This is a genomic window from Alicyclobacillus tolerans (assembly GCF_048984885.1).
Lineage (GTDB): Bacteria > Bacillota > Bacilli > Alicyclobacillales > Alicyclobacillaceae > Alicyclobacillus_I > Alicyclobacillus_I tolerans.
This window is the reverse complement of record NZ_JBMGNK010000002.1, coordinates 288358-403700: the sequence shown is the minus strand read 5'-3', so window position 1 is coordinate 403700 and position 115343 is coordinate 288358. Positions and strand designations below refer to the sequence as shown.

At 46.2% G+C, this 115343-nt stretch carries 120 protein-coding genes, 1 tRNA gene, 1 rRNA gene and 1 other RNA gene (2 of these 123 only partly in view); 25 read left to right on the top strand and 98 right to left on the bottom strand.

Features of this window, described 5'->3' with window-relative positions; all coding sequences use genetic code 11:
• From ACOJUR_RS02120 to spoIIE, 13 genes are all read right to left on the bottom strand, one after another.
• Positions 1-709, bottom strand: a 16S ribosomal RNA gene (locus tag ACOJUR_RS02120); it reaches 827 nt to the left of the window's first position.
• 258 nt (positions 710-967) lie between these two features.
• Positions 968-2458 (bottom strand): lysine--tRNA ligase, encoded by a 1491-nt coding sequence (lysS, locus tag ACOJUR_RS02115; protein WP_306955608.1) that lies wholly within the window; start codon positions 2456-2458, stop codon positions 968-970.
• Between the two features lie 157 nt (positions 2459-2615).
• Positions 2616-3092: a transcription elongation factor GreA gene (greA, locus tag ACOJUR_RS02110; RefSeq protein WP_203114932.1), complete on the bottom strand. Its 477-nt coding sequence runs from the start codon at positions 3090-3092 to the stop codon at positions 2616-2618.
• A gap of 200 nt (positions 3093-3292) precedes the next feature.
• Positions 3293-3526, bottom strand: a complete 234-nt coding sequence (locus ACOJUR_RS02105; protein WP_072873590.1) for a helix-turn-helix transcriptional regulator — start codon at positions 3524-3526, stop codon at positions 3293-3295.
• Positions 3507-4007: a 2-amino-4-hydroxy-6-hydroxymethyldihydropteridine diphosphokinase gene (folK, locus tag ACOJUR_RS02100; protein WP_420949126.1), complete on the bottom strand. Its 501-nt coding sequence runs from the start codon at positions 4005-4007 to the stop codon at positions 3507-3509. Before folK ends, ACOJUR_RS02105 begins: the two co-directional genes overlap by 20 nt.
• Positions 3985-4785 (bottom strand): dihydropteroate synthase, encoded by an 801-nt coding sequence (gene folP / locus ACOJUR_RS02095; protein WP_420949125.1) that lies wholly within the window; start codon positions 4783-4785, stop codon positions 3985-3987. The genes folK and folP overlap by 23 nt, the downstream gene beginning before the upstream one ends.
• 64 nt (positions 4786-4849) lie before the next feature.
• Positions 4850-5731, bottom strand: coding sequence for an Hsp33 family molecular chaperone HslO (hslO, locus tag ACOJUR_RS02090; protein WP_420949124.1), 882 nt, complete (start codon positions 5729-5731; stop codon positions 4850-4852).
• 108 nt (positions 5732-5839) lie between these two features.
• Positions 5840-7681, bottom strand: coding sequence for an ATP-dependent zinc metalloprotease FtsH (gene ftsH, locus ACOJUR_RS02085; protein ID WP_072873593.1), 1842 nt, complete (start codon positions 7679-7681; stop codon positions 5840-5842).
• 107 nt (positions 7682-7788) lie between these two features.
• Positions 7789-8331, bottom strand: coding sequence for a hypoxanthine phosphoribosyltransferase (gene hpt / locus ACOJUR_RS02080; protein WP_072873594.1), 543 nt, complete (start codon positions 8329-8331; stop codon positions 7789-7791).
• A gap of 10 nt (positions 8332-8341) precedes the next feature.
• A complete protein-coding gene (tilS, locus tag ACOJUR_RS02075) occupies positions 8342-9763 on the bottom strand; it encodes a tRNA lysidine(34) synthetase TilS (RefSeq protein ID WP_420949123.1) in 1422 nt (473 codons plus the stop codon).
• Positions 9764-9894: 131 nt separating this feature from the next.
• Positions 9895-10857, bottom strand: coding sequence for a protein kinase domain-containing protein (locus ACOJUR_RS02070; RefSeq protein WP_306955598.1), 963 nt, complete (start codon positions 10855-10857; stop codon positions 9895-9897).
• Positions 10857-11600 carry a vWA domain-containing protein gene (locus ACOJUR_RS02065; RefSeq protein ID WP_420949122.1) on the bottom strand — a complete coding sequence of 248 codons (744 nt, stop codon included), beginning with the start codon at positions 11598-11600 and terminating at the stop codon, positions 10857-10859. The genes ACOJUR_RS02070 and ACOJUR_RS02065 overlap by 1 nt, the downstream gene beginning before the upstream one ends.
• A 113-nt stretch (positions 11601-11713) precedes the next feature.
• A complete protein-coding gene (gene spoIIE / locus ACOJUR_RS02060) occupies positions 11714-14155 on the bottom strand; it encodes a stage II sporulation protein E (protein ID WP_420949121.1) in 2442 nt (813 codons plus the stop codon).
• Between the two features lie 158 nt (positions 14156-14313).
• Between spoIIE and ACOJUR_RS02055 the strand changes: the two genes are divergently transcribed.
• Both ACOJUR_RS02055 and cmpA read left to right on the top strand, forming a co-directional pair.
• Positions 14314-14814 (top strand): ComE operon protein 2, encoded by a 501-nt coding sequence (locus ACOJUR_RS02055; protein WP_072873598.1) that lies wholly within the window; start codon positions 14314-14316, stop codon positions 14812-14814.
• Positions 14804-15055 carry a cortex morphogenetic protein CmpA gene (gene cmpA, locus ACOJUR_RS02050; protein WP_420949120.1) on the top strand — a complete coding sequence of 84 codons (252 nt, stop codon included), beginning with the start codon at positions 14804-14806 and terminating at the stop codon, positions 15053-15055. The genes ACOJUR_RS02055 and cmpA overlap by 11 nt, the downstream gene beginning before the upstream one ends.
• 401 nt (positions 15056-15456) lie before the next feature.
• Here the strand turns inward: cmpA and ACOJUR_RS02045 are convergent, their stop codons facing one another.
• The 29 genes from ACOJUR_RS02045 to ACOJUR_RS01905 form a co-directional block, all read right to left on the bottom strand.
• Entirely contained in the window at positions 15457-15876 is a 420-nt protein-coding gene (locus tag ACOJUR_RS02045; RefSeq protein ID WP_072873600.1) for a S1 domain-containing RNA-binding protein, read from the bottom strand.
• Between the two features lie 150 nt (positions 15877-16026).
• Positions 16027-16383 carry an FtsB family cell division protein gene (locus ACOJUR_RS02040; protein WP_083574116.1) on the bottom strand — a complete coding sequence of 119 codons (357 nt, stop codon included), beginning with the start codon at positions 16381-16383 and terminating at the stop codon, positions 16027-16029.
• 51 nt (positions 16384-16434) lie between these two features.
• Positions 16435-17022, bottom strand: coding sequence for a spore cortex biosynthesis protein YabQ (gene yabQ, locus ACOJUR_RS02035; protein WP_072873601.1), 588 nt, complete (start codon positions 17020-17022; stop codon positions 16435-16437).
• A gap of 3 nt (positions 17023-17025) precedes the next feature.
• Complete coding sequence (gene yabP, locus ACOJUR_RS02030) at positions 17026-17289, bottom strand: sporulation protein YabP (protein WP_072873602.1); 264 nt, start codon at positions 17287-17289, stop codon at positions 17026-17028.
• Positions 17290-17528: 239 nt separating this feature from the next.
• On the bottom strand, positions 17529-17819 hold the full coding sequence (locus ACOJUR_RS02025; RefSeq protein WP_420949119.1) for an RNA-binding S4 domain-containing protein: 291 nt from the start codon (positions 17817-17819) through the stop codon (positions 17529-17531).
• Entirely contained in the window at positions 17820-18092 is a 273-nt protein-coding gene (locus ACOJUR_RS02020) for an HU family DNA-binding protein (protein ID WP_420949118.1), read from the bottom strand.
• Positions 18093-18172: 80 nt separating this feature from the next.
• Complete coding sequence (gene yabN / locus ACOJUR_RS02015) at positions 18173-19657, bottom strand: bifunctional methyltransferase/pyrophosphohydrolase YabN (protein ID WP_420949117.1); 1485 nt, start codon at positions 19655-19657, stop codon at positions 18173-18175.
• 30 nt (positions 19658-19687) lie between these two features.
• On the bottom strand, positions 19688-21286 hold the full coding sequence (locus ACOJUR_RS02010; RefSeq protein ID WP_072873606.1) for a putative polysaccharide biosynthesis protein: 1599 nt from the start codon (positions 21284-21286) through the stop codon (positions 19688-19690).
• Between the two features lie 168 nt (positions 21287-21454).
• The gene (gene spoVT, locus ACOJUR_RS02005; RefSeq protein ID WP_072873607.1) at positions 21455-21997 is read right to left on the bottom strand and encodes a stage V sporulation protein T; all 543 of its coding nucleotides are present in this window, start codon (positions 21995-21997) and stop codon (positions 21455-21457) included.
• 153 nt (positions 21998-22150) lie between these two features.
• A complete protein-coding gene (locus ACOJUR_RS02000) occupies positions 22151-23152 on the bottom strand; it encodes a peptidylprolyl isomerase (RefSeq protein ID WP_072873608.1) in 1002 nt (333 codons plus the stop codon).
• On the bottom strand, positions 23142-26684 hold the full coding sequence (gene mfd / locus ACOJUR_RS01995) for a transcription-repair coupling factor (protein WP_420949116.1): 3543 nt from the start codon (positions 26682-26684) through the stop codon (positions 23142-23144). The genes ACOJUR_RS02000 and mfd overlap by 11 nt, the downstream gene beginning before the upstream one ends.
• 126 nt (positions 26685-26810) lie before the next feature.
• Positions 26811-27053: an anti-sigma-F factor Fin gene (locus ACOJUR_RS01990; RefSeq protein ID WP_072873610.1), complete on the bottom strand. Its 243-nt coding sequence runs from the start codon at positions 27051-27053 to the stop codon at positions 26811-26813.
• A 110-nt stretch (positions 27054-27163) separates the two neighbouring features.
• Positions 27164-27736 (bottom strand): aminoacyl-tRNA hydrolase, encoded by a 573-nt coding sequence (pth, locus tag ACOJUR_RS01985; protein WP_072873611.1) that lies wholly within the window; start codon positions 27734-27736, stop codon positions 27164-27166.
• A 9-nt stretch (positions 27737-27745) separates the two neighbouring features.
• Positions 27746-28690 (bottom strand): ribose-phosphate diphosphokinase, encoded by a 945-nt coding sequence (locus tag ACOJUR_RS01980; RefSeq protein ID WP_072873617.1) that lies wholly within the window; start codon positions 28688-28690, stop codon positions 27746-27748.
• Position 28691: 1 nt separating this feature from the next.
• The gene (glmU, locus tag ACOJUR_RS01975; protein WP_420949115.1) at positions 28692-30092 is read right to left on the bottom strand and encodes a bifunctional UDP-N-acetylglucosamine diphosphorylase/glucosamine-1-phosphate N-acetyltransferase GlmU; all 1401 of its coding nucleotides are present in this window, start codon (positions 30090-30092) and stop codon (positions 28692-28694) included.
• 343 nt (positions 30093-30435) lie between these two features.
• Complete coding sequence (spoVG, locus tag ACOJUR_RS01970) at positions 30436-30723, bottom strand: septation regulator SpoVG (protein ID WP_072873621.1); 288 nt, start codon at positions 30721-30723, stop codon at positions 30436-30438.
• 168 nt (positions 30724-30891) lie between these two features.
• Positions 30892-31266: a RidA family protein gene (locus ACOJUR_RS01965; RefSeq protein WP_203114928.1), complete on the bottom strand. Its 375-nt coding sequence runs from the start codon at positions 31264-31266 to the stop codon at positions 30892-30894.
• 86 nt (positions 31267-31352) lie between these two features.
• Complete coding sequence (gene purR, locus ACOJUR_RS01960) at positions 31353-32156, bottom strand: pur operon repressor (protein ID WP_306955577.1); 804 nt, start codon at positions 32154-32156, stop codon at positions 31353-31355.
• Entirely contained in the window at positions 32153-33031 is an 879-nt protein-coding gene (ispE, locus tag ACOJUR_RS01955) for a 4-(cytidine 5'-diphospho)-2-C-methyl-D-erythritol kinase (protein ID WP_341350427.1), read from the bottom strand. The genes purR and ispE overlap by 4 nt, the downstream gene beginning before the upstream one ends.
• A 94-nt stretch (positions 33032-33125) precedes the next feature.
• Positions 33126-35777: a cyanophycin synthetase gene (gene cphA, locus ACOJUR_RS01950; RefSeq protein WP_420949114.1), complete on the bottom strand. Its 2652-nt coding sequence runs from the start codon at positions 35775-35777 to the stop codon at positions 33126-33128.
• The gene (locus ACOJUR_RS01945; RefSeq protein WP_238413599.1) at positions 35774-36616 is read right to left on the bottom strand and encodes a cyanophycinase; all 843 of its coding nucleotides are present in this window, start codon (positions 36614-36616) and stop codon (positions 35774-35776) included. Before ACOJUR_RS01945 ends, cphA begins: the two co-directional genes overlap by 4 nt.
• Positions 36617-36900: 284 nt before the next feature.
• Positions 36901-37164, bottom strand: a complete 264-nt coding sequence (veg, locus tag ACOJUR_RS01940; RefSeq protein WP_072873722.1) for a biofilm formation stimulator Veg — start codon at positions 37162-37164, stop codon at positions 36901-36903.
• Positions 37165-37315: 151 nt separating this feature from the next.
• A complete protein-coding gene (gene yabG / locus ACOJUR_RS01935; protein ID WP_072873628.1) occupies positions 37316-38182 on the bottom strand; it encodes a sporulation peptidase YabG in 867 nt (288 codons plus the stop codon).
• Positions 38183-38245: 63 nt separating this feature from the next.
• A complete protein-coding gene (locus ACOJUR_RS01930; RefSeq protein ID WP_072873723.1) occupies positions 38246-38722 on the bottom strand; it encodes a ribonuclease H-like YkuK family protein in 477 nt (158 codons plus the stop codon).
• A 91-nt stretch (positions 38723-38813) separates the two neighbouring features.
• Entirely contained in the window at positions 38814-39686 is an 873-nt protein-coding gene (gene rsmA, locus ACOJUR_RS01925; protein ID WP_306955075.1) for a 16S rRNA (adenine(1518)-N(6)/adenine(1519)-N(6))-dimethyltransferase RsmA, read from the bottom strand.
• Positions 39683-40279 carry a ribonuclease M5 gene (locus ACOJUR_RS01920; RefSeq protein WP_072873632.1) on the bottom strand — a complete coding sequence of 199 codons (597 nt, stop codon included), beginning with the start codon at positions 40277-40279 and terminating at the stop codon, positions 39683-39685. Before ACOJUR_RS01920 ends, rsmA begins: the two co-directional genes overlap by 4 nt.
• On the bottom strand, positions 40272-41066 hold the full coding sequence (locus ACOJUR_RS01915; RefSeq protein WP_420949113.1) for a TatD family hydrolase: 795 nt from the start codon (positions 41064-41066) through the stop codon (positions 40272-40274). The genes ACOJUR_RS01920 and ACOJUR_RS01915 overlap by 8 nt, the downstream gene beginning before the upstream one ends.
• Positions 41066-43057, bottom strand: a complete 1992-nt coding sequence (metG, locus tag ACOJUR_RS01910; RefSeq protein WP_420949112.1) for a methionine--tRNA ligase — start codon at positions 43055-43057, stop codon at positions 41066-41068. The genes ACOJUR_RS01915 and metG overlap by 1 nt, the downstream gene beginning before the upstream one ends.
• 16 nt (positions 43058-43073) lie before the next feature.
• Complete coding sequence (locus ACOJUR_RS01905; RefSeq protein WP_306955070.1) at positions 43074-43292, bottom strand: hypothetical protein; 219 nt, start codon at positions 43290-43292, stop codon at positions 43074-43076.
• 300 nt (positions 43293-43592) lie between these two features.
• Here ACOJUR_RS01905 and ACOJUR_RS01900 point away from each other — a divergent pair, with 300 nt between their 5' ends.
• Genes ACOJUR_RS01900 through ACOJUR_RS01890 form a run of 3 tightly spaced genes read left to right on the top strand, consistent with a single transcriptional unit; the run spans position 43593 to position 45437 of the window.
• Positions 43593-43850: a YhjD family protein gene (locus ACOJUR_RS01900; RefSeq protein WP_072873638.1), complete on the top strand. Its 258-nt coding sequence runs from the start codon at positions 43593-43595 to the stop codon at positions 43848-43850.
• Positions 43837-45099: a DNA polymerase IV gene (locus ACOJUR_RS01895; protein ID WP_072873639.1), complete on the top strand. Its 1263-nt coding sequence runs from the start codon at positions 43837-43839 to the stop codon at positions 45097-45099. Before ACOJUR_RS01900 ends, ACOJUR_RS01895 begins: the two co-directional genes overlap by 14 nt.
• The gene (locus ACOJUR_RS01890) at positions 45096-45437 is read left to right on the top strand and encodes a YolD-like family protein (protein ID WP_306955067.1); all 342 of its coding nucleotides are present in this window, start codon (positions 45096-45098) and stop codon (positions 45435-45437) included. Before ACOJUR_RS01895 ends, ACOJUR_RS01890 begins: the two co-directional genes overlap by 4 nt.
• A gap of 71 nt (positions 45438-45508) precedes the next feature.
• On the opposite strand, the gene ACOJUR_RS01885 is transcribed toward ACOJUR_RS01890, so the two are convergent.
• The gene (locus ACOJUR_RS01885) at positions 45509-46750 is read right to left on the bottom strand and encodes an NRAMP family divalent metal transporter (protein ID WP_306955065.1); all 1242 of its coding nucleotides are present in this window, start codon (positions 46748-46750) and stop codon (positions 45509-45511) included.
• 463 nt (positions 46751-47213) lie between these two features.
• Between ACOJUR_RS01885 and ACOJUR_RS01880 the strand changes: the two genes are divergently transcribed.
• The gene (locus tag ACOJUR_RS01880) at positions 47214-47456 is read left to right on the top strand and encodes an AbrB/MazE/SpoVT family DNA-binding domain-containing protein (RefSeq protein ID WP_072873725.1); all 243 of its coding nucleotides are present in this window, start codon (positions 47214-47216) and stop codon (positions 47454-47456) included.
• Between the two features lie 84 nt (positions 47457-47540).
• Here ACOJUR_RS01880 and rsmI read toward each other — a convergent pair whose 3' ends face one another.
• The 8 genes from rsmI to ACOJUR_RS01840 all read right to left on the bottom strand — a co-directional run bounded on the left by rsmI (position 47541) and on the right by ACOJUR_RS01840 (position 53289).
• Positions 47541-48455: a 16S rRNA (cytidine(1402)-2'-O)-methyltransferase gene (gene rsmI / locus ACOJUR_RS01875; RefSeq protein ID WP_420950486.1), complete on the bottom strand. Its 915-nt coding sequence runs from the start codon at positions 48453-48455 to the stop codon at positions 47541-47543.
• A gap of 122 nt (positions 48456-48577) precedes the next feature.
• A complete protein-coding gene (locus tag ACOJUR_RS01870) occupies positions 48578-48883 on the bottom strand; it encodes an initiation-control protein YabA (protein WP_072873643.1) in 306 nt (101 codons plus the stop codon).
• 70 nt (positions 48884-48953) lie between these two features.
• Positions 48954-49613: a PSP1 domain-containing protein gene (locus ACOJUR_RS01865; protein ID WP_072873645.1), complete on the bottom strand. Its 660-nt coding sequence runs from the start codon at positions 49611-49613 to the stop codon at positions 48954-48956.
• The gene (locus ACOJUR_RS01860) at positions 49606-50550 is read right to left on the bottom strand and encodes a hypothetical protein (RefSeq protein WP_420949111.1); all 945 of its coding nucleotides are present in this window, start codon (positions 50548-50550) and stop codon (positions 49606-49608) included. Before ACOJUR_RS01860 ends, ACOJUR_RS01865 begins: the two co-directional genes overlap by 8 nt.
• Before the next feature lie 57 nt (positions 50551-50607).
• Complete coding sequence (locus ACOJUR_RS01855; protein WP_072873649.1) at positions 50608-50937, bottom strand: cyclic-di-AMP receptor; 330 nt, start codon at positions 50935-50937, stop codon at positions 50608-50610.
• Positions 50938-50957: 20 nt separating this feature from the next.
• Positions 50958-51575, bottom strand: coding sequence for a dTMP kinase (gene tmk, locus ACOJUR_RS01850; protein ID WP_420949110.1), 618 nt, complete (start codon positions 51573-51575; stop codon positions 50958-50960).
• A 26-nt stretch (positions 51576-51601) separates the two neighbouring features.
• Entirely contained in the window at positions 51602-53008 is a 1407-nt protein-coding gene (locus tag ACOJUR_RS01845) for an aminotransferase class I/II-fold pyridoxal phosphate-dependent enzyme (RefSeq protein WP_420949109.1), read from the bottom strand.
• An 89-nt stretch (positions 53009-53097) separates the two neighbouring features.
• Positions 53098-53289 carry a sigma factor G inhibitor Gin gene (locus ACOJUR_RS01840; protein WP_072873654.1) on the bottom strand — a complete coding sequence of 64 codons (192 nt, stop codon included), beginning with the start codon at positions 53287-53289 and terminating at the stop codon, positions 53098-53100.
• A 220-nt stretch (positions 53290-53509) separates the two neighbouring features.
• Between ACOJUR_RS01840 and ACOJUR_RS01835 the strand changes: the two genes are divergently transcribed.
• Entirely contained in the window at positions 53510-55168 is a 1659-nt protein-coding gene (locus ACOJUR_RS01835; RefSeq protein WP_072873656.1) for a putative polysaccharide biosynthesis protein, read from the top strand.
• A 26-nt stretch (positions 55169-55194) separates the two neighbouring features.
• On the opposite strand, the gene ACOJUR_RS01830 is transcribed toward ACOJUR_RS01835, so the two are convergent.
• The 8 genes from ACOJUR_RS01830 to ACOJUR_RS01795 all read right to left on the bottom strand — a co-directional run bounded on the left by ACOJUR_RS01830 (position 55195) and on the right by ACOJUR_RS01795 (position 61045).
• Positions 55195-55464: a pro-sigmaK processing inhibitor BofA family protein gene (locus ACOJUR_RS01830; protein WP_165611955.1), complete on the bottom strand. Its 270-nt coding sequence runs from the start codon at positions 55462-55464 to the stop codon at positions 55195-55197.
• A gap of 12 nt (positions 55465-55476) precedes the next feature.
• On the bottom strand, positions 55477-55791 hold the full coding sequence (locus ACOJUR_RS01825; RefSeq protein ID WP_072873658.1) for a DUF2508 family protein: 315 nt from the start codon (positions 55789-55791) through the stop codon (positions 55477-55479).
• A 104-nt stretch (positions 55792-55895) separates the two neighbouring features.
• Positions 55896-56501: a recombination mediator RecR gene (gene recR, locus ACOJUR_RS01820; RefSeq protein WP_306955055.1), complete on the bottom strand. Its 606-nt coding sequence runs from the start codon at positions 56499-56501 to the stop codon at positions 55896-55898.
• The gene (locus tag ACOJUR_RS01815) at positions 56501-56812 is read right to left on the bottom strand and encodes a YbaB/EbfC family nucleoid-associated protein (RefSeq protein WP_072873661.1); all 312 of its coding nucleotides are present in this window, start codon (positions 56810-56812) and stop codon (positions 56501-56503) included. The genes recR and ACOJUR_RS01815 overlap by 1 nt, the downstream gene beginning before the upstream one ends.
• A 14-nt stretch (positions 56813-56826) precedes the next feature.
• Positions 56827-58548, bottom strand: coding sequence for a DNA polymerase III subunit gamma/tau (gene dnaX, locus ACOJUR_RS01810; protein ID WP_420949108.1), 1722 nt, complete (start codon positions 58546-58548; stop codon positions 56827-56829).
• 50 nt (positions 58549-58598) lie between these two features.
• Entirely contained in the window at positions 58599-59684 is a 1086-nt protein-coding gene (locus tag ACOJUR_RS01805; protein WP_420949107.1) for a two-component system sensor histidine kinase NtrB, read from the bottom strand.
• A 208-nt stretch (positions 59685-59892) separates the two neighbouring features.
• Complete coding sequence (locus tag ACOJUR_RS01800) at positions 59893-60243, bottom strand: hypothetical protein (RefSeq protein ID WP_072873664.1); 351 nt, start codon at positions 60241-60243, stop codon at positions 59893-59895.
• A gap of 385 nt (positions 60244-60628) precedes the next feature.
• Positions 60629-61045 (bottom strand): MarR family winged helix-turn-helix transcriptional regulator, encoded by a 417-nt coding sequence (locus ACOJUR_RS01795; RefSeq protein WP_072873665.1) that lies wholly within the window; start codon positions 61043-61045, stop codon positions 60629-60631.
• Positions 61046-61164: 119 nt separating this feature from the next.
• Between ACOJUR_RS01795 and ACOJUR_RS01790 the strand changes: the two genes are divergently transcribed.
• A complete protein-coding gene (locus ACOJUR_RS01790) occupies positions 61165-62913 on the top strand; it encodes a chloride channel protein (RefSeq protein ID WP_420949106.1) in 1749 nt (582 codons plus the stop codon).
• A 60-nt stretch (positions 62914-62973) separates the two neighbouring features.
• Here ACOJUR_RS01790 and ffs read toward each other — a convergent pair.
• From ffs to ACOJUR_RS01770, 4 genes are all read right to left on the bottom strand, one after another.
• An RNA gene (ffs, locus tag ACOJUR_RS01785) (signal recognition particle sRNA small type) lies at positions 62974-63073 on the bottom strand.
• Positions 63074-63117: 44 nt separating this feature from the next.
• Positions 63118-63207: transfer RNA gene (locus ACOJUR_RS01780), tRNA-Ser, on the bottom strand.
• Positions 63194-63700: a tRNA adenosine(34) deaminase TadA gene (tadA, locus tag ACOJUR_RS01775; protein WP_420949105.1), complete on the bottom strand. Its 507-nt coding sequence runs from the start codon at positions 63698-63700 to the stop codon at positions 63194-63196. Before tadA ends, ACOJUR_RS01780 begins: the two co-directional genes overlap by 14 nt.
• Complete coding sequence (locus tag ACOJUR_RS01770; RefSeq protein ID WP_420949104.1) at positions 63697-63966, bottom strand: late competence development ComFB family protein; 270 nt, start codon at positions 63964-63966, stop codon at positions 63697-63699. The genes tadA and ACOJUR_RS01770 overlap by 4 nt, the downstream gene beginning before the upstream one ends.
• Before the next feature lie 123 nt (positions 63967-64089).
• Between ACOJUR_RS01770 and ACOJUR_RS01765 the strand changes: the two genes are divergently transcribed.
• Together ACOJUR_RS01765 and asnB are read left to right on the top strand one after the other, a co-directional pair.
• Complete coding sequence (locus ACOJUR_RS01765; RefSeq protein WP_420949103.1) at positions 64090-64947, top strand: YheC/YheD family protein; 858 nt, start codon at positions 64090-64092, stop codon at positions 64945-64947.
• A 127-nt stretch (positions 64948-65074) separates the two neighbouring features.
• Positions 65075-66922, top strand: a complete 1848-nt coding sequence (asnB, locus tag ACOJUR_RS01760; protein WP_420949102.1) for an asparagine synthase (glutamine-hydrolyzing) — start codon at positions 65075-65077, stop codon at positions 66920-66922.
• A 9-nt stretch (positions 66923-66931) separates the two neighbouring features.
• Here the strand turns inward: asnB and mtnB are convergent, their stop codons facing one another.
• The 3 genes from mtnB to ACOJUR_RS01745 are packed head-to-tail and all read right to left on the bottom strand — an operon-like array spanning position 66932 to position 69445.
• Positions 66932-67564, bottom strand: coding sequence for a methylthioribulose 1-phosphate dehydratase (gene mtnB, locus ACOJUR_RS01755; protein WP_420949101.1), 633 nt, complete (start codon positions 67562-67564; stop codon positions 66932-66934).
• On the bottom strand, positions 67539-68231 hold the full coding sequence (locus ACOJUR_RS01750) for an MtnX-like HAD-IB family phosphatase (RefSeq protein WP_072873677.1): 693 nt from the start codon (positions 68229-68231) through the stop codon (positions 67539-67541). Before ACOJUR_RS01750 ends, mtnB begins: the two co-directional genes overlap by 26 nt.
• Positions 68228-69445 (bottom strand): 2,3-diketo-5-methylthiopentyl-1-phosphate enolase, encoded by a 1218-nt coding sequence (locus tag ACOJUR_RS01745; RefSeq protein WP_072873678.1) that lies wholly within the window; start codon positions 69443-69445, stop codon positions 68228-68230. Before ACOJUR_RS01745 ends, ACOJUR_RS01750 begins: the two co-directional genes overlap by 4 nt.
• 144 nt (positions 69446-69589) lie before the next feature.
• On the opposite strand from ACOJUR_RS01745, the gene ACOJUR_RS01740 reads away from it, so the two are divergent.
• Positions 69590-70147, top strand: coding sequence for a glycerol-3-phosphate responsive antiterminator (locus tag ACOJUR_RS01740; protein ID WP_072873679.1), 558 nt, complete (start codon positions 69590-69592; stop codon positions 70145-70147).
• Between the two features lie 15 nt (positions 70148-70162).
• Here ACOJUR_RS01740 and ACOJUR_RS01735 read toward each other — a convergent pair whose 3' ends face one another.
• The gene (locus tag ACOJUR_RS01735) at positions 70163-71101 is read right to left on the bottom strand and encodes an alpha/beta hydrolase (RefSeq protein WP_306955035.1); all 939 of its coding nucleotides are present in this window, start codon (positions 71099-71101) and stop codon (positions 70163-70165) included.
• A gap of 303 nt (positions 71102-71404) precedes the next feature.
• Between ACOJUR_RS01735 and ACOJUR_RS01730 the strand changes: the two genes are divergently transcribed.
• Positions 71405-73105, top strand: coding sequence for a glycerol-3-phosphate dehydrogenase/oxidase (locus ACOJUR_RS01730; RefSeq protein WP_420949100.1), 1701 nt, complete (start codon positions 71405-71407; stop codon positions 73103-73105).
• A 127-nt stretch (positions 73106-73232) separates the two neighbouring features.
• Here ACOJUR_RS01730 and ACOJUR_RS01725 read toward each other — a convergent pair whose 3' ends face one another.
• From ACOJUR_RS01725 to ACOJUR_RS01710, 4 genes are all read right to left on the bottom strand, one after another.
• Complete coding sequence (locus tag ACOJUR_RS01725) at positions 73233-75638, bottom strand: glycoside hydrolase family 2 TIM barrel-domain containing protein (protein ID WP_420949099.1); 2406 nt, start codon at positions 75636-75638, stop codon at positions 73233-73235.
• A 53-nt stretch (positions 75639-75691) separates the two neighbouring features.
• Entirely contained in the window at positions 75692-76522 is an 831-nt protein-coding gene (locus tag ACOJUR_RS01720) for a carbohydrate ABC transporter permease (protein ID WP_207549716.1), read from the bottom strand.
• On the bottom strand, positions 76519-77433 hold the full coding sequence (locus ACOJUR_RS01715) for a carbohydrate ABC transporter permease (protein ID WP_238413598.1): 915 nt from the start codon (positions 77431-77433) through the stop codon (positions 76519-76521). Before ACOJUR_RS01715 ends, ACOJUR_RS01720 begins: the two co-directional genes overlap by 4 nt.
• 116 nt (positions 77434-77549) lie before the next feature.
• Complete coding sequence (locus tag ACOJUR_RS01710; protein ID WP_203114921.1) at positions 77550-78884, bottom strand: ABC transporter substrate-binding protein; 1335 nt, start codon at positions 78882-78884, stop codon at positions 77550-77552.
• A gap of 309 nt (positions 78885-79193) precedes the next feature.
• Between ACOJUR_RS01710 and ACOJUR_RS01705 the strand changes: the two genes are divergently transcribed.
• Positions 79194-79736, top strand: a complete 543-nt coding sequence (locus ACOJUR_RS01705; RefSeq protein ID WP_420949098.1) for a cupin domain-containing protein — start codon at positions 79194-79196, stop codon at positions 79734-79736.
• Positions 79737-79894: 158 nt separating this feature from the next.
• Here ACOJUR_RS01705 and ACOJUR_RS01700 read toward each other — a convergent pair whose 3' ends face one another.
• The 8 genes from ACOJUR_RS01700 to ACOJUR_RS01665 form a co-directional block, all read right to left on the bottom strand.
• Positions 79895-80758, bottom strand: coding sequence for a metal ABC transporter permease (locus ACOJUR_RS01700; protein WP_238413597.1), 864 nt, complete (start codon positions 80756-80758; stop codon positions 79895-79897).
• Between the two features lie 5 nt (positions 80759-80763).
• Entirely contained in the window at positions 80764-81657 is an 894-nt protein-coding gene (locus ACOJUR_RS01695; protein ID WP_072873684.1) for a metal ABC transporter permease, read from the bottom strand.
• Positions 81647-82498 carry a metal ABC transporter ATP-binding protein gene (locus ACOJUR_RS01690; protein WP_072873685.1) on the bottom strand — a complete coding sequence of 284 codons (852 nt, stop codon included), beginning with the start codon at positions 82496-82498 and terminating at the stop codon, positions 81647-81649. Before ACOJUR_RS01690 ends, ACOJUR_RS01695 begins: the two co-directional genes overlap by 11 nt.
• A gap of 14 nt (positions 82499-82512) precedes the next feature.
• Complete coding sequence (locus tag ACOJUR_RS01685; protein WP_420949097.1) at positions 82513-83493, bottom strand: metal ABC transporter solute-binding protein, Zn/Mn family; 981 nt, start codon at positions 83491-83493, stop codon at positions 82513-82515.
• Positions 83494-83700: 207 nt separating this feature from the next.
• The gene (locus ACOJUR_RS01680; RefSeq protein ID WP_238413595.1) at positions 83701-84267 is read right to left on the bottom strand and encodes a Fur family transcriptional regulator; all 567 of its coding nucleotides are present in this window, start codon (positions 84265-84267) and stop codon (positions 83701-83703) included.
• 302 nt (positions 84268-84569) lie between these two features.
• Positions 84570-84773: a hypothetical protein gene (locus ACOJUR_RS01675; RefSeq protein ID WP_072873686.1), complete on the bottom strand. Its 204-nt coding sequence runs from the start codon at positions 84771-84773 to the stop codon at positions 84570-84572.
• A 36-nt stretch (positions 84774-84809) separates the two neighbouring features.
• A complete protein-coding gene (locus tag ACOJUR_RS01670) occupies positions 84810-85139 on the bottom strand; it encodes a hypothetical protein (protein WP_072873687.1) in 330 nt (109 codons plus the stop codon).
• 157 nt (positions 85140-85296) lie between these two features.
• The gene (locus ACOJUR_RS01665; RefSeq protein WP_072873688.1) at positions 85297-85629 is read right to left on the bottom strand and encodes a hypothetical protein; all 333 of its coding nucleotides are present in this window, start codon (positions 85627-85629) and stop codon (positions 85297-85299) included.
• A 164-nt stretch (positions 85630-85793) separates the two neighbouring features.
• Here ACOJUR_RS01665 and ACOJUR_RS01660 point away from each other — a divergent pair, with 164 nt between their 5' ends.
• Complete coding sequence (locus tag ACOJUR_RS01660; protein WP_420949096.1) at positions 85794-87023, top strand: class I SAM-dependent rRNA methyltransferase; 1230 nt, start codon at positions 85794-85796, stop codon at positions 87021-87023.
• A 101-nt stretch (positions 87024-87124) separates the two neighbouring features.
• Here the strand turns inward: ACOJUR_RS01660 and ACOJUR_RS01655 are convergent, their stop codons facing one another.
• Complete coding sequence (locus tag ACOJUR_RS01655; protein WP_072873690.1) at positions 87125-87307, bottom strand: hypothetical protein; 183 nt, start codon at positions 87305-87307, stop codon at positions 87125-87127.
• A gap of 168 nt (positions 87308-87475) precedes the next feature.
• Here ACOJUR_RS01655 and ACOJUR_RS01650 point away from each other — a divergent pair, with 168 nt between their 5' ends.
• Positions 87476-87718, top strand: coding sequence for a YkuS family protein (locus tag ACOJUR_RS01650; protein ID WP_072873691.1), 243 nt, complete (start codon positions 87476-87478; stop codon positions 87716-87718).
• Between the two features lie 115 nt (positions 87719-87833).
• Here ACOJUR_RS01650 and ACOJUR_RS01645 read toward each other — a convergent pair whose 3' ends face one another.
• Both ACOJUR_RS01645 and ACOJUR_RS01640 read right to left on the bottom strand, forming a co-directional pair.
• Positions 87834-88787 carry an ROK family protein gene (locus ACOJUR_RS01645; protein WP_420949095.1) on the bottom strand — a complete coding sequence of 318 codons (954 nt, stop codon included), beginning with the start codon at positions 88785-88787 and terminating at the stop codon, positions 87834-87836.
• 42 nt (positions 88788-88829) lie between these two features.
• Positions 88830-90104, bottom strand: coding sequence for a glucose-6-phosphate isomerase (locus ACOJUR_RS01640; RefSeq protein WP_420949094.1), 1275 nt, complete (start codon positions 90102-90104; stop codon positions 88830-88832).
• A gap of 514 nt (positions 90105-90618) precedes the next feature.
• On the opposite strand from ACOJUR_RS01640, the gene ACOJUR_RS01635 reads away from it, so the two are divergent.
• Positions 90619-91839, top strand: coding sequence for a cytochrome P450 (locus ACOJUR_RS01635; protein ID WP_072873694.1), 1221 nt, complete (start codon positions 90619-90621; stop codon positions 91837-91839).
• 17 nt (positions 91840-91856) lie between these two features.
• Here ACOJUR_RS01635 and ACOJUR_RS01630 read toward each other — a convergent pair whose 3' ends face one another.
• On the bottom strand, positions 91857-92030 hold the full coding sequence (locus tag ACOJUR_RS01630; RefSeq protein WP_165611956.1) for a hypothetical protein: 174 nt from the start codon (positions 92028-92030) through the stop codon (positions 91857-91859).
• 333 nt (positions 92031-92363) lie between these two features.
• Here ACOJUR_RS01630 and ACOJUR_RS01625 point away from each other — a divergent pair, with 333 nt between their 5' ends.
• Positions 92364-92891, top strand: coding sequence for a proline iminopeptidase-family hydrolase (locus tag ACOJUR_RS01625; protein WP_420949093.1), 528 nt, complete (start codon positions 92364-92366; stop codon positions 92889-92891).
• Positions 92892-92899: 8 nt separating this feature from the next.
• Here ACOJUR_RS01625 and ACOJUR_RS01620 read toward each other — a convergent pair whose 3' ends face one another.
• Positions 92900-94273 carry an IS1182 family transposase gene (locus ACOJUR_RS01620; protein WP_420949092.1) on the bottom strand — a complete coding sequence of 458 codons (1374 nt, stop codon included), beginning with the start codon at positions 94271-94273 and terminating at the stop codon, positions 92900-92902.
• 90 nt (positions 94274-94363) lie between these two features.
• Here ACOJUR_RS01620 and ACOJUR_RS01615 point away from each other — a divergent pair, with 90 nt between their 5' ends.
• Complete coding sequence (locus tag ACOJUR_RS01615) at positions 94364-94777, top strand: alpha/beta hydrolase family protein (protein ID WP_420949091.1); 414 nt, start codon at positions 94364-94366, stop codon at positions 94775-94777.
• Between the two features lie 235 nt (positions 94778-95012).
• Here the strand turns inward: ACOJUR_RS01615 and ACOJUR_RS01610 are convergent, their stop codons facing one another.
• Positions 95013-95477 (bottom strand): hypothetical protein, encoded by a 465-nt coding sequence (locus tag ACOJUR_RS01610; RefSeq protein WP_420949090.1) that lies wholly within the window; start codon positions 95475-95477, stop codon positions 95013-95015.
• 215 nt (positions 95478-95692) lie between these two features.
• Here ACOJUR_RS01610 and ACOJUR_RS01605 point away from each other — a divergent pair, with 215 nt between their 5' ends.
• Positions 95693-96073: a carboxymuconolactone decarboxylase family protein gene (locus ACOJUR_RS01605; RefSeq protein ID WP_072873697.1), complete on the top strand. Its 381-nt coding sequence runs from the start codon at positions 95693-95695 to the stop codon at positions 96071-96073.
• A gap of 52 nt (positions 96074-96125) precedes the next feature.
• On the opposite strand, the gene ACOJUR_RS01600 is transcribed toward ACOJUR_RS01605, so the two are convergent.
• Together ACOJUR_RS01600 and ACOJUR_RS01595 are read right to left on the bottom strand one after the other, a co-directional pair.
• Positions 96126-96659 (bottom strand): cupin domain-containing protein, encoded by a 534-nt coding sequence (locus tag ACOJUR_RS01600; RefSeq protein ID WP_203114919.1) that lies wholly within the window; start codon positions 96657-96659, stop codon positions 96126-96128.
• Positions 96656-97642, bottom strand: a complete 987-nt coding sequence (locus ACOJUR_RS01595) for an aldo/keto reductase (protein WP_420949089.1) — start codon at positions 97640-97642, stop codon at positions 96656-96658. The genes ACOJUR_RS01600 and ACOJUR_RS01595 overlap by 4 nt, the downstream gene beginning before the upstream one ends.
• 178 nt (positions 97643-97820) lie before the next feature.
• On the opposite strand from ACOJUR_RS01595, the gene ACOJUR_RS01590 reads away from it, so the two are divergent.
• Positions 97821-99374 carry a M20/M25/M40 family metallo-hydrolase gene (locus ACOJUR_RS01590; protein WP_420949088.1) on the top strand — a complete coding sequence of 518 codons (1554 nt, stop codon included), beginning with the start codon at positions 97821-97823 and terminating at the stop codon, positions 99372-99374.
• Here ACOJUR_RS01590 and ACOJUR_RS01585 read toward each other — a convergent pair.
• The 4 genes from ACOJUR_RS01585 to ACOJUR_RS01570 form a co-directional block, all read right to left on the bottom strand.
• A complete protein-coding gene (locus ACOJUR_RS01585) occupies positions 99371-100216 on the bottom strand; it encodes an alpha/beta hydrolase (RefSeq protein ID WP_420949087.1) in 846 nt (281 codons plus the stop codon). The two genes, ACOJUR_RS01590 and ACOJUR_RS01585, sit on opposite strands and share 4 nt — an antisense overlap.
• 122 nt (positions 100217-100338) lie before the next feature.
• Positions 100339-101157 carry an IclR family transcriptional regulator gene (locus ACOJUR_RS01580; protein WP_420950485.1) on the bottom strand — a complete coding sequence of 273 codons (819 nt, stop codon included), beginning with the start codon at positions 101155-101157 and terminating at the stop codon, positions 100339-100341.
• A 2-nt stretch (positions 101158-101159) separates the two neighbouring features.
• Positions 101160-102353, bottom strand: a complete 1194-nt coding sequence (locus ACOJUR_RS01575; RefSeq protein ID WP_420949086.1) for a thiolase family protein — start codon at positions 102351-102353, stop codon at positions 101160-101162.
• Between the two features lie 15 nt (positions 102354-102368).
• On the bottom strand, positions 102369-103529 hold the full coding sequence (locus ACOJUR_RS01570) for an acyl-CoA dehydrogenase family protein (protein WP_306954985.1): 1161 nt from the start codon (positions 103527-103529) through the stop codon (positions 102369-102371).
• A gap of 210 nt (positions 103530-103739) precedes the next feature.
• Here ACOJUR_RS01570 and ACOJUR_RS01565 point away from each other — a divergent pair, with 210 nt between their 5' ends.
• The 4 genes from ACOJUR_RS01565 to ACOJUR_RS01550 all read left to right on the top strand — a co-directional run bounded on the left by ACOJUR_RS01565 (position 103740) and on the right by ACOJUR_RS01550 (position 108517).
• Positions 103740-104966 carry an MFS transporter gene (locus tag ACOJUR_RS01565; protein ID WP_072873736.1) on the top strand — a complete coding sequence of 409 codons (1227 nt, stop codon included), beginning with the start codon at positions 103740-103742 and terminating at the stop codon, positions 104964-104966.
• Between the two features lie 148 nt (positions 104967-105114).
• Positions 105115-106464 (top strand): glycosyltransferase family 87 protein, encoded by a 1350-nt coding sequence (locus ACOJUR_RS01560; RefSeq protein ID WP_420949085.1) that lies wholly within the window; start codon positions 105115-105117, stop codon positions 106462-106464.
• 25 nt (positions 106465-106489) lie between these two features.
• Positions 106490-107362, top strand: coding sequence for a proline iminopeptidase-family hydrolase (locus tag ACOJUR_RS01555; RefSeq protein WP_203114914.1), 873 nt, complete (start codon positions 106490-106492; stop codon positions 107360-107362).
• Between the two features lie 6 nt (positions 107363-107368).
• The gene (locus ACOJUR_RS01550; RefSeq protein ID WP_420949084.1) at positions 107369-108517 is read left to right on the top strand and encodes an MFS transporter; all 1149 of its coding nucleotides are present in this window, start codon (positions 107369-107371) and stop codon (positions 108515-108517) included.
• 105 nt (positions 108518-108622) lie between these two features.
• Here ACOJUR_RS01550 and ACOJUR_RS01545 read toward each other — a convergent pair whose 3' ends face one another.
• The gene (locus ACOJUR_RS01545; protein ID WP_306954979.1) at positions 108623-109738 is read right to left on the bottom strand and encodes a TDT family transporter; all 1116 of its coding nucleotides are present in this window, start codon (positions 109736-109738) and stop codon (positions 108623-108625) included.
• 125 nt (positions 109739-109863) lie between these two features.
• Here ACOJUR_RS01545 and ACOJUR_RS01540 point away from each other — a divergent pair, with 125 nt between their 5' ends.
• Entirely contained in the window at positions 109864-110769 is a 906-nt protein-coding gene (locus tag ACOJUR_RS01540) for a LysR substrate-binding domain-containing protein (RefSeq protein ID WP_306954977.1), read from the top strand.
• A gap of 10 nt (positions 110770-110779) precedes the next feature.
• Here ACOJUR_RS01540 and ACOJUR_RS01535 read toward each other — a convergent pair whose 3' ends face one another.
• The 6 genes from ACOJUR_RS01535 to ACOJUR_RS01510 form a co-directional block, all read right to left on the bottom strand.
• A complete protein-coding gene (locus ACOJUR_RS01535) occupies positions 110780-111118 on the bottom strand; it encodes a CHY zinc finger protein (RefSeq protein ID WP_420949083.1) in 339 nt (112 codons plus the stop codon).
• A gap of 180 nt (positions 111119-111298) precedes the next feature.
• The gene (locus ACOJUR_RS01530) at positions 111299-111628 is read right to left on the bottom strand and encodes an ArsR/SmtB family transcription factor (RefSeq protein ID WP_072873709.1); all 330 of its coding nucleotides are present in this window, start codon (positions 111626-111628) and stop codon (positions 111299-111301) included.
• Complete coding sequence (locus ACOJUR_RS01525) at positions 111603-112100, bottom strand: NADH-quinone oxidoreductase subunit B family protein (protein WP_072873710.1); 498 nt, start codon at positions 112098-112100, stop codon at positions 111603-111605. The genes ACOJUR_RS01530 and ACOJUR_RS01525 overlap by 26 nt, the downstream gene beginning before the upstream one ends.
• Positions 112063-112467, bottom strand: a complete 405-nt coding sequence (locus ACOJUR_RS01520) for a 4Fe-4S binding protein (protein WP_083574127.1) — start codon at positions 112465-112467, stop codon at positions 112063-112065. Before ACOJUR_RS01520 ends, ACOJUR_RS01525 begins: the two co-directional genes overlap by 38 nt.
• Positions 112468-112497: 30 nt before the next feature.
• Entirely contained in the window at positions 112498-114009 is a 1512-nt protein-coding gene (locus tag ACOJUR_RS01515) for a hydrogenase large subunit (protein WP_420949082.1), read from the bottom strand.
• Positions 114006-115343 carry the 3' portion of a hydrogenase 4 subunit F gene (locus tag ACOJUR_RS01510; RefSeq protein WP_072873712.1) on the bottom strand. The gene runs 141 nt beyond the window's last position, so 1338 of the gene's 1479 nt are visible here — the last part of the coding sequence; its start codon lies beyond the right edge, outside the window; the stop codon is at positions 114006-114008. The genes ACOJUR_RS01515 and ACOJUR_RS01510 overlap by 4 nt, the downstream gene beginning before the upstream one ends.

The following is a 115343-nucleotide window of genomic DNA, read 5'->3' as shown; positions in this document are numbered from 1 at the left end:
TTCCTCCACATCTCTACGCATTTCACCGCTACACGTGGAATTCCCCTTGCCTCTCCAGTACTCAAGTCCTACAGTTTCCAAGGCATTCCCAAGGTTGAGCCCTGGCCTTTCACCCCAGACTTGCAGAACCGCCTACGCACCCTTTACGCCCAGTGATTCCGGACAACGCTTGCCCCCTACGTATTACCGCGGCTGCTGGCACGTAGTTTGCCGGGGCTTCCTCTCGGGGTACCGTCTCGCAAAGAGCATTCCCTCTCCTTGCCGCTCTTCCCCCTTGACTGAGCTTTACAACCCGAAGGCCTTCCTCGCTCACGCGGCGTTGCTCCGTCAGGCTTGCGCCCATTGCGGAAGATTCCCTACTGCTGCCTCCCGTAGGAGTCTGGGCCGTGTCTCAGTCCCAGTGTGGCCGGTCACCCTCTCAGGTCGGCTACGCATCGTCGCCTTGGTAGGCCTTTACCCTACCAACTAGCTAATGCGCCGCGGGGTCCTCTCTCAGCGATGCCGTAGCATCCTTTCCCGCATCAGGCATGCGCCTCATGCGCCTATCCGGCCTTAGCACCCGTTTCCAGGCGTTATTCCGGTCTGTTAGGCAGATTCCCCACGTGTTCCTCACCCGTCCGCCGCTGGTATCTTTCGATACCCGCTCGACTTGCATGTATTAGGCACGCCGCCAGCGTTCGTCCTGAGCCAGGATCAAACTCTCAATGTCTAATTCCTTCTCCCTCGCTCTCTCGAGCTCGGGCACTTCTTCTCTGGCGTTTGGTGATTCTTGTGCGTGTTTAGTTTTCAAGGTTCTCTCGCTGCCAAGGCTCTCTTTCGCGTCCCCTCTTGCAGCGACAGCGACTATCTTACCTCCCTCCAAACTTTTTTGCAACCCCTTTTTGAAAAAAATAATCATGTATTTTTTTCCACACAAAATATTGACCTGCTATAAGCAGGCCATGTTGATCTATGCACTATAAGATATTTAGGAGCGCTCATCGCGTCGTTCACGCAAGAGAGGAAATAAGAGAACATCTCGAATGGAAGGCTGATTCGTCAAGAGCATCACTAAACGGTCTATCCCGATGCCGAGCCCTCCTGTTGGTGGCATACCCTGTTCGAGTGCCAGCAAAAAATCTTCATCCAATTCTTGCGCTTCTTCATTGCCAGCGGCCCGTTCTTCCATTTGTTTCAGAAAACGATCTCTTTGATCCAGCGGATCATTTAATTCTGAGAATGCGTTGCCATGCTCTCGACCCACAATAAACAATTCAAAACGATCGGTAAATCGCTCATCCTCTTTATTCTTGATTGCAAGGGGAGAAATCTCCACTGGATGCCCATAGACAAACGTTGGCTGAATCAACGTGGATTCTACACGTTGCTCAAAAAATTCGTTGACAATGTGACCATAACTCATTTCGTCACTAATTTGAATATGATGTTCATGAGCTAACTGCCGCGCCGTCTCCAAATCGTGAACGGGCCAGAAATCTACGCCTGTCTGTTCACGGATTGCGTCAACCATATGTACGCGCCGCCACGGCCCTTGAAGATGAATGGTATATTCTCCATACGTAATATCTAATGTTGAATGTACGGCTGATGCGGCATGTCGCACTAAATTCTCAGTTAAATCCATGATATCATGAAAATCTGCATACGCTTGATATAGCTCAAGCATAGTGAATTCAGGATTGTGACGTGTGGAAATACCTTCGTTTCGATATACACGACCTATTTCATAAACTCTCTCCAAACCACCAACAATCAACCGTTTTAGATGAAGTTCAAGCGCAATGCGCAATACAAGTGGTATATCGAGTGCATTATGATGCGTGTGGAAAGGTCGTGCATGTGCTCCACTGGCCACAGTATGCAAAGTAGGTGTTTCCACTTCCAGAAATCCTTCTTTATCCAAATATTCACGTATCGCTTGAATAATTTTTGATCGCGCCATAAAAGTGTCGCGAATTTCTGGATTGACAATCAGGTCAAGATATCTTTGCCGATAACGCGTTTCAACATCTTTAAGTCCATGCCATTTCTCAGGCAGTGGGCGCAAAGCCTTAGATAACACATCAAGTTTCTGACAAAGCACTGTCACTTCACCGCGATTGGTGCGAAATACTGTACCTTCAACACCTATGATGTCACCGAGATCGAGCAACTGAAAAATTTCGTATCCTTCTTCCCCGAGCACATCTTGCTTGGCATAAATTTGAATACTACCTGTCCGATCTTGCATTACGGCGAAAGAAGCTTTGCCATGCCCGCGGCGAATCATCATCCGTCCTGCTATCCGAACACGCATCGACATTTCTTCCAATTCCTCTTTGCTTTTCTCGCCTGCGGCATTTAAAATATCGCTCGCATGGTGAGTAACATCATATCGATGGCCATATGGATAGACACCTTTGTTTCGCAACTCGTCCAATTTTTCCAAACGGACACTCATTAAATCGAACTCATCCATTCAAACATTCCTCCTGCACGGAAAGACGAGGGAAATTCTCCCTCGCCATTTTTCATAAAAGAGCGCATGGTTATGCCAACTGCAAACATGTTTTAGTGATTCTAAGACAACTAAAACACAGCCATTTCATGGATACCCCACTCATGAAACCAATTCTTTAACGGCGAATTTCTAAAATTTTGAACTTGATGGTTCCTGCAGGAACAGCAACATCTACCACAGAGCCAATGGATTTACCAAGCAACGCGCGTCCTACCGGTGATTCATTGGATATCTTGTTGCTTGCTGGATTGGCTTCTGCCGAACCAACGATGGTATATTCCACATCTTCATTAAATTCCATATCTCTAAGCAATACGGTTGAGCCAATGGATACAGAGTTGGTATCGACCTCATCTTCATTGATGATTCGCGCATTGCGAAGCATCTTTTCCAAAGTCATGATTCTGCCTTCGATAAACGCCTGTTCATTCTTAGCGTCCTCATATTCCGAATTCTCACTGATATCTCCATACGATATGGCCAGTTTGATGCGTTCTGCCACTTCACGGCGTTTCACGCTTTTTAACTGTTCCAGTTCTTCTTCGAGTTTTCGCAACCCTTCGGGAGTCAAAAGAACTTCTTTTTCTGCCATAGCAATATCGCTCCTTTTTGCCGACAAGTGCCGATGTACAGACGCGAATTCTCCAAGCCATTTCGCACAATATATGGGATAGAGCACCACCGGGGACACCGGCAGTGCTCTGTAAACCCATTCCGGACACAATGTCTAGTGGCAATTATAGATACGCTCCTGAGGCTTGTCAATGCGTACCAGACAGCGTATACATATGCTTATCTGTTATCTTTTATGGGCGAGAGGCTCATTTTATCACTCAAAAGTTCTTCCTCTGTAACATCCAAAACATTACCCAGTTTATGTATCATTTCTTGACTCGGTTGACGCGTCCCTCTTTCTAATGATCCAACAATCGTCAGGGAAACTCCTAATTCTTTGGCCAGCTCTTCTTGTGTCCAACATTTCAGTTTGCGATAAGCGCGAATTCGTCTACCAAATGTGTCCGACATATTCAACCCCACTTTCCGAAAGGTTTTCGGCCATTTCAGCCAGCGTTACTCCTCCAAGACCGCGCCTTTGCGGAACTAACTCTGCCAGTGGAATGATGACGAAACCTCTTTCCCACATTCTCGGATGAGGAATCTGCAACATTTGATAGCATACAGACAAATTATCATAAAGGAGAATATCTAAATCAAGCGTACGCGGCCCGTTCTGTATCGCTCGCACACGCCCCTCGTTCTGTTCTATTTCATGTAAGGTTTGAAGCAATTGCAAAGGTTCCAGTGATGTTTGTATAGACATCACCATATTCAGAAAATCTGGCTGTTCAAGATATCCAACCGGGGTCGTCTCATATACTGAAGAACAACATACTGGCCCTTCTGATAAACAGGTAAGAGCTTCTACAGCTCGTTGTAAATGGTGAATTCTCCTACCCTGATTGGAACCCAGGGCTATAAATACCTCATGGACCATTTTGCTGCCCATCGTCCTCCTTGTCTTGTACAGCCTCAAGCATTCGACAAACGCGCACAGTCGCCTTCACGTCATGGACGCGCAAGTATTCCACACCTTCCATTATTGCATATGCAGCAAGAGCCAGATTTCCTTCTAATCGATCGGATACATCTGCCGAAAGAATTTCTCCAATAAATCGTTTCCGACTGACACCGAGCAAAACGGATTGACCCAGTTTTGTATAATGCGGCAAAATTCGCAAAGCAGATAGATTTTGATGGGTATCCTTAGCAAAACCTATTCCCGGATCTATGACCAGACGTTCTCTCGCAATACCTGCAGATAAGCAGCGTTCTATACCAGACCGTGTTTCCTGAAGAAGTTCTGCGAGACCATTCCCTAAAGGTCGGCTGTCTCGGTTATGCATCCAAAAATAAATACAGTTGGCGTCACTGACTACTTGTAGCATCTCTTTATGGTGCAGGGCACCCCAAACATCGTTGATACCGCTCACGCCGCATTCAAGAGCACGTGCCGCTATCTCAGGTTTATACGTATCTACACTAATGGGAATCGGACAATGAAGCGCAAGATCTTTGAGTACAGGCTGCAATCTTCGCCATTCCTCTTCAGATGTAACGGATTGGTGACCTGGTCGCGTGCTTTCGGCACCCACGTCCAACCAGTCTGCGCCTTCTTCAACCAGGCGATACGCATGGTTCAGCGCATCAGTCGGGGAAAAATAAATCCCCCCGTCAGAAAAAGAGTCAGGTGTTACATTCAGAATCCCCATCACTTTTGTACGCACTGTGTTACCCTTCTTTCCAATGACACTCCACGCAAGCGAAGACGCGATAGCAGGCTCGATAAATTTAGGACTGTTGTTCAGCAATCCAGCCTTCTATCTCTTCTACGCCAAAAAAGTATTTTGCAGCGCAAAAATGACAAACCGCTTCTGCACCTTTGTCTTCTTCCACCATACTGCGGAGTTCAGAGACATCGAGGTTTTTCATTGCTGCCGCAAATCGTTCACGAGAGCAGTTACAAGCAAATTGTACAGCTACTCGATTGAGCAAGTGAGCATCGGGATCGAGCAAATAAAGTAATTCTTCTGCACTCTTACCTGTTTGTAGAATGTCAGTTACACTTTGCATAGAAGACAACCGTTCTTCCAGCTTTTCAATGTCATTTTCTTCATGACCAGGAAGCAATTGCAAAAGAAACCCGCCTGCACAGATAACACGATTGTCTGTCCCAACGAGTACCCCTGCTCCCACAGCAGAGGGCGTCTGTTCGGATACAGCAAAATAATAAGTGAAATCATCCGCAATCTCACCTGTCTGGATAGCTGCCGAACCTGTATAATAATCTCTCAAACCGGTATCTCGTGTAACATAGAGAGTGCCTCTGCCAACAGCTCTGCCAACATCCAACTTACCTTTTGAATTGACTGGCAAATCAACAAACGGATTGTCCACGTATCCCCGCACATTGCCAAAGGCGTCCGCATCTACGAGAATGCGTCCAAGCGGACCGTCTCCATCAATACGAAGTGTCAGACGCTCTTCATTTTTCAATTGTTGCCCCATCATGAGGGCAATACTTGCTGTTCTTCCTAATGCAGCCGTGGCCACTGGCCAAGTATGGTGTCGACCCTGCATCTCATTGACAACGTTCGTCGTAACGCATGCCAGAGCACGACCACGACCATTCAATATCGTTGCCCTCACTAACTGGTCAGGTGCGCTTTTCATGTTTAAACCTCCTAGAATGACGAACAACCCCCATGTAGAGGGTTGTCGTTAGAATCTCCTGTCAATGCTGCTTTTCTTCAAAACGCATTTTCCCTTGCCATCTATAATCTAGAGGTCTTTATTCTGTTCTGCTATTACCTCTTCTGGTGATTTGCCTTCCATAATGGCCCGAATCTCAAATTCATCAATCGTCTCTTTTTCCAGGAGAAGATTGGCCAAAGCATCCAGCCGATCTCGACGTTCCGTCAAAATCTTGCGGGTGCGCTCATGACAATCTTCAACTATCCGCTTCATTTCTTCGTCAATCTCAAAGGCAACTCTGTCACTATAATTGGCTTCTGACGACAGGTCTTTGCCTAAGAAGACTTGACCTTGACGGCTACCGTATTGCATGGGGCCAAGTTTGTCGCTCATACCATACTGAGTCACCATTTGCCTAGCAATTTCCGTAACTCGCTCTAAATCGTTGGATGCACCCGTGCTAATTTCGCCTAAAACAATCTCTTCCGCGACTCGACCACCCAACAATCCACAGATGCGATCGTACATCTCCTGCCGTGTCATGAAATAACGATCTTCCTTAGGCAAGGTAACCGTATACCCACCCGCCATTCCGCGGGGAATAATGGTGACTTTGTGAACTGTGTCCGCAGCCTGCACATAATAGCCAATCACAGCATGCCCAGCTTCATGGAAGGCTACCAATTTACGCTCATGTTCACTAATCACCCTCGAGCGTTTTTCCGGGCCAGCCATCACTCTGTCAATCGCTTCATCAATATCGCGATTGGTAATGCGGGTTTCTCGCTTGCGAGCCGCTAATAGTGCTGCCTCATTGAGGACATTTTCCAAATCGGCTCCTGTAAACCCGGGTGTCCGCTTAGCAATCACATCCAAGCGAATATCAGAAGAAAACGGCTTGTTTCTAGCATGCACCTTTAAAATTTCCTCACGGCCTTTTACATCAGGACGATTGACCACAATCTGGCGGTCAAAACGGCCTGGACGCAGCAGCGCTGGATCGAGGATATCCGGACGGTTGGTGGCAGCAATAATAATTATGCCGTCATTTCCCGAGAAACCGTCCATCTCTACAAGCAATTGGTTGAGTGTTTGTTCACGTTCATCATGACCGCCACCGAGACCTGCTCCACGATGACGTCCAACTGCATCAATTTCGTCAATAAAAATGATACAAGGTGCGTTTTTCTTGGCAGTTTCAAACAAATCACGCACACGTGATGCGCCGACACCGACAAACATTTCTACAAAGTCAGAACCTGAAATACTAAAAAAGGGAACGCCAGCTTCTCCCGCAACCGCACGAGCCAGCAAAGTTTTACCCGTACCAGGCGGCCCTACCAGAAGCACACCTTTGGGAATGCGGGCACCGAGTTGTGAAAAGCGTTTGGGATCTTTAAGAAACTCTACAATTTCTTCCAATTCAGCCTTTTCTTCATCCGCACCAGCTACATCACGAAAAGTAACGCGACGTTTTTCCTCAGTGTAAAGTCTTGCCCTGCTTTTGCCAAAGTTCATGACTCGGCTGCCGCCGCCTTGTGCCTGATTAAACAGGAAGAACATAATGACAAAAACAAAGACAAACGGAATAATGGAAGTTAAAAATTGAATCCAAACAGATTCTTTTGGTTGCTGATTGACGTAGAAGTCGACTTTATTATTTTCCAGAAGAGGATAGACGTTATCGTCATTCAGACCCCTGGTAGAAAACTTCTTTCCGTCACTGAGCGTACCGTCAATGGTAAGCGTTAGCCCATCTGGAGTCACATAAACCGGACCGGAAATTTCATGCGATTTGATATCGCTCACAAATTGGCTATAGGCTATCGTCGATTGCGGGCGGCTTGAATTTGTCAGAAAGTCCACCACTCCGACGATGGCTAGCAAAATCAGCACATAGAAAACAATGCTGCGGTAAAACCTGTTCATGCCTTACCTCCTCTCGGTCATGGCGGGAATATTGTACCATAAGGACTGAATAGACAACAGCAGAGCGGAAGGAGGCCATGAATCCTTTGTGACAGATCTGTTGAACGTCATGACTCCTGATAAATCTCGGCTTTTAAAATGCCTACATAAGGCAGATTCCGATAGCGTTCAGCATAGTCCAGTCCATATCCTACAATAAAAGCATTGGGTACACGAAAACCAAACCAATCCGGTTCAATGTCCACTTGCCTGCCCTCCGGTTTGTCAAACAGCGAAACAATTTTCACAGATGCTGCCTTTCGATGCAAGAGGGTTTCGCGCAAATAGCGCAGTGTCAAACCAGAGTCCACAATATCTTCGACAATTACCACATGCCGACCTTCCACAGGTCTGTCAAGATCCTTTAAAATACGCACAACACCTGATGATTTTGAGGCATCTCCATAACTGGAGGTTGCCATAAAATCAATTTCAAGCGGAACATCTACCCGCTTAATCAAATCCGCCATAAAGAGCACTGCGCCTTTGAGGACACAGATAAAAAGCGGATTTTTCTCATTGTACTCGACAGCTAACTGTTTCCCCAACTCTTGAATGCGCTGTTGAATTTGCTCTTCATCGAACAGTATGCTCTCTAGGTCTTTTTGCATGACAGAAAATCTACTCCTCCTTGTCCCTTCTCCATAAAATTCTGCATTCCTCAGCTTGCAACAAACTTTGCACATGTTTGGGCGGAATGGTTTGTAAGGTCCAACGGGCAATCTCTGCATCCTTTGAATGAATTCGCGATGAGCTATACAAACCTGGAATCCACAGCCAGTCGCCAGCTTTTACAACTGGCCAGGCAGCTCGCAACATTTTCGGCAACTTACTATCTGTCATCAAGTCCTGAATTTTTTTCGATCCGCCCCGTGTCTTGACACGCCAGCTTCGATTGCAGTCTTCAATGCTCAACGAATGGATTTCTGGCGGTAAATGAACCGTCCATCCCCAATCATTACCTGACACCAAGTTTGATATATGATGACGTGTAAGACGCCAAATCCATCCAAGCTCATCAGCCCATTCTCCTTCGTTGAGAAGGACTTCCCGAACAGTTTGCCGCTTAGTGTTCAAGAAACGAGGTCGAGGGCCCACCCACAATTGAGAATAAATACGCCACGCTAAAAATCCGCCCGGCAAATCAATGCCAGCCGACGGATCTTTGCTGCTGGCCAATTTCCGCAGATCTTCCACGTGGCGCGCAGTCCAATTGATTTCCGTCGGAAAACATGTCAATAGTAGGTGAATTGCCCTTCTTTGTAAAGGAATCGGCAACTCTATCCATTGATTTGTAGACAAATGATACGCTGATAAAGTCTCGTCATATGTAATATACGTATTGAATAATTGTTTGGCCCAATCATTAAGCCAATCATTTTCTTCACGAACCATTGCTGTAAAACGTCCAATGATCTCTGAAACATTGGGTTCAATAGCGCGAAGTTCTGGCAACACACGCTGCCTCAAACGATTGCGAAGAAAGCGAAGCGACTGATTGCTTTCATCTTCAACCCAGGACCATCCGTTTTGTTGAGCTGTTTTCTCAATAGCTTGCTTGGAAAAAGAGAGTAGTGGCCGGAGCAAGCGCATATGGCTTTGTGGAACAACTGACTCAGCCTGCATTCCCTGCAACCCCGACAAATAAGCGCCGCGCAACAATCTCCACAATACCGTTTCCACCTGATCGTCAGCATGGTGAGCAACGGCAATCGCATCACATTGATATTTCTCTGCCATGCGAAGCAAAGCCTGATAGCGTAAATGACGAGCGTCCGCCTCCGTACCGCGCCGATGTTGAATGCTGATGTCTTGCAAGTGGACATACTCTATCTCAGCTGGCAAGTGAAGCTGTTCAGCCAATTCCTGAACAAAGCGGGCGTCACGATTAGCCGTTTCGCGCAATCCATGGTGGACATGCCCTACCACCAACTGCAAAGAGAGGGAAGATTGCAAACTGGCTAGCATTCGCAAAAGCACTACAGAATCCACACCACCTGAGCAGGCAACAAGAACTCTTTGAAGCTTTTTTTGCTTCGCCATGCTGAGCCATATTTGCAAAAACTCATGTACTGAAACTACTGATGATTTCCGCATAATCCACCTTGACTCATCGCAGCGGCTCAATCCTTATCTGCAAACCGCATTCAGAACCACGCGCCCAATTTGCTTCATCATAGTAAAAATACCGTCCAGGCCGCAAGTGTAGCAATCGCCGCCGTCGTCAAAGAAAACCACATCAGGCGCTCTGTCCAGTCCCATTTCTTTTTTTTCGATCGCGGTGATGGAGAAGTAGCCATTGACTTTTTCTGCCGAGCAGGCTTTGGCATGGTTTGTCTCTTCTTGTTGCTTTTAGCTGAATGAAACAGAGAAAGCGCAGTTGCCGCCGATTGCACCTGGCCATGCAAAATAGCGTCAATGACTGTTTTTCTTCTCGTTTTAGGCATAAGTTGCAGTGCTGTAAAAACATAGCGCTGGCGATCTTCCACACGACCCATGCGATGAACAGGCAATGGTTGTTGCAACTGAAGAAAAACCAGCGAGAGCCCTACCAAATCATACATCGCGTCGGCTGAACGCGTACCTAAGCCGAAATAGGCACGATCACTTGTTGGCGTGTATTGTCGAACGGATCGACCAAAGGCGCTGACACCGCCTATATCAACCACACGCGCTTGCAACCTGCCATCCGTCCCGCTTTCAACCAATAAATTTTCTGGTTTGACATCAGAAAAAGCGAATCCAGCCTGGTGAAACTCATGTAAAACCTGAAGATAGGCAGCAAATAATCGATCGATTTCCGTCTGGCGCAGATGCTGGTGAACTTTTGTCAGCGGCTGTCCGGCAATACGTTCCATACTGTAAAAGTACAGTGGTGCATGCTGTGCATCATCTAGTTCAATCGGTTTCGGCAAAGCGTGACTTACTGCGGAAAGTTGTCTGAGTAGTCGCCATTCACCTGCGATTTCATGCGAGTTACTGCTGATTTTAAGCGCCACTTCCTGCTTGTCCATGATAGATTGCGCCAGATAGACTTCACCGTTTGCTCCCTGCCCAAGCGGCTGGAGAATACGATAACTGTTTTTTTGCCATTTACCAACAAGCACTTGGCCTGGCTGCAGCAGGCGGGTCACCATTAGTCAAGCGCCGCCCATTGCTCATCAATTCCACTTTCCATTTTTTCCTGAAACAACTGCAAAGCATGACGAATAGCCGGACCCGTAGGTGTACCTCCACTCGCTACATAGCAACGCTCTAATGCTTTAGGGTCAAGAGTAGCAGAGAAAGTCTGCACCGTCTCTACCCAATTTCCCCGTTGTCCTGGAAAAACAGCGACTGCCACTCGTGAAGAACCCATTCTGGCGCTGAGCGAAAAGGATAAGTCCCGCACAGCCTCGCGTACCATGTCCATTTTGTGTTTCATACTAGCGCTCGTATCAATGAGTACTATTAAATCCAGATGCAGTTCTTCCTGTAATTTGTCTACCACAGAAGTCACACGAGCACGTTCTTCCGGCGGAAGTTCCTCCTGCGTTTTTCCGAGAACCGATTTCAATTCTGCATTAACCGCTTGCTGTAAGGTCAACTGCATGGTCTGATGTGTCATCATTTGAGCAGTAGCTGATAAATCGCTGGGTTGAACGATCCGGCACATACCATTTCCCGCCTCTGCAATACGCATGACTTCATCACGCCCTGCGCCGCCCATCTCGCCTTTTTCTACTACACCAATGACATTCACTGCGATACCCTGACGACGCGCATCAGCAGCCGCTTCTATCGGGGATTCTCCAACATTGGAACAACCATCTGTAATCACTAAAATCTGCTTCATCTTGGCTTCCAGAGACAAAACGTCCACCTCCATCGACTTCCACATCTGGTTCTTCTACCAGTATGGTCAGCCAATGGTGTGGACATTCTCACTCTATGAAATTTCAGCTATTCATTTATCAGTTCCAAAAAATATTGAAACTTGGGTGACTTTCTTTGTCAGGCGCCTCGTCTACGCTTGTCCGCCTTACGTCGCAAGCCTTGTACACCAGGAATCTTAATGGTTGCCCATTCTGGCTCAAACTTTCCCACTTTTGCTACAACCACTGTCATATCGTCAGCAATTTTACCGTTGTTAGCACGCACTGCCGCTTCCACAAGTGTGTCTGCAATACTTTGGGCATCGCGTGTTTTCAACATACGCAATTGCTGCTGCAACCAATCAGAAGGCTCGAAAGTTTCTTTGGGTGCATCATAAATCCCATCTGAAATAAGAATGAGAATATCTCCATCTTGCAAATCTTCCGTGACCGCCTGAACATCGATGTCTTGCAAAATACCAATGGGTACACCCGCGCCAGTGATGGTCATAATATCATTGCCTCGCAAAATATAAGACGGTGCGGAACCAACTTTCAAAAATTCTGTCTTGGCGCTGTATAGATCTATCAAAGCCATATCGAGCGTGGCAAACATCTCATCCTGACTGCGTAAAAGTAAGGTGGAATTGACTGTACGAATGGCCAACTGTTCATCAAATCCAGCTTTCAAAAGTTTTTTGAGAAGTTCAATGGCAGCACGAGACTCACGGCGTGCGCGTTCTCCATTACCCATACCGTCTGAAACGGCAATCGCAAAGCGTCCGTTCCCCAAATCAACTGCCGTATGAGTATCTCCAGAGACAATTCGTCCACCTCGCGCAGCGCTAGCAACTGCTGTATGGACACTGTAGCGGCGAGCAGACGCAAAGACACAGATACTGTATCCATCACCATTTGCATCAAGCTTTGACAGTGAGAGTGTTTCACCAACCACACCCGACAGCAGTGGAGCAATCACTTTTGTTGACGTTTCATATGCCCTGTCAGTCGGTTGCAAAACTTCAATATGAATTTTGCCGGCATCCAACGAAACAATATGCACGCGGTCGACATACAATCCTAATTTTTCAAGAGCCGCTAGTATCTGTTCTTCATCTGAGAGCGCACTGCGTTCGGATTCTTCAATTTCGTCTGTAATTGCCCGGACAACTGCTGCAACTCCACCAAGTTGGGCGGCTACCAGTGTACGCAAATCGTGCAATTTAGCCATCCATTTTTCATCTCGATACGTAAGATCCAGATTGTATTTTAAAACCCCCATCATAGCGTCAAGCCGACAACAGCGTTCTTTTAAATCATGAGTAGGAAATGCTTTGCCAGGTGGACAGCTTTCAATTTGGCTAATGGTATTGGCCATAGCCTGGTAAGTTTGGATACCTTGTTTATCCCAACAGGTGGCACGTCTCGCACATCCTGAACAAACCTGACCAGCTGTCGTACTGACCATGTGCGTAACCAACTGTTGCGCGGTAGTATATGGATTTTCACCGTGATCGGCAAAAGTAACGGCTAATTCTTCGAATATTTGTCCGAATTGCTCGATTTTTTCAGCCATCAACTGATTCATACGACGCACACGATCTTGCTCTGACTGGCGATTTTCTAATGTTCCTGGAACATACGATGCTACTTCAAGATGCAAACGGCGCGGGGTTAACCAATAAATTACTGTCGCAATCGAAGCAGCTAAAGCATGATTCGCTAAACCATGCCAATCACTGGATGTTGACATAGCAAGTACTGTAGTGGACAGTACAAAGGCTAGACCGATCCAGAAGCGGTTGGCATCCTTTAAAAGCCCCGACAGAAAGCCTCCAAATCCACTAATGGCTACATCCGCCATATTGCCCTGATGACTCAGTAATGAAAGTAAGCTCAACACAATAGCGCCTGCTGCAGCCATCCCCATACCGCCGCAAGCTATCATTAATATCATCCAGTCCACGGTTATGGAGGCGATTGAAACATCATGTATTTTCCAATCAGACAAACCCATGACTACAGATCCAGCAAGAATGATAAGCGCCGCTACTTGTTCGTGACGTAGAGATTTAACGGCTTCTTTGCCAATGAATATGGAAATGCACTGAATAAAAATCAGGCACAACAAAGTGACTAACGCTGCATTAGCCAGAGCCAGCAGAACATCCATCTGCGTCCAGACAGTACCAATCAACAACAACTTGCTACAGAGCGCTACTGCGCCTGCAATCAGTGGAATAAACCGAAAATCGGCAAACGGTTTGCGCAATATATACAGACGCACAGCGCGGTACATAAAAAATTGCAAAAGCATGCTAGCAGCAGCGTAAACTCCCCCACCAGCCAGGGCTCCCAATACTGCAGCATAGGCAGGAAATCGCCTGCCTCGTCCACCGCGTTCGTGCAAAATTACAAAGAAAGCAAAACCAAAGGGTGATACTGCGTGTAGAATAGTAGCGTGTCCAAGAACAAAAGCCATTCCAGCAAGCAATACTGCACGTTGCCAGTGCACTCGCACCAACGCAGCTTTTTGTGATGATGGTCGATCCGCTTTTCCCACCAGGGATAGGTGTGACATGAGCCGAGCCCCTTCCTGTTATTTGTATGACCAGTATAGGCGGAGCATGACGCTGATTTTGTCAAACCAAGGAGGTTGCAAGATAAAATCTTCCGACATCATCTGCCAAGTTTCTTGAAGGTTTAACGGACGATTTTTATAGAGAGGATGACTTATCCATGAATTTTGCCTCATCGAACACACAAACACCAAGGATGTCATGGGATGAGTTTTTTGCCACACAAAGTCGAGTCATGTCGTTTCGTTCGACCTGTGCCCGATTGGCGGTTGGGTGTGTCATTGTTCGCGATAAGCGAATTGTGGCCAGTGGTTACAATGGTTCTCTAGCAGGGGACGTTCATTGCATCGATGTGGGTTGCAAGATGGAAGATGGTCATTGTATACGCGCTATTCATGCCGAGCAAAACGCCTTGCTGCAGTGTGCAAAATTAGGTATTGCTGTGGACGGATCTCAGCTTTACGTAACCCATCGGCCCTGTTTAAACTGCACAAAGAGTTTGATTCAAGCTGGCATACGTGAAGTATGCTTTGAATTTGACTACCGCCCCAACACATATGCCATCGAATTACTGGAAAAGGCTGGCGTGCAAACACGCCAAGTGCAGAGCCGCTTTGATATTTTGCTGCAAGCGGTAAATTCGTCTGCAAGTGGCGCGTGACAAGCTATCCATGCGTATGATAGAGCAGAGGTCATTGAATCTGCCTTTGCGTATGCAAGAGGCACATCACACTCAGGACGGAGGAATACCGATGCCTGATTGGCTGTGCAAGCAGTTGAAACGAGCTTTTTATAATCGTGACGTTCAATCGATTGTGATGCTCAATGAAGCGTACTATCGATACCGCCAGAGGCGGGATAGTCATTACGATTGGTCTAATCCTCCCCACACTGTGCCCTGAAACTTAGCTAAAATGCGTTCCATCACAGCTTGAGTAACAGGGCCCAGTTGGGCTTTGTACATATCAAGAGAGATATGGCAGCCGTCCCTATCGTTTATGTTGGAGAACTGCAACATCACAACTCTATCGTCGGAAAGTTGGTACTGAAGAAAATAGGGTTCCTCCATCTGATTCTCTCCTTGTGTCAAGTTATTTTGAATGGAATACCACCAATCAATGTCTGGATAAACCAGTTACATTCTCCAGAATGCATCAGTCAAAAAATGGACAGGACAGCATGTACCAGAACGATGACCGAACGCGCGGTTCTGTCCAAAAAGTAAAGGGGCATTCCTCTATGGAGTGCCCTTATCAACGACTATAACAGACAATCTAATCTGAAATGATAGGCTCGCCTGCTGTCATCCGCGCCGACCGCCACGACCCCCGCGTTTGGATTCACTGCGACGCAAAGCCATTAAACGTTCCTCACTGTCTCTCATAAAGCGGGACATTTTATCTTCAAACGACATTCTCTGTTGATTGTGGTGACCACCGCTACGACCTCGAGAATTCCCCTCGCGGGTTGGACGGGCTGCTGGCGCTTGGTCATCTGCCTGACGAATGGACAAACCAATTTTGCCGCTTGGGTCGACATTAATTACTTTAACGAGTACTTCCTGATTCATTTGCAAATGCTCACGAATATCTTTCACATAACTATTGGAAACTTCCGAAATGTGAACAAGACCCGTTTCGCCTCCGGGCAAGAGGACAAATGCGCCAAAATTTGTTATACCAGTAACTTTGCCAGACACTTTGCTGCCGACCTCAATGGACATACAGACGAGCTTCCTCCTTAGGATTTTAGAGACTTCCATTCTACAGTATAGAAAAGACGAAAAATTGGTGTCAAGCAAACCGCCTTAAATTGCCCCATTTACCGATTCATTTTTATCATGGTCTTATTTTAGACTGTCATCCCTCACGCTTTAGTGCTGGGAATTTGCAACAGTGAACGGGATTTGTCCCGGTACAATCAGACCAAAATGATCGGTTGCGTATTTCTCAATAAAACTAGGATTATTGAGTTGCTGAACTCGATTCTTTAAATAAGTATTCTGCGTTTTCAACTGAGATAACTGGTTGTTGAGTTGTTGATGTTGCACTTCCAATTGCTGAAGAATGGGGCGCTGCACTGTTTCATAGTGAATAACCGCATACGCAAACACGACGCAAAGTGCCACATAACGAAGACGCAAAAACTTTCTCCAAGGTTTGCGGACGAAAATCCTGGGTGCAACATCCGGGGCAGCTTGACGTGAAGCATATGAAGATTGTCTGGGCAAAGCGAACCGCTCCCTGTCTCATGAAAAGCAACATACGCCATTCCATTATGCTTATGCTGCATTCGGTGGATGTTTCAACATGTTCGACAGTTTTGTCCAGAATCCTTCCCAGTGCCCAAAAAACGGCAAGAACATGGGTTTAAACTTTTCCCAAGGTCTTTTCAGTGGCCAAAAAAGAATTTTCAGTCCAAAAGTTAAAAATGTCACCAGCATATTCTCTAATTTTTGAAGAACTGAATAAGCAATAGAACATATTCGCCAGACAATCCTCCAGCAGGCGAGCAACGGCCAAATCACGACTGCGTAAACGATTCGCCAAACGATACGAAAGATCATGCGCGTCAGTTTCACTAACAGCGCAACGCTCCCCAACAGCAATTTACGCAATGTCAGACGATATACCACATATCCAAACAACAATATACCGAGTGTGTAAATGCGAAATCTTCCTTCATCAGTCACCAGACAGAAATGATAGACCCACACAGCAAAAACAAGCCAAAACAGCAAATCAGCCAACGTTCGCAACCATCTCAACAAAGGATGCTCAGAGAGAATGGTATTATAAATATCGAATACGCAGCCCATCAAAAATCCGGATGCACTGATTGTAAATAGGTACATGCTGGAATTCATCATGGTTTACCACTTGAACCGAGAACTAATACTCTTCTTCTTGTTCTCTTGAATGTATTGCATACCATGAACTGTCCCTTCGATAATAACCTGTCCAGATTCAAGATCGAGATGTTTCATATGGAGATTCGCGCCTTTGACTTGCAACATTCCGGCTGTAGTTTTCAGAGTGAATTCATGTACATCGAAACTTTCCACGCTGGAAACGCCTGTGATATCAGCACGTCTACGACCATCCAAATGGATATGATGCGTGGACAATTCTGCCATACGCCTACCTCCAGTCCTCGCCTGCCCGTCCTTTCATCATGCTATGGATGGGGAGCAAAATTTAGAACCGAAAATGGCAAAAGCTTTTTTCTAAATACAGGAGCCTCCAAATCCACTTTTCAAACAGTGAATTTGGAGGCTCTTGACTCCATGAATTTTTACTGATTCCTATCAGTTAACTCTTGAAAATCATTTGCTTATGGATAGAAAGAAAACCATACCCCAGTGATACAAAGGGTCTATTCTTCATCATCCACAAAATGAGTATTCACCTGCTCAAGACGTTCTTCGGAAAGAACCCTATACAGGGACGACGCCTGTTCTTTGCGGGGATTGTCCATCAACTGCAACACTTCTACGGTCATTCTTTTATGTCCATAACGAATAGACAAAATATCCCCAATTTGAACTGGGCTACTACCCTTTGCCACCCTGTCTCCCAAAGACACACGCCCTGCGTCACATAATTCTTTAGCCAGTGTTCGCCTTTTCACTAAGCGCGAAACCTTGAGAAACTTGTCTAGACGCAATTAGCGAGTCAGATCTTTCAGTTTATTGCCTGGCTTAAAGGCTGGTACAGTGGCAGCAGGAATCTCAATCGTCTCACCCGTCTGCGGGTTGCGGCCAGACCTCGCTGCGCGCGTTCTGGTTTCAAAGGTTCCAAAACCAATGACCTGAACTTTTTCTCCTTCGCGAAGCGCTTCTTCAATACTTTCAAAGACGCTATTCACAGCAGCTTCCGCATCTTTCTTCTTAAGTCCGGTTTTATCCGCAACCTTATTGACCAAATCTGCTTTATTCACTGGAAAGTGCCCCCTTTGTGGGAATGTCGGGAACAATATTCGTGTTTTCCCGCCAAATTCCTGCTTTTCATTCATTCAGATCATAATTTCGCATTTTGCCACAGTTGATCTAATTCATCCAAACGATACTCCTGCCATGTTCGCCCACTCTCATGTACAGCCTGCTCTACCCTTTCAAATCTGCGGACAAATTTGATTACCGCCTTACGAAGAACCATTTCTGGATGCATCTTTAACCAACGCGACAAATTAACCAGAGTAAAAAATAAATCCCCTAATTCCTCTGTCAAAGCTTTAGAATCATTCTGGTTAAGCGCTTCTTCAAACTCAATTATTTCCTCTCTCAGCTTTTCTAAAACATCCTCTATACAATTCCATTCAAATCCGACCTTTGCCGCTCTTTTTTGTACGTCAAACGCATAGTTGAGTGCGTCTTGTCCAGTCTGTACATCGCTCATGAGCGACAGTGGCGTCTCGTCTCCTTCCAGGGACAGGGAGTCTCGCTGTTTCTCCTCTGCCTTAGCAGACTTCCACATCGCTTCGGCTTCTTCTGCATTGCTGGCTGATTGTTGACCAAATACATGAGGATGGCGCCTGACGAGTTTTTCTGCCAGTCCAAAAAACACATCTTGCAACGTAAAATCTCCGTTCTCTGCTGCAATTTGCGCATGCAACAAAACTTGAAGCAATAAATCGCCCAACTCTTCTTGCAAATGTGCTGGATCATCCTCTAAAACTGCCTGAGCCACTTCATAGGCTTCCTCGGTGGCATAGGGAATCAATGTTTCATGCGTCTGGGCCAAATCCCATGGGCAGCCATCCAAAGGGTGCCGTAAGCGAGCCACAATGTCAGCAAGATATAATGGATGCCGAGCTTTTTCTGATAAATTTTGCACGGGGGGAACATAGACTGTCGTCAAGTGATGAATCTCTGTCAGCCTGTCCAATTCATAGAGCGGGACAGAAGTGACGCTCTCTTCCCCGGCAACACCCACAGCACTCAAAACTGTGACCTCGTGTTCATCAGGATAAACTTCCATGAGTGTCAATTTCACATCTGAGGCAACAGCTGGTGAATAGACTTGAGCTATCAGCGTATGAACTCCCGGTTGCAATTCAGTTATATGTAATTGAGTCCCATCTAAGAGCAGGAGTCCAGCAATCGGATCTAATCCGATAGCTGTGCAAAGCGGATCGAGAAAAGATTGTCCAGCCCCAACATGCACGTCCACTCCGCAGGCAGTCGCTTTTTTCAGCAACAATTCCACAGATTGCTCAGCAACCCGCGGATGACCAGGAACAGCGTAAATCACCTTCTTATGCTGTGTTGCTAAACGTAGCAATTCTTCCGCCATCTGTTCATAAAGCGTTTCAAAGTCGCCATGCTGCTCGTAGAGATGGTCAAACGTTGTAAAGGAAATGCCTGCTTCTGTAAGAGCAGGAACGGATGGATGAATTTTGGTTCTCAAAATAATGGGTGAACGAGATTCTTGTAATGTTTTCCATGTAGAAAGCGGCATGGTACTTTCATCACCCGGACCAAGCCCCACGACTTCAATCAGCATTTTTTCATCCCCTTAGGAGCCTTTTCTAACTTAGCTGCGTGTCAATCCCATTCGCGAGAAAATCGAGAGCAAACGTGGACCAACTTTAGGTATTCGTTCGATTTCCTCTTCCTGCAAAGCGTTACTGGCAACAGCCGCTATGGAAAAAGCGAGTACGCCGAGTACAATAGCCGCCATCAGCGCCAAGGAAACTGTCCATCGGCTCTCCGTATCACTTTGCAAGAGAGGCCAGGCACGAACTAAAGCGAATTCTACAGCTCCCATGACAAATGCCGAAACACCAATGGGCAGAAACCCAAAATCGGAGAGACTCAATCCACCCAGACGGCGCGAAATGGCAAGCAAATTGAGTAGACACGCAAACAAATAGGCTATATCTGTAGACCAAACAGCACCTACTAACCCGTGTTGTCGAATCCACAATAGATTGAGTACGACCTTCAGACAAGCTGCCGCCAATAGATGAATTACGGGCAAGTATACCATACCTGCTCCCTGCAAAACTGCCGCTGCTGTGGTCTGCAAACTGGCAAATAGAATGGAGAGGGAAAGCCAAGCTATTACATTCCAGCCATCCGAATTTTGAAAAAGGACAATATCCACTGGACGTGCCAGTAAAACCAGACCGACGGTCGCCGGAAGAGCTAGAATGGCGGTCATGCGTAGAGAAACTTGCACATGATTGCGCACGCTGCGCATGTCCTGTCGAGCGGCAGCAGCAGAGACGGCTGGCATCACCGCAATGCCAATACCCGAAGCCAGCGTAATAGGCAAAAGTGTCAATTTTGCAGCCCTTCCTGCCAACAAGCCAAAAGCACTGGTAGCTTCTCGCTGTGTTTCGCCCGCCTGTTTCAATAAATGCACGACAGTGAGTGCGTCCACATTGTTCATGAGAGGTATCACCAAAGCTCCCAGGGAAATCGGCAAGGCATAATAAATCAGACGGCGTAGCAGTCGACTCCATGGAATTTGATGTCGATCCGACATTTTAGAAACCGGTTGTCGCCTGCGATAAAACATCATGGTCAACAAACCGGCCGCCGCACCCGTCACGGCACCAAAAGCCGCTCCAGCGGCAGCTGTAGCAGCACCAAACCCGGCTTGCATAAAATAAATGGATAAAGCCAAAATCGTGATTACCCTGACCAACTGCTCCATGACTTGTGAAACTGCAGTTGGTTCCATCCATTCATGCCCCTGGAGATAACCTCGCATGGCACTGAGCAATGGCACAATCAAAAGCGCTGGAGAAATCGCGCGAATCGCCAGCGTAGCAGAAGGATCGCCAGCAATTTTTGCCCAGGTGTGCGCAAAAATGTACAGCACCAGAAAGGCAAAAACGCCTAGCACGCAAAGAAAAAAAGCAGAGATTTGATATGTGCGGCGAGCAGCTTGTGTATGTCCTTGGGCCAACTCTTCTGCAACCAGCTTGGAAACTGCAACCGGAAAACCTGCTGTTGCTACAGCAAGGAGTGTCGAGTAAACAGGATAGGCCATTTGAAACAGCCCCATACCGTGATCGCCAATAATATTTTGCAAGAAAATGGTATAGACCGATCCGAGCAATTTAGAAAGCATGGCAGCCCCGGCCAGGAGCATGGCGCCATGGACAAAACCGCGCCGTTTCATACGCCTTCTCCCCTATCCATAGATTCTTTCAACATCCTATGGACAAAGTGGGCCAGTTAGTCCCATTGATGAATCAGAAAAAATCCCGTCTCGGCTTTGGACGGGATTTTTTCTCGTATTTTGTTGCTTACGTCAGACGGTACGCATTTTTAAAATTTACGTGACAATTCATTGTTCCATCTGTTTAGCCAGAAAACCAGCAGCGGTTTCCACAAGTTTGCGCTCCAACTCACTCATTTTCGCATTTTCATCCCGAGTGATAAGCATCACAACGCCAATCGGATCACCCGCTGCAATAATCGGCGCGATGACACGCGAACCTAGACGTTCTGGCATATCTCGAACAATACTGTATTCCCCAGGCGTAAAATTCATAATGGTCTTGCGATCTTCCATAGCCTGTTCTACATCACTGGATATGGGACGATCGAGAAAATCTTTTTTGGCAGTGCCTGCGGCCGCAATAATCACATCTCTGTCGGCAATTAACGCGACATGCCCCGTGGATTCAGAAAGCGACTCTGCATATTCCTTTGCAAAATCGCCCAATTCACCGATTGGTGAATATTTTTTCAGAATGACTTCCCCATCTCGATCTACAAAAATCTCCAGCGGATCACCTTCGCGAATACGCAGCGTTCGGCGAATTTCTTTCGGAATTACGACACGACCGAGGTCATCAATTCTCCGTACGATGCCTGTAGCTTTCAATGTGAAGTCCCCCACCCTCATGAGTTAGTTCTGCGGTGTCTGGCGTGTGGTTAGTATGTGACGGGTGGGATTCCTCTATACACCAATTCAGGCATACTGTTGCACATTCGTAGAATCAAACAGCCAAATTTTATTCAATGATGCACACAGATTTTACAACTGCGAACTTTTGACTGTCATTTTCACATCGACGTTATTCTTGGCATCATCCATAATCTGTGTCTCTTTTTGATTTTGCGCCTGTTGCAACAACTGTTGTTTGATGCTGCTCTCAACTTGACTAAACGGTAATTGTTGACGCTTGTCCACTCGCATGACAAACCATCCATAACGTGTATGCACAGGTTGACTGCTGATTTGACCTATTGGCAAGGTTGCACAAGCTTCTGCAAAATGCGGCACAAATTGACCGGCTGTAGCATTGGCGTATGTGCCATGATTTTGCTTGACACCCGGATCTTGAGAATATTTGTCAGCCAATTGTGCAAAATTTTTGCCATTGTCTTTTTTCAATTCAGCTATCAGCGACTTAGCTTGACTCTCCGTCTTGACAAGAATCTCGCTGACGGTCACCTGCAAGTAATTCAATTTGTTGGCGTTATAGTAATTTTGTGCATCCGTCGTTGAAACGGTGACATTTTTCAATTCCTGCTGCAGATAATTTTGCAACACTTGTCCCTCTTCCGCCAATGTGACGAAATCTTGTTTGGTGATGCCCAGTTTTTTCATTTCGTTATTCAAGTCTGCTTGTGTCTTGTAATCTTGTCCGACCAACTGACTCATATACTGATTGGTCAATTGTTCCGCTTCAGATACATTGACGGGTGTTTTGTCTGCTTTCACTGCCTTAGCATAAAGATATTTATAGACAAGGATATAATTCTGCAAGAACTGCGTCTTCGACTCCTGAGCAGTCAACTTGGGCAATACAACTTGCAGATTGTACTGTTGTTCAAATTCCTGCTTGGTCAGCGTGCCCCCATTGTAAGTAGCCACTGTAGGACCGCTATAAGTCGGCAGTTTAGGAAGATTCAGGCTAGTTGGAGTGGCATTCTGCGTGGTATGGTTGCCGGCGTTTTGCGCCCCGCAGCCGGCTACCAAGGTTACAACAGCAGCCGTTGCCAGCGACAACAGGACGGTGCGTTTACTTTGCAATCTTTTCTACCTCCCGTGTACTACTCAACATCTCTGCGTAATCCGAAAGGATCCGCTTGATGCGAAGCAATCTTTCACTGTCAGACAACCCCCGCGTCCGCAGTAACAAAAAGGTCGTGCCATTGGGCCTCTTGGTGACGGCAGCCGCATGTTTGACTGCAACCGACTGCAATTTAGCGTAATCGATGCGATGCCTATCATCTTGAAGCAAGCGGATGGCCGTCTCCGCTCCCTGTTGGGAGATATGGTCAACCCCGCACCTGACAGCATAGCCTTTTATGCGCGTGATGTCCAACAAATGACGTACAGGTTCAGGCAAATCGCCGTATCTGTCCTCCAGTTCTTCTTCGAGATCATCAGCAGCTTCAGGCGTTTGCACAAATTTGAACTTTTTGTACATACTGATTTTCTGCGCCGGATCGGAAATATATGAGTCGGGTAAATAAGCATCCACCTGCAACTCGACGCTTACTTCCGGATGCTCTTCTATTTGTTCGCCGCGCAACTCTTTGACTGCCGCCGCCAACATTTCACTATACATGTCAAATCCGACAGAATTAATAAAGCCGTGTTGCTCTGCGCCCAGCAGATTGCCTGCGCCGCGAATCGCCAAGTCGCGCATGGCAATTTTAAAACCACTGCCCAGTTCTGTAAATTCCTTGATAGCTTGTAGACGTTTTTCTGCCACTTCTGTCAAGACTTTGTCTTTTTGATACAGGAAATAAGCATAGGCAATCCGGTTGGAACGCCCCACACGACCACGCAATTGATATAACTGCGATAGTCCCAGTCGATCAGCATCATGCACAATCAAAGTATTGACGTTTGGAATATCCAATCCCGTTTCAATGATGGTCGTGGTGACCAAAATATCAATTTCTCCTTCAAGAAATTCCAACATGACACGCTCAAGCTCATCTTCCGCCATTTGACCGTGCGCCACGGCGATTCTTGCTTGCGGCATCAAACGTTGCAACCGTTCCGCCTGACTGACAATACTCTGCACATTATTGTAAAGGTAGTAGACTTGACCGCCTCTACCCAGTTCGCGTTCGAGAGCTTCGCGAACCATTCCCTCATTCTGCTCGATTACGTATGTCTGTACGGGAAAACGATTTTCCGGTGGTGTCTCAATCACTGACAAATCGCGCACACCCATCATCGACATATGCAACGTGCGCGGAATGGGCGTTGCTGTCAGCGTTAAACAATCCACATTGGCCCGCAGTTCTTTCAGCCGTTCTTTATGTGTGACACCAAAACGCTGCTCTTCGTCAACAATGAGTAACCCCAAATCCTTAAACTCAATGCTTTTTTGCAGCAGTCGGTGCGTCCCAATGACGACATCCACACTGCCATCTTTCAGCCCGCGAATACAGGCTGTTGCTTCTTTCCGCGAACGAAAACGGCTCAAAACATCCACTGTGATGGGAAACCCAGCAAACCTCTCTTTAAACGTCTCAAAGTGTTGTTGTGCCAAAACGGTTGTTGGCACCAACACAGCCACCTGTTTGCCATCCATAACCGCCTTAAATGCCGCCCGGATGGCAACTTCTGTTTTTCCATAACCTACATCTCCACAGAGCAAGCGATCCATAGGTCGACCGCGTTCCATATCCCGTTTAATTTCCTCGATAGCCCGCAATTGATCGGGGGTTTCCTCATATGGAAAGGCCGCTTCAAAATCCGCCTGCCAGGGTGTATCCGGTGAAAATGCGTGTCCTGGCGTAGCTTCTCGTTTGGCATAAAGTTTAACGAGATCGGCCGCAATATCTTTAACAGTTTTGGATACGCGATTTTTGACACGTGACCATTCGCCGCCGCCAAGGTGATAAACTTTAGGTTCTTTTTCCTCCGATCCGATATAACGCTGTACTTGATCAATCTGCTCTACGGGAACGTAGAGACTGTCATTCCCGGCGTAAACCAGATGCAGGTAATCTTTATGATGACCATCAACTTCCAATGTCCGTATGCCTACGTATTTGCCAATACCGTGATTGACGTGCACTACGTAATCGCCAATTTTCAGTTCCTGATAACTCTTGATCCGCTCGGCATCTGACATTTCCAGACGTGCTCGCCGAACTTTCTGGCGATTCCCAAACACTTCCCTGTCTGTCACAACGACCAAATGCTGCATGGGAAACTCAAAACCACTTGCCAATTCTCCGATTAAAATTTGTGGCGTCTCACCGACCAGAAAGGATTTCGGACGCACAGCTTCGACACGATAATCAACAAAAACGCGTTCCATACGCGCTGCCCGTTCCTCAGTTGGTGCCAGAAAAACGACTTGATAACCTGATTTTTTCCAATGAGCAAGTTCTGATTTCAGAACATTCATCTGTCCGTGAAATTCTTGGGCGTCTTTGGTCGTCAACGTCAAATGAGCCGTAAAACGTCCAGATCCTCTTTGGAATTTACTCCAATGAATGCGAGTGAATCGCGGTTCATCATAAACACGCCCAGTTTCTGGTGCAGCGATTGACGCTGACAATACATCACCACGCATCAGAGCATTGGCAAGCCATTCTGTAAAATCACGCCGCGCGGACTTCTCCCGTTCTTGAAGCCGCAACGGTTCTTCCAGGCAGAGCAAAGTGGCTGCAGGGAAATAATCCAACAGTGTGGCCGCATGAGTTTTAAAATGTTCAATATACCGTGCTTGCCCTAGAAATGGCTGGCCCTGTCGCATCTTCTCAATATCTTTGCCCACTTGTTGTTGCAGCCGATCACGTTGTTCTAAATCTGTCAAACTGCGCAATCGATCGTGCATGAATTTTTCAATTTCATCCGCCGCCTGTAACAAAGCAGATTGCGGAAAGAGTAGTTCCACAGCTGGCAACAAGCGAAACTCTTGCAAATTTTCCAATGAACGCTGGGTTTGTGCGTCAAATGTACGCAATGAGTCAATATCAGTATCAAACAATTCCATGCGTACGGGATGCTCTTGACCCACTGGAAAGATGTCAAGAATGCCACCGCGAAGAGAAAAATGTCCTTGCCGCTCGACCATTTCTGTTCGTTCATAACCCATTTGGACGAGTCTCGTCAACTCTGACTCTATATCAAGCTGCATACCGATTTGATACTCGCGCACAACCTCATGAAATGTCTTTGGATGTCCCAACCATTCAGTTGCTGCCAGAATGGTGGTGACCACTACGGTTGGCATACGTAAAGAAAGTCTATCCAATACGCGAAGGCGCAACGCTGTAACTTCTGGACTGGCGGCCAATGTATGGAGGGCAGCCAATTCTCGTTCTGGATAGACAAAGACTTCCTCTTCTGACAGAAGCGTACGCAAATCGTCTGCCACACTGTCAGCTTGGCTACTGCTATGAGTGACAATCAGCAATGATTGATCTGGGTGTTTCAGGCGCCAGTGTTGCAACATAGCTGCATACGCCAAATTGCGCGCACTGCCGCCAACTCCTGTCACCAGTGCATCGATATTCGTTCGATTGACGGATTGCAAAAAATCCACAAAATTTTGATCTTGCAGAAGGATGTGCGCCAATTCCAACATGAGACTCCTCCTCGCTTGGCGGATCTGAAAAATCCGCACCATAAACTCGCGTCTTCCATCTGATGAACGAATACGCGGGTTATAGAACCAGCCGCGAGAAGCCTCCTGCGCTCTCCAACAGCGGCCCTATTGCAAAAGTTTCCCTTCCAAAAGTAATTCTGGATGCTCACGCAAAGCATTTTCACAGTATGAACAAACGGTATACACCCGCATATCGTCGTATGTGTCCATCTGTACAGATTCAAGTCGTTCAGCTGGTGTCAGACGCCCTAAGCCAAGCCGCACATCCACGTCAGCCATGGTCCAGTGTGGCTGATTTAGCTGGCCTACTTTTTGTCGACAATGTCGGCAGATATATTCAATACGCATAAACTACCCCACCTTTGCCTGCGTTCCCAACAATGGAACACATACCAGGAATCATCCCTAGTTAGTATGGGGGCGAAACCGTCCTATCATACCTAACAAAGTGAGTTAGCTCAGCTATTATAGCGATTCATAGCTGCCTGGAAAGAATGCATCAAAGCATATTCAACTGCTTCTGCCGCTTTCTCGCAAACAGACTTCACTTGATCCTCTTCGGTTTTGGGAAAGCGACCAAGCACATGGGAAATGACGGTTTGTTCAGGTAATGGCCGCCCAATGCCAACACGCAATCTGGCAAATTGACTTGTTCCCATATGCGCAATCAGTGATTTGATTCCGTTATGACCGCCTGCACTGCCGGATATACGTAATTTCAATGTGCCTACCGGAAAATCCATATCGTCGTAAATAACCATTACATCTCGATCGGGTTGCATAATCTTATAAAAATTCAATGCTTCAGCCACAGCTACACCACTTACGTTCATATATGTTTGCGGTTTCATCATCAGAATCTTCTCTCCGCCAAACGTATACTCAGAGACGAGAGACTGAAATTTCACGCGAAAATCTTTCACGCCCATGCCAAAACGGGCGGCTAACGTATCAACCGCCCAAAATCCAACGTTATGTCTTGTCCATTCATATTCTTTTCCTGGATTACCCAATCCTACAATTAACTTCATAATAACCGCCTAGTCAAAAAGTTGTGAGATAGAACGCTGAGTATGCACCCGAATGATCGCTTCGGCAATCAACTCAGCAACAGATAACACGGTAATTTTATCAATTCGCTTGCTTTCTGGCAGATGAATGGTATTGGTAACCACGACCTCCTGAATATCGGATTGCTCTAAACGCTCTACACCATTGCCGGAGAGAACAGGATGAATACAGCAAGCATAAACAGACTTTGCCCCTCTTTCGAGAAGCGCCTTGGCACCTAATGTGATAGTTCCGGCTGTGTCAATCATGTCGTCAATCAGAATGGCTGTCCGATTTTGAATATCGCCAATAATATTCATAACTTCAGCAACATTCGCTTCTGGTCTGCGTTTGTCAATAATCGCAAGCGGAGCCCCAAGCCGTTCAGCAAACGCGCGGGCACGTGTGACGCCGCCCATATCCGGAGAAACCACAACAGGATTTTCCAATTGCTTGTTGAGAAAATACTTGGCCAAAATGGGCATTCCAATCAAGTGATCCAGCGGAATATCAAAGAAACCTTGAATTTGAGCCGCATGCAAATCCATGCAGATAACGCGGTTTGCACCAGCCTTCTCTAAGAGATTGGCCACCAGTTTAGCTGTTATCGGATCGCGCGCACGAGCTTTTCGCTCTTGACGCGCATAACCATAATACGGAATAACTACATTGATGGTGCTGGCTGAAGCCCTCTTGATGGCATCAACCATAATCAGCAACTCCATTAAGTGCTCGTTGACTGGCGCAGACGTTGGCTGAATGATGAATACATCGCTACCGCGCACACTTTCTGCCAACTTAATTTGCACTTCTCCATCCATAAATCGCCCGACCTGGCATTCCGCCAGCGGGACACCGACAAATTCCGATATTTCACGCGCCAACTGCGGATTCGCGTTGCCGGTGACGAGTTTTAAATCCCCGTCAAAACTCACTTCAAGAGTCCCTCCCCATGCGCAAAACGCGACTTTTTTTCTGTTTCCAGGCCTTAACATAGCGTGGTTTGGTCTCTTGTTTCACTCTAGCAATGGCAAACCCGTCGTCTGGCACATTATCTGTAATGGTCGATCCGGCACAGACATAAGCGCCCTCTCCAACTTGGACAGGTGCGATGAGGTTGGCGTTAGAACCAATGAAACTGTCATCCCCTACCACTGTAGTGTGTTTCTGCATTCCATCATAATTCACTGTAATGACTCCACAGCCAATATTGACTCTTTCGCCAATGACTGCATCGCCTAGATAGGCCAGATGACTGACTTTACTGTCGGCTCCAAGTCGAGTGTTCTTGAGTTCGACAAAATCGCCAACTTTGACTCGCGCCCCCACAGTACTGCCTGGACGGATATAGGCAAAAGGTCCAACTTGTGCACCCTCACCAATGATTGACTGCAGAACAACGCTATTTTGCACCACGGCGCCAGCCTCTACCTGGGCATCCACCAGACGAGTATATGGCCCAATCACAGCACCCGCAGCAATTTGTGTACAGCCTTCCAGCACACAACCTGGATAAAGCGTGACGTCAGCCTCGATTTCTACGTCGGCTCCAATCCAAGTGGAATCCGGTTGTAAGAAGGTGACGCCTGCCAACATCAGTTCGCAGTTACGCCTTTGCTGAGCAATTTTTTCAACTTGTGCTAATTGAAAACGATCATTTACACTAGCCACTTCTTCTTCATCATCCGCTATCTGCGCCCATACATCGACACCCATACTTTGTAAGTATTGCAAGGTGTCGGTGAGGTAATATTCATTCTGAGCGTTATTCGGACGTAACTGAGCGCAAGCTTCCCGCAGGCGTTCGGTGCGGAAACAGTAAATTCCTGTGTTAATCAAATGATTTTGACGCTCTTCAGGGCTTGCGTCGCGCTCTTCCACCACTCGCTCCACTTGTCCGCTCTGCGATAATATAACACGACCCAGACCGGTCGGATTTTGAACATGGGCAGCCAAAATCACTGCTCCCGCTCCACTTTGCTCCTGTTTCTGGAATATCGATTCCATAGTGGATGCCTGTATCAACGGCGCATCTCCATATAGAATCAATACTGTGTCAGAATCCGCTTTCACGTGGGGAAGCGCCGCCATTACAGCATGTCCAGTTCCCAACTGTTGCTCCTGAACGGCTATCTTTGCCCGTCCTTCTACAACTGAAATGACAGATTCGCGGCTTTGACCCACAACAACAATCACTTCATCGACCTGTACTTTTTCAATTTCATCTAAAATATGCAAAATCATGGGTTTCCCAAGTACAGGATGAAGCACTTTATGCAAAGAGGATTTCATACGCGTACCTAGCCCGCCGGCCAGTACTATGGCAGTTCTACCCAAGCTTGATCCCCCTTACCAAACCTGTCTGTCCTCAATAGGAGAACCGTACGCACTTCCAGTCCACATGTTTTTGAAAGCGCGATTCATTCCTCATTTCAGTGTACAGGAAGGGACAAAACAATTTCAATTTCATTTAAGAGTAGTTTGTGTACCATTTCTTTCAGTTTTCTACTTGGACATGATCTACATAAAGAATTGTTTTTCCTTTTATTGTAAATCAGAAAGGTGATATCAAGAAAAGACCCTGCAGATTTGGCAGGGTCTATCTTTTTATACATAAATTCAGTCATTGCATTGCTGCACGACTTTTTATTCAACAACCCCAACGCCTCTTCCGATATCATCAGGCACTTGGCTCTTCCAAAGCCACATCGGATACATCGGAACGATAATACTCTTCCAGAACAGCCTGTTGAATCTTTTGACGCATATCGGATGAAATGGGATGCGCAATATCTCGAAACTGACCATCCGGTGTTTTTTTACTCGGCATGGCCACAAACATACCATTGTTTCCATCAATGACGCGGATGTCATGAACAACAAATTCGCCATCAAAAGTTACTGAAGCAATTGCCTTCATACGTCCATCATTGACGACTTTGCGCAAACGTATATCCGTAATTTGCACCCTGTTCACCACCCTTAGCTGTAGAAGCATCCCCCATGCTGTGCATATTTTTCTACATATTGTTCTTCTTTTCCTGCTATTACGTCAAAATGTTTGTAAAATTTTCGTCAATAAAAAACCTGCCCCTCTCAAAAGTCAGGGGCAGGTTGGAACAGGTTAGAAAAAATTCTATTCGAGAGCAGCAACCAATTCTATTTCCACTTGCGCCCCACGTGGCAAAGCAGCCACCTGAACCGTGGAACGCGCCGGGCGATGGTCGCCAAAATATTGTGCATACAAGGAATTCACAGTTTGAAAATGAGCGAGATCGGTAAGAAAAATAGTCGTTTTAACCACATTTTGACGTGTCATTCCAGCCGCATGTAGCACTGCATCCAAATTATCCAGTACCTGCTTTGTCTGCTCTTCAATTCCGCCAGTGACCATTTCACCAGCTGGAGTCAAGGGTATCTGGCCAGAGGTGTAGAGAACATTTCCCAATTGCACCGCTTGTGAATAAGGACCTATGGCCGCCGGTGCTTTTTCAGTGGCAATCATCTTCATGATTTTTCATCCTTCCCTTCTAAGGCTTACAAAGAATGGGGAACCCATCCGGACATTCCGTTATTCACTATATCACGACGTGATAGCTACGCGTGATAGACAGGTTGAACAAATATACTCCCATCCAACTGAGTTGCTTTGACCTCAAGGAGCGCCAAGTAATCGGATATCAACTTTTTCTGGGGTTCCTCGGTTTTTACAAAGACCGCTGTTCCAACTACTTCCACTGAAAACTCTGCCAGCAAAGCGCGCACAGCCTGCGCTGTGGCACCAGCTTTCATAAAATCATCAACTACCAAGGCACGCGCCCGTTCTGGGAGCGCCCGTTTGGACACATACATTGTACTAATCCGCCGTTCCGAACCGGACACATAATGCATGCTGAGTGCCGCTCCTTCCGTCACCTTATGCTCGCGACGGACAATAACAAGCGGCACGTCGAGATAGCGAGCTGTCGCTACAGCTAGTGGGATTCCCTTAGTCTCCACTGTCACTACCACGTTGGGTTGTACTCTAGCCATTTCTGCTGCTATCATCCGACCAATGTTATCTAATACATCAGGCTGGCCAAGAATATCCGACATATAGATAAACCCACCCGGCAACATACGTGAAGGATGAGAAAGTTCACTCGCTAACCGTTCAAGAAAACGCAGTCTGATGGACTCTGGCATACCTACCGTGAAACGCACTCCACCCGATGCACCAGGCAAACTTTCAATTGTACCTTCCTGTGTTTCTTCTAGAAAAGCACGCAAAAACGCCACATCTTCACTGAGCGTGGATTTGGCAGCCACCTCACTGCCCGCCAATTCCGAAAGAGAGTATACATGATGGGGACGATCAAAGAGACGCTTGGCCATAGCCAGCAAACGTGAAGACCGTCTCATCCTGTCTGCCCCCCGCTGTTTGGCTGAAAAAGTCGCGCAAGATAAACATCCTTGGCAAACCCGCGTAGCGCATTGTATACCCTCTGTCCTGCAGACTGCGTAGGAACCAGCGTAAAAAGCGTCGGGCCACTGCCTGACATATGGCAGGGTAATCCACTCACCGACTGCATTTTACGATGCAGCTGAGCCACTTCGGGATAGAGCCGAAAGGTCACGGGCTGCAAGTCGTTACAGATGAGCGACTCTATTTCCGCCAGTGTACAGCCTTTAGCAAATCGCTCCGTCATGGCAGAACTGACTCGCTTGTTGCTAAAATCATCCGCTTGAATCGACTGATAAACCTCTGTAGTCGAAACATAAAGTGGAGGTTTCAATAAAACTACCCAACTGCGCAAGGCAGGTTGAACATGCGTAATTTTCTCGCCCCGCCCGGATGCAATAGCACAGCCGTTGTAAATACAAAAAGGTACGTCCGATCCGATTTGAGCACCAAGTTCAGCTAATTCGTCCAATGAAAAGGGATGTCCCGCCAGACGGTTAAGACCGCGCAAAACGGCAGCAGCATCAGCCGAGCCCCCGGCTAATCCGGCTGCGACCGGTATATTTTTGGTCAAATAAATACGTACACCGCGCGTAAGGTTAGCAGCAGAAAGAAACTTCTCAGCCGCTATCACCGCCAAATTACGTCCATCAAGCGGTATGCTCGTGGCTTGTGATTCCATGACAATTTCCATAGATTCCGGCAACCACTCCAGAGCCACTTCATCCGACAAATCAATGCTCTGCATGACCATATCCACTTCATGATAACCATCTGGACGTTTTCCAAGTACATTTAGGGTTAAATTAATTTTGGCATACGCCCGCTCCAACAACAAAGGCCCCACCTCGTCGCACTCTAGCATGCGACGTGGCGAAGGCCAAGTCAAGTTCCTTGTCTGGTTTGTTGAAAAGCCTAGGAAAATGCGCTTAAACCATTGCGTAACCAGGTACCTGTTCGGCGTCTGCCTGCCATTGTGTAAGGGGCTTGGCCTGACGTGACTTGAGTTCTGTCAACAACGGTTCCAATTTTTCGTAGAAAGCTACCACCATATCTCCCGCTTTTGCCTTATCTAGTGCCGTCTGAAAAGCAATCAGTTCATCTTCAATGATTTGCAACGCACTTTGAGGAGCCAAACTTTGCATACGTTCTGCCATCATTTTGGCGATTTCGCCTGGTTGTCGTCCACGCTTATCCGCATCCTCTTTCACAATCGTCCAGTCAAAACAACCCGCCAACACCTCTGAAGAAGCGTAAACAACTTCATCAGCGCGATCGCCCGGAACACCCACAACCCCTATGAGATGATGGGCCCCCAACTGTTTCACCCACTCTGTCACACAAGCAAAGCCGTGAGGATTATGTCCATAATCAAGAATGACCCTTACCCGATTGGGCAACTCGTACATCATAGCGCGGCCAGTGTTATGCTGATTGGCATGAAAACCGAGCAATGCCGCCGCCACTTCCTGCCGGGTCAACCCGAGATGGCGCAACGCCGCTGTCGCAGCCAAACAATTTTGCACATGAAACTTGGCTGTCCCTAAAACGGTGAGAGGTATTTTCTCTATTGATACAATTGGATATTCAAAGCTCCCAACCGCCTCAACAATTTGCTTACGATTCAAGTAATAAGCTGTTCCTCCAGAGGCTAAGTGAAGCTGAATCTCATGGTTTTGTGTCTGCATTGAAAACAAGGCTGTTTTTGCTTTAATGCGCGAACGCATAGAAAGAACACGCTCGTCGTCAGCGTTCAATACGACACAACCGGTTGGTTTGACACATTCTGCTACCAACGATTTGACATGTACAATGTCTTCCAATGTGTCAATGCCGTCTTGACCAAGATGATCAGCTGTAATATTCGTAATCACACCCACATCAGCCAAGTCGTATGCAAGACCCCCGCGACAAATACCGCCACGAGCCGTTTCCAAAACAGCTACATCGACTGTCGGATCGGACAAAACCAGACGGGCACTGCGCGGTCCTGTGGTATCTCCTGACATCACTTGTACGCCATTGATATAGACTCCCTCTGTGGTCGTCATCCCTACCCTGACGCCTTGCCTCTCTAAAGCGTGGGCAATCAAACGAGTGGTTGTCGTTTTGCCATTGGTGCCTGTAATAGCGACAATGGGAATTCTTCCGTTGCTATTGTCAGGAAAGAGGGATGCAACAATAGCATCAGCCACGTCTCTTGAACGTCCTTGTGTAGGATATTGATGCATGCGAATTCCCGGCGCAGCATTCACTTCAATGACAGCCATATTCGAAGAAGATGGTTTGGCTAACGGATTGTCCATCACTATATCAATACCACATACATCCAGACCTACTGCTCTGGCTGTGCGAGCAGCCAAGGTTTTAAGAAGCGGATGAATTTGATCGGTGATATCCTTCGCATGCCCACCTGTCGAGAGATTTGCACTTTCCCTCAACCACACTTGTTGACCTGCTTGCGGCACAGAATCAAGAGAATAGCCCTGGCGAGTCAAGGTCTGATGAACAATTTCATCTACCTTAACACGTGTCAGCGGCCGCTCATGATCGATGCCCCGAAGAGGATCTTCATTTAAGATTTCAATCAATTCACTAACGGTCCGTTGACCATCTCCCTCTACATAAGGAGGTATTCTAAGACTTGCTGCGGCAAATTCGCCGCCTACACAAAGCAGACGCAAATTTTGTCCGCGGCAATAGACCTCAACCACGACTTCCTGGCTATACTCTGCTGCAATGTCAAACGCTTTTTGGATTTCTTCTGGACTGTTCAGATCGAGCGATACGCCTCTTCCTTGGTTACCGTAACGCGGTTTGACCACTACTGGTTGACCCAGACGTTCCCAGATTTGCACTGCCTCCTCAGAAGTAACGGCCACATCACCACGAGGCACCGGTATTCCTGCTTCTTCTAAAACGAGCTTGGTCAATTCTTTATCAGATGCGATATCTACAGCTACCGCGGAGCAGTTATCGGTAATGGTAGCGACCACCCTTTTGCAGTAACGGCCATATCCAAGTTGAAGAAAACTTTGCCCGCCGATCCGTCGAACTGGTATGTCACGCCTTTCAGCAGCTTCCAAAATCGCTTTTGTACTGGGGCCAAGTTCTGTAACCGCCAGGATATCTTGTGCTTCCTGCAATACGCTCTGCAAGGGAAATGCCTGCCCTTGCAATAGATTTTCTACGCATTCCAACGCTTTGTAGAGAAGAAATTTTTGCGCAGCATACGCTTTACACTCAATAACTATATTGTATATACCTGGACCGTCTGCATAGAGTGTCTTGCCATAATGTACGTCGATTTCCAGCAATGTACACAATTCTATACAAACATGTTCCACTATGTGCCCAAAATACGTTCCTTCTTCAAGGCGCTCCAAAAAACCTCCAGGCTGACCTTTTGCACAGTGGTGCTCCGACAGTCCTGGCAAGAGTTGAAGCAAACGTTCATGAAAACCCGGAAACTCTTTGCTCTCGCGCTCTGTCAGTTCTTCTAAATGGATACGGGCCTGAAGTATAGGTTTATAAAGAAATAAATTAGGCCCTTCAATATGCCGTACAGAGACGATTCTCATTCTGACAGCTCCTTGTCGCTCTGCTCCCGATAAGCGGACCAGTCTGTAATGGCTTCCCGCCGACGCATATGGAACCCGTATCCATCTGGTAGCACATGCAGGCGTACGCCACAGAGTGCAAGTGATTCATCTCGATGAACCTTATCTAAATTGCTGTAAAGCAATTGTCCAGCATCGACAATAGAAACCGCGCCACGCCCAATCACCCGCAGCACACCTTGATGCACAGAAATGGCTGTATCTTCATCAATTCCCATACCAAGATGGTGCGGATATTGAGCTACTGCCGAGAGTAGTCGTCCAAGCCGGCCGCGCTGGGCAAAGTGTTGGTCAATAACGACGCCATCTAAAAATTCCATACCGGGGGCCATATCTACAATAGATATGCGCGGATTGGTCTCCGCCTCGCCGCTGACAATCATGGTACTTGACATCATGGATGCACCCGCGCTCGTACCGCCAAGTGGAATGCCGTTTGCGTGCGCCTCATGAAGTGCTGCGTCTACGCGTGTCCCTCCCAGTAACTTGGTAATCCGCAACTGATCTCCACCTGTAAAATAAATGCAAGTGGCATCGCGAATCATTTCCACCGCACTATCCCGATTGGCTGCGCTACGGTTAGAAACGTCAAAAGTGCGCACATCAGCTGCGCCCAGTTTTTTAAACACCTCGATATACTGCGTTCCCACTTCGATTGGATACTCAGTGGCCACGGTCATAATGAGGACACGGGCGTGCCGACCGCCTCCAAGTTCCAAAAAATGTCTAAGAATTCTGCATTCATTCTGCTTGTCCTCTGCTCCACCCACTACTACAAGTGGTCCAGCTTGAGGGGCCACAGACTTCCCTCCTCTCGTGGAACAAGGCATAGTTTTTGCGCAGAAGCGCAATCATATTCCATTTTTAGATGAACCCCTCAGAGATTTTGGCCATATTTTTTCAAATATCTAGATAACGTAGGCGCGAAAACGAAAAAATAAAAGAAGCCGTACGCTAAAGCGCCGACTTCAGGAGAAACTTAACCATATCAAAATCTATTGAGATTGACCTAGATGTCAAATTTATCGCTTCTATCTCTAAAACGAAACGCTGCGGCTACCAAATGCCCGCCATCACTTGCCTGCTACATGAGCCGCGTGTTTTCGCCGTCTTTGCATAGAACCAATTCAACAGTCTCTGTCAACACGTCAGCATAACTGTAGGAAACGCGTTTAAAGGAACCATCAGGAGGATCAAGCTTGACGACAAATACAGAGGGATAGGTTTCCTCAAGCACACCAAAATGCTCAACTGTTTTCCTGCGCCCTCCGTTGGCCCGCAATAACAGGCGCTCACCAACCAGACCTTCAAGATTTTTTTTAATTTCGTGGAGCGCATTTTTCGCCAACACACACCACCTCTTTCCAACAAACAGTATATCATCAAGAAAGAGGCATGTCAACCTAAAGCGTACATTATAGCAACGCATGAATTTTGTTGTCAATGGGTAAACTACATTCTTTTTTTATATTTTCGTCCCGAAGCCATTAAGCTTTCATTTAAAAGGAGGATTTCGGAAGTCCAAGGCGATATTTTCCGCGCGACTCCAATCCGCCTACACCATCAATGCCTGTATAGGTCGCCTTGACGACATCGTAGAGATTGACCGTCTCGTGAATCGGCGTATAAGCAATTTTCTCCGCAATAAAGACCGGATCGAGCGCATGAATCATGATGCGCTGCGGGGAACTGGCAAAATTGGCACCCGCGTCAATAATACCTTCAAAATGGGATTGGCAGGCTCCTGCAATAATAACGAGATCGTCCATATTCCGCACGCGCTTGCGGGCATTAGCCACTGCGCGGATAAAATGCAAGGAGTTGCGGTAATTTTGTATGTCTTTCAGATCTTTTCCTTTGCGAATCACACCATCGTGTCCAGTAATAATCAGGATGTCTGGCTCATGCTTCTCAATCAGCTGTACGACCATATCCGCCATTTTGTGCTCGGCCAAATGTTCTCCTATTGCCCGGATACCGAGTTCGCGGTACATCGCCAAACATTTCTGTAAATATGCTCCATCTCCGTCGAGGTGTAGAACTCGTCCGGGCCGTTCAAAAAAATCCGGATTCGATTGATAGCGCGTTTCCCTGCGCAACGCTCGCTTCTCCAAATCGACAGCCCGTCTGGACTGAATCAGCTTGAGACTTTCTCCTTCTACTTTGCTGCGTCTTGCTTCAAAGACGCGTTGCTCATCTTCAGAAACAGCCTCCAGATCGTCATAAGGAGCGTCGGCAATCAGCCGTACATCCATACCCTTGAGAATAGCTGTAGAAGTTTCTTCATCAACCTCCACAATTTGAAAGAAAACGTCTTTGCCGTATGATTTTCGAACCACACAGTCACCTGGCTTCCACACGCGCATCCCTCCCGTCCGCCGTTGATGCATCAGCCTATGCGAAGGTTGCGCCGAATGTGTTTGCCAGGCTTACGACTTGGTATAGCGATCGGCCACTTTAGAGGCACCGTAGGAATCTGGCTTGATACGCGCTTCGTAGCCGCTGGAAGTAATCCAGGCCACAATCTCACGAATCATGTGATGTGTCGCACCGCGTTCGCCAATATCCAGATGTACCTCTACGCGCAGGCGTTGAGGCAAAGCAGGGAGAGCTTCAAATAACATGCCTCCTACCTGGAGAGAGTAGGAGGCTTCTGTAAACATGCGCTGACGCAAGGATTCCATATGCATGAGTTGTTCTCGATGGATGAAATATTGGGCGCCTTTACCGACGTGATGCAAGATAATGGCTGTCACGAACGAGACGTGATGCGCCTGCGGTTTAGGCTGAGAATCCGAGCCTATAATGAGGCGAAATTCGTCGTTCGGATGATGGCTAAGCGCAGCCTGAATTCTTTCGGCTACTTCGTCGAGCGTCAGTCTCCCGTAAGTAGGACTCTCAAACATCCACACATCGCATCACTCTCCTGCAGATGGACCACCATCAGGAATGGTAGAAACTTCAGGATATCCTTGTGCTTTGTTCTTATTTTACCTCTTATTGTACGCCATTTTCGACAAACGCATTAGCCAAGCGTGCAAATTCTTGCAAATCAAGCGTTTCTCCGCGCCGTTTGCCGTCAATTTGAGCACAAGCGAGAAGATGGGTTACTGCCGATTTAGAAAGACTCAATCCACCTGCCAAGGCATTATCCAATGTTTTGCGGCGCATGCCAAAAGCTGCACGCACAACCTTTCGCAAGGCTGCTTCACGCTGTAACGGATAGGGAGGTTGTGAACGAACCGCTAGACGCACGACACTCGACTCCACCGTAGGAGGAGGCAGAAAACAGTTGGCCGACACATTCACCACACGCTGTACTTCCGCCCGCCATTGAGCCATCACTGTGAGTACGCCATAGTCTTTGCCACCAGGCTTGGCGAGCAAGCGATCGGCTACTTCTTTTTGCACCAAAATCACCATATCACTAACGGGAAGATTACTTTCAAGTATATGAAAGAGCAGCGGTGTAGTGATGTAATACGGCAAATTGGCGGCTACTACCAACCGTTTCACTTCGCCCCAATGCTGCCCTACCCAATCCTCCAGGGAAACTTCCAGAGCGTCGGCAAAAAGCAAAGTCACATTGTCTGTTCCAGACAGCACCTCCTCCAGCACAGGTCGAAGGGATTCATCTTTTTCAACCGCCAAGACCCGTGCTGCTCGCTCTGCCAAACGGGTCGTCAAAACCCCAGCACCCGGACCAATCTCAATGACGCTCGTATCAGCATGGATGTCTGCCGCATCAACGATGCTGTCTAGAGCGTGACTGTCTATGAGAAAGTTTTGTCCTAACTGTTTTTTGAGTGTAAATCCATGGCGGCCAAGCAATTCCCGCAGGACAGATGGTCGCGTGATATCTGGTTTCATGCCTGATGCGTCTCCTTTTCGTGGTCGTAGAGCCGCTCCAAAGCTATGCGCCATTCTTCACGCGTAACACCCAGAGCGTTTAATTTGTACACAAACGACTTGCTGTTGCCACCGCCAATGCCAAGCCAGTCGCCCAACCATTGACGCCGTTCCATGGCTTCAGGACAAGCCGTGAGCCCGTTTTCCTGCAAATCAGCAATGGTAAAAGGCTGGTTGGCAGTTGCCTCTTGATCTTGCACGCGAGGTCGGCGCACAGCCAGCAATACTTGACGAATATCTTCTGGTTGCGCGTGTTCAATACCTAGTTTCTGGCCGCCCACCGCCAAACGCTTCGGCAGATGAGCATGCAGACATCCTGGCACAGCCCGATCAATGCGCTGGCGAATGCGTTGACCAGGCCCATCGGGGTCGGTCAAAAGAATGACCCCCCGAACTTGCACCGCCCGCCGTAAAGCATGGTAGGTTGCGCGACTGAAACGCTCGCCGCCAAGCACCCAAACGTCTGCTTCCACCGCCTCCCGAACACGTTGCCAATCATGCACACCCTCTACCACAATCAATTCAGGGATGCGCGGCAACGACTGATCAGCCATGCCTCTGCCCCTCTCCCTCTCCAATTTTCATAAACAGGCGCAGAGCATTGGCTCGCGTATAGTCACATATCTGCTCGTAGCTTATTCCCTGCGCTTGCGCCAAACGCTGTGCAACCAGCTGAACATACGCAGGCTCGTTGCGCGTTCCACGATGCGGATGGGGAGTCAGGTAGGGCGCGTCCGTCTCCACCAGCAGCCTGTCCCTCGGTACCGTCGAGGCTACAGCCTGTACATTGCGCGCATTCTTAAACGTGATGGATCCGCCAAACGACAAGTACATGCCCATAGCTAGACAAATTTTGGCCGTCTCTTCACTGCCGTTGAAACAATGCATGATACCGCCCACTTCTTCCACATGAGCCTCTTGCAGACACTGCAGAACATCTCCTGTGGATTCGCGGTTGTGCACAATGACTGGCAATTGGAGACGGCGGGCCATCTCAATCTGGCGAACAAACGCTGCCCGCTGAACGTCGCGAGGCGCAGCGTCCCAATAGTAGTCCAGTCCAATCTCGCCAATTGCCACTACACGCGGATGTGCAGCCATAGTTTCAATCGCCGCGTAATCATCATCAGAAACGCGCCCTACCGCCTCTGGATGAATGCCTACCGCAGCATACACCCCTGAGTACGCCTCAGCAATTTCAAGGGCCTTTCGCGAACTTTCCACATCCACTCCAGGTACAACTATTTCTGTGACACCTACAGCGCGAGCACGCTCTATAACGTGCGGCAAATCTTCCCGAAAACGGTCATCCATCAAATGGCAATGGGTGTCAAACAGCATTATTTCACAACACTCCCATTCGGCAGACCTTCAGGCACAGTAACCAGCTTTAAGGTGTCTCCCGACGAAGCCGCCAAAATCATGCCATTGGATTCTACGCCTCGCAGCTTGACAGGTTTAAGATTGGTCACCACAACAACCCGCGTTCCCAACAGCTCTTCCGGACGATAATGTAGCGCTATTCCAGAGACAATTTGCCGCGTCTCACTACCAAGGTCGACCTGAAGCTTGAGCAATTTATCCGCCTTGGCGATTTTTTCAGCAGCCACAATCTGACCTACACGCAACTCCACTTGCCCAAACGTATCCACACCAATCAGTGGCATCTTCTCCTCTATTGGCTGCTGGCTGGCGTCAGACGAAACGGTTGCCGCGCCAGGAACTGCAGCAGATGGGGACGCAGTTGTCCGCGCACCCATTAAGGCATCCAGTGCTGCAATCTCTTCAGCTACATCAAGTCTAGGAAAATGCGGTTTTTGCTCGATCACGTTGAGACCCGCACTGTGCTGGCCAAACTCGCGCAACGAGGCCCAGCTAAAAGCGTCTACCGGGAAACCAAACTGCGCAACCACAGCACGAGGAAAATCTGTCATGAACGGCTGTACAAGTATCGAAAGGACGCGAATCGTTTCTACCATATGATAGAGCACCGTATCCAGCCGCTCCTGTTGATCATTCTTGGCCAGCGCCCAAGGAGCAGTCTCGTCAATATATTTGTTGCCCTGACGTACCAACTTCCACAGTGCCTCCAGCGCCACAGAGAATTCCAACCGTTCCATGTGCGCCTCTACTGCGTCGACTGTCTCATCCACTAAATGAGCCAAAGCGAGATCGACCGCTTCCCGCTGCCCCGGGCGCGGCACCACACCTTGCCGATAACGATGCAACATAGCCACACTGCGATGAACAAGATTGCCCAGATCGTTCGCCAAATCAAAATTGAGCCGTTCAATCAACGCTTCCGGTGTGAAAACGCCATCCTGTCCGAACGGAATTTCACGCAACAAGAAATAGCGAATCGCGTCTCGCCCATAGCGCTCAATGAGCAGAAGCGGATCGACCACATTACCTTTGGATTTGCTCATTTTCCCGTCTTTCATCAGCAGCCAGCCATGAGCGTAGACCTTCTTCGGCAACGGCAAACCAAGCGCCATTAAAAAGATCGGCCAGTAGATGGTGTGGAAACGGACAATCTCCTTGCCCACCAGATGGACGTCTGCAGGCCAGTAGCGTGCAAACTGCTCCTCCTTTTGCGGATCAGACGATCCATAACCAATAGCCGTAATGTAGTTGGTAAGCGCATCGAGCCAGACGTAGACAACGTGTTTCGGGTTGCTTGGCACATGTACGCCCCAATCAAAAGAAGTTCGAGAAACACATAAATCTTGCAAGCCAGGTTTGATAAAGTTGTTAATCATCTCGTTTTTGCGCGATTCTGGTTGTATGAATTCTGGATTTTCCTCATAAAACTGGAGAAGTCGGTCAACATATCGACTCATCCGGAAAAAGTAGCTTTCCTCTTTGGTGTAATGCACAGGACGGCCACAATCAGGACACTTGCCGTCCACCAATTCGCGTTCACTCCAGAAAGATTCACAGGGTGTGCAATACCACCCTTCATAATCGGATAAATAGATGTCCCCCTGCGCAACCAACCGTTCAAACAGGGCCTGCACCACTTCGGTATGACGGGACTCTGTGGTGCGGATAAAATCGTTGTAGGAAATGTCCAACTCTTTCCACAAATTTTGAATCCAGGCAATAATGCCATCGAGAAACTCGAGTGGTTTCTGACCAGCAGCCTCCGCGCTTTGCTGGATTTTCTGGCCGTGTTCGTCCGTCCCTGTAAGAAACATGACATCGTAGCCACGCAACCGCTTATAGCGGGCAATGGCATCAGCAGCTACCGTGGTATAGGCGTGCCCAATATGCAAGCGATTGCTCGGGTAATAAATAGGTGTGGTAACGTAAAATGTTTTTGGATTCGTCATGTTAAAACTCCCTTCTCTATCCATGCCAGTCCATACCAATCGGTGTAACACCAAAAAGCCCGCCCCTGTTTGGGGCGAGCTGTATAGCCGCGGTACCACCCAAATTCATGCGCTCGGGCTGAAAAATGATGTTGGTTGGAACTGCAATCATCATTCTCATTACCGTATGACGCACCTCTGGCAAGCGGACATGCTTTTCTGTCCACTCTGTCCGGTAACGGGGACTTCCGCGCAAACCTCGCCCCTACGCTCAGCCTGCGGCCTCCAAAATCATACTCCCTGGCCACCTCGCCATCGGCTCGCACCCTCCCGACTCGCTGCGGACTGTGCGCCAGGTACCCTTTTTTCATAGGCTCTTATTCGAGATTCGTTTGACAATAAAGCTCTTGGAGAAATTCTACAAAACCCTATCCACTTCGTCAATTCAGCATTTCATTCAATCCCCTCAAAATTTGACAAAACTTTTCGCTTGATTTCAGCGCAGAAATGCATATACTGATAAATACGAACATATGTTCGTTAAGGGTGATCAATCATGAGACCAACTTTAGCCATTCGCGGCCTCCTTCTGCTCGATTTGGCAGAGCGACATATCCATCAACAACGGGCACGCTTACTTCGCCTTTTGAAGGAGAGCCAAACAGAGATTGTAGACGTGATGGAAGAAGACTTGGAGTGGGTAGTCAAATATAAAGAAAAAGGATACACACACGAAGCCATTTATATGCGCCCCATGCTGACAGCAGAGCTGGAAGCACGGATGCAACTGGGTCCTGTCCATGAGCAGCACTGAATGGATTGTAGGTCTAGTGGATATGCAAAGTTTCTACGCGTCAGTGGAGGTGGCCACCACTCCAGCCTTCACAGCCAGCCGGCATTTAGAATGCGATGAGAGCGACCCCCCACTCGCCGTTACAGGTGATCCAGAGCGACGAAGCGGTATTGTTTTGGCCGCCTCGCCAACAGCCAAAGCAATGGGCGTTTCCACCGCCATGCGACTGGGGGAAGCTGTCCGCGCATGCCCAAAACTCATCTGCGTGCGACCACGCATGCGTCTTTATTTGGAAACTTCTCTGCGTATTCAAGAGACCATTCGTCAAATGTTCCCTAAGGCAGAATCTTTCTCGATTGACGAATGCTTCTTTGCCTTTCCTTATCCAAGCCATTTTTTTGCCGATCCGTTACAAACCGCCAGCGAATTGCGCACCCGTATCTGGGATCAATTTCGTATTCGTTGCCGGGTGGGTCTCGCTCCTAACAAATGGGCAGCCAAAATGGCCAATAAGGCGGCCAAACACAGACGGGGCGGCGTGATCTGGTGGACGCAAGATCAATTGATACACGAATTGCACGCACTACCTGTAACAGAGATGTGGGGACTGAAACGGCGCGCGCAAATATTAATAGAAGAGTTTGGATGCCAAACAATTGGCGATGTAGCACGCTTACCACTGGGACGTTTGCGGACGCGGTTTGGTGTATGGGGAGAGGTTATCCAGCGATGGGCCCAAGGCCAGGATGGCAGCACTTTGAACGACAATGCGTTACAGACGCCGCATCGGGGTTACAGCAACCGCACTACGCTACCTCGCGATTTTTATCAGAGAGAAGAAGTAGCGGTAGTAATTTTAGAACTATTGGACGAAGTCTGCTCTCGTACCCGTTACACACAGCAGTGCGGGCGGCGCATAGGGCTTGGGCTGACCTACGAGGGCATGACAGGTGGATTTTTCCGTGCCAAAACCCTGCCGCGCCCAACCAATCGCAGTGAACAACTTTACCCGATTTTACTCTCCCTGCTCGATACGCATTGGGACGGAAGTGGCGTACGAGCTGTGAGTGTCTCACTCGATTTGCTGACTGAGGAAAGCGGTACACAGCTCGATCTCTTTGAAAATGTGCCGCGCCGCCAGCAACTTTGGCGTACTGTGGACCATTTACATGCCACCTTTGGCGAAACGAGCATTATCCGCACCAGCAGTTTGTTGCCTGCGGGCCAAAAACACACACGGGCTGTCAAAATAGGAGGTCATTTTGCGTGAAGATAAATGAAGGAAATATTTTCGAATCCATGCGTCTCCTGCTTCCCGAACATCGCGCAGCAAGTGCCGAATTTCGCCGCCGAAAGGAGCGTCTGCCACAACCCTTGCTGGATGAACAGCAACTGGAATCTTTGAATTGGGCTATGGAACAATTGCTTTCCCTTCATCTTCCAGCCCTTATACAACTAGAAGTTTTCCAAAACGGCAAGCGCAAACCTCTGAGCGGATGGCTGACACACGCTACGCCCTCTTCTCTGCATCTACAAGCCGAGCAGAGAACGCACAAAATCCCAAAAGAAGATATTCTCCGAATCCATCTAGACGAGTTCAGCGATTGAAACACTGGATTCAGAAATCGCACGCGACATATGGAAAAAACAAGTTCCACCTGTCAAAAGAGGCCAACTGTTTAGAGAGATACTAACGTATACAGTCCAAACACCATCACCAGCAAACAAATGGCCCATACCATGTATTTATAAGCGCCTTTCATTCGCCATTCATCCGGCAACGCTTTAGCTTCCAGCAGCAAAAGAAATCCTAAAACAATCGGCAGCAAAATAGCGTTCATCACTTCAATATCAATATTCAATTGAACCAAGTCCACACTGAGTAAAACCCATACAGCGCCAAGCACGTGGGCAAGAGTATATATTGAGTAAAACCAACGAGCATCACGCCAGCGAGCATTGAGACTGTGCTGAATTCCAAATGCTTCGCTGACTCCCCAAGCGCCGGCAATCGAGACCACCAAAGCAGCAATCATACTCGCCCCAAGCATCCCCAAGCCCAACATCCAACGGGAAGCTTGCTCCCCCATAAACGGCGCCACAGCAGTAGCAATCTGTCCAATCGTATTTAAAGCTTGATGTGGATGAGCTACCGCCAAAACCACAACTACAGCCAGCATAATCAATTGGGTCACAATCGCCCCAATCAAGGTGTCTCGTTTAGCGGTGGGCATATTTTCCAAACGCAAACCTTTGTCAATGACTGCACCTTGCTGATAAAAAATCATCCATGGCATAATCACAGCACCTACATTGGCAGCCAATAAAAACAAATAATTACGATTAGATAATGGAATCTGCATCATCTGATGAGTCAATGCGGAAATACTCGGATGCACCCAAAACATAGCTACTACAAAAAACAACTGAAAGAGACCCATGGCGATACCAACTCGTTCAACACGACGATAACTGCCAGAGACGCCAAGGACAATTAATAATATCGTAGCAGCACTGACGCTCCAAAGCTTGGGTATGCCAAACATGGCACTCACACCCGCAACACCCGAAAACTCTGTGACCAAAGCGCCGACCGAAGTGATAAACAGGGTAATGACAGATAGAAGGGCCCAATTTTTCCCGAACTTTTCACGAATCAGCGTTCCATGTCCCTTACCCGTCACAATCCCTAAACGTACAGTAATCTCCTGCACAAAATAAAGAATCGGCATCAACACGATTTGTGGCAATACCATACGATATCCCCACATAGCTCCTGACTGAGCGGCGGTAATCACACTGCCTGCATCCGTATCTGCCAACATGACCATCAGTCCTGGTCCAAGTATGCTGACAAGCAGCATCAGTTTGCGCAAACGGCCCGCCGGCATCATCACATCCGCACGATCTGCATTTGGCAATCCCCAAACCTCATTTCTTCATATCCGCCAAAAGTGCCACGCCATCTTCTCGCAATCTCTTTGGCCGATCCGTTCTAAAAGTTGAGTAAAATAATCATGTTTTGACGAAGAAATTATATAGTTAGCCTAAACTAATTGCAACAGTTTGTTGGCTCTACAAAAATTTTTTTATCAAGTTAGAAGGAACTTGTTGAACCCAGTAGAATATCTATTTTTTGGATCGAGTTGTGATCCGTGTCACATTTTGTCTAATATGTGAACAGAGATCTGACAAGATTCGACAAAATCTTTTGCAACAACTGTAAGGTCTTGCAAAAATTTTGATATCAGGTATAGTAGAGACAATTCTGGCGAAAGTGTAGAGATTTTGAATTCGTCATATTCATTCTCTTCCTTTTTATCCAGAGAATAAATAAAAAACAGGATCCGTTAGCAAAACTAAATCTTAAGTCAGGGGATGATACTGGTGAAATCGACAGGTATTGTTCGTAAGGTGGATGAACTAGGACGCGTAGTAATTCCCATTGAACTTCGCCGTACACTAGGTATTGGCGAAAAGGACGCTCTCGAAATTTATGTAGATGGCGACCGAATTATTCTGAAGAAATACGAACCAGCTTGCATATTCTGCGGACAGGCAGATGAAATTGTTCATTTCAAAGGTAAAAATATCTGCCCATCATGCATTTCTGAAATGCAGGCTTAAGGACTTACAGCTAACTCTTACAATTCGCTTAGACAAGCTGCTTTTACTCTTTTTGAACAAACAAAGAGTAAGAGCAGCCTTTTATCACGAGTCTCCCTGCGAAAGTTGCTTCAATGCAAGCTGATACAGTTGACTACGTGACACCGCCAACCGCTTAGCCACTTCACGGACAGCATCACGCATAGATTGCCCTTCTGCCATAGCAACGTTAACCTCATCCAGGGCATACTCCAAAGGCGATTCCTCAGCCATCTGCTTATCTAACGATTCCTTTTCCGTATCCATTACCGTAGAAGAGAGAGCATATTCTGCCAAATCCAGTACAAGAACAAACTCTCCACGTATTTCCTCACTACTGATCTCAGACTCTATTTCTTCCACCGGCCCCCGCCAAACCGTTTCATGCTGTTTCGTCAATTCCTTGCAAACAGCCATGGGGCAATTGGGAAACATTTCTTTCACCAACTGCAAAGTCGTTTGCAGTCGATGCGGGGCCTCATAAATCACCAAAGAACCCTGATAATGCTGATAAGCTGCCAACTCTCTACGAGCATTTTTTTTGTCACGTGACAAAAAACCATGAAAAGCAAAACGCTCCGAAGTCAAACCACTGACCACCAACGCCGATAAGACCGCACTGGCACCTGGTATCGGAATAACGGGTACTCCCATCTGGATAGCCGCCCTCACAGCGGACTGACCGGGATCGGACACACAGGGAGTTCCAGCATCTGTGACAAGCGCAACTGAATCACCGTTTTCCCAAGCAGAGACTAATATGGGAAGACGATGATTCGAATTATGCTCGTGAAAAGAAATCAGTCGCTTCGCATGGATTTGATAGCGTGATAGCAGTTTACGAGTCTGCCGAGTATCTTCAGCAGCCAACAGTTCTGCACTTGCCAGTGTTTCAAGAAGGCGCGGCGTCACATCATCCAGATTGCCAATGGGCGTGCTACATAGATAAAGTTTCGGCCCTGTATCGCCGAAACTTTTCATCTTGACCAAAAGAGCATGCCACCTCCTGCAACCATCAAGCCAAAAATGGAATCATTCTAACTGGAGAAAATACGCCTTAGAATTGCAAAATCGTATCAAAAGACGGTCCAAAATAGAACCGTCTAGTGTTTCCCAAGAAAGGACAGGCAGAATAAGCATTCTCCATCTGTGCGCAAGCTTCCGTAGTTGACATGACAGACGTGGAAGCCCTCTTCATAAATACGCAACAAGTTATGATGCGATTGCGAATCCCCCATGGGTTCGTCCTCTTGCAACTGTTGCAGTAAGCGACTGTTCTCTTGCTGCAAGCGCTGATTTTCCTCTATTAATTGCAGGATTTTCTCCTTAAGAGAACCTAACTCCATGTACAGTTCTCCCAAGCGCTCTTCCATATTGGCAACCTGAACAAACAGAGACGCTTTATCCATAACCTTCTCCTATCGGTAAAAGCGGCTAACTTTTTCAACGCTTGGCTGACTTGTATCAGCAAACGAGCGGCTAGACAATAATGCTTTCATCCTGATACGAATCGTTCTCAAATTTAAGGCAACACATTAAACGTCCGCACAAGCCGGAAATTTTTGATGGGTTGAGGGAGAGACTTTGGTCTTTGGCCATACGAATGGAGACCGGATCAAACTCGCCCATCCAAGTGCTGCAACAGAGCAAGCGTCCGCAGGGTCCAATGCCGCCAAGCATCTTAGCCTCATCTCGAACACCAATTTGACGCAACTCGATACGAACTTTAAAAACACTTGCCAAGTCTTTCACTAACTGACGAAAATCAACACGGCCTTCGGCTGTAAAATAAAAAATCAATTTATTGCGATCGAAAGTATATTCCGCATCAACCAACTTCATCTCCAGACCGTGGTGGTCGACTTTTTCACGAAAAATCCGCATGGCTTCGCGCGCTTTTTCCATATTATAAGAAACCATCTGACAATCTTCTTCTGTGGCGACTCTTAAGACTGGTTTCAGGGGAAGCACTACGTCTTCTTCTCCTACTTCCCTGCGACCTACAACCACTTGACCGAATTCTACACCGCGAGCAGTTTCCACAATGACACTGGCGCCCTGCTCAATGACAGCTTCACCGGGATCAAAATAATAAATTTTACCGGCGGCCTTAAAGCGAACGCCAACAATGCTATACACCAATCCTCACCCCTCGCAAACAAATGCACATTCTCTCCACATTCAACTGCGGCATCACATGCGCAGCGTGCCTGCGAAGTGTTTCCTGCACCACATCAGCCGCTTGAGTCCAAATCTGCACGGGCCAGCGCTCCAGTGAGTGCCGCTCAAGCAAAACAGGGAAACGCAAATTTTGGCTGTCTCCTAAAGAAATGTGTATCATATCTCGAAATACAGCTAACAAGAGCTGTAGACCATTGGCCAATTGAACACTCGAAAATATTTTCAGCCACTGTTGGGCTAATAAAAGCGGTGATTCTGGTGTTGCCATCCACGCTTCAATCCATTGTAGCACCTGCTCGAAACTACCTGCAATCGAAGATTCTTCTCCTTCCAAAGCAAGCAGGGATTGGTGAACCACCGCATCCTCCCAAGGAAAAGAACGACCTGACTGCATTTCATAAGCAAAACTACGTGAACGCAGAGTAGGCAACACCCCACCCAAAGATTCTGCCAAGAGTATGGCCAGTATTTCCGACTCTGGCTCTTCCAAACATTTCAAAAGACGATTGGCGGCCACTAAAGACAACTTGTCCAATCCAGGAAGAATATAAATTTTTTTTTGCCCATAATGCGCACGTCGGCTCATCCATACCTGTAACTCTTCCAAACGAGCTGTCTTTATCGGAATTTCCGAGTTGTCAAAAGTAAAAACGTCAGGATGGATATGAGCAGCAAATTGGCGGCAAGAAGAACATCTGCCACAAGGGCGCGATTCATCCTGACAAAGCAAAAACTTGGCAAACTGGCTGGCAAACTGTTCAGTAGTTTCTCGTGGACCCGTCAGAAGCAAAGCATGGGGAAGTTGTTGCTGCATCCAGGCTCGCTCTAACCCAGCAAGCGCAGGATATTTTTGGGTCCAAGAAAGAAAAAATGGACTCAGCGAGTCTTCTACCATCGCTGGCCCTCCTCTATCAAAATCGTAGATAAGCTTGGCAATTCCTATCTCGGCAAATTAAAATTGTGCAAATTCCTCAATATCTAGAATAAACAACGTAGCGCCGCCCACTTGGACGGAAACTGGGTAAGGAATGTACGATTCCAACTGACTTCCCATGGGAGACATAGGAGTAACAACCTGTTCTCGAGAACGGCAACTATTTCGAATAATTTCTTTAACGTCTTCCACTTTTTCATTTTCCGCACCAATAATAAATGTAGTATTGCCTGCATGCAAAAAACCACCTGTGGAAGCCAGCTTAGTGGCACGCACTCCAGCTTTAACCAAATTGTGGGCGAGCCTTGGACTATCCTTATCCTGGACAATCGCAATCATCATTTTCATTGTTGCTTGACCCACCTTTCCTATGTGAGATATTTCTCGATGGTCAACCAGATTTCCTGCTCCAGCGTCTCGCGATTTTGCCTGGCATCCAATATCACCACTCGATGCGGTTCAGCAGCAGCAATCGCCAAAAAGGAGCGGCGTACACGCTCAAAATATTCAGTTGTACGCTTTTCTATCCTATCCAATTGCTGTCCTTCTCTTCCTTGGACAATCCGGTGTCGGGAATCCGTCACAGGTAAATCAAAGAGAAAAGTTAAATCAGGCCGTACATCCTGCACAGCCAACTCGTTTAACGCAGCCACCCGACGTTCTCCTAAACCAAGTCCAGCTCCTTGATAAGCAATAGAAGCATCTACATAACGATCACAAATGACAATCTCACCCTTCTGGAGCGCGGGACGAATCACAGTTTCCACCAATTGCGCACGCGAAGCCGCATATAAATAGGCTTCTGCAATAGGTGTCCAATCTGCATCAGGGTTGAGCAGCCACTCACGAATTTGTTGTCCACCCGAAGTTCCACCCGGTTCCCGAGTAACCAAAACTTTCATGCCCTGTTCTTTTAACTTTTGCACAAGTCGATCAATTTGCGTACTTTTTCCGGCTCCATCCAATCCTTCAAAAGTAACAAACATAGAACATTGCCCCCACTCATCTGATCTCAAGACAGCACCGGAAATTGACATCCTGGTTTACAGCCCACCGGGATGGCACCAGAAGCTTCTAAATAGGCAACCAATTCCACATGTTCACGACGTATCTCGTCGCCAGGCAGAAGAATTGGCATACCGGGCGGATAAGGAATGACACAAGAAGCTGATATTCTGCCCACTGCGCTATGACCACTTTGCCAAACAACGCAGGTCTCCTGAGGCGGAAAATGATCGGCTGTATCCAGACACTTTTGCGGCGTACACTCAGCAACTGCCTGGAGAATCGCCAAGAGTTTAGGGTCCAGGTCCCCTGATTCACGCTGCCAACGTACAAGTAATGCCTCTAAGCGAACTGTGTCGCGTTGACTGAGATGATAGGGCGGAATAAGCAATCCGCCTGCTACATTGACATATTCCGCAAAAATATTTTCCTTTTCCAAGGCCTCCGTCAATAACTGGGCTCGTTTGGTCGATCCGGTTGGAATCCAGATACGGAGCGGATCGGCATCTGAAACATTTCGCCATCTATCAAGCATGGATAAATGTTGCTGTAGCTGCAAGACATCTCCTGCAGCTTCACAACGCAACCAAGCTTGCGCGACGTCCAGAGAAGCTAAAAGCAGATATGAGGGACTGGTGGTTTGCAAAAAAGAAAGCGCTGACTTCAGACGCTCTGCCGACAATAGAAAACCCTGATGATGGACCCAGGCGGTTTGTGTGAGCGCTGGCAGCGTCTTGTGGGCACTGTGAATAACAATATCCGCCCCTTGTTGCACACTGTGTGGAGGTAGATCAGTGACAAGCCCTAAATGAGCGCCGTGCGCTTCATCAACAATCAACGGGCAGTTGTATTCGTGCGCCAAACGAGCATAAGCGTCTATATCTGCCACTCGTCCCGTATACGTTGGCGAGGTGACCACAATCGCTGCCCATGAGTGAGATTGTGCCTGATCAGCTAACCAGTTGGCGATTGCTTCAGGAGGTGGAACTAGCATTTCCAGGCGATTTTCATCCCAAACGGGAGCCAGTCGCCACAGCTTGGCTCGTGCCAATTGCGCTCCGCGCCAAACACTCCAATGGAATGGCCCAGCGACAACGACGTCGCGATGTCGTTCATCGACAGAGGCAAAGATAGCCGCCATGACACAAGCTGTTGAACCGTTGACAGAATAGTAGCAACCTTGCGAACCGTAATGGCTGGCAGCCAGTTTCTGAGAGGCTAAAATACTCCCCGTTGCATCATGCAAATTGTCGAGACCGGGAAGCTCCGTCAAATCAATACGCAACGCAGATTGCAACCATTGTCCTAACAAGGCAGGCATGTCTCGCCCACTGTGGTGGCCGGGCACATGCATGGACAAGCGTTCAGCCTGCGCTGCACCCAACAATTGACGCAAAATGGGTGTCTCGTCCAAGGTGATGATGTCGATCCCGCCCTTTACTCCAACATTGTACGCTCATCATAACGAATGACGGGCAACACCTCAACTGGATATCGGAGTTTTCAAGAGAGGGCTGAAAGCCATATTCTCTTCATGCACTCTACATAGAGTGAATAGCGAGGATCGCCCACTTCCGTATGTACAATGGCCTGTTCGCAATCTATACAGATGAACTCACCGCATATACGAATGCCAGCACTCCTAGTCATCCCGCAAATAATGCATTCTGTTTCGGACGGCCAATGGTTTCGCATGTCTGCACCGCCTTTCCAGCAAGATAGCAGATGTATTTTCTATTTCTAGTTTGTCTCTTAACGCGAAATCCTATACGTAGAAGGAGGCAAAAAATTGGCGGCTGGCGCAAGCGGCTGCCACTCCGTTCTCTATACGTTATGACAGAGCTTCTCAGGAGGTTCAAAATAGAGCATTCTAGGCTGCCGAACTCTCTGTTATAATGCGGAGTGGAATGCGGAGGTGGATCCAACGAAAGCAACAAATGTCGCGCGTGGCGCGTCCATATACGTCATCTGTGTTGGGATTGCCAAATTTCTTGGCATCATCTATATCATTCCACTCACCTATCTGCTTGGCAATGTGGGTTTAGGCTTGTACAACAATGCCTACGCCATGTTCACCATTTTCCAACAGTTGGCTTTGGCCGGCTTCCCGCTAGCCATGAGCAAACTGATTTCTGAACGTTTGGCCATCAAACGCTATGGTGAAGCGGAACAATATTACAGAGTCGCCATGCGCACGATTATCCCTTTAGGCATCATTGCCTTTCTGTTAATGTGGTTTCTCGCTCCTGCACTGTCAGGACTAACCGCTGTGCAGGATTCGGGAGAAGCGGCGCGATACATGGTGCCTTCGTTTCGCGCGCTTGCCTTTGCACTTTTATTTATTCCTTTCATGAGTGGCTACCGTGGTTATTTGCAAGGATTCCAGCAATTGGAGATGCCCGCTTACTCACAAACGGTGGAACAAATCTTTCGCGTTCTTTGGATGGTAACTGCTACTTACTATCTCATGCGCGTGCGCCACGAATCCTATGTTTTCGGCAGTGCGTCTGCCACCTTTGGCGCAACCGTGGGAGCTGCGGCTGGCGCCTTACTGCTGGCGTTGGCTGTCCGACCTATTCGCAGAGAATACAAACCACTCGCTTCTTTTTCCAATCAATCGGACTGGCAAGCGTTGCGTACCTTGTATAAAGTAGCATTGCCCATCTCTCTGGGTGGATTAGTGGTGCCTATTTCTAATCTTGCGGATAGTTTTACAGTACAAAATCTTCTTATAGCTGCACACGATAGTTTTCGTGAAGCCGCAGCTCAATACGGCATTTTGACTCGACAAGCACTCTATTTGATTCAATTGCCACTTACATTCGCTTATGCCATAGGCGTTTCGATTCTGCCAGCTGTCTCTAGTGCGAAGGCCAAAAAAGATCAGAGCGCCTTACAGCGTACCGTCAGTTCAACTGTACGCGGCATGTTTCTCATGACCTTTCCAGCAGCGGCTGTCCTGCTTGTATTAGCTAGACCTTTATCTGCTACGCTTTCTGGTGATTTCGACGGAGCACCCATTATTTCAGCCGTTTCTTTTATGGCTATTTTCTCAAGTCTTGAATTAATTTCTACCTATATCCTTCAAGGACTCGGAAACTTCTATCGTCCGGTACGCAATATGTTTTTAGGCGTATTTGTAAAAATTATGTTCAACATATTACTCATACCTACCTTTCACAGTGTTATGGGTGCCGCCATTGCCACCACCATTGGCTACATATTCTCTTCCACACTCAATGTACTGGCTGTGAAAAAGTACGGACAAGTAAAATTTTCTTTATTTCGCTACAGTATTCGATTTTTATTGCCCACATTGCCTACAGCAGCCGTTCTATGGATAACACGCGCTGTCACCCATTGGTTTTTACATGATTTGATGATTCGCTCTGTACGCATTACCAGCGCCGTTGAACTACTGCTGGCAGTGGGAGCCGGAGGTTGGGTCTATATCTACCTACTTCTAAAATTGGGAATCGTGCGAGAGAAAGAATTAGAAGCGTTACCAGGTATCGGTCGGCGATTGGCCATCATAGCCCGCCGAATGTACCCAGAACACGCTTCTGCTCGATGAATGAATCTGTATGGCGTTCTAAATTTTCAACCCGGAAAAATCCAAAGTTTTAAGGTAATGAGCGCTGCAAGACCAGGAAAACCGAGAATGCCTGCTGTCAAAGCAGTAGCTGGATTGAATGGGAGATGAAAATGCACATAGCTTCCTAGCCAATTGATTACAAAAATAGATACACAACCAAAAACAGCAATCTTGAGAAGGGTCAGCAGCCCATCCAGCGGTTTACGAAAAAATTGAGCCAGAATGATGAGAGCCAGGAGAATACCTCCGCCGTAGAGCAACCAATGTATAGACATCATATCACCTCTTTACACTCCATCATCCAGTTCAAACCATTCAAAGCACACACCTTCTACGACTAACTGGCGCTGTCTCGCCTGGTGCAACAAATAACGAAAATGCTGTTCAGCGGCATCTAACCGAAAGACCATATGATCGATAAGTTCCGGATCGCTCACTTCATTAAATTGGCTCTGAGCTTCCAACCAGGCTCGATGCGAACGAACGATTTCTTGAAAAAGTGGATCAGCGGCACCTCCAAAAGCGTCTGCTCCATCCCGCTTGGGATTAAACCGCGATCGCGCAGAGAGACGTTTCGGCTTTGCGGCAGTCGGGGTACGCATAAAGAAAACCTCCCGTGACCTGAATACTAGAATATAGACAGGCAGGAGGCGTTTTATGACTCTTGTAGAAAAAATGATAGTTTTACAACCGTATATAAGAAAATTTACAGGCTGCGGCGACCCTCCAGAGCTTTAGCCAGAGTCACTTCATCCGCATATTCCAAATCGCCGCCAACCGGCAAACCACGTGCAATTCGTGTAACTTTGAGTTCAAAAGGACGCAATAATTTAGAAAGATACATGGCTGTGGCTTCACCTTCCACGGTTGGATTGGTAGCCAGAATCACTTCTTCGACCGAATCGTCAGTACCAGCCAATCGCGTCAACAATTCACGAATCCGTAAATCATTGGGACCGATACCATCCATGGGTGAGATGGCCCCTTGCAAAACATGATAAAGTCCATGAAATTCATGCGTACGTTCCATAGCTACCACATCTTTGGCATCTTGGACTACACAAAGCACGCTCCGGTCTCGTCGCTCATCACGACAGACAGGACAAGGGGAAAATTCCGTAATATTACAGCAGATTTGGCATTCTACCAAGCGTTCTTTGATATCCAGCAAAGCTTTGGAAAATTCTTCAATAGTTTCTTTGGACATGCTCATACAATGAAAAGCCAATCGAGCGGCTGTTTTGGGCCCAATTCCGGGAAGCCTCATAAATTGTTCCATCAACCGTTCAATGGGTTCTGGATAACCCCACATTAGAACAACCCTGGCAAGTTCATGCCACGAGTATACTTGCCCATTTCTGATTCCGTCAGCTCATTCACCTTTTGTTCCGCATCTTGCAAAGCAACCAGAATCAAATCTTGGAGCATCTCCACATCATCTGGTGTAACCACTTCGGGTGAAATCATAACCGACTCCACATGCTTGTGGCCATTCATCACTACAGAAACGGCTCCCCCGCCGGCAGTCCCAGTTATTTTTCGTTCTGCCAAAGCTTCCTGAGCCTTCAATAAGTCTTCCTGCATCTTTTTAGCTTGTTTCATCAATTGATTCATATTTTTCATGTGTAATCCCTCTCTTAAAGTTCATCTGTGACATACTCAATCTTATCTTTGCCAAACAGCGATTCCACCACTTCCAGCCAACTTTCTGGCGCCACCGCGTTGCCATCCTGTTCAGCAAGAAACTCTTCCCAGTCGCTTTGTAGAATCGCCAACAAACTTCTGGCTTCGCCGATTGTGTGTTCCACTGCCCATTCAATAGCATTTCGCTCATCAGGTTTCATAACGGCGTCGCGGTGAATTTTACTGCCAAAAGCAATCACCATTTCTTTCTCGGTGGCCAGCACAGGTTGTCCATTCATGAGCCATGCGTGTGCTTGAATTCGCTGTTGCCGAACACTTTGAAGAATGTCTTGCCAGCGGTCACAAATGGCCTGCAAGGCAGTACCGTCTTGTCTCTCAAATAGAGAGAGTAGCACTTCACGTTTTCGCCCTTGCATGGCGGCTGGTGCGCGAAGTTGGCGATTCTGCCCAGAGGGAGAAGGTGTTGCCAATTCTTTCTGAGCAGATGATTCGCTTGCCGAAGATTTTTCATCTGGTGAACGGACAAGCGGTGTCATTTGCCGTTTTTCAATACCCGCATCCGCAACACGCGTTGCCGCGATTAACCGCGACACCGTTGGCTGTGCCTCCATCACTGCCATTGTTGTGGAATCGCCAGGAGACGAGACTTGACTCAGCGAGAGCAAAGCTGTTTCCAACATTAAACGTGGTTGTTCCGCATGACGTAAGGCCATCATTGTATCATTCATCTTGGACATAGCCAAAAGCAACCATTCGCTAGAAAGCCGACTCGCTATTTCTTTATAGTCTTTGAAAGAATGCAAAAGTGGACGATCCGCTGGAGACAGCCGCACAACCAGCACATCTCGAAACATGGCCAGCATCTCAGCAGCTATCCGCCCTGCATCTTTACCCGTTTGATAGAAATTAGACAGTTTTTGCAAAACTGCAAGCAAATCTCCCTGCACCAGCGATTCAAGCAAGCTAAGCTTGTCCTGTGGCCGTAAACCGCCCATGACAAATGACAGTACATCCAAGGTAATCTGGCCTTCACCATAAGCTGCAGCTTGCTCCAGGAGACCTAGCGCATCTCTCATACCACCATCTGCCGCTTCGGCGATTTGCCAGAGCGCCTCATCTGCTGCCTGCCATCGCTCCGCATCTACTGCAGCTCGCAAGCGGCCTACCATATCAGCCGGTTCAATCCGCCGGAAATCAAACCTTTGGCAACGAGAGACAATTGTGGCTGGTATCTTATGAGGTTCGGTTGTAGCCAGGATAAACAATACATAGGAAGGTGGTTCTTCCAACGTTTTAAGCAAAGCGTTGAACGCTTCCATGGTCAACATGTGCACCTCATCGACAATGTAGACCTTGCGCTTCAAATATGCAGGTGCATAGTGCACTTTGTCTCGTAAGGAGCGGATTTCATCAACACCGCGATTGGAGGCTGCATCAATCTCTTCAACATCGACTGCTGCTCCCTCTGCAATCGACAAGCAGGCTTGACAAGCATTACAAGGCTCACCTTCTACTGAATGAAGACAGTTAACCGCCTTGGCTAGAATCTTTGCTGTACTTGTCTTGCCAGTGCCACGCGGACCGCAGAACAAATACGCATGCGCCACCTTGTCTTGCAGCAGAGCGTTGCGGAGAGTGGTGCGGACATGCGACTGCCCAACCATATCAGCAAACTGCTGAGGCCGCCAGGCACGATAAAGCGTTTGATAATCCACAACCTCCCCTCCTTCGTGATAAAGGTATCACAGCAGGAGAAACAGAACAATTAGGCAGATGGTATGATTTCCTCTTTGGCGAGTGGTAAACGTACGCAGAACGTGGATCCGAAACCTTTGGAGGAGACGCGAATATCTCCACCGTGATCGGCCACTATACGTTGACAAATAGGCAAACCGAGTCCTGTCCCTTTCTCTTTCGTGGTATAAAAAGCATCAAAAATTTTGTCGATCTGGTAATAAGGAATGCCCGGCCCTGTATCTGAAATATACATTTCACACCATGGCGATTGATTTTTAACCAATACTGTCAATTTTCCGCCAGCATCCATAGCTTCCAAAGCATTTTTTATGAGATGGTGAAGCAGACGCAAAATCATTTGTCGATCCGCTTGCAGAAACAGTTTATCTTCTATTTCGAAATGAGATTCAATCCCCATTCTGTCGGCCTCTGAAACCACATGACCACGCAGTTCTTCTATCAAATCGCTCATGCAGAAAAATTCCATATCCAAATGATGTGGACGTGCCAAGAGCAACAACTCTTGAACCAGTTCATCAACCTTTTGAATTTCAGAGAGCATCATTTCGGTAAGACTATGCTCATCTTCCCGCCCACTTGCCTCTTGCCGGCTTTCAAGAATTTGCAAAAATCCTTTTACAGTAGTCAATGGATTGCGTATCTCATGGGCAATACCAGCAGCTACTTTTCCTATTGTGGCTAGTTTCTCCGCCCTTTGTAAATGTTGATCGAGTACGCCAAAATCACCCAAATCTTTCATGGTTATAAATAATCCTAGGTAATCTCCACTTTCCGACAGGAAAGGGAAACTATCAAGCAGTAGATAGAGAAGTTGACCATTTCGCTCCCAAGTGACTATGGTATCGCGCAATATGCGCTGCTCTCGAACGCAATGCGCTAACATCTGATATTCATCCGATTGGGCAGTCAAACATTCCCTGAGTGGAACTGGAGGAGCCAAGAGTTCAGCGTGATCGAACAATTTGCAGGCTGCAACGTTGTAAAAGCGTACTTCCTCAGAGGTAGAAAGAAAAATGACAGCGGCGTTGAGCAACTCTAGAGACGGACAAACCTGTGGAACTGACGCCTGTTGCTTTACCTCAGTTCGGCTCACCAATAAGCCCCCATCCATCTTGTAGGAATTCTTGCACACAGCGTATTTTGCCACGATTCCTATGAAATCCTCCCATAGGACAAAAATAGTTGAATTGCGACAGATTCCGACAGTTCCCTTGATGGATAGGCATAAAAAAAGGGCGCCTTCGCCCTTTTGCTAGCTGTAGAATTTTCAAATATATTCACTCTGTGTTTTTCTGTCTCGTCTACCATAAAAACGCCAATAGGAAAATCCAGGCGAAGGCGAGCCACCACCACCACCAGCCGCCATACCATACTCCATAACCTGGACGTCCCCAACCAGGACCGTAGCCATATCCAGGCCCATAACCAGCTCCATATCCCCATTGAGCGAGTGCGATATCGAGTTTCTTGGCATCGTCACCCTCCGTCGGCTGGGTGCAATTTGCCAATCCAATTGGAGCATATTGCCTAGGTACTCTCACTAAAACAGCATTCTGATTCACTGCTGTTATAATGCCACGATGAGAGCCCCATGGCGTCTGAAAACGTACCCATTTACCTATATTGTTTGCACAATCACTGCGATTGCACATGCTTTCTCACCTCCGTATGAATAAAGTAAAAACGAATACCTAACAGACTCATGGAAAATGGATCGACAACATCCCTGCCCAGAGAGACTGTTTTGCCGATCCCATTTTCATTCTCAATATACAGGTGTTGTTGTGCAGGTTGTGGTATATACAGGTACGAGTAGGAAGAAGAGAACAAAAATAATTAGAAATACGACAGCCCAGCGGGTGTATCCACCAAATACTCCATACATGCTGACTTCACCCTTTCATTTTTGACATAGTGAAGAATATGTCAGTTGGCATATGGAATGTGGCGGTATTTGTCCTGTACCTTCCCAAGAAGAAAGTTTCAATCTCCAGAAAAACTCAAATCGCAAGTTATACCCAAACCGTCATGGGCTACTCAAGAATCCCCGAATTCATCTAAATCTAAATAACGATGTGTAATACCGAGTTTCTTCAATTCAGCTTGATGTAACAACGTTAATTGACAAAGAATGTCTTGTCCCTTTTTCGTTAACTCAATGCCTATACTTCGCTTATCTGTTGGATGCGAAAACCGTCTGACCAAACCTATTTTTTCACATCTCTGTATCAGTCCTAACGCACTATGATGACGAACTAAAAGCCTCTCAGCAATTTCTGTTGGAGTCATCCAATTTCGATGCGGATAACCTGCTATGGCGAGCAGTAATTGATGTTGGCTTGGTGTAATACCAACTTGCAGAGCAGCCGTTTCACTAAAATGTAAAAATTTTCTCAAACGATAACGAAATTCTGCTAGTTCTTGATAATCCTCTTTTGTAGGCTCCCTATTCATATAACCAACTCCGTCATTCAATCTTGCATTTTATATCGTATAGCGATATAAAATATACGGTCTTAAGTTTTGTGGAAGCTCCCCATGAATCTCGAATGACTTGAAGGGAGAAACAACAAATGTTTTTTAAAACGAAGCAAACAGGTGATTTTACTACCAATACACAAATCATCCGTTTATCTATCGTCGCTCTCATCATTGGTGCCATATGTGCATGGATTGCTGTTGTTTTACTGAAAATGATTTACTTTTTTACAAATTTATCTTTTTTTCATCGATTCTCCTTCGCTTATGCTACTCCTACTCATAACTCATTACATGCTTGGATAATCGTTCCTCCCATACTTGGCGCACTTGTCATTGGAATCATCGCCCGTTATGGTTCAGAAAAAATTCGTGGACACGGAATTCCTGAAGCTATCGAAGCCATGATTATCAACGAAAGTAGAATATCTCCGAGAGTTGCCTTTTGGAAACCTATTTCTGCAGCGATCTCCATCGGAACAGGCGGACCTTTCGGAGCAGAAGGACCTATTATCATGACTGGAGGTTCCTTCGGCTCTTTGTTTAGTCAATTGTTCAGATTATCTCCCGTAGAGAGACGCATTCTTTTGGTAGCTGGAGCTGCTGGGGGCATGTCTGCTACATTTGCTGCTCCCGTGTCATCTGTTCTCTTTGCCATTGAGCTCTTGGTATTTGAATTTAAACCTCGCAGCTTGGTTCCCATTGCAATTGCAAGTTCTGTTGCTGACGCTATACGTATGCTTATCCTAGGATCAGGTCCTCTCTTTGCCATGCCTATTCTCCATCATACGAGTTGGAATTTACTAGCCGTGTCATTTGTCATTGGTCTAATGGGAAGTTTATTGGCTATGCTCTTAACGCGAGCTATCTATGGTGTAGAAGATTTTTTTCGCAAACTCCCTATACACTGGATGTGGTGGCCTGCGATTGGTGCAGTATTTATAGGACTAGGTGGGTGGATTTCACCTCGCTCTTTAGGCGTAGGTTATGACAGTATTTCAGCAATGCTGAATATGAAATTAACTCTTTATACACTCATTGGACTTCTGATTGTAAAGACAATAATTTGGGTCATTTCTCTTGGCTCTGGAACTTCTGGCGGAATCCTAGCTCCTATCCTCATCATTGGAGGAAGCTTAGGCGGGGTTGCAGGCTATGTTTTTCATGCTCAACATCCAGGAGTATGGGTTTTGCTTGGTATGTCTGCCACTTTTTCTGGTGTCACACGCACACCTTTCACTAGTATCATTTTCCCGCTGGAATTGACCCATAACTTAGGAGCCTTGTTACCGCTTCTGGTAACTTCAAGCATTTCCACAGGCTTTTCCTCGTGGATTCTCCCGCGTTCCATCTTGACGGAAAAAATCGTGCGTCGTGGACTGCATTTGACCCGGGAATATAAAACTGATCCGCTTGAGATGCACGATTGTAAGGAAATTTGTTATATACCAAATAATACTATTCATGGAGATGCGTATCTCACGACAATTACAATGAATCTCCTTAGCCATTACGATACGAAAACTTGGTTCACCGTATTAGATGATGACGGACATCCAGTTGGAATAGTGCTTGCCTGTGAAATATTGTATCGCGCATCAATAACCCCTCAGCAAAAGGTACTTGAAATCATAAATGATGCACCGTACGTACGTAATAACGATACAGCCAAGGTGGCTATGCAACAAATGCTTATATCTCACTGTGATTGGGTAAAAGTCATCAACAAAGAAGATCACCAGATTGAAGGTTTTTTGACCATCCAAAAGTTGATAGATTTACGCAGGAAAGAATACGAAGAAGAAACTGAAAGAAAACGTGTTTTTTCTATTTTTCAAAATTAAATCTGTTTGAATAAGGGGATTTTTTGGAGTGGATGGCAAAACGCGCACTCTCACCAAAAGCCAAACCAGGTGACCCCGCGTCACCCGAAAGGTCTTTCTTAGTGCTGCTTCCGTCAGGACCTGACACGGTTCGAAAGTTTCCGCCGCGCGGGACCCAGTTCAGCCTTTGGTGAGAAAGCGCGTATTCTTGCTTGTTGAAGTTTATGGCGGAGAGAGTGGGATTCGAACCCACGAGACCCTTGCAGGCCTACTCGCTTTCGAGGCGAGCTCTTTCGACCACTCAGACATCTCTCCGCGTCTTCTGACGAGAACGGACTTGTGCAAAGAAGTCTTTCAGTAATATACCACATTCTTCAGCAAGAATGCCACCTGTAACTTGAGGGTAATGGTTCCAGCCTTTCACTTGGTACAACTGGCAAACAGACTCTAATGCGCCAGCTTTTGTATCTTGTGCACCATAGTAGACGTGTCCAACTCGAGCCTGCAAAATAGCACCCGCACACATCGCACAAGGCTCCAGAGTGACATAAAGAGTAGATGCTGAAAGTCTCCAACCACCGAGTCGCAAGGAAGCTTGACGCAAAGTCAACATTTCCGCATGTGCAGTTGGATCCCGCCAAGTCTCTCGCAAATTGTACGCAGCAGCAACCAGTTGTCCATTATATACCAGTAGGGCGCCAATCGGGACCTCGCCAAGACTAGCCGCTTCCTTAGCCAAAGAAAGTGCGAGACGCATCCAGGCTTCGGGAGAACGTTCCACACATTCCTTATCTGGATTTATTTTCATGACCCCGTATGGCGAGGATTATTGGCTACACGTTGAAGTGAAACCGCCAATTCTCGAACAATATCCATTTGCAACTGTGAATTCATGTACTGTGCTTTGACATAGGCTTCACCGCGATCGGTCGAAACATAACGTGGTGGCAATTGGTTAAGCGCTAAAGCCATAACATCATCACGGCACTGCTCGCAATCACAAGGCAGGCGCCGCCGCCATTCCATTTCACTCATGGCATGTCGAACTAAAAGTTCTGTTACATTGACCAGCATGGCTTAACCCCCCATTTTCAAGTGCATCCTATTTCTCATTCTTTTTCAAATCACCGATGCGCTAGCGGTTCGTATGTCGCATACACTGCAACAGACCATTTTGTTGCAGGCGAGGCGATCGGTATGGACACCCCTCTTGAGCAAACAGATGATATCCGTTTTGATGAAACACGAAAATTTTTAGATAAATGGAGTATGTATAACCTCCTCAAACAGCACCCACCCATGGTTCCCATGCTGCCAGAAAGCAAACAGTTTACAAAAGAACATTTTTTTTACTTTTGTCAACGTTACGAGTCTTTTTACATCAAGCCTGTAAACACCTGGGGCGGACAATCTATTACACGAGTTGACCATTTTCCCAATCAACTCTACTGTATCCGCACCCTAGGTCAACCCACCGTCTGGCGTGCCACAGCGTTTGGATCCTGGTGGACAGTGCGTAAGCGGCTTCCATTGGCATCCATTATACAGCAGGCTGCTCCTGTTGTAACTTGGAATAATCGCATGTTTGATATTCGCGTACTGATGCAGAGACACAAAAGTGGCACTTGGATGTATGCCGCCATGGCTGCACGAGTAGGCGGACACGAAAGTATCGTATCCAACATTGCTGCAAGCGGGGGCGAAGTGCACGATGTCCCACAACTTCTGCAATCCCTCTTTGAAAATCCGTCGATAGAACAGAAAATTTTACAAAACTTGAGAATTTTCAGCAGACAAATTTGTACTCTCCTTGATAGCGTCTATAGCTTCGAGGAAGTAGGCATAGATTGGGGACTCGGATATGACGGAAGCCTGTGGCTTTTTGAAGTCAACACCAACGACAATCTTGGTGGACCCAGTCATGAATTGTTTGCACCACTCGCTGATGGCCGTATCTATCAGCGAATTGAACAGCGCAGCAGCGCCCGCCGTTTAGCTCAGGCGAATGAGTGGTTGCAAATATGGATGACCGAACTACAACAGATGACTGAGTAAACACCTTGATACAAACTTTGATGCAGTATCATTTTTTGTCCTAGGCGCATAGGCTGAGACGTATGTGGATGAACGAATGATAGAGCAGCGTCCACTGTTGAGACAACAAAATAGGAGGCGGACAAATGTGTGTGGAATAGCAGGATGGGTAGATTGGACTCGCGATGTTTCGTTGCACCGCGAATGGGTCGTGGGCATGGGCGAAACGCTTACCTCGCGCGGACCAGATACCAGAGGTGACTGGTTTAGCACACACTGCGGATTGGCGCACCGTCGCCTGATTGTGGTCGATCCGGCAGGCGGAACGCAACCGATGCTACGCCGTTTTGGAGAACGCACAATGGTGCTGGTTTATAATGGCGAACTCTATAACACTGCAGAACTGCGCGACGAGTTACTGGCTAAGGGCCATACGTTTGAGTCGTATTCGGATACCGAAGTGGTTCTGCACGCTATAGCAGAATGGGGATTAGCAGCCACTGAGAAATTCAATGGCATTTTTGCCTTTGCCGTTTGGGATAATCAATCCCAGGAATTGCTTTTAGGTCGCGATCGGCTAGGAGTCAAACCGCTGTTCTTTGCTCAACTTGGCCAAGGTGTCCTGTTTGGTTCTGAGCTTAAAGCGATTCTGGCCCACCCTGAATTCCCGCGTCGTATAGACGCCGAAGGCCTAGCTGAAATTCTGGCTGTCGGCCCAGCGCGTACACCTGGACATGGCATTTTTGAGAACGTTCAAGAGTTGCGTCCCGGTCACGTGGCACGTATCCGCAACAATGAATGGCATATACAGGCGTATTGGAAATTGAACAGTTGGACGCATGAAGAAGACGAAGAGACCACAGCCAGGCGCGTTCACGATTTACTGGTAGATACGGTAGAACGGCAGCTCGTCTCCGATGTGCCTGTAGCTACTTTTCTTTCCGGCGGACTCGACTCTTCTGTCGTTACAGCGATTGCCGCACAATATTTTCAGAAGCATGGCAAAGAACCTTTACACACTTTCTCTATTGAGTTTGCAGAGATGGAGAAACACTTCCAAGCTAACGAATTTCAAAAAAGTCTTGATGCTCCATGGGCTTTGAAAGTATCGCAATTTCTTGGGACCGTCCATCACCCAGAAGTTTTTGATACGCCCGATCTCGCTGCCAATCTCCATCAAACTCTGCCAGCTCGCGATGTTCCTGGGATGGCCGACATTGATACTTCCCTCTTCTTGTTTTGCAAGCGAATAAAAGAGCAATTTACCGTAGCCCTTTCAGGCGAATCTGCAGACGAAGTGTTTGGCGGTTATCCCTGGTTTCATCGTGCTGAAAGTCTGCAAGCCCACACATTCCCTTGGGCATTGCAACTATCACGCCGGGTTGGCATGCTAAACGACGAGACCCGAGCCTGGCTCAATCCCGAAGCTTACGTTCAACGTCGATATGAGGAAGCATTGTCGGAAGTCCCACGCTTGCCTGGTGAAAGTTCTGAAGAGGCGCGGATTCGGGAAATCTCCTATCTCTCCATCACCCGTTTCCTGCCAACCTTGCTTGACCGCAAAGATCGTATGAGTATGGGCTGTGGACTTGAAGTCCGCGTACCTTTCTGCGATCACCGTCTGGTCGAGTATGTGTTTAACATTCCTTGGAAACTAAAAACGGCTGGTGACGAAGTGAAAGGCATTCTGCGTAAGGCCATGGAAGGCTATCTGCCAGAAGATGCTTTGCACCGCAAAAAAAGCCCATATCCATCTACTCCCCACCCGGATTATGTGGAATTGGTTCGATCACGTTTTCTGGAACGTATAGCAGAACCTGACTCACCTCTTCGCCCACTGCTATCCATGACGGCAGTTGACGAATGGGTATCCGCAAGCCGTCAGGCTATGCCACATCGACCCTGGTTTGGTCAGATTATGGCTATTCCACAAATGTTTCACTATCTCATGGAAGTGGATGATTGGTTGCGTACCTATCGAATTCAACTCGTTTAAATCTGGCTCTTATGACGATGCTGCTTGATTGAGGCGCCAATGATATTCAAACAAAAACTCAAATGCTTCTAAATGACGAAGCGCCGCCTCGGGAGATTCTCCATAAGCATATATTCCGTGGCGGTGCACCAGTACCCCAGGTACATCGCGATACGCAGCTTCTGTGACTGCTTGTCCCAACCGCTCAAGATTTGCATAATTTGGAACGATAGGAATGTTGATGGAGGCTTTTTCCTCCCAATGGCCAAGCGCCTTCAAGAGCTCATGCTGGGCGAAAGGAATATGTCCTGTACCTTCGGAAATTGAGAAATACCTTTCACTCAGCAAATTATTAAAAATAGTATGGACATGCAGAATACAAGCAATATCCGGGAATTTTTCATAGAGCCCAACGTGTACAGACGTTTCTGCAGACGGTTTGCCAGCATAACCGGACATAACTTGCATTCTCTCATCCACAACAATAATATCCTCAGTTTTTAAACACGCCTTGTCACATCCGCTACGAGTAATAGCCATAGAAAGCGGGTGACCGTTCAAACGGACTGATAAATTGCCACTGGTTGCCGGGAGCCAACCTTTTTGAGCGCAACGGTGAGCGATCTCCAAAAGAGATTTAACAGCTTGATTGAATGGATACATATTGATGTACCTCCGAAGCATTGTCACTTAACGCACGAATGATATCGTGAAACGTCTCATAAGGGGTAAAAGGCACACCTTCTTCTCTCAAAATCTCCGCCAGAACACTTCGGGCAAAAACGTAGTCCGCCAGTCTTGCCGCTTTCACATCTGTCACGCCATCACCAATCAACAGGATTTTCCGGCCTTCTTTTTGATGCTGGCGCAGTAATGAGACCTTGCATAATCCACAACCACCATCACACGATTCATCGCAACCATAAGGCCAGACGACTTCTAGCATGCCTTTTTTCTCGCGCAATCGATTGCAATAAATGCGAATAAAAGAAGCCACGGGCAAAAGCGCCGGACGTACAAAAAAGTCAAACCCGCCGCTTACAACAGAGAAATTCCAACCTTGCTGCATGGCGTAATCCACCATGGCAAACGCACCAGGACGCAAGACTGTTCTCTCTCTGGAGAATTTAACCACTTCGGAATATTTGGAAGCCGGGATGTTGCGAAACATCTCGCTGACACCTTCCCGAACAGAGATCTCTCTCGCTTGCACAGCCTCTATCAAAGGACGCGATGTATGCGGGGCAAACTCCAACGCGATAGTGGCCACCATATCACGCAGAGAAAGTGTACCGTCAAAATCGCAAAGAATCGAGATCTCAGAAATCATGCCTTCACTCCCCATCGTTGCAACGCTCGTGCCAATTCTCTGTGACGCAATGCTGCATCTTCCAGTTGTTCGCCCGCTTCCATAGCGTCAATAGCCTGACGAAATGCCCGCCCTCCTGCTGCAATGCCATCTGGGTGCCCTTGTATTCCCCCGCCAGCAGCCATGATGCACTCATTTTGCAAATCACGATACAGTTGTGCCACCATGCCAGGATGCAGACCAGCGGCTGGACCAGGCAACACGGAACGATGAATGTCAGAAGGTTGGCGCAAACGCTCTACCAGAGTACGACAGGTCTCAGCATCCAGTGTGACACTGCCATAGGCAGAAGGATACAAAACCACATCTGCTCCTGCCAGGCGCAACAAGTCGCCAAGCAAAACGGGAGCCGCAATACCTGTGCGAGGAGAACTGTAGATTGCACCTGAAACGGCAGGATGAGCAAAAATGGGAATCTTGATATTCGGATTACGCGCAAGAGCAGCCAACACGTCTAGTCCATAAGCAAATACATTGAGCAAAAGCGCATCCGCTCCGGCCTCTACAAGACGTTCTGCCTTCTCGAATAGCTCTGGTAATGTCCCCGTCAAGTTAACCGCATAGCGCGTACGCTGTCCAGTCATCTCCGCTACTTCTCTGGCGATTTCCCCGTAACGTCGCACACGTTCTATAGAAGGCGCCAGCGATTCATCAAAGAAAATTTCATCATCTTTCACGTAATCTACGCATCCCAAAGCCTGTTCCCGAAACGCATGGGCCAATTCTGATAACGACTGGCCATTACACGACTTGAAAATACTCATGATGAGCGGACGCCGCTCGACTCCAATCAATTGACGTATACCTGCCGCACCAAATTGAGGTCCAGGAAAACGCCGACGATAACTGTCAGGAATTTCAAGCGCTTGCAGGCGCACATTCCCATCCATCGACAATTTTCCAAATACAGTAACCAACAATGATGCCAAGCTGTCCGTCAGATTTTCTTCCGGATAACCAATCTTGATTTCCGCCAAAGTCCCTTGAGATGTTTCCTCCAAAACACGAATTTCTTCAACGCTTCCACAACGACTCGCCACTTCCGCTTGTTGGGTAGCCGGCAAATCTGTCCAACTACCTACAGTAAGTCCAATGGCTATACCTTCTGCTATTTTTTCTAAACTATCCCGTGCCGCTTCAACACGGTACGTTGCTACTACGAATGCCAAACTCATTCCTCCCTGATGTCTGCCCATCCGCTCTCGAAAAAATATACCCCTCTATATTGTACGAAAATTCATACATAAATCCGATAGACTTTTCGAAAAAATTCGGGATAATAACAGTGACTTGTCTAAAAAGGGATGTGAATACACTTGATGATGCCAAAAGTCATTCTCGCCGCGCGCAGTATCAAGGATTACGAACAATTGCTCGTCCATCCCTGCCCGGTCATTATTTTAATGAACGTGCACTTATCACAGTTACAATCATTGGTTACCCTTGCTCACAAACACGCAAAACAACTTTGGCTTCATGCCGATCTCGTTCAAGGCCTCAAGCATGATGAAGCAGCCGCACAGTTTCTTTGCCAAAATATCCGACCTGACGGCCTCATTAGCACACATGCCCAGACCGTTTTGATTGCCAGAAAACACAACGTCACGGCCATTCAGCGTATTTTTCTGATTGACTCGCACTCCTTGGAGACTTCTTATCGCATCCTGGCCAACTCTCAACCCGATTATATCGAAGTTCTTCCCGGAATTGTGCCCCATTTATTAGAGGAAGTGAGGCAACGCACGGGTCGACCTGTATTAGCCGGAGGTTTTATCCGCAGCCAGGCGGAAGTCGTCACAGCGCTTGAGCACGGTGCTTTGGCCGTCACGACTTCCAATAAAAAACTCTGGCTGGACCCATCATCAACGCCCCATTAAGGGACTTGCGAAAAATTAATCTGTAAATTCTGTTTTGAGCATTTCTGCTACTTCTTGCATTTGCGCACGGACTTCAGGAACCAGATGATCGAGTGTCAAAAAGCCGTGAATCATTCCTTCAAAACGCTTCACTTTAGCAGGCACACCTGCTTTTTCTAAAGCAGACGCATAAGCCTCTCCTTCATCGCGAAGAGGATCGTACTCTGCTGTAATGACAATCGCTGGTGGCAGATGGCGCAGATCTTCAGCCAAGAGAGGCGAAGCCATGGGATGAGAAGCATCCTCCATAGAATTCAGATATTGTTTGCGGAAATACATCATGGAATCGATATCGAGCAGATATCCAGTACTATTGAGTCGTTTGGACTCGGTTTCACCAAGTAAATCTACGGATGGATAGAGAAGGAGCTGCAGACTGGGCATAGAACCCCCGCGATCGCGCGCAACTTGACAAACAACTGCAGACAAATTACCTCCTGCGCTATCCCCGCCAATAGCAATTTTATCCTTACGTATCTTAAACTCATCAGCATGTTCAAATACCCATTGACTCACCGCGTAACATTCTTCTACTGGATGAGGAAATTTGTACTCAGGAGCGAGACCATAATCCACAGAAATAGTGACACAACCTGCAGTATGCGTAAACATGCGACAAAGATTATCAAATTGATCAAGCTCACCAAAAACCCAGCCACCACCATGAATATAAATGAGTGCCGGAAAAGGCCCTTCTCCTTCTGGAGTGTAAATGCGAATCGGTGTTTGACGATTGCCATAAACAGCTATAATTCTGTCCTCTACATGTGCTACAGGCAAGCCTGGTTTACGCAGCAATGCAAACGACTGCGCACTGTTCTTGCGAAATTGCTCAGGAGTCAGTGAAGAAATGGGCGGAGCGCCAAGTTCTTTCATTTGCTGCAACATTTTTTCGAAGGCTGGGTGCAACGGCATGTGAACCATCCTCTCTGTGCTTGAGCCAACTCCTCTTACTGGCGGAGGCTCTTGGTATCCCGTTTTCAAGCTTGTTTTCACAAACAAACGGTCGACTCCATTTGTAGTATGACACAGCAACCAAGATTTGTGGACAGAAGAAGTACACTTGTTGCCTTAAATTCCTTGCGTTATAATTTAATTATAAGTTGATAGGGCGAATGGAGATTCGGAGACACGCCACACTGCGTTACGATGCGCAGGGTTAGGCGTGTTTTTGCTTTTTCATAGATAACAAAAATGCCCAGAAAGAGAGGGATATTCATGGCTATTTGGGAAACAGAACTCCGCCCCCAACTACTGCATCAAATGCAGGCGAATGAATGGGACGTTCTTATTATCGGTGGCGGCATTACCGGGGCAGGCATTCTCCTTGACGCCGTCAGCAGAGGACTGAAAGCAGCACTGATTGAAATGCAAGATTTCGCTGCCGGAACATCCAATCGCTCCACCAAACTGATTCATGGTGGATTGCGTTATCTCAAACAACTGGAAATCGGTCTGGTAGCTGAAGTCGGTAGGGAACGGGCCGTTGTTTACGAGAATGCTCCGCATGTGACGCGTCCAGAGTGGATGTTGCTTCCCCTTATGGAAGGAGGCACCTATGGCAAGCTAGCAGCCTCTTTTGGAATTCGACTTTATGACTACCTGGCAGGTGTCAAGCGTACGGAGCGCCGGCAGATGTTAAGCCGAGAGGAAGCATTGGCCAAAGAACCCTTGCTTAATCCCGACGGTCTCAAGGGTGCTGGTTATTATGTTGAATATCGAACGGATGACGCTCGCTTGACGCTTGAAGTTTTAAAAAAAGCCGTACAGCTGGGCGGTGTTGCCATCAACTACTGTAAAGCTCTGCAACTCATCAAAGAGAACGGGCAACTGTTGGGCATACACGTCCAGGACGAACTTCAACCTCATCACTCCTTCGACATCCGTGCTCGTGTCATCATCAACGCCACAGGGCCTTGGGTTGACGAAATTCGTGATTGGGATCATTCCAAGCAGGGCAAAACCCTGCACTGGACTAAGGGTGTCCACATTGTTGTTGATGCAAGCCGCTTCCCTCTTTCCAACCCCGTCTATTTTGACGTTCCAGACGGACGAATGATCTTTGCTATACCGAGATCGGGCAAAACCTATATTGGCACCACCGACACCAACTATACGGGCGATGTAATGTATCCCAGAATGACTCTGGCCGATCGCGATTATTTGTTGGAAGCGGTCAATACTATGTTTCCTTCTGTGCGTCTGTTGCCTGAAGATGTGGAATCCAGTTGGGCTGGCATCCGACCATTAATTCATGAAGACGGAAAAAATCCGTCTGAAATTTCCCGTAAAGATGAGATTTTTCAATCATCAAGCGGACTAATTACGATTGCTGGCGGTAAATTGACCGGTTATCGAAAAATGGCTGAAAAAGTCGTAGATATTGTGGTTCAGCGAATTGGCCAAGTAACTGGACAAACATATCCTGGCTGCCAAACCGAACATTTGCGCCTCTCAGGTGGTGAATTTCATCAATCCAGCGAATGGGACGACTTTGTCCATACGATGACGAGAGAAGGCGAGCTGTTGGGGTTAAGTAGCCAAGAAGCCCGCCAATTAGTAGAACGCTATGGGAAAAATGTCGAACGGGTTTTCAACTGGCTGCGCAATGAGCCGTTAGATGCTGGTCTTGCAATCCCCAAAGACATTTATGCGGCACTACAATACGGATTGGAAGAAGAAATGGTCTGCCGTGCGGAAGACTTTTTTATCCGCCGCACAGGTAGCCTCTATTTCAATATGAACTTGGTTCTCAGTTATCAACATTCTGTTGTGGATTTCATGGCCAAACGATTACAGTGGTCAGATGATAGAGTACTTGAGGAAAAGCAACGTCTACAAGATCGAATTCTTGAGGCTCGGGAAGCTCTTGAAAAGCCTGTCGAGAAAGCATTGTCCACAGCTGCTTCAGCACTCTAAAATTGCTGTTTATCTGGCGTTTTTCAATTTTACCCCCAGCTTGTTCACAGGGTTATCCACAACTTTTGCGGGTTTATCCCCAAAAAGCTGTGGATAACTTTTGTTGTCTTCCCCATTCACCCCCTATCTACAGGCGCGGTAGAAAGGGTTGCGATTCAGTGGATAAGTCGAGCGAATCCCCCTGCAGACCGGGTGATTGAACATGCACTCGGAAGCGCCCTGGATAACAACCTGCACGAAAATAGAGCGCTGCACGCCCTGCCTCAAGCACACCTGGATTATCGCCCAAGAGTTGTCCTCCTTCTGAACTACCTTGCGCTGGGTGGCCATCCACAGCCTCCAAGGAAAAAGAGACTACCCTTTGTAGATAAGGAGACCGCATCCCATTCTTATCCACAGCTTCTACCCAAATTCGCGTCATATCCACGCCATCTGCATGGAGAACCGTATGATCCGCATGCAATCGTAACCGACTGGCGGGTAAAGGTGTGTACAGAGTGCGCTCGACTACGACTTTTTGGTCAAGATAGCCACGAAGCCGCAAGGTTCCATACAGTCGATAGGCTTGCAAGGGAATGACAAAAGGTGGATGCTGTAAAGAAGGAAATTCCTTCTCTTGCGGCATCAACCTTCCCATCGTCTGACCATTAAACTCAACCTCTAAAGAATTACAGTTGCTGAATACATAAATTTTGGCGGTATAAGCTGCAGATTGAAGTACTGTTTCCATGTCATCGAAGGTATCCAGAGCTTGGATTAACTGCGAATGATCAGCCGATTCAAAGGTGAGATAAGTAGCTGGCTCCAGAACAATTTCTTCTTCAGGAGGCTTTTGACTTCGATAAACTGCTGCGGCAAACTTGGGGAAACGAAATTGATCCATCACACCATGATGGCAGATTTGCTGTCCCCCTCCGAAAAATGGCGACGTCGGATAATCAAAAGCGCACCAAGCAGAAGCTCCAACAAGATCTTCACGCTGGTACACTTCGTTTAAAATTTTGGCATGATGAAGGGCATGCTGAATCAACCGCGTTTCATTATCCATGAGTTTGGTCGGGTACATATGTCCGAGATACTCTGTGATCAATTGCGGTTTTTGAACACTTGGCAATACCCCCATGGAAAAATCATTAAACGTAAAGATATCTTCTATAAAATGGCTTTTACGGAAATTTCGAACACCGCCCGTCCATCGACTTGGGTCAAGTGCTCGCGCTATTTTATTTGTTTCTGTATAAAATTCGTCACTATCTGCAGATTCATTAATGCGTACTCCCCACATGAAAATGCAGGGATGGTGACGATGGCGTTCAATCATCTCAACTAAATGCTGTTTGGCTATAGCCTGCCAATGTTCATCTCCTACATGTTGCCAACCGGGGATCTCTGTGAAAACAAGCAGTCCCAATTCGTCACAAGCGTCAAAAAATGCGGGATCCTGTGGATAATGGGAAGTGCGAACGTAGTTGGCGCCGAGTTCGTGCTTCAAAATCCACACGTCTTGACGCTGCAAGCGCTTCGGAGCAGCATAACCTATGTAAGGAAACGACTGATGGCGGTTAAAACCAATCAGTTTTATCGGTTGACCATTCAATAGCAACTGCCCGTTTTCTAAGGCAAGGGTACGAAAACCAACGCGCATCTCACCATCATCAAGCACACTTCCTGCTCTATTCAAAAGCCGAAAGCCAACGTTGTAAAGATGCGGTTGATGGGGCGACCAAGGTTGCGCATGTTGAACGATTATTTCCCATTTCATCGATACGATTTCGTTTGCTTCGTCCGATCCGTTGACGGCAACGGGGTGAATTTCCTGTTGCAGAAGACTTCCATCCTGATTGCTAATGTTTAACTCCAACTGTAATCGCTCATTTGTTAATCGGGAAACTGGCGATAGATGAATTTTCGCTTCTACCTCAACAAGAGCGTTCCCATTCTGCCAACCAAGCGTTGTCCATTGAAGATGTTCAACGTGATCGTCAGAAGTCACCAACAAATAAACATTGCGATAAAGTCCTCCAAAGATGCGGTAATCGATAAGTCCACCTTCTGGAGGGATATCTGGTTGCGGTCGACTGTCGAGACGGACGAGAATCTCCTGCATACCGGAAGGAGAAAGTGCGTCTGTAATGTCCCACGAGAAAGCTGTATAGCCGCCTAAATGCCGGCCTATATACGTCTGGTTGACTTGAACATCAGCCACCGTCATAGCTCCCTCAAAAACGAGAAAAACACGCTGGTCAAGTTGCGCAGTAAACCTGAAACATTTTTGATACAGATATACTCCGCGAGTGTCATTTTCAGGAATTCCATTGCTAGGCACTAAGTTGGGGGAATGAGGAAGACGGACGGTTTGCCAATGTTTTGCATCTAAAGTTCGTGAATAAACGTCTATTTGTTGACGAGCTTCTGATGGATCAGATCTATACGAATGTGGATGATTGGACGTGATTTCTGTAAATTTCCAGTCGTCTTGGAGCGCGTAAACGCTTCTTTTACCTAGGCGCGGACGAAGTGAACTGTACAACATGATGTGCATTCCTCCATATATTCCTTGGCGCCGCACCTGGGCGCACAAAGTTCTTATCGATTGAAACCAGCCATAATTCCAGATACAAAATTGCGTCGTAAAAACAAAAACAAGACAAGCATAGGTACAGTGGCCAGACTGGCAGCTAGCATAACCTCGCCATAATTAGGAATGGTCATTGAGTTTTCTAGCGTACTCAGTGCCACAGGAATGGTGTAAGCAGATGAAGTATTCAGGACAACCAGGGGCCAAAGCAGATTTGTCCAGGATGCTAAAAAGGCGATAATGGCTAAAGCAGAAAGGGTGGGTCTCATCAGTGGCATAACGATTTGCCAGAAAATACGGCCTTCACTCAGTCCATCTATACGTGCAGCATCTAATAACTCGCCCGGGAAACCTGCAAATGCCTGGCGCATTAGAAATACGCCGAATACATTGACCAACGCCGGAAGAATGATAGCCCACCAAGTATTGATGAGATGCAAATGGCTCATCAAAATGAAGAGCGGCACAAGCGTTACTTGCGACGGGATCATCAAGGAAATCATAATGACAATAAACAATGTTCGAGAGGCTCGAAATCGGTAGATGGCAAACGCATAACCGGCCATTGCAGAGAGAACCACAGCAATGGCTGTAGAGAAAACCGCAATAAAGAGACTGTTGCCAATCGCTTGAAAGATATTGACATCGGTGTTGTGGATAAGTGCCTGAAAATTCGCCGCCAGCGCTGAACCTATCCATAGATTGTGATCTCCGCTAAGGATTTGCTCCGTTGAATGTGTAGATGAGATAAACATCCAATAGATAGGATAGACAGAAGCAATAAATCCGAGGATTACGACTGCATGCAAAAATAAATCCGCAAACATTCGCCGAATCACCAAGCATCCCCTCCTCTTGCGACGCGAAATTGAAGGAGTGACAAAATACCAATCAAAATCGCTAAAACAAACGCCACTGCGGACGCATATCCAAAATGAAATTGTTGAAAAGCAACTTGGTAGAGGTACAGAACAGGCGTCATGGTAGCATTATCTGGGCCGCCAGAAGTCAAAATAAACGGTTCTACAAACAATTGCAGTGTTCCAATGGTGGAGAGAACAGATTCAAATACGAGAATGGGTAAAAGCATGGGAATGGTGATGGACCACCATTGACGAATTGAGCCAGCTCCGTCTACACGCGAGGCCTCATACACTTCATGCGGTATACTCTGCATGCCGCCCAGCAAAATGACAACATTGTACCCTGTCCAATGCCAAGTGAGGGCTATCATGATGGCTACTTTAGCAGCAACTGGATGAAGGAGCCAATCGATGGGCGCCACACCAAAGATTCCTAAAATATGATTGATAATGCCATGCTTTTCGAGCAAAAAAGAAAAAATGAGTGAGTAAGCTACCATGTCAATGAGAATGGGAACAAAAAAACCAAGCTGAAAAAAGGCTCGGAATTTAAGCCTCCGGGAATTTAAAAGCGAGGCAAAAATAGCAGCCAAAATCAGCATAACAGGTACTTGAATGACAAGAATCACAACGACGTTCAACAAAGCGTGCCAGAACTCTGTATCGGAAAAAAGCTTCTGATACTGGAATAAACCGCGGAAAACCAATGCGCCACCCTGCCAACTGGAAAGACTGACCCATGCGGCATAGAGAATGGGACCCACTAAAAAAATGGTAAACACTATGAGAAACGGTAGAAGAAACAGATAGGGGGCCGCCAACCAACGCTTCTGCTTAAACTCCTTTTCCATACGGAGTCTTGTGGAATGTGAGGTATCAATCGCCATATCATCCTCTCCTTTAGATTGCCTTCTTGAAGACGCTGACCAAGCGTTGAAAGCTCATGGACTGCAAACAACGCTTGGCATCGCGCCTGTTGATGATAAAAAGATTTCTCAACTCATCAAGAGCCAGAAGCTATTTTCGCCCCCGTCTGGTTGGCTATCTGTTGCGCGGCGTTATTCAACGCTTGCGCCGCTGGTTCATTTTGTAGCACAGCCTGTTGGAAAACGTTCAGTAGAATACTGTGGGCTGCTTCAAAATTTGCCGTATGGTAAGCAGGAGAAATATTGGGGACTTCGTTAGCAGCCATTTGGAAAACTTTTTGTCCACCAAAGAATGACAGCGACTGAGAGATCAGTGGATTATTTTGATAATAGGGCTCATAAGACGGGAAAATTCCATATTTCATCGAAACATTCAGAGCCTGTCGATTCGTCATACAAAATTCAGCAAACGAGAGTGCGGTTCTGGGATGAGGAGTGTTTTTGGAAATGAGCAAATTCGATCCACCAAGATTGGCTGCGTGATTCCCATTGGCACTAAACGCCGGAGTGGGGAAAACTCCCCATTTACCAGCCTGATTGGGAGCCGACTGCTCAATTGTGCCCACATACCAAATGGCGGCTGGTGCTGTAGCTATCTGGTTGTTGACAAATAACTGTATGGTATCGTTCCAAGCATTCGCGTAAGGTACCACATCCAAGAGACCATCCTGGTACATTTTTTTCATCGTGGTTAATGCTCTGACACCGGCAGCGTCGTTGACAGTAATTTGTCCTTGCTTGTTAAAAATAAATTTGCCCTGTTCATTCATCATCATTTTAAAAAGCCCGGTCGATCCGCTTCCCCAAGCGGTCAACTTAACTTTGTCTCCAAAGTGTTGCTTGAGTTTCAAGCCTGCTTGGATATAGTCGTTCCAAGTCTTTATATCTTTCACATGAATACCTGCTTCTTTAAACAAATCGCGACGGTAAAAAACCATACTCGGCCCAATATCCCAGGGAATTCCGTATATTTGTCCGTTATAGGTAAGAGCCGCCCATTTGGCTTCTGGAAAATCGCCTTCAATATTCTTAATCTGATTGGTAATGTTTAAAAAAGACTGTGGAAACTTGTTCAGAAAACTTGGCGCCATACTAGACTCGATACTCATAATATCCGGCACACCAGAACCAGAGGCTAATTCCGTGTTCAATTTAGTATAGGTGTTGGTAGGACTGTCTTCGACTATCACGTGAATTTGCACATTGGGATGGGATTGTTCATACAACTTGGCATCTTCCTGCAACGTATTGGCAGCCACATTCCAGCTCATAACTGTCAATTGAATGGGCGAGTGAGCATTTCCTCCACCCTGTCCGCCAGAACCATTTGATGCCGATCCACAACCTGTTACCAAGCCGAGAAGACCTAACGACGCAGATCCAACACTCAACCAACGTAATTTTTTTTTCATACAAATCCCCCTTCATACTTGTTCACAAAAATAATTACCATTAATTTCATGGTTTCGAGTTCACATCGCAAATAGGACATCTCCTGTTGTGAATATGGTTTCGAAACCACACATCTTGCAAAAACAATCCATCCATCAGAAAACGCTTTCTTTCAGTTGAGAGCATTTTACCTCATTTTTTACTGTTGTCAATAGAATCTGATAAATTCAAAGTAAGGGTTCACTTCTTCTGGACATTCGCCAAACACACCTTTATCATAAAGCGAAAACTTAGATTCCCAAGATTCCTAAGGAGGCCAATACCCCATTATGGCAACCATACATGTCAGAAACTCAGGTGAAACCATTCAGAAAGAACGAGAAGTACAATCGTTTCTTGAAAGCAACGGTGTTTTCTATACACACTGGAACACAGAAAAACTTCCCGCAGAATTACGAAACCAATTTCAATTGGACGATGGCGATAAAGCCGCTATACTAGAGACTTTCGCAGAAGATATTCAGCATCTGGCAAACACGCGCGGATATCGTTGGTGGGATGTTATCTCACTCTCCGAAAGCACACCAGATTTACCTTCCCTCTTACAAAAGTTTGAACAAGTCCATACTCACGCAGAAGATGAGGTGCGAGCCATTGTCTCCGGCAGTGGAGTTTTTATTATCAAAGGAAAAGGGGAGGTCGGTTATTTTGATGTGTTTCTAAAGGCGGGTGACGTTATCTCTGTGCCTGAAGGCAATCCCCACTTCTTTACATTGACTGAGGAAAAGAAAGTTGTCGCTGTGCGCCTTTTTGTAGAAGAGTCAGGCTGGATTGCCACACCTTTTGAAGATCCATCTTTTATCCGTAACTAATCATTCACATCCGATCTGAAAAGAACATACAATGAGAGTGTCGGAAGAAAAAGCATGGGCAACTATCCACACAGCGCCCGGCACTCTCTTTGCTGATGGTTCCGGACGCTGTGTTTTCTATAGATGCAAGTCATCTGCTGTTTTATATCCACATCCCTTCACATCTCAGCAGGCTGACGGTGTGCTTTGGGAAAGATGGCCCGGCGGCGAGCTGTAGCAAATCGAGCCAGAAAATAGGCAAAAGCAGAAAGTGAGGCCACAAAAAAACCTACTGGCCAGCCTGTATCAAAGGATAACAAAATCGATAACCATACGGATGCCAATGAAATGACGACCGATAAAATCATGGCCATGCCTGGCCGCTTCGCCAAATAGCTAGCTGCTGCAGCTGGAGCCACCATGAGAGAAAAAGTCAATAAAGCCCCCACAATAGGAACCGTGACCGCTGAGGTCAACCCTACGAGAAAAAGAAAAACCATCTCCATCCTACGAACAGATAAACCACGTGCTTGAGCAGACTCTGGTAATACAGATACATAGAGCAAGGGACGATAAACCAAGAGAAGGATAATGATGGACACCAATCCAATGATAGCTGTATCGCGTACTTCAGCCGGAGTGATACCCAGTATCTCACCAAATAGGAGAGAATAGATTTCTGGAGCGTACATATCACTAAGATTTAAAAACAAGGCCCCTGAGCCAAGCAAAAAAACGAGTATTAAGGCAATGACCACATCATGGCGTCCACGCCGTCCCAACCAACCTATAGCTAAAGCACCAGATACACTAAATACCGTCAATCCCCAAAGCGTATTGATTCCAAGCAGGGCAGCGGCGGCAGCTCCCGCAAATCCTCCTTTCGGCAATGCGTGCGATGCAAAAGCCGTACCGCGCAGAATGACAAAAAAACCAATCATCCCTGCCAATACCGCTACTATACTTGCCCCTTCCCAAGTGCTAAGCATAAACGGATCGCGAAAAACACCCGGAGCGAAAAGAAAATGCCACACGGACCACATAACCTTCACCCCTCTTGTAGGACTTTCTTCCCGCGACGTGTTCCCATACGCAAACGCAGATGAGAAAGGATATAAAGCAAGAGAATAATACTGGCAATAAAAAAGCTGACCGGCCAACCTCGGTTGACAGGCGGCCAATTATAGCTGTCATAAGCCAACAAAATTCCCATCCAACTTGAAAAAATACCTATCATACTGGCAACCAGCATTGCTTTTCCAGGACGATGGGTAAAGCGAATGGCTATAGCTGCTGGGCCAATGAGTAACGCCGTGCTGAGCAAAGCTCCAACTACAATGGCAGATTGTTCGACAGCCATGGCTAAAGCTGACATGAAGAGAATACTGATGAGACGCGCCGGCACACCTTTTGCACGTGCCAAATCCACATTCAATGAACTAAAAAGCAAGGGGCGATAAATGATAAATAATAGCAACACTGCTAATCCATCAAAGCAAAGTACAAAAGGCAAAAGCGACGGATCGACCAAGAATACGGAACCGAAAAGAATGGTCATGGGTGCACCGGTTGTATTTCGATAGGTAGTATCAAAATAGAGAAAAAGCGCGCCAATCCCCAAAATCAATGAAAGAACGACACCTGTTGCAATATCACGTTCTTTAGCACGTTTTCCCAGAGTATCCATGATGGCACCGGCAATCAAACCAACACCCAGAAAACCCCAAACGGCATTCAGCCCTGCCAGAAAAGCACCTGAAGCACCTGTTGTTCCAAAATCTCCTAGCGCATGACCGGCGAACGATTGACCGCGAACGACTGCAAAAACACCTACCATACCTGAAACAACTGCAACTGCAGCACTCATAGAAAGTGCCCGCCAAACAGCCGAACTGGAAAAGAAACCAGGTGCAAACAGGGTATGCCAGAGGCTATTCAACATGAGTAAGCGCCTCGTCCCATACTGAAATTGATTGATTAACTGGCAATGGGGCTTCTCCCCCAACCACTAAAATTCTGCCTTGAACACGAATAACTTCAACATCATATCCATACAGTTGACTGAGCACATGACTTTGAACAACCTCATCCACGGAACCCATAGCCGCTCTGCCCTCTGCCAAATATACAATTTTATCCATCGCTCCTAGCAACGGATTCATATCGTGAGCTACTAACAGGATAGCCAAATTCTGTTCTCTGGAAATTCGCGAAACCAATCGAACAACTTCATGAGCGCTGCGAATATCCAGATTGGAGAGCGGCTCGTCTAGCAACAATAATTTGGGTTGAGTCAACAGGGCTTGGGCAATCAGCAGACGCTGTTGTTCACCGCCAGATAACTTTCCAACAGGTGCGTTTGCATAACGCAAAGCATCAACCGCTGCGAGTGCTTCGTCCACAGCAGCCCACCGTTTGCGACTGGGCAGCGGTATGCCCCAGCGGTGTCCATCAAGACCAAGAGCCACCAAATCTCGCGCCGACATGGGGGTATCGGGATCGAGTGAAATTTTCTGCGGCACATATCCCACTCTTGAATTGCCACGATGAATGACCTTGCCCTCCATTTCAACCTTGCCGGCATCAGGTGGCTGAAGTCCAAGAATCACTTTGAGCAAAGTGGTTTTCCCGGCTCCGTTTGGACCAATCAGTCCAACAAAATCTCCTGCCTGAAGTTCCAGGGAGATGTTATCCAGTACCCTGCGAGAACCAAACCGTACACTCACCTGCTTGACCGTCAAAACTGGATCTGGTGCAGTATTCGCTACCGAACGGAGATACATAGGTATCCTCCTCATCAAGACAGAGTTTGTGTAGATTGATGATAGACAAGCGCTTTTTGCAAATCTTTGACTTCCTTCAGCATCCAGGACGCATATGAGTACCCTGGCGGCATCGTTTCATAGACACCAACAACTGGCACATGATGCTGCTCAGCAAGAGTTAATAATGATTGAGTGAGCGGATCGACCACCTGTTGATTGTAGAGAAACACTTTCACTTGGTGATATTTCAACAGGTTTTGTTCTGTCTGAACATCTTGCGGCGCTGGATCCGTACCATTCATGATGGCAGCCTGCAGGGACCAGGGGGTACGGATGTCCATTCCTGCGGCCTGCAACATATAGTCAGCAACAGGCTCTGTCACAGCTACGGGCGATCCGGCGTATTTTATTTTAAGTTGCTTTATTGCGTTATACCAAGGTTGCAATGAAGCGTCAAATTTTTTCACATTATCTTCAAAGTATTTCTTGTGCGCAGGCATCAGCTGTTCTAAATCAGCAGCAATAGCTGCGGCTACGCGCGGCATGGTGGACGGATTATACCAAAGATGGGGGTTTGGCGTTTGATTCGGCAAACCCAGCAAATTTTGCACCTCTATCACTTTGCGGTTGGCGTTTGGAGAAGCTGATTCTAATTTATTCATAAAACTGTCGTATCCCAGTCCGTTCTGTACAATCAATTGCGCGTTCGCAATTTCAGCAGCCACTTGTGGACTGGCTTCAAACGTATGCGGATCGGTATTGGGATTACTCATGATGGCCGTAACAGAGACATAACGGCCACCAATCTCAGAGATAACGTTGGCATACTCATTTTCTGCTCCAACTGCTGTAATAGTTTGTTGAGTTGGACTGGTTGCTGAGCCATGAGCAGAAGAACTCGATGTCGAGGGTGACTGCGTACCACAACCGCTCAGCACCAGAACGCTACCCAACAGCACGGATGATATAAAGAACCCATGCCGCTTGCTTTTCACTATGCTTTGAATTTTCATCTCCATGTCTCTCCTTATCTTACTAGGATACCCCTAAATCGTAATTGAAATCATTCCGAATTGGAGTATATCAAGACCATTTCGATTTGTAAATAGGAATGGTTACGAATTAACGAAAACACCTATTCCTATAAGGCAAGGAATTTGCAAACGACACTAAAAAGCCTCTGTCCATTCAACTGGACCAGAGGCCACAAAAGCTGCAATTTATTCACTCTTCTTGGCTTGGCAGGCTGCGCATATGCCATACACTTCAAATCGATGGTTCACTACCCGAAATCCATTGGGAAGCTCAGGGAGCCAACTCATTGGGCAATCTTCGAGAGGTGTGATACTTCCACATTCCAAACAAACCAGGTGATGGTGATGGTGTTTATCACAGGTCAACCGATAACGCATCGCGTCTTCGCTAAACTCCATCTCCTCCAGCACACCAAGTTCCCGAAGTAAAGTCAGCGTTCGATAGATAGTGTCGTAGCTCACGTTTGGATACGTCTCTCGTACATTTTCATATACGTCTTTCGCGGTAAGAAATTTGTCTTCATGATTGACAAAATAGTCAATGACCATCTGTCTTTTACCTGTAAATTTATATCCTGCGTCTTTAAGCTGTTGGAGTACTTCTTGACTTCGATTCATTTGCACCACCCGCCCATACGCTTCTAATTTACACTCTAACACGAAATATTGACGATAACCAGAAACGGCCACAAGCTTAAAATTTGAAAAAGCCTCCAATTCCACTTTAAATTGTGGAAATGGAGACTTTTTCATGTCGTCAATCTCAATCTCAGCGAGGCTACATCCGTCTCAATATGAATTACCGAAGCCCCATTGTTGAATCATAAGACAAATTCGACGATTTAAACTTTTTTAATAAGCAGCCGCACCCGCTGCAGCAGGAACAAACAGGAAGAAAAGAACAAAGATAATCAAAAACACAACAGCCCAACGAGTATAACCTCCGAATACTCCATACATATCAGTAGCATCTCCTTTTCCTTGGGATGCTTTACTGTATGTCGAAGTACTACGGAGGGTCGGGGCGAATGCCCGGAAAGGCGAGCCCGCTTTTATCAGGAAATTTCAATCTCACGCATTTCCGGCACAAAAGGTCTGCCTTCCGCCTCACGTTCACGCAAAAATTGCTGAATCAACCGTTTACAATCGGTAATAGCGTGCCCTTTATTCTGACGTAACACTCGACACATAGGAATCTCTGCGCAAGTGGCCAAAATCATACCATCAGGCATCTCAAATATAGAAATATGTAGCTTCATTGATTTTCCTCCTAGCCTTGACTTACGTTCTCCGCCTCAGGCTGTGGACGATCCGGTTTGAGCCTTGAGCAATACAGAAATATGTTGAATTTCACACATCTCCAATGTCTGATCGAGATCGCGCGCAAGCTCTTCCTCAAATCGTATAATTTCTTCATCCAATAACATTCTCTCAAACCATAGCTCATAGTTCAACAAGAGATGGATAGCATCAATTTTGGCGGGGCGAATACGCAGAGGTACGCCCAGTACACGATAATTGACATGCGCACAAACACGTAAAAGGAGCACCTCGAGAAGACGGCGCTCGCGCTCCGTCCAATAGGTGCCCGGATCTGTAACTTGCAACTGAAGCATCGAAACCATTGCTAAGCTCCCTTGGTTTGGTTCGACCGATGCATAAATAAGACTACACCCGTCCCCATTCTTGAGGATATTGTACAATGATTTGCGGAGTTCGTGGACTAGAGAATGATGTTAATAGATACTAATTATTACATATCAAACACTCTTGATGACAAATTTATCTTTTCTGCCGTTGCTTTTGCCTACCCTCCACAATCCAATCGTGCAGTTGAATACCGTCATCCTTACCCTCAACATAGTGACCGTAAGGTGCGACATAGGCTATGGGCCACCCTCGTTCCACGGCTTCTTCCAACACCTGCTGAGGACTGCCATGTCCAGGAATCGGATGTCCTTTGCCTGTGATATCTACGGCCCAATAGTTGTTAGCCGGATGTCCTTCCGGAACAACTGACCAATCCCCTGTATAGCTGTTGATAATTGGCAAATCCTCTGCGCGAAAATGAAAACCGAGATCGGACAAAGTCGTATGATGCTCCTCAGTGCTCAAATGAATTCCTCCTCGTTTAGAAGTCCTGTACAGTCCCCACAGAAAAACACATTCTTTGTCCATAGTATCCTCGAGCAATCGTTATCCATGCTGGAGGAGTTTGGTGAATGGTTTGCGTTTGCGGGCCAAACATGAGAGCATGAAACATATTCTTCATACGGAGCGTGAAAAGATTGAATGTCGGATTAAAACTATTTCTGCGTAGAGATCGGCGAAAGCGATTGGAGGCAGGAAATCCATGGATATTTCGTTCAGAAGTTGAAAAATGGGAAGGCGAACCATATCCTGGTAAATATGCTCATGTATACAATCATCAGGGTGTTTTTTTAGCCGCTGCTTATGTCAATCCCCAATCACAAATCTTCGCCAGAGTACTGAGTTACAATCCTCAAGAAGTCATTGACGAAGAGTATTTCATAAAACGTTTGCTGAGAGCCAAACAGCTTCGCCAACAATTGCTTCGCGATGACAGCGAAGGGTATCGTTTAGTTTATGGAGAGGCAGACGGCCTTCCAGGTTTAATTGTAGACGTTTATAAGGACGTTCTTACTGTACAGCTACTGACAGCCGGAATGGATTTGAGGCGAGATTTGATTTTGTCTGCTTTACAAAATGTTTGTCAACCCCGCGCAATTGTTTGGCGCAATGATGCGGGTGTAAGGCGATTAGAGGGGCTCTCGTTGGAAAATCAAATGGCTTATGGCCATTTGGAGGGACCTGTTGAAATCTTAGAAAATGGACTGAGATTGGAAGTTGACGTACTTGGCGGTCAGAAGACGGGTCATTTCTTCGATCAACGCGAGAATCGCCGGGCTATCCGCCCCTACGTTCAACCGTCTGATTTCGCGCCACAAGGTGCGCGTATGCTTGATTGTTTTTGTCATACCGGAGCTTTTACCGTTCATGCACTGGCATATGGTGCCAGCCATGTGACGGCAGTTGACATCTCCCATCATGCTCTTGAAGCCGCCAGAAGAAATCTTACTCTTAATGGCTGGGCAGAGCGCGCAGAACTTGTGGAGGCCAATGCGTTTGACTTTCTGCGCAAACTAGAACAGGATGGCCAAGAATTTGACGTAGTTTTGCTCGATCCCCCCGCTTTTGCAAAATCCAGGCAAGCAGTGAACGGGGCGCTTCGCGGTTATAAGGAAATCAATTTGCGTGGCATGCGACTGCTGAGAGAAGGTGGATTTCTCTTGACTTGCAGTTGCTCTTACCATGTATCCTCCGATGTTTTCCAACAAGTGGTACTTGAGGCTGCTACAGATGCTCATAAAATCCTCCGGCAAATAGAGTTTCGTGGTGCAGGACCGGATCATCCATATTTAGCTGCCCTACCGGAGGGCAACTATTTAAAGTTTGCCGTGTACCAGGTGACCTCTCGTAAAGCGTGAAGCTACATGAAAACGAATGCGGGCGGTTTGCCTAAACAACCGCCCGTTCATCCTATTCCCAATTTGCAATCCAGTTCATTTTGAATAACTTGATGCTACATTTATGCTTCTTCCTCTTCATCTTCTACCACAGTGTGCTCTCGCACAATATGCGTATACTCATAACCGTGCGTACAATGCTGACAATGAACGCGCACCACATGTTCACCTACTGGAGCCGACACGTGGTTTATTTTTCCACAACGTGGACATTCAGAATCAAACTCCCAATGTTCGTGTTTCATATAAGCGCCCCCCGTCATTAGCCGAGTCCTGATTATTCTACAACAAGAAGGGCCGCCAGAGATAGTACCTAAAAAAGAGCGCATAATCCTCTTTAAGTAAGGCAAACTGGGGTTGTCACGATGAAGACGTGACTTTTGGAAAGAATGTGGTCGATGAGGAGGGTGCACATGAAAAAAGTGGCTGTGGAACAAGGATTGACTCCCGTGAAACAGTACCTCAGTGCGCAAGGCTGTCAGGTCATTGACGCAAAAACCAGTGACAGCAAAGCCCAAGATGCTGCAGTCATGGTGGTCAACGGTTGCGACAAGAACCTGATGGGTATGCAAAGCGTCACCCAGAACATCCCCATTATTTCTGCTGACGGTCTATCACCTGAAGAAGTCTATCATCGTGTACAAAGTTATTTTTAATGGGCTTTTGCCACAGGAAAGGCAGCTTATCCCAGAGTGGATAGGCTGCCTTCCTTTTGCGCTTCTGTAATCATTTTTTCGATCTCGATTCTAATCTCAGACCTTTTAGTTTTCCTTACAAAACCGAATTCTCTAAAGCCGCTCCCTGAATGGCTAGACGTGCTGCCCCTAGCATTCCAGCGCGTGAACCGAGTGTGGCGGGTAGTAACTCGCAAGAACGATAGACACGTTGCAACGCATTCGCCGCAAAAGATGCCCGCAGAGGATCCATAAGCGCATCTCCTGCATTCACCAAACCTCCTGCAATCACAATTTTATCAGGATTGAGCAAATTGGCTGCGATTCCAAGCCCTACGCCGAGCCAATTCACCAGTTCTTGAATGACTTGCTGAGCATCACGATGACCTGCCTTTGCCAAAGCAAAGATTTCTTCAGCGTTCGCCGTGCCACCTGAAGGTGAATGTAGCCCATGCGCCACTCCCATGTTCACCAGAGCTGTAGCAGAGGCAAGCGTCTCTAAACAACCATGGCGCCCGCAGTTACACAAAGGTCCGCCCGGCTTTACGGTAATATGGCCAATTTCTCCAGCCATAGTAGAGACACCTCGATAAATTTGTCCATCTAATACGATACCGCCGCCGACACCCGTACCTAGAGTTACACACAAAACGCTCTTTGCGTTTTGCCCTGCCCCTTGCCACGCTTCGCCCAATGCAGCTATATTGGCATCATTGTCAAGGTAAATAGGCAGATGAAGTGATTCAGAAAGCAACTGAACAATAGCTACATTCCGCCAATGTAAATTGACGGCTTCTTCTATATATCCATGCTCCACATCAAGAAATCCAGCCAACCCCACGCCGACTGACAAAACATCTGTTAGTTGGCATCCCGATTTTTGCAACAACTTGATAAACTGCTCGTATAAACGTTGTACAAAACGTTCAGGTCCATCTTCCGCATCAGTCGGATAGCTGACGGCTGCCATCACTTCGCCTGATACCGATACTATAGCCGCCTTTACATTGGTTCCCCCAACATCCACTCCGAGGACAACTTGCTCGCTCATTCAGCTACCCCATTCTCCCAAAATAATGTTTACGGAACATTATTATACTAAACGACGACGCATTTCTTGCTTATAAGCTTCAACTCCTGGCTGATCAAAACCATTGATGCCAAGTAAATATCCACCATATGAGCAGGCTATTTCAAAGAAATATACCAACTCTCCAAACAATCTTGGTCGATTACCCTCCGCATGCAACAACAGATTGGGAACACCTGCATCTGTATGTGCTTTAATAACAGAAGCTACAGCTACCTGTTGTAGTTCAGAAAATGACTTACCAGACATATAGTTACTCTTTTCATCCAGTTCTCCTGGAAGTGTAATAGAATGCGCCGTATCTGTAAAATGAACATCTAATACGGTCTCCAACAACATTTTTCGCGCATCCTGGACATATTGGCCCATAGAGTGTAAATCCGTCGTATATTGCAGCATCGTTGGGAAAAGTCCTATCCCATCTTTGCCTTGACTTTCACCGAATAGTTGCTGCCACCAGCCAGCAAAATGTGCTGCCTGCGGTTCATAAGTCACAAGCGCTTCTGCGGCAAAGCCCTGGAGATACAGGAAATGCCGGATCATAGCATATACATAAGCAGGATTCTCAAGAATCGTCTGCTGGCGAAGCTCATCATACGCATCTGCCGCCCCTGCCATGACTTCATTTACTGGCAGACCTGCAATCATCATGGGTAATAAACCCACTGCCGTAAGTACGGAGTAACGTCCACCAATATCCCTTGGAATCGGCAATGTCACATAACCGCGATCGCCCGCAAACTGACGTAATGTGCCACTCTCCGGATCTGTTACGGCACATATGCGCTCAGCTGCTCCTTTACCATATCTTTTCTCCAGATAATCTCGCAAAGTATGAAAAGCGGCGGACGGTTCCAATGTTCCTCCTGACTTAGAAATAACAACCACGGTAACCTCATGCTCATCTAATATAGAAAGCAAATCTCCAATATACGATTCACTGAGCTGGTTCCCTGCAAAAAGTACACGCATTTGATCAGCTTCACTTGCAAAATTGGATTGCATCATGGATAAAGCGGCCCGCGCTCCTAAATAGCTACCACCAATGCCGATGACCACTGTAACATCGGATATGGCTCGAAAGCGTTGGGCGATAGCTTCCATTTGTTGCATCAATCGTTGATGATCTTCTGCTGGCCAATGTAACCAACCTTTGCTGCCCTTATGTACATTCATATCCCACAACTGTTTGTGTGCCAGTTCACCAATCGACATGAATTGTGTCAGCTGAGTGTTGGTCACCCATTTTTCAACTGGAGTTTTGTCAAGTCGAATCATTTTTGGCATCCCCTCTCAATAGCGGATCAATCCGCTGTTCCATTTTCATTTAGCCAGTTCCATTGGATGTATACCACATGGACAACTGAAAAATATGTTTCCAGTGTATCCTAAGGATTTCATTCTTACCACGCTAACGTAGAGCCAAGACATGCGCATAAAAGGATGAAACAGGAGTAGCGACCCCGTCTGTCTATGGACAGAGGGGCCGCTACATCATGTTGTAAGGTCCTGCACTAGTGATTTTTTAGCTACCACACCCTCAACTCGAAGTTTTCGCGCTGTTGGAAGTGATATCTTTTATCATCACTCATCACCGTCCCTTACGCCACTTATCATGTCCCTTCTTCTAGAGCAATATGCATGGTGCTACACGTCTTTGGGGACGCAATTATTTGAGAACGGTTTGTATGAACTTAGAAATGGTTCGCAAACTAAAGTGGAACTTGGGGCCAATGATTCCTCAGAATTCACATCACACGACCCATATCTAAATCAAGGGAGACGATACAAGATGTCTACAGATATTTTGCAAAGACCGTTAGGATTACAACCAGTGAACGGACTATCAAGTCAAGAAGCTCGTATCAACCCATTTCCTTTTTTTCAACGAATGAGGGAAATCAACGCCGTTCGATATGACAACGCCAGAGAAGCTTGGGATATTTTCCGTTATCAGGATGTCAAAAGAATATTGACAGACAACGAAAATTTTTCTTCTCTTCGTCCCGATCAACAAGTACCCTTGATGGTTAGTTTAATTTCAAAAGATCCGCCAACGCATACACAGTTACGATCTCGTATCGAAAAAATCTTGAATCCTCAATTTTTAGAAACACGCTTATCTCAATTAGAGTCCAGTGTAGACACCTTGCTTCTTCATACTGTACCACGTGGAGAAATGGAATTTATTCACGATATCGCCGAACCTTTACCTTTCATGGTGATCGCTCGATTACTGGGTATTCCTGAATCAGACTGGCCAAATATCAGACGTTGGGCAAAACAATTACACGCAAATCCGCATTGGGATATAGACGCTGCAAAAATTAATGAAATTCGCATGATCCAGAATCAAGCACGCAAAGATACTTTAGATTATTTCCAATCTCAACTTAAGGATCGACTTGGCAAACCTCAAGATGATTTGTTGACAATGCTCGTTACTCATGACACTCAAAGCGAAGCATTGAACATCAATGAAGCGACAGAATTCTGTTTGCTTATGTTGACTGCCGGTCTACAAAGCGCGACCCTGTTTTTGGGAAACGTCATGCGTCGCTGGGTTGAAGAGCCCTATTTGCAAGAAATGCTGCGCCAAGAACCACAAATTCTAGGAACCATGATTGAAGAATTATTGCGTTATTATCCTCCCATGTTGGCTACCACACGTTACGCCATCCATGATGTACAAATCAATAGACTTAGCATTCTTCGTGGAGCCAGAGTCGTTGTCTGGATAGGTTCCGCCAATCGTGACGACGAAGTTTTTGAACAAGGTGAGAAGTTTCAGCCGAAACGCCAACCCAATCCTCACCTTTCATTCGGAAGTGGCATTCATGCTTGTTTAGCTTCCTTTCTTGTACGTCAGTTAGCCAGCATTGTTCTTCCTAAATTTAACAAGACAATGGAAAGTATTCACTTAATACCTGGACATGGACTAACCCCTATCCAACATAATTTCTTTTTTGGTGTAGAAAAACTACCAATACAATTTCTTCCTAACTTGCCATGAAAATTCCCGATATCGAGTTATGGTTGTAACACGCGATAGGTAATAACTAGTTCTTTTTTTAAGCGTTTCACATCTACAATTCGAATTTCTGATTTGGCCACACGCTCCTGCAACATGCGTAGCAGGAGCTGATTTTGCGCCTCATCCGTATGCGAGAGAACCACCGTCTGAAATACTTTTGTCTCCATCATCATGAACACCCTTTTTCAAACGTTCGCATATAAAAATGGCTATTTATTCAATGTTTATCTTTAGTTTAGGGGAAATGATATCAACCTGTCATCTGTATTTGTTAGATAAACTAACAATTTTAAGCTATTTATTTCTTTTAGTTCTGATTTCCTTCGTTTATCCATACACATTTGTTATATATACTTACATATATCACTTTTTGTAATAATTTTTATAAAATTTTAAACATTTAATCTCTCCTTAGCTTAAAATAAGAGTATAAACACTATATACGTGCTTCTTGATTCTCAATCCAAAAATGAATTTTGTTTACACATGAAAGGAGCAAGAACATGTCACGATACGCATCATCTAAAATTATCCAACTTTCTAACGGATATCATGTATGGACACGCAGAGTTGGAGAGAGTCCCATCAAAATGCTTTTACTACATGGAGGACCCGGTTCAACACATACATATATGAAAATTTTTGAAAATTACCTCCCGCCTGCAGGCATAGAAATTTATTTTTATGACCAACTCGGTTCTTATTGTTCCGATCAACCAGATGATATCTCACTTTGGAATGTAGAGAGATTTTGCGAAGAAGTCGAAGAGGTAAGAACAGCTCTCGGTCTAGATCATTTTTACTTATGCGGTCAGTCTTGGGGTGGATTTTTGGCTATTGAATATGCTTTGCATCACGGCCATCACCTCAAGGGACTCATCATATCCAACATGGTAGCCAGCATTCAATCGTATATGGATTATATCCATATACTCAGGCTGTCGAGAAAGACCACTGCGAGTGGTCTTTTTCAATTCAAGCAATATCTTTGTAGTTCGATTTACACAGGTTTGTATCAATGGGAAATGTGAATCGCTCTTCATCTAGCTCGTTTTGCTAGGTGAAGAGCGATTTTTTTCATGTTCTGACAGGCAGCGGTCATCAGTGCCTGTTCGAGCACCTTGTCCCTGCCTCGGAACCTCGCGTATCTGTATCCATGAAGTTGTTTCGCATCTGCAAAACTTCGCTCAATGGTTTGCTTTCGGAGTCGGTATAGGCGTTTCCCAGATTTACTTAATCGGTTCTCTCGGACCCTCTCTTTGCTATCCTCCCAAACGTGTCGTACCAAAACTTTTTGCTTGTTGCGGGAGCGTGTACACTGAGTCAGAATGGAACATGCCTTGCAAATTTCTGGGTCGGATTTGTACTCCCTGTAGCCTTCACGAGTTGTCGTTCGGTAAGTAAGTGGGTGTTTCTCTGGACATAGGTACGAATCCGTTTTCTTATCGTATCGGAACTTCCATTTGGGCATTAAACCCTTTGTGGGATGAAATCGGCGGTGACCAATCACTGCGAAGATACCACGTTCAGTTAATTCGTTACATATCGGATTTGTTAGGTAACCAGAGTCGAGCGCCACGGCTTCAACATTGAAACCAAAACGTTCAATTTGTCTTTCAAGTCGCCCTACGTATGGAATTGAATCATGGATATTGCCTGGCGTGATATGCACATCTGTAATCAAGTTGTACTTCGCATCAACGGTTCTGTGGTCGAGATAGTAAAATCCTTCCGGCTTGCCTTCGCGGTACATATATCCACTGTCCGCATCTGTGAGGCTGACCTTTACTTCGCGCTCCTTGGACACCTCCTTCCTGGGGCTTAAGGACTTTTTTTGGTGAGCGCTCCGATCTGCAGCGATGGCAAGGTCAAGTTCAGCAAGATAGCCTTTTACTTTTTCCTCAACGACTTTCCGCTCGAACTTGTGCTTATTTGCATTAGCTTTAATGTGTGTGGAGTCTGTCATCAGGACTCGTCCAGAAATGAGTCGGTGCTTCATACCTTGGAGAACGATTTCGTCAAAGATGTCTTGAAAGATGCCGGTGCCTGCAAAGCGAATACACCGATTCCATGACAGGGTGGTATGGTCCGGAACCCGGTCAGTAAGTTTTAATCCCAGGAACCAACGGTACGCAACGTTCGTCTTCACTTCTTGTTCCAACTGGCGCTCAGAACGGATGCCGTAAAGGTACCCCAGAAAGATCATTTTGAAGAGTACAACCGGATCCACCGCAGGTCGTCCGTTGTCTTCGGAGTAATAAGGACGGACCTTCTCTGGAATGAACGAGAAATCGATGTAACGATCAATCTTCCGAAGAAGATGGTCCTCAGGGACAAGTTCTTCAATAGATACAAACTCGAACTCCAACTGACGACCGTCTTTTGACTGGTACACGTCATCACCACCCAACATTGGTTATGAATATTATAACATAAATACATATATTTAGAATAAAAGAGACATAAAGAATGGCTGTCGAAACTTTCTCGACAGCCTGCGTATATGGATTATATCCACATACTACGCAAACAATTGCCCATAGAAGTACAAAAAAATCTTGAATACTACGAAAATAAGGGTGAATATGATGCCCCGGAATACCAGGATTTATTATTCAAATCCCTTTACCGTAAACACCTATGCCGCCTGGATCCCTGGCCCAGTGATGTTCAGCATGGATTTGCTCTCATGAACAACCAAGTTTACAATACCATGCAGGGACCTAATGAATTTGTAATTACCGGAAATTTTAAGGATTGGAACCGTTGGGAAGATCTCGCTCATATCCACACACCATGTCTAGTAATAGGTGCTCGTTACGATACTATGAATCCGAATGATTTAATAGAAATGGCCCGGCGCATGCCAAATGCACAATCACATATTTGTGAAAATGGTAGCCATTTGGCAATGTAGGATGATGCAGAATCCTATTTCTCAGCTATTCAGCAATTCATCTCAAAAGTAGAGGAAAATTAGTATGACTGACAAAATTTCCCTTTTATGCCGGGTTTTTACTATTTTACATGGGTTTGAATCCATTATCGATGCGGGGGTGGACTATCTCATATAAGCTGATTGCTTTGTTAAAATCCAAAATCACTTGAGATAATTAAGTAAATTTTAGATAAATTCAAACCATGATTTTAGTTTAATTAGCATGCTTTAGAATATATATGTCTTTCTCCATAATTCCAATTCGACCAGCAAAAAAATCCATAGACCTCTCTACTTTATCAAAGCGTTCATTCAAAGAATGTATTTGAGCACTCATTATCTCTTGTCCATGACGCAACGCTAAGCAAATGTCTATCAACTCGTCAATACGATTTCCCTGATGGTCTATCCTGGTTTCCGCAGTATCCATTCTGGATTCCAAATTCTCCAACCGAGCTTCTACATTCTCCAACCGAGCTTCTACATTTTCCAACCGAGCTTCTACATTTTCCAACCGAGCCTCTACATTCTCCAACCGAGCTTCTACATTCTCCAACCGAGCTTCTACATTTTCCAACCGAGCCTCTACTTTATCGAGTCGTCTATCTATCTCATCAAACCGATATTCTATTCGCTGTTCCATACCAACGAGAAATTCTCTTAATTCGGCATCCAACACCTGTCACCTCGCTTTCATCGAGATTCTAATCGCATTATATAGATAAACCTACCGACCGTCGATAATGCTTTGTAAAATAAAATCTATGGCTGTTCATCTTTCATTTGCATCATCATTTTGTATCTCTTTATATTTGGGCTAATCAATCAGATGTGTAAAACATCATCACTACGGGAAGAGTATCAATTATCTGGAAAACTCAGGAGGTATCAGCTTTGTATAATAGCGAACAATTAGAATCAAATGGTTACGTACAAGCTTCGATTGAAGATTTTAAATCGGGAGTCGGTTGGTTCCGCAAACAACTGCCTAATATTGGGAAACAATATATGGCCTTTACAAGCGCTTGTTTTACCGCCGGAACTATCCCAGAACCTATCAAACATCTCATAGCTCTAGGGTTAGCTATGCAAATTCAAGACGAATATTGCATTATGTATCACGCTGATGCCGCCTTGAAAACCGGCGCAACCCCTGATCAATTAGTAGAAACCATTGCAGTATGTGCAGCATTTGGAGGAGGGGCCGCATTATCACAAGGTGCCACTCTGATACAAGAAGTCCTGCGTGAGCACGAGTCAAGAAAAATACAATAAGCAAAGCTATGAGGCCGATCTCGTCGTAAAGCATCGAGGTCGGCCTCATGATTTAACCACCGAGTTTTTCAATAATATCGCGGTGGTAAGGAAAATTTTTCAACAATTCAATGTGACCCAACAATTGAAAATCCTGAAAATCAAAACCAGGTGTAACCATACATCCCACCAGAGCAAAAGCATTTGGATTTTCGTCCATAACATAGGCACCAAAAATTGTTCCCCTTGGCACCAATATCTGTGGGAATTGGCCTGCCTGAATATCGAGCCCAAGGTGATGGTCAATACGTTTTCCATCTGAATCAATAGTTACAATACAAACAGGACTGCCTGCATGAAAGTACCACATTTCATCCGCGTTTAATCGATGGAATCGAGAAACATCACCAGATGGCAACAAAAAATAGATACTAGTCGCCGATCTTCTACGCCCCTGAACGGGTATTGACCAATGCCCAGCCTCAATCCAGAGCTCAGGTTGGTATATTTCTTTGTAAAATCCGCCCTCTGGATGAGGCACCATGCCAAGTCTATCAATATACACTTTAGCTTCTGAAGATATCCGATTTGCATCCGATGATTTCATCGATTCACACTCTTCATTGTTGCGCTTGGATAACGTTCACCGGCTGCGACTCCTTGTGGCGCAATGCGTTCAATCTCTTCTAATTCCGCTGGAGTAAGCTGGATGTTTATTGCAGCCACATTTTCACGCAGATACTCCTGACGCTTCGTTCCCGGAATAGGAACAATATCGTCTCCGCGTGACAACAGCCAAGCTAACGCCAGTTGAGAGGGCGTGCAACCTTTTTGTTGAGCGAGTAATTCTATTTTGTGAACCAAATCCAAATTTTTTTGGAAGTTTTCTCCCTGAAATCGTGGTGAATTTCGACGGTAATCATCTTTCGGCAAATCTTCGTACGTTTTGAATCGCCCTGTCAAGAATCCCCGGCCAAGCGGGCTGTAGGCTACAAAACCAATCCCTAACTCGCGACAAACGGGAAGTATCTCATCTTCAACATCTCGACTCCAAAGAGAATACTCTGTCTGCAATGCCGAAATGGGATGCACGGCTTGAGCACGACGTAACGTTGCGGCAGACGCCTCAGACAACCCGAGAAAACGAACTTTCCCTGCCTTGACTAAATCCGCCATGGCACCTACCGTCTCTTCAATCGGCGTATCAGGATCGACTCGATGTTGATAATAGAGATCGATGGTCTCTACTCCAAGCCTTCGGAGACTAGCGTCACACGCTTCCTTCACATACTCAGGACGCCCGTTAACACCAAGAAAAGCACCCTCCTTGCTTCTTACATTGCCAAATTTAGTAGCTAATACAACCTCTTGACGTCGAGTTTTTAATACTTTTGCCAATAGTTCCTCATTTTGACCTACACCATACATGTCTGCTGTATCCCAAAAATTGATACCCAACTCAAGAGACAATTCCAAGGTGCGAATGGACTCAGCCTCATCTCTACCACTGTAAAAATCCGACATACCCATACAGCCAAGACCAAGCTCAGACACTTCGAGGCCCTGATTGCCTAATTTGCGTGTTTTCATATTTCATTCCTCCTGATATCCAGCCACTCACTTACCAAAATAAAGTTTATCATTTTTCCAACTCTCAACCAAACTTCAGCCTTTCCTTAACAACACTTCATATACAACAATTTAATCCTGTTACAATGAAAACACATATTAACAATGGAGTTCATTCTCATAGGAGATGTGAAAAGGGATGACCGAATTATCTACATTGACCAGAAAATTAACTCTCGATTTGACCGCCATTCCCTCCGTGAACGGAAGCTCTGGCGAAACAGCAATTATTGAATTTTTATATCATCGGTTGAAACGGCTGCCTGCAGTACAAAAAGGCAAGGTAAAACTATTTCTAATTCCCAGTATGGACGATCCGCTTTTCCGTCCTACACTGATTGCCCACTATAGCGGTACGGGTAAACAGGGGTTGCTACTTTTTGGTCACACCGATACAGTTGGCACAAGTGACTACGGTCCTTTCGAATCCCTTGCTCATCGTCCGTTGGAATTGACAGAACTTGCAAAATCAGGTGCACTTGGAGAAGCGGCAGCCAAACGTGCCTCGAGTGGAAGATTCTTGTTTGGGCGAGGAATTTTGGACATGAAATCAGGTGTAGCAGCAGCTTGTACTGTTTTTGAAAAAATGGTGGAAGCATCCATAGATATGCACTTGTTTTTTGCAGCTACACCTGACGAAGAAGTCGGATCACGAGGAGCCAAAACTTTAAGTCGTTGGTTAGAGGACTATACAACCAATCACAACATTCATTTACAATGGGTCTTAAATACAGATTATACTGAACAACCCAAAGTTGGAGACCCGTATCCCATTTATGCAGGAAGTATTGGCAAATTGCTCCCTGCTGTGTATGTACGCGGTCTGCCAAGCCATGCCGCTGAACCAGAACATGGAATTGATCCGAATTATCTCTTATCCAGGATTACTCAAAAATTGGTTTATTGTTCAGACTTAGTAGATGCTACAGAAAACGAACGTTGCCCATTACCTGTTTCCCTTTACCAGCGAGACGACAAACCATTCTACGACGTACAAACAGCCATCTCAGCTAGCGCTTATTACAATCTTTTTCATATGACTCGTTCGCCCTCCGAGCAACTCAAACGAATCTCTGAGCTAATCGAGGAAGAAATGAATAGCACTATACTACATTTACATTCCTTGCAAGCCAGTCAAGTACTCCCAGAAAAAATACCCGTCTATACTTATGAAAACATTTGGAATCACGCCTCTGAAGAAGTTCGCTCAGATGCCCTACGTTACAGTGAATCGTTGACTCTCAGTGTAGAATTGCGGGAGCGTTGTCGAATGATGGTAGATTTTTTGATTCAACGTGGAAATTTTAAGGGACCGCTCATCGTTGTCTATTTTGCCAACGGACTGATTCCCAGAGTCAATACGCCTTCCTTGATGCAAAATCGATTCTGGCCGATTGTGGAACAGTTTTCTAGAGAAACAAAAATCCCTTACTTTTGCCGCACTTACTTTCCTTATATTTCCGATCTTAGTTTTCTCAGTCAGTCCCCAGACTGGGAGGATGAAACGTTTGCAAAGAATTTTCCTGCCCAATCCTACGCTTCACCAGGGACGACCTTACAGACTGCCACATTTATGATAGGTACAAGCGGTGTTGGCGCTCATCGTCCCGATGAATCTGTTGACGCAGTCTATACTTTTGAGACGCTCCCAAAACTGTTGGCACACATTGTCCAATCACTAGAAACGCATTAGGAAGGTAACGGCGAAGGATAAGTCTCTCTATGGATTTGAGCTCCTGGTATATGCTCTTCCAGCCAACGAAGCCAGTCGTGAAAAATTTCCATACGATTCGGTTCATTAAACAACTCATGGTAACAGTCAGGGTACTCGCGATAAGTCTTGTCAGCCGCCTGCAACCGCTCAAAGCCAGCGCGGCTGGCTATAACAGAAACAACGCGATCGGCGCCTGCCTGCATCCAGAGAACTGGAATCTCTAGCTTTATATCCTTCCTTCTACAGGTATCCATTGCCTTAAAAAACTCATGGAGAAAACGAACGCTTGCTTTTTTCAACACTCTCTGTTCGTTGGTGTAAGCATGCTGAATTTCTAAATTGCGAGTGACATCCTTAGCTTGAATACGTGTCGATAAACGCAGGCGGGGCATGGTAGAACTGAGCACTCCAGCTAGGCGTAAAGTCGATTTGGAAATCGGAATGGCCACATCCAGAGCAGGAGAACTGAGCGTGACAGCACTTAAGGCAGTTGGTTTCTGTAATTCTTGCAAATAGCGAAGAACGATCAAACCACCCATGCTGTGACCGAAAAGGACAATAGGTGATTTGGGAAATTGTGCCTGCAAGCGCAGTAAATCGTTTTCCAAGACAAGTAAATATTCTCTGAAATCTTCTAAGTGACCAAGAATGCCAAATCCCCCATGTCCCGGCAAATCGCCCACCCAAACGGTATATTGTGCATGATATAACTGGTCAACGAGCCAACCGTAACGTTCCGCATACTCTCCCATGCCATGAACAATGAGAACAACCGCACGCGCACCAGGATGCACGCGCAGCAATTCAGTTCGTTTTTCCAAGTTTCATCTCTCCTTATCAAGGAGCTTATCTCTCAACATTAAATATCTTTGCCCTACCAAATCTTTCAGTATGGACAGTTGATCAACGAGAGATCCGTTAAAGTTGCTTCACTCTATCTTACTTAAAACAAGCCTCGCCATCGTTCCGCCGTCTGTTGCAAAATTCGAATCATGGCTTTGCCTCGTTCTTCTTGATATTGACTCGTTAAGAGAAGTACAGCAAGCACAAGCGCTACACTGCCATCCGAAGCGAACAGAGGCACCGCCACGGATGAAAAACCTGCAGCCATTTCACCATGAGAAACTGCGGCACCTACACGTCTGGTTGTTTCCAGAGCCTCATAAAAAGTCTCCTGCGAGGACCACATTTTTGCAACGCGATCGCCAGTAGCAGTCATTTTCATCCAATGTTTACGCCAGGCTGACGGTGCATCATAGGCTAGAAAACAGCGACCAAATGCTCCACCAAGCCCAGCAAATAATTGGCCTATCGACACATCTGCGCGAGCCACCTCGCTAGACGGTGCAGCTTTGGCCAAGACAATGACAGCATCTTCTGGAAGACGTTCAAGAAGCATCACTGTCTCGCCAACTTTTTCTGCCAAACGTGGCAATTCCAACATGACTTCTGAAACGCCACTGACCATTTGCGACGCGCGATTGCCTAGCGGAATTAAATAAGCTCCAAGACTATAGCAGCGCGATACCTTGTCGTAACGGATAAAATCTCCCCGCGCCAGAGTTCGCAAAACGCGCAAACAAGTTGTTTTACTTGCATGGGTACGTTTGGAGATTTCTGTCAGTGTACAAGATTGTGTCTTATATCGGCTAAGCAATTTTAAGATAGACATGGCAAGTGCAACAGATGGCACCTCATAGGCTACATCCGTCGTTGCTAAGTTTTCAGTATTCTCAACCGATTTCATTTCCTCTCTATCCATCACTATTCCGGTCTCTCCACAATGGCAGCCAGTCCCTGACCAACACCTACACACAATGTTGCTAAGCCATATCGCCCTCCCGTTCTTGACAACTCCATAGCCAACGTACCTACGAGACGCGCCCCTGAACAACCTAGTGGATGGCCAAGTGCAATTGCACCACCATGCACATTGACACGCTCCGGTGGTAAATTTAATTGTTGGATGCAAGCTAATGACTGAGCTGCAAACGCCTCATTGAGCTCAATTTTGTCTAAATCCTCAACTTTCAATCCAGCCTTTTTGAGCGCCTTTTCTGTTGCCGGCACTGGACCTATCCCCATATATCTTGGACTTACGCCAGCAGAAGCAGCTACTACATAGCGCACTATCGGGCGCAATCCCAATTCCCTGCCACGCCGCTCAGATACAAGTAAAAGCGCTGCCGCTCCATCGTTAATCCCTGATGCATTGCCAGCGGTAACTGTTCCTCCCTCACGAAAAGCGGGTTTAAGTTTACTTAAACTTTCTAGCGTCGTCTGCGGCCTTGGATGTTCATCTGTATCCACAACCCAAGTTTCTTTACCCTGTCTTACCGTAACTGGTAAAATTTCTTCTGCAAAAACACCATGATCTTGCGCTTTTTTCGCTTTGGATTGACTCTCCAAAGCAAACTGATCCTGTTCCTCACGAGAGATGCCATATTTTTCGGCTACATTCTCTGCAGTCTCACCCATACTCTCAGTTGGATAAGGGAAACGAGGATTGGCCATACGCCACCCTAAAGTTGTATCCCAAAGCGTTTGATTGCCACGTACAAATTCCATATCTGGTTTAGGCAGAACCAGAGGCGCTCGCGTCATCGACTCGACACCACCCGCAATCGCTACATCCAAGTCTCCCAATTGAATGGCTCGTGCCGCCTGAATAAACGCCTCAAGTCCAGAAGCACACAGCCGATTGACTGTTACGCCAGGTACCGTTTCTGGTAACCCAGCTAACAATCCGGCCATACGAGCAACATTTCGATTATCTTCCCCCGCCTGATTGGCGCAGCCAAAGAAAACTTCTTCCACCTCTTCAGGTGAAACACCACTTTTTTGCAATACGCCTGCGATGACATGAGCAGCGAGATCATCTGGACGAACACGGCTCAGCGCTCCACCTTGTCTTCCTATGGGTGTACGCACATAACCTACTAGCCAAACATTTTCCACTCAACGATTCTCCTCTCAATCGTTCTGTTTTTGATATGCTTTATGTAGTTCACTAGCAATAATATTTTTCTGAATTTCTGACGTCCCTTCGTAAATGCGCGTAATACGAGCGTCACGATAAAAACGTTCAATCGGATATTCCGCAATATAACCAATTCCACCGTGAATTTGAACCGCCAAATCGGCCACCCGATTGTACACTTCTGATCCATACAACTTTAACATCGCAGCTTCTTTAACTACATTTTGTCCTTGATCAGCCATCCAAGCTACTCGATAGGTCATCCATCTAAGTGTTTCAATTTGTGTAGCCATGTCAGCTAAATAATGCTGAATAATTTGCTGTTCAAAAATTGGTTTCCCAAACTGATGGCGCTCATGAGCGTAGGCCACACTTCTATCTAACAGGTACTGGCATGAACCAAGACAGCGAGCTGCCAATCCAGCACGTCCGTTGGCCAAAATTTTAAGTGCGTTAATATACCCTTCTCCTTCATGTCCCAAAACATTTTCTTCAGGAACTTCCATATCTTCAAAATAGATTTGTGCTGTATGAGAACCATGCAAACCCATTTTCTTTTCTACACTGCCTACCTGAAACCCGGGAAAACTTCGTTCCACAATGAAAGAGGTAATACCTTTGGCGCCTTTTTCCGGATCGGTAACAGCCATAACGGTAAATACCTGCGCATAAGGAGCATTGGTGATGTATATTTTCTGGCCATTGATCACATAACGATCACCTTTTTTGACAGCTCGTGTTCGAATCGCTGCTGCATTGGAACCAGCTTGGGGTTCAGTCAACGCAAACGCTCCAAGCCACTCCCCACTCGCCATGCGAGGCAAATAACGCTGCTTTTGTTGCTCGTTGCCAAATTCAACAATGCCCACTGAACCGATGCCGTTATGAGCGCCAATAATTGTGGTAAAACCGTTGATGGTGGCACCCAATTCTTCAAATACCGCACATTTCCCAAGCATACTCAGGCCCATCCCGCCGTATTCTTCGGGAATACTCAGTCCAAAGAGCCCCATTCGCTTGGTTTTTTCCAATATGCTGTCCGGTACCTTGTCCTCTTCTTCAATCTGCATTGCATACGGTTCTACTTCATGACGAACAAAATCTCTTACGGTCTCCCTCATTAAGATTAAATCCTCAGAAAGTTGAAAATCCATTCGTTAAGCCTCCCCATTGAATAAAGCTCTCATATTAGTTTCATATATGAAATAACGTTTCATCTTTAAAATGATGATAACTTTCAATGAAAGCGCAGTCAATGTAAATCATCTTTTCTTTCGAATGCCGAAAGGGTAAGATAAGCACAAACCCTCAATCCAGACATTCCTTACATAAAAGAGGCGCTGTTCATGCAAAAATTGAGATATATGGAAAGTTGGCAACGCAACCTTCTATTGCTTTGGATTGGTTGCTTGGTCACTTCAGCCAGTTACTCCATGGTCATTCCGTTTCTTCCACTTTTCTTGCTACAAATTGGAGTCCATCACCATACTGAACTGTGGTCTGGCATGCTCTATAGCGCTGCTTTTTTTGCCGGAGCACTTTCTGCTCCATTTTGGGGTACTTTGGCCGATCGCTATGGAAGAAAGCCCATGATTGTTCGTGCTGGCATTTCATTGGCCGTTCTCTATGTTCTGATGTCATTTGTTCAGAATCCCTATGAATTGCTTGTCTTACGCGTGCTAATGGGGCTTCTGTCCGGATATATTCCCGGAGCAATCGCTCTGGTGGGAACGAGTACTCCTGAGCACAAAGTAGGTTATTCGTTGGCCATGATTTCTACTGCTTCTTCAACAGGAGGCATTCTTGGTCCATTATTGGGCGGCGCCATAGCTCGGATTTTTAACAATCGCATTGCTTTTGCAAGCGCTGGTATCATGGTTCTGCTATCTACACTGCTTGTCATTTTTTGGGTTCATGAGACCAGCTTTACTCCCGCCAAAGATAAACAATCCACTTTCCAGTCGGTTGGTCTCGCTATGCGTAATCGACCGTTGGTTCTGGTTATGCTTCTGACTGTTCTTACATCCTTTTCTATTATGACCATTGAGCCTGTTCTGCCGCTTTACATTGTGCAAATTGGCGGTTCCGTCAAAAACGCCTCTTTACTAGCTGGAATTGTCTTCTCATTGACCGGTATCGCCAGTGTTGTTTTTGCCCCCAGATGGGGAAGATGGTCAGAAAAGACAGGTTTTTTGAAAATCCTTTGGATTGGATTACTAGGTGGTGCATTAGGAAACTTGGCACAGATTCCATTTCATAATATCTGGGGTTTTTCTGTGGTTCGTTTTATATATGGAGCTTTTTTCTGCGCTGTCTATCCGGCGCTCAATGGATTGGTTGTCAAATCAACAGCCGTAGATTTTCGTGGTCGCGCTTTTAGTCTGAACCAGACAGCGAATCAAGTGGGTACCATGTTAGGGCCGCTGGTTGGAGGAGCTCTGGCAGGGGCCTACAGCGTACATAGCGTCTTCTGGGTGACAGGTTTGCTTTTGCTCCTGACCACTCTTATCGGCTATATTCTACGCCATCAATTCACTGTAAAAAACTTACCCTCAACACAATCATTGGAGAACATGCCATTAAGCGAATAGCCCTATCTCGTAGATGAGGAGTGAATCCTTCACAAGTTCATCAAGAATCAGTGAAAACTTTTTAACCGTCAGTCCCTGATCATTCTTTATACTGGTTCAAGCTCCTGTGAAAAAAACAGATCTAGTTGCCGGGGAATGTTAGGGAAGGATGAAAATTCTATTGAAACTGCATAATCTTATACAATACCAACTATCTTATCGTCCACCAGCGACGAGGTCTTTCCTAAAGACCGGATTCTATACATTTATTTTTGTCCTGCTCATCCTTTCCACTTGGCTTGAATGGAAGGGTATGTCAGTTAGCCGACTGGTACATTACGACTATGCCTTTTTTTACACAGCTTTTCAGGCCATTTTGCATCATCCGGCTCACCAATGGCCAAAACTTTACCAAATCGCTTCTGAACAACAATTTGCTATTCAGCATGGATTTCCGTATAACATCCACAATCAATACGTCTATCCACCACAATTTGCTGTATTTTGGGCATTCATGGGGCATCTTCCTTGGATTTGGTCAGCCCGTATCTGGATCGTCATTTCCATTCTTTCTTACTGTCTTGCCGTATATCTAACGCTCAAAATGATGCTTCCGCATCTTCGCTGGCCCAATCTGTTCTTTTGGATTGCCGCTAGTTTCTTATTGACACCTGTCCAAATTGATATTGCTGCTGGCAATGTCAACAGTATATTGTTAACCTGTCTAGCGCTTGCCTTCTATTTTCATTACTATCGAAAAAAAACTTGGATTGCGGCTCTATTTCTAGCACTGGCTATTGTCTGGAAAGTGACACCAGCCGCTGTATTATTATACTTTTTGCTACAAAAACAATGGAGACTAGGCGCTTATACATTGTTATTCTCACTTCTATTGACCATCTGGAGTTCTTATTACGTAGGATGGTCCACGCTTCTACACTATGTTGGTGAATTTGTTACCTTTGGTCAAAATAGCATGAAAAACGGTCCCGCCCCATACAACCAATCTATCTTGGGCGTATTGGCCGATCTCGCTAAGCACCATTGGCTGAGCGGAAATCTACAAAGTCTGTACCCATTTTACTATTTGTTTGTCCTAACGAGTGCCGTTTTGATTGTCCATTTTGCTCGCCAGTTACCTGTCAGCCATTCTAGCCATTTTGCACTTTCCAGCCTGACGCCGTTGCTTTTCTCGCCACTCATTGAAGAAATGCATCTTATTTTTGCCCTGCCTGCTCTAATTCTGGTAGTCTCCCAGAAAAAATATAAAATAGCAGCGATAGGCGGCTGGTCAAGTGCCGTTCTTCTCTCATTGCCCACTACCTTTTTATTAAATACTTTAACCCGAGACTGGCCTTCACTGTTTTTTATGCATACGCAAATGTTCTGGACACTAATGATACTCTTTACAGTGACTTTAATCACCATGCGTCAGAGAAACATGCTAAACTTCTCTCAAAACCACCGATTCGTGAAGACTGATTTGTCCATGAATACTCGTCGAACAAACAGATTGTAGAGTTGCGTACGGAAAGGAGTCTACTATGGATAATAGCGGATGGGTACAAGTAGAAGGCGGAAGAGTTTGGTATCGAATGTGGGGACCAGAAAATACGGTTCCCTTATTGATTTTGCATGGCGGTCCTGGCAGCTCTCATCTTGGATTTCGTCCATTTGCCGAACGGATATCAGAAGAACGACTGGTCGTGGTCTACGATCAGTTAGGTTGTGGACAATCAGACCGCCCTCAGCAAAAAAACTTGTGGAGAATTGAACGGTTTGTTGATGAACTAAAGATTCTACGCAAGGAACTCCATCTGCAAGAGTTGCACATTCTTGGCCATTCCTGGGGAACCATGCTCTTAGCAGAATATCTCAAGGAACAGCCCGAAGGTATTCTTAGTTGCATTTTCTCAGGTCCATGTCTTTCAGCGGCTAGATGGCTGGAAGATGCTGAACATTACCGCAGCCTTTTGCCCCCGCATATTCAGGAAGCACTTCGTGAGGGGGAACGGACTGGAAATTACGATACAGAAGAATATCGAAACGCTACCAAATTTTATGAGAAACGGCATGTCCGGCAAACGGATCGAACAAAAGAAGAAGCTGCAGAAGCCAGCGCGGCATTTGGTCTGGAAGTATACGAAACTATGTGGGGACCGACAGAATTTTATGCAACTGGAACTTTAAAAGGCTTTGATCGTACGGATATTCTGTCCACATTGTCCATGCCGACCCTTTTTACTTGCGGAGAATGGGATGAAGCGTCTCCTGCCTCCACAGGAACTTATGCGGCTATGACTCCGAATTCGGAATTCCATATATTCTCAGGTTGCTCTCACTCTCCAATGAATGAAGACCTACTATCTTATGAGAAAAAAATGAAGGAATTTCTCAACCGAGTAGAAAGGCGGTGAAAAAAGATGAATTCAGGACAAAAAGTTCTTATTCCATACGTTCTATTTGCATTTGTACTTGGCTTTGCCTGGTTTATGCTGGCCCCACTTGTACCCGGTCTTGCCAGCGAACTCCATGTTTCCATTTCCGCAGTTTTACTTTTTATTTCCATGTATGGATACGCTATGGTGGTTGGCTCCATTCCGGCGGGTGTATGGACAGCCAAAAGTGGGCCTGCTCCTGTTTTGACTTTAGCCATTCTTCTTTCTAGTATAGGACTCTTATTGCGCGCTTTTGCTCATAACTACACACTTTTTTTAATGGCTCAAATCGTTGCAGCACTTGCTTACCCTTTTCTCATCGCTCCGATTGGATCCATATTGCGCTTAAGCGGGGTCCGACGCCTCAAAGCAGGAACTGGTCTAACCATTGGCGCTCTCTTTCTTGGCATGGGTATCAGCGCATTATTATCGTCCAACCTAGGACTCTCTACTGCTCTATGGCTTGGATTTGCACTAAATGCGTTGATAGGTATCTGGCTGTTCTTTGCCGTCCGATCCGTTCCTCGTCCCGAGACTGGAGCATCTTCCATTCGAGTACGCCTGACCTATTCAAATTGGTGGATTATTGGCTTTGTTGTTTCGTCTACCAGTGTCATGATTGGAGGTATTACCTCCGCAGCGCTTGCTCATTTACATGTAGCCCATGCGGAAATACTGGGGGGACTGCTCTCAGGCTTAACCTTTATTGGCTCGGCAGTAGGTGCGGCACTTTTTGGAGTACTTGGAGAAACCACATCTCGTCTCAAACCACTGATGGTGATACTGGCTGTATTCACTTGGCTGAGCATACTATGGATAACTCTTGTTTTGACAGGCCATGTTCAAAACAACAGCGGACTTCTTTCAGTCGTTTTCTTTTTGGCCGGCGCCTTTGGAAACGGATGGTATACACTTACACTTGAAGAAGCTGCAAAACGAGCGGAAAACGCAGGAAGCGCTGGTTTGAACACAGCTGGATACAGCTTGGCTTCTAATATCGGTGTCGCTATTGTTCCCGTTATCTTAGGGCCAATGGTCATCAGCCAACCTACAAGTTGGGTAAGTATTACGCTCATTCTTGGCTTACTGGCTATTCTTTTCACTTTCATCACCCGCACAACTCGTACTCATTGAAAATAACATACGTTACTTTATGATTGAAAGAAAACTTGCCCATTCCAAACAACAAAATTGGGATGGGCATTTTGTCTTTTCAACATATATTTACAGGGATGACAGCTAGGCAGTTTTTTGGTTTTGGGTATCTACTTGAGGCTTTGGCTGTGAAATTTTCCACTGAAGTAAGGTACCCTTCCAAACTCCAGAAGCTGTACGGACAAAAACGATAACAAAACATCCCCACAGAATAGCAAGTTGAATAAGGCCTGCGAAAGTAAAAAACGAATCGTGAACTAGGTGACCTAATGCGTACGTGCCACTTGTAAAACTACCAATTGGGAATACATAACTCCACCAGCCCAAATGAAACGGCAATCCATCGCCACGATGACTCATATGGAAGATAGAATGCATGGCAGAAATGATGATCCACCATACGCCAACTCCCCACATAGCCATCGAAAATATCAGACCTATGCCATGAAGAATATTGGTGTAGGGAGCGAAAATAGCATGGGTTTTAAGAGGTAAGGTACTAAGAGTCCCCATCGACATGCCAATAGGTCCAATCTCCACCCATAAACTAGGTGCTGCTATTCCACTTAAGCGTTGATGATACACCAATCTTGCATAGACGAGAGCACTGACCATCATAAACAAAAAGAATGTCATCCCAAACATCGCAATAATGATTGCGGTAATGGCAAATTGAGTGTTAATATCTCCCCAATATGGAATCAGGTTCGTACCCGTGGCAGCTGCTACGATGGGAGGTACAACAGGAATCAGCCAAGTTGCAAGTGTCTGGTGCTGTTCCACCGAATGCTCAACAAACAGTAGATAAGGCACGACAATGACTGTAAAGATGGAGACTAAAGTTCCTGATACCCAAATGACTTTGCTTATCTCAATTGCTATAGAACTATGAATCAGATGAGTGCCTATGAGCAGATAATCATTGCCAACCACATTCATGCCCATTGCCAAAGCTCCGTAAAATAACGCTCGTTCTGGATGTCGAAAATCATTGATTGCTTCATCTGTATGAAGTAACCAACGTACAATCCAAAATAGAAAAGCCAACAAAAAAACAACATTCAGCATCCCAAACAGAATCATACCTATCTGATGTTGATAAGGAATTGGAAATGGAGAAGTATACGTCAATCCTGCCACAATCCCTATTCCCATGACTGTAGTAAACCAATTAGGAGCAAACTGTCTAATCAGACTCACCATGTCCACCTCCAAGCTTCACTACGTCATATGATAATTCGTTACTTTCAATAAGTACAATTTTTTATTAGAATCGTTATGATAAGTAAATGATTATATATACGGTATGTTCAGGAGGCTCGATCATGGATCAACAATTGTTAGCTTTTATCACGGTAGCTGAAGAACAGAATTTCACACGAGCGGCAGATAAACTTCATATCAGTCAACCTGCCATCAGCCAACATATTCAATCTCTTGAACAACGCCTAGATATCAAATTATTGGATCGAACCAATAAATTTATCCGCTTAAATAAGGCAGGAGAAATAGCCTATCATCATGCCAAAGAAATCTTGAATTTATACAATCAAATGAATCATCTTATTCACGACATGAAGAATGAAGCCAGCGGTTCACTGAACATAGGGGCAAGTTTTACATTCGGGGAATACGTTTTGCCTTATCTTGTGGCCGAGTTTCGCGATCTCTATCCTAAAATTCATTCGACCATTCAAATTGCCAATACACATAAAATTGTTGAACATGTTTCCAAAGGAAACTTGGATATAGGTATTATTGAGGGTAGGCTCATTGATCATCGCTTTGTAGAAGTAGAAACTTTTGCAGAAGATACGGTAGTCATTGTAGCTGCGAACGATCACCCCATTCATCAGTATAAAAACTCTGTATTAGATAAGCTCAGTAAAGAGACCTGGATTGTTCGCGAAAATGGTTCAGGAACAAGAGAAATTACAGACTTTGTCTTTCAAACTTACAGTATATCTCCTTCAACCTTAGTCGAATATGGCAGTACTCAAGTTATTAAAGAATCCGTAGCGGCGGGACTCGGACTTACGGTGCTCTCAAAGTGGGTTGTGCGCAGAGAACTTGAATGGAAATCATTACGTGAAATACACATATCTTCTTCGCCCATTCAAAGAAATTTCTTTATCATTACACAAAAATCTGATTTCCACACAAAATCAACGCTGGTTTTTAAAGAATTTTTATTGAATCAATCCGAGCGATTAAATGAATTTAGACTTTAACTCCAACAATCTATTCCTGTTCAAAATAGAGCGAGTAATGAAGTTGACAGCCAGGATTAAAAGAGGCTCCACAAGATGGACATTGGAAGTGGCTGTTTAAATATTCTTGAATGGTTAATTCTTGATGACAAACGCCGCAAAGAACAGCCTTTTCATGAAACTGATGCGCATGCCATATTTGCGCAGGGTGATCGGCCAATTCTTCATGACAAGCATGGCAAGGAAAATAAGTTTGGCAACACGGGAATTTAATTGCAATGACGTCAGTTGGTCCTGAATAATGCACACAACGCGTCTGTTCATCTACCAATCTCCCTTTTACCACTATGTTGTGAGAAGAATATTGCATAAACCTGACCCTCCTTTGAACAAGGTTATCTATCCACTTCGAACATAGAACCAAAACACAGACGCCGACATGAAAAGGTACTATCCAGTCAAAGGCTTACCATCTCACACGTGAGATGTGTCTCATCATCAAGATTCCGATCCATACGCAGAATCATAGTGTAGTTTAAATCAACAAAAATCACTCCTGATTGTCTATTTCTTGCAACATCTGTATCGTGTTGGTTAAGTTGTTCTGGAAGATTTCTTTCGCGATGTCGAGTAATTGGAAAACAAGCGGATCGCGCACCGAATACATAACTTTTGTTCCTTCTTTTACACCGATAACTATGTTTTTACTGCGCAAAACTGCCAATTGTTGTGAGACGACAGCGTTATCAACACCCATATGCTCCTGTAATTCATGTACATACTTATCCCCATCTCGTAACAACTCTAAAATTCGAATACGAAATGGATTGGACAGTGCCTTAAAAAATTCTGCCTTAAACGTTTGAAGTTCTTGCAGCATATGCACCATTCCCCTTTCGTGAAGATTCCAATTCATGCGCCCGCTCGATAGCGTGCAATATTCCTTCTAAAATCGCTTGGGGACGTGGTGGACACCCTGGAACATAAACAGACACAGGTAATATTTTATCAACACCACCTAAATGTGCATACGTGTCTCCAAACATTCCTCCACCACATGCACATCCCCCAATAGCTACCAGCATTTTGGGATGTGCCGTAGCCTCATATGTTTTTCGCAACGCTGCTTCTAAATTTCGAGTCACACCGCCAGTAACAAGAAGCATATCCGCATGGCGAGGGGAAGCGACAAAATCAATGCCAAATCGCTGAATATCATACACCGGATTCATCAATGCTGTTATCTCAAAATCACAACCATTACATGACCCGGAGTCAACATGTCGAATGTGTAGAGAACGAGCAAAACATTGTTTAATTCTTGAGGATAACTTCTCTTCGATCTCGGTCACTTACGATTTCCCCTTTCGGTTCTGATTCATCTCTGTTAATTGTATAATGGACGACGAGTTCATCTCGTAGTTGAACACTTGGCATAGGTTCATTCGCGTACGAAAATGCATTGGTTGGGCAAACCTCTGTACATACACGACAAGAAATACACGAGCTATAGGTTATAGAGAAATCAAACTCGTTTTGAACACGACGTAAAGACAATGCTTCACTTGGACATTCCAGAACGCAATCACCACAAGCCGTACACTTTGTGTCATCCAATAATAATTTTCCTCTTCCGTTCACGTGCAAAAGTTCATCTTTTGGTATGGTTCCAATCCCATGTTTCCATAGCCGCTTTAAGACTGCAATCAACCGTATCATCTCCTATACAATCTTAAGAGCAAATGGCAACTACCGATCACAACATGCATAACACAGCTCAAAGCTCTTATTGATGAGCGGAAAATCCGGAATGATGTTTCCAGGTACACAAATGGGTACAGCAGGCCAATTGGCGTACGGTGCAGAACGGACTCTGTAGCGATAAATGGTGTTATTCTCGCCTACCATGACAAAATGCACATTCTCTCCACGTGGCGATTCTGTCATACCAATGCCGAAGGAGTATGGTATTAAGTCTCCAATAGGAACACGAATATCCCCTTTAGGCGTACGGTTTATCACTTGCTCAATGATTTGAAAGGACTGTCTGGCTTCAAGAAATCTTTGCTTGAACCGGGCCATGACATCACCTTCCATGAATGTAGGCACCTCAAAGACAAGTTGATCATAAGCTGCATATGGCAAATCACGGCGAACATCGATGTCGTAATTAGATGCACGAGCTGTTGGTCCAACCGTGGAAAGTTCCCTAGCAATTCGTTCAGATAAAATACCTGTATTCGAAAAACGATTGACCACTATGTCGTGAGACAATATCTGCTCCACTATTTCATTGAATTCTTTCTGAACACGTTCTAATGTGGTTTCAATATATCTCAGCTTCTCTTCTGTGATATCTTCTGTAACGCCGCCTAACGCAATAGAACCTCTCAAAAAACGATGTCCAACGATAAAGTCATTCAACTGCATCAGTTGTTCTTTTAAATGAGCACCGTGATTAACTCCGTATGCGTATCCAATTCCCGCACACATGTTGCCAATGTCTCCAACGTGATTGTATAAGCGCTCCAATTCAGCAAACAGAACACGCAAGAAAATGGCTCTTTCAGGAACCCTCGTTTCTGAAATTTGTTCAATTGCCTGAACGTAGGACAATACGTGAGAAACACTGCACACACCGCAAATGCGTTCAGCGAGATACAATCCCTTGACAACAGACATTCCCTCACTACGCTTTTCAATTCCACGATGGGTGTAGAACAGCTTCGCTTCTAGATGAAGCACCGAATCTCCCATGACTTGAAATCTGAAATGCCCTGGCTCAATTACCCCTGCATGAATCGGCCCAACAGGAACTTCGAACACACCTTCGCCTTCTACTTTTGGATAAGACCACGAACTGAAGGAATCCCGTTCTTGCTTTTCTCTTAAGGCATAGTCCTTTCGTAATGGATATACACCTTCCGGCCAATCATCATGTAAAACCAAAGGACGTAAATCGGGATGTCCTTCAGGAAAAATCCCAAAAAGATCATGAGCTTCTCTTTCCGCCCATGATGCAGCCGGAATCATAGAAGATAACGTAGGATAAGAAGAGTTACTTTCCGTTAACACGCTTTCCACCACATTGAGCATGGATTTCCCGTCATGTGCAAAGATATAACGTACAACAAATCGATCGATCCCCCTACCACACTCATCAGAGGCAACCATCGTGATAAAACGGCCATGATTTGCGATAACTGTACGACATGCATGAATCAGCTCATGTGGAGCCACGATTATCCTAGATATTTTCATGCGCGAACTCCTCCTACAAGAATTAACGATGCTTGGTGAATCAGTTGTGTAAATGAAGTGGGCATGTATAGGCCAAATAAAACGACAAAAAACAAAGGTAAAACGAGTGGAATGGTATTCCATCGACTGACCTCACCCGTTGACATCCGCTCTCGAACGTTTTCTCCAAAAATCATCTTAATCATATGGAACATCATGGCTGCAAAAATGAAAGCAATAAAAAGAATGAGAACACTTGTTATCCATGCATGCCCCTCTCTAAATCCCGCAACGAAGATAGAAAATTCACTGGTAAATATATTGAATGGAGGTACGCCCGTAATTGCCAGCGTGCCTATTAAAAAAACAAACCCTGTAAAAGGCATGCTTTGAAGTACTCCAAAAATTCGAGGCATTTGCTTAGACTTATATTTCTGATTGACATTACCCGCAGTCAAAAAAAGCATCGATTTCCCCATTGAATGATTGAACATTTGTAGCAGTGCAGCAGAGTACCCTAATGGACCACCCATACCTAGCGCAACCGCAATAATCCCCATGTGCTCAATCGTGGAAAATGCCAGCATTCGCTTGAAATCTTTCTGCACAAGAATGAACGGAAAAGCAATCCCGACAGAGAATAAACCAAATCCAATGAAAAGATGTTGAATCAATTGCCCATGGATAGTATTCTCAGCAACAATACCAAACCGAATTAATCCTAACATGGCGCAATTGAGTAAAACGCCTGATAACAGAGCACTGACAGGGGAAGGGGCTTGGCTATGCGCATCAGGAAGCCAAAAATGCATTGGTGCCAATCCAACTTTCGTTCCGAAGCCAACCATGATAAAAACAAATGACAGGGCAACGAGATCGGGCTGTAACACAAAATGAGAATTAGACAAAACTGTCCAATTCAAGACTTGATTACTTGCTCCAAGTTTAGCAATGGACGACGCATAGAGAATAATGACTCCCAATAGCGCAAAAGCGATGCCCGCACTACAAATCATCAGATACTTCCATGTTGCCTCTAGCGCTTCTCCTTTTTGATAAATGGCCACTAAAAACGCCGAAACTATTGTGGTTGCTTCTATACTGACCCAGAGAAGCCCCATATTATTGACAACGGCTACAAATACCATTGTTGCAATAAAGAAGTGATACAACATGTAATACTGCCTGGTCTGTCTAACATTCAAAAGACCTTCCTTTTGTTCATGCCTTATGTAGCCGATAGAATGTATGGAAGTGGTTAAATTCACAATCGAAATGATGGCTAAAATAACGGCACTGAGCGCATCAATGTGAAAAAATTGATTTGAGTTCGTGATGGGTCCTTGAATGATTAC

Coding starts and splice junctions, on each gene's coding strand:
- lysS (WP_306955608.1), bottom strand. CDS start 2,458: ATGGATGAGTTCGATTTAATGAGTGTCCGTTTGGAAAAATTGGACGAG.
- greA (WP_203114932.1), bottom strand. CDS start 3,092: ATGGCAGAAAAAGAAGTTCTTTTGACTCCCGAAGGGTTGCGAAAACTC.
- ACOJUR_RS02105 (WP_072873590.1), bottom strand. CDS start 3,526: ATGTCGGACACATTTGGTAGACGAATTCGCGCTTATCGCAAACTGAAA.
- folK (WP_420949126.1), bottom strand. CDS start 4,007: ATGGGCAGCAAAATGGTCCATGAGGTATTTATAGCCCTGGGTTCCAAT.
- hslO (WP_420949124.1), bottom strand. CDS start 5,731: ATGAAAAGCGCACCTGACCAGTTAGTGAGGGCAACGATATTGAATGGT.
- ftsH (WP_072873593.1), bottom strand. CDS start 7,681: ATGAACAGGTTTTACCGCAGCATTGTTTTCTATGTGCTGATTTTGCTA.
- hpt (WP_072873594.1), bottom strand. CDS start 8,331: ATGCAAAAAGACCTAGAGAGCATACTGTTCGATGAAGAGCAAATTCAA.
- tilS (WP_420949123.1), bottom strand. CDS start 9,763: ATGGCGAAGCAAAAAAAGCTTCAAAGAGTTCTTGTTGCCTGCTCAGGT.
- ACOJUR_RS02070 (WP_306955598.1), bottom strand. CDS start 10,857: ATGGTGACCCGCCTGCTGCAGCCAGGCCAAGTGCTTGTTGGTAAATGG.
- ACOJUR_RS02065 (WP_420949122.1), bottom strand. CDS start 11,600: ATGTGGAAGTCGATGGAGGTGGACGTTTTGTCTCTGGAAGCCAAGATG.
- spoIIE (WP_420949121.1), bottom strand. CDS start 14,155: ATGTCACACCTATCCCTGGTGGGAAAAGCGGATCGACCATCATCACAA.
- ACOJUR_RS02055 (WP_072873598.1), top strand. CDS start 14,314: ATGAATTTTGCCTCATCGAACACACAAACACCAAGGATGTCATGGGAT.
- ACOJUR_RS02045 (WP_072873600.1), bottom strand. CDS start 15,876: ATGTCCATTGAGGTCGGCAGCAAAGTGTCTGGCAAAGTTACTGGTATA.
- yabQ (WP_072873601.1), bottom strand. CDS start 17,022: ATGATGAATTCCAGCATGTACCTATTTACAATCAGTGCATCCGGATTT.
- yabP (WP_072873602.1), bottom strand. CDS start 17,289: ATGGCAGAATTGTCCACGCATCATATCCATTTGGATGGTCGTAGACGT.
- yabN (WP_420949117.1), bottom strand. CDS start 19,657: ATGCTGATTGAAGTCGTGGGGCTTGGTCCGGGTGATGAAAGTACCATG.
- ACOJUR_RS02010 (WP_072873606.1), bottom strand. CDS start 21,286: ATGAAACGGCGCGGTTTTGTCCATGGCGCCATGCTCCTGGCCGGGGCT.
- mfd (WP_420949116.1), bottom strand. CDS start 26,684: ATGTTGGAATTGGCGCACATCCTTCTGCAAGATCAAAATTTTGTGGAT.
- ACOJUR_RS01990 (WP_072873610.1), bottom strand. CDS start 27,053: ATGCGTATTGAATATATCTGCCGACATTGTCGACAAAAAGTAGGCCAG.
- pth (WP_072873611.1), bottom strand. CDS start 27,736: ATGAAGTTAATTGTAGGATTGGGTAATCCAGGAAAAGAATATGAATGG.
- ACOJUR_RS01965 (WP_203114928.1), bottom strand. CDS start 31,266: ATGAAGATGATTGCCACTGAAAAAGCACCGGCGGCCATAGGTCCTTAT.
- purR (WP_306955577.1), bottom strand. CDS start 32,156: ATGAGACGGTCTTCACGTTTGCTGGCTATGGCCAAGCGTCTCTTTGAT.
- cphA (WP_420949114.1), bottom strand. CDS start 35,777: ATGAGAATCGTCTCTGTACGGCATATTGAAGGGCCTAATTTATTTCTT.
- yabG (WP_072873628.1), bottom strand. CDS start 38,182: ATGCGCGTGTGGAAGCCAGGTGACTGTGTGGTTCGAAAATCATACGGC.
- ACOJUR_RS01930 (WP_072873723.1), bottom strand. CDS start 38,722: ATGTTTGAGAGTCCTACTTACGGGAGACTGACGCTCGACGAAGTAGCC.
- rsmA (WP_306955075.1), bottom strand. CDS start 39,686: ATGAAACCAGATATCACGCGACCATCTGTCCTGCGGGAATTGCTTGGC.
- ACOJUR_RS01920 (WP_072873632.1), bottom strand. CDS start 40,279: ATGGCTGATCAGTCGTTGCCGCGCATCCCTGAATTGATTGTGGTAGAG.
- ACOJUR_RS01915 (WP_420949113.1), bottom strand. CDS start 41,066: ATGCTGTTTGACACCCATTGCCATTTGATGGATGACCGTTTTCGGGAA.
- metG (WP_420949112.1), bottom strand. CDS start 43,057: ATGACGAATCCAAAAACATTTTACGTTACCACACCTATTTATTACCCG.
- ACOJUR_RS01900 (WP_072873638.1), top strand. CDS start 43,593: ATGAGACCAACTTTAGCCATTCGCGGCCTCCTTCTGCTCGATTTGGCA.
- ACOJUR_RS01895 (WP_072873639.1), top strand. CDS start 43,837: ATGAGCAGCACTGAATGGATTGTAGGTCTAGTGGATATGCAAAGTTTC.
- rsmI (WP_420950486.1), bottom strand. CDS start 48,455: ATGAAAAGTTTCGGCGATACAGGGCCGAAACTTTATCTATGTAGCACG.
- ACOJUR_RS01870 (WP_072873643.1), bottom strand. CDS start 48,883: ATGGATAAAGCGTCTCTGTTTGTTCAGGTTGCCAATATGGAAGAGCGC.
- ACOJUR_RS01860 (WP_420949111.1), bottom strand. CDS start 50,550: ATGGTAGAAGACTCGCTGAGTCCATTTTTTCTTTCTTGGACCCAAAAA.
- ACOJUR_RS01855 (WP_072873649.1), bottom strand. CDS start 50,937: ATGAAAATGATGATTGCGATTGTCCAGGATAAGGATAGTCCAAGGCTC.
- tmk (WP_420949110.1), bottom strand. CDS start 51,575: ATGTTTGTTACTTTTGAAGGATTGGATGGAGCCGGAAAAAGTACGCAA.
- ACOJUR_RS01840 (WP_072873654.1), bottom strand. CDS start 53,289: ATGCGAAACCATTGGCCGTCCGAAACAGAATGCATTATTTGCGGGATG.
- ACOJUR_RS01830 (WP_165611955.1), bottom strand. CDS start 55,464: ATGTCTATACATTGGTTGCTCTACGGCGGAGGTATTCTCCTGGCTCTC.
- ACOJUR_RS01825 (WP_072873658.1), bottom strand. CDS start 55,791: ATGCGTACCCCGACTGCCGCAAAGCCGAAACGTCTCTCTGCGCGATCG.
- recR (WP_306955055.1), bottom strand. CDS start 56,501: ATGTGGGGTTATCCAGAACCCATTGAACGGTTGATGGAACAATTTATG.
- ACOJUR_RS01815 (WP_072873661.1), bottom strand. CDS start 56,812: ATGAAAAATATGAATCAATTGATGAAACAAGCTAAAAAGATGCAGGAA.
- ACOJUR_RS01800 (WP_072873664.1), bottom strand. CDS start 60,243: ATGTGCAATCGCAGTGATTGTGCAAACAATATAGGTAAATGGGTACGT.
- ACOJUR_RS01795 (WP_072873665.1), bottom strand. CDS start 61,045: ATGAATAGGGAGCCTACAAAAGAGGATTATCAAGAACTAGCAGAATTT.
- ACOJUR_RS01790 (WP_420949106.1), top strand. CDS start 61,165: ATGTTTTTTAAAACGAAGCAAACAGGTGATTTTACTACCAATACACAA.
- tadA (WP_420949105.1), bottom strand. CDS start 63,700: ATGAAAATAAATCCAGATAAGGAATGTGTGGAACGTTCTCCCGAAGCC.
- ACOJUR_RS01770 (WP_420949104.1), bottom strand. CDS start 63,966: ATGCTGGTCAATGTAACAGAACTTTTAGTTCGACATGCCATGAGTGAA.
- ACOJUR_RS01765 (WP_420949103.1), top strand. CDS start 64,090: ATGGACACCCCTCTTGAGCAAACAGATGATATCCGTTTTGATGAAACA.
- mtnB (WP_420949101.1), bottom strand. CDS start 67,564: ATGTATCCATTCAATCAAGCTGTTAAATCTCTTTTGGAGATCGCTCAC.
- ACOJUR_RS01750 (WP_072873677.1), bottom strand. CDS start 68,231: ATGATTTCTGAGATCTCGATTCTTTGCGATTTTGACGGTACACTTTCT.
- ACOJUR_RS01745 (WP_072873678.1), bottom strand. CDS start 69,445: ATGAGTTTGGCATTCGTAGTAGCAACGTACCGTGTTGAAGCGGCACGG.
- ACOJUR_RS01740 (WP_072873679.1), top strand. CDS start 69,590: ATGATGCCAAAAGTCATTCTCGCCGCGCGCAGTATCAAGGATTACGAA.
- ACOJUR_RS01735 (WP_306955035.1), bottom strand. CDS start 71,101: ATGCCGTTGCACCCAGCCTTCGAAAAAATGTTGCAGCAAATGAAAGAA.
- ACOJUR_RS01730 (WP_420949100.1), top strand. CDS start 71,405: ATGGCTATTTGGGAAACAGAACTCCGCCCCCAACTACTGCATCAAATG.
- ACOJUR_RS01725 (WP_420949099.1), bottom strand. CDS start 75,638: ATGTTGTACAGTTCACTTCGTCCGCGCCTAGGTAAAAGAAGCGTTTAC.
- ACOJUR_RS01715 (WP_238413598.1), bottom strand. CDS start 77,433: ATGGCGATTGATACCTCACATTCCACAAGACTCCGTATGGAAAAGGAG.
- ACOJUR_RS01710 (WP_203114921.1), bottom strand. CDS start 78,884: ATGAAAAAAAAATTACGTTGGTTGAGTGTTGGATCTGCGTCGTTAGGT.
- ACOJUR_RS01705 (WP_420949098.1), top strand. CDS start 79,194: ATGGCAACCATACATGTCAGAAACTCAGGTGAAACCATTCAGAAAGAA.
- ACOJUR_RS01700 (WP_238413597.1), bottom strand. CDS start 80,758: ATGTGGTCCGTGTGGCATTTTCTTTTCGCTCCGGGTGTTTTTCGCGAT.
- ACOJUR_RS01695 (WP_072873684.1), bottom strand. CDS start 81,657: ATGTTGAATAGCCTCTGGCATACCCTGTTTGCACCTGGTTTCTTTTCC.
- ACOJUR_RS01690 (WP_072873685.1), bottom strand. CDS start 82,498: ATGTATCTCCGTTCGGTAGCGAATACTGCACCAGATCCAGTTTTGACG.
- ACOJUR_RS01685 (WP_420949097.1), bottom strand. CDS start 83,493: ATGAAAATTCAAAGCATAGTGAAAAGCAAGCGGCATGGGTTCTTTATA.
- ACOJUR_RS01680 (WP_238413595.1), bottom strand. CDS start 84,267: ATGAAAAAGTCTCCATTTCCACAATTTAAAGTGGAATTGGAGGCTTTT.
- ACOJUR_RS01675 (WP_072873686.1), bottom strand. CDS start 84,773: ATGAAGCTACATATTTCTATATTTGAGATGCCTGATGGTATGATTTTG.
- ACOJUR_RS01670 (WP_072873687.1), bottom strand. CDS start 85,139: ATGGTTTCGATGCTTCAGTTGCAAGTTACAGATCCGGGCACCTATTGG.
- ACOJUR_RS01655 (WP_072873690.1), bottom strand. CDS start 87,307: ATGAAACACGAACATTGGGAGTTTGATTCTGAATGTCCACGTTGTGGA.
- ACOJUR_RS01650 (WP_072873691.1), top strand. CDS start 87,476: ATGAAAAAAGTGGCTGTGGAACAAGGATTGACTCCCGTGAAACAGTAC.
- ACOJUR_RS01645 (WP_420949095.1), bottom strand. CDS start 88,787: ATGAGCGAGCAAGTTGTCCTCGGAGTGGATGTTGGGGGAACCAATGTA.
- ACOJUR_RS01640 (WP_420949094.1), bottom strand. CDS start 90,104: ATGATTCGACTTGACAAAACTCCAGTTGAAAAATGGGTGACCAACACT.
- ACOJUR_RS01635 (WP_072873694.1), top strand. CDS start 90,619: ATGTCTACAGATATTTTGCAAAGACCGTTAGGATTACAACCAGTGAAC.
- ACOJUR_RS01630 (WP_165611956.1), bottom strand. CDS start 92,030: ATGATGGAGACAAAAGTATTTCAGACGGTGGTTCTCTCGCATACGGAT.
- ACOJUR_RS01625 (WP_420949093.1), top strand. CDS start 92,364: ATGTCACGATACGCATCATCTAAAATTATCCAACTTTCTAACGGATAT.
- ACOJUR_RS01620 (WP_420949092.1), bottom strand. CDS start 94,273: ATGTTGGGTGGTGATGACGTGTACCAGTCAAAAGACGGTCGTCAGTTG.
- ACOJUR_RS01615 (WP_420949091.1), top strand. CDS start 94,364: ATGGATTATATCCACATACTACGCAAACAATTGCCCATAGAAGTACAA.
- ACOJUR_RS01600 (WP_203114919.1), bottom strand. CDS start 96,659: ATGAAATCATCGGATGCAAATCGGATATCTTCAGAAGCTAAAGTGTAT.
- ACOJUR_RS01595 (WP_420949089.1), bottom strand. CDS start 97,642: ATGAAAACACGCAAATTAGGCAATCAGGGCCTCGAAGTGTCTGAGCTT.
- ACOJUR_RS01590 (WP_420949088.1), top strand. CDS start 97,821: ATGACCGAATTATCTACATTGACCAGAAAATTAACTCTCGATTTGACC.
- ACOJUR_RS01580 (WP_420950485.1), bottom strand. CDS start 101,157: ATGGATAGAGAGGAAATGAAATCGGTTGAGAATACTGAAAACTTAGCA.
- ACOJUR_RS01570 (WP_306954985.1), bottom strand. CDS start 103,529: ATGGATTTTCAACTTTCTGAGGATTTAATCTTAATGAGGGAGACCGTA.
- ACOJUR_RS01565 (WP_072873736.1), top strand. CDS start 103,740: ATGGAAAGTTGGCAACGCAACCTTCTATTGCTTTGGATTGGTTGCTTG.
- ACOJUR_RS01560 (WP_420949085.1), top strand. CDS start 105,115: ATGAAAATTCTATTGAAACTGCATAATCTTATACAATACCAACTATCT.
- ACOJUR_RS01555 (WP_203114914.1), top strand. CDS start 106,490: ATGGATAATAGCGGATGGGTACAAGTAGAAGGCGGAAGAGTTTGGTAT.
- ACOJUR_RS01550 (WP_420949084.1), top strand. CDS start 107,369: ATGAATTCAGGACAAAAAGTTCTTATTCCATACGTTCTATTTGCATTT.
- ACOJUR_RS01540 (WP_306954977.1), top strand. CDS start 109,864: ATGGATCAACAATTGTTAGCTTTTATCACGGTAGCTGAAGAACAGAAT.
- ACOJUR_RS01535 (WP_420949083.1), bottom strand. CDS start 111,118: ATGCAATATTCTTCTCACAACATAGTGGTAAAAGGGAGATTGGTAGAT.
- ACOJUR_RS01530 (WP_072873709.1), bottom strand. CDS start 111,628: ATGCTGCAAGAACTTCAAACGTTTAAGGCAGAATTTTTTAAGGCACTG.
- ACOJUR_RS01520 (WP_083574127.1), bottom strand. CDS start 112,467: ATGATACGGTTGATTGCAGTCTTAAAGCGGCTATGGAAACATGGGATT.
- ACOJUR_RS01515 (WP_420949082.1), bottom strand. CDS start 114,009: ATGAAAATATCTAGGATAATCGTGGCTCCACATGAGCTGATTCATGCA.